The sequence below is a fragment of the Micromonospora sp. WMMA1923 genome, assembly GCF_049179195.1.
Taxonomy (GTDB): domain Bacteria; phylum Actinomycetota; class Actinomycetes; order Mycobacteriales; family Micromonosporaceae; genus Micromonospora; species Micromonospora yangpuensis.
On record NZ_JBMHLZ010000001.1, the window covers coordinates 3,602,069 to 3,717,411 of the forward strand.

Sequence of the window (115,343 nt, forward strand, 5' to 3'; positions counted from 1 at the left end):
GCCCGGAGGCGTACCGCTGACCGTGGAGCTGCTGCGCGCGGACCGTCCGGTGCTGCGGCCGGTGCCCGCCCTGGGCGGCCGGCCCGGACTGCCCCGGGCGCTCACCGAGGTCGAACGACGGCGGTTCACCCGGCTGGCGACCCGGCTGCGCGCCACCGGCGGCGCCCGGCTGACCCTGACCGCGCCGGTCACCGCGTCGACCAATCTGCGCGGCGCCGGCTGGGTGAGCTGGACCGAGCGGTCGGCGTACCTGTCGGTCGCCGACCTGGCCACACCGGGTCAGCGGACGCTGCTGCGACACGACCGGACCGGGGCGGCCAGGTTGGTGACCCGGGCCGCAGCCGCCGACGGCACCGCCGAGGCGCCGGGGCGGCCGCCGCTGCCGCCACCGACGACCGGCTGGCGGTCCATCCGCACCGACCGGACCGACCCCGACCGGCTGCTCGCGGCGGCGCTGCGGGCCGGCCGGACGGACGTGTCCGAGGCGTCGGCCGTGCGGCTGCGCGAGGACCGGCTCGCGGAACGGACCGTGGACGTCATCGAGGTGCCCGACGGTGCGGCCCCGCTGCGCTACTGGATCGACCGCGACGGCCTGCTCCGCCGGTTGGAGCTGCGCACCGCCGCCAGCACCTGGAGTCAGCTCGACCTGGTGCCCGGGCCGGTGCCACGCCTGTCGGCGCTCACGGCCGCCACCCCGTCCGCTCGGCCCACCGCTCGGCCCGTCGGTGCTCCTCCTCGCACCCCGGATCCCGCGCCGTCGGGCAGCCGCCGGTAGCCGGCGCGGCGGTCGGCTCCCGGCCCGGCGCCGGATACCCGACCCGCTGGTCGGGGGCGGCACGCAGGTGGTCGCGGAGCAGCAGAGCGCAACGCCAGGTCGGCGCGTCGACCTGGCGCAGGTGCAGGCGTACCGGACGACCCGGGTCGGCGCTGCCGTGCAGCCGCTTCGCCACCCGCTCGCCGCCGGCCGACCCGGCCCGGTCCCACCACTGTCCGGGCCGGCGGGGAAAACCGGCGTCGACGAGCCGGTCGGCGAGCGGCCCGTCCGCGTCGGCAAGGGTTTCCACGGTGAGCTGGATGTCGATGACGTCCGGGGCGGCCAGACCCGGCACGGCGGTCGGACCGATGTGGTCGACGCGGGGCTCGGCCGGGGCGAGCGCGTGCCGGATCCGGGCCGCCAGCCGCGCGTACTGCTGCGGCCAGGTCGGGTCCGGCCCGGTCAATCCGGTCCGCGGTGGGCTGACCGCCCGGCGGCGGCGCAGGTTCTCCGCGTAGGGCAGCAGCCGCTCCCGCCAGAGCGCGTCCACCTGTTCGTGCAGCTCGGCCAGGCTCCCGTCGTTGGTCACCAGGACGTCCGCGACCGCGCGGCGTCGCTCGTCGTCGGCCTGCGCGGCGATCCGCCGCTCGGCCTCCGCCCGGCTCATCCCCCGGTCACGGGCCAGCCGCGCCAACCGGACGGGCACGGCCGTCTGCACCACCACCACCAGGTGGTACGTCGGCGCGAGCCCCACCTCGACCAGCAGCGGTACGTCGTTGACCACGATCGCGTCCGGCGCTGCGGCAGCGACCAGTTCGGCGGTACGGACCCGGACCCGGGGATGGGTGATCGCCTCCAACCGCCGTCGGGCCGTCTCGTCGCCGAACACCACCGCGCCCAGGGCGGCCCGGTCCAGTGCCCCGTCGGGGCCGAGCACCCGTTCGGAGAAGGTGGCCACCACCTCGGCCAGGCCGTCGGTGCCGGGGGCCACCACCTCGCGGGCCACCCGGTCGGCGTCGACGAGCACCGCGCCCAGCTCCCGCAGGCGGCTCGCCACGGCACTCTTACCCGATCCGATCCCGCCGGTCAGTCCCACGCGCAGCATCAGCCCAGTCAACCCGATCGGCACCGGTGCGCCAACGCCTTCGCCCGGTTCACCCCGCGGCGACCACCGGGACGCGGAAACGGGCAGGGCCCCGCCCCGACGGTCCGGGGGTACCGGATCGTCGCGGCGGGGCCCGTTGTCCTCAGCGAGCGCCCTCAGCGGTCACTTGCCGCCGGCGAGCTTCTCCCGCAGGGCGGCGAGCGCCTCGTCGGTGGCCAGCGTGCCGGCCGGCTCCTCGTTCTGCCGGCTCGGCGCCGACGACGAGGTCGAGGTGGTGGTGCCGGCACCGGCCGACACGACCGGAGCCGGGTTCGCAGCGGCCTCGGCGTCGGCGGCCCGGGAGGTCTGCACCTGCTTGGTGTGTGCCTCCCAGCGCTGACGGGCCTCGGCGTACTGCGTCTCCCACTCCTCGCGCTGCTTGTCGTAGCCCTCGAGCCACTCCCCGGTCTCCGGGTCGAAGCCTTCGGGGTACTTGTAGTTGCCCTGGTCGTCGTACTCGGCGGCCATGCCGTAGAGGGTCGGGTCGAAGTGCTCCTCGCCCTCGACGAAGCCCTCGTTGGCCTGCTTGAGCGAGAGCGAGATCCGGCGACGCTCCAGGTCGATGTCGATGACCTTGACCATGACCTCGGAGCCGACCTGGACGACCTGCTCCGGGATCTCCACGTGGCGCTCGGCCAGCTCGGAGATGTGGACCAGGCCCTCGATGCCGTCGTCGACCCGGACGAAGGCACCGAACGGCACCAGCTTGGTGACCTTACCCGGCACGATCTGCTGGATCGCGTGGGTCCGGGCGAACTGCCGCCACGGGTCCTCCTGGGTCGCCTTCAGCGACAGCGAGACGCGCTCGCGGTCCAGGTCGACGTCGAGCACCTCGACCTCGACCTCCTGGCCGACCTCGACCACCTCGGACGGGTGGTCGATGTGCTTCCAGGACAGCTCGGAGACGTGCACCAGGCCGTCCACGCCGCCGAGGTCGACGAACGCGCCGAAGTTGACGATCGAGGAGACGACGCCCTTGCGGACCTGCCCCTTCTGGAGCTTGTTGAGGAACTCGGTGCGCACCTCGGACTGCGTCTGCTCCAGCCAGGCCCGGCGGGACAGGACCACGTTGTTGCGGTTCTTGTCCAGCTCGATGATCTTGGCTTCGAGCTCGCGGCCGACGTAGGGCTGCAGGTCACGCACGCGCCGCATCTCGACCAGAGAGGCGGGCAGGAAGCCGCGCAGCCCGATGTCGAGGATGAGGCCACCCTTGACCACCTCGATGACCGAACCGCGGACGACCCCGTCCTCGTCCTTGATCTTCTCGATCGTGCCCCACGCCCGCTCGTACTGCGCGCGCTTCTTCGAGAGGATCAGACGCCCCTCCTTGTCCTCCTTCTGGAGGACAAGGGCCTCGATGTGGTCGCCCACCGACACGACCTCGGCCGGGTCCACGTCGTGCTTGATCGACAACTCCCGAGAGGGGATGACACCCTCGGTCTTGTAGCCGATGTCGAGCAGGACCTCGTCCCGATCGACCTTGACGACGGTGCCTTCGACAATGTCGCCGTCGTTGAAGTACTTGATGGTCTCGTCGATCGCGGCGAGGAAAGCTTCCTCGGAACCGATGTCGTCGACGGTGACCTTGTTGGCGCTCGAGGGGGCCTCGATGCTGCTCGTCATGTGGGCGGTTGCTCCGGTCGGATGGTGTGTCACAGCAGGCTGGTGTGTTGCGGTGACCTGTTCGCGCCAACGGATCCGCCTGCCGGGGCACACCGAACGATCGCCGTCAGAAGATCATTAGTGGCTCCGGTGGCCGCGCACCTGCTCCCTGCCGAGGCACACGATCCGCGAGCGCATCCACCACCCTACCGTGTGCATTACCACAGCGTGCAAGCCCCGGGGTACGTGATCCGGCCCGCTTTGTGGCCCGAGCGGTCCGCTCTGCGCCGAAAAAGGGGCACACAGGCGAAAGGTCCCGCTGATCGCAGCCCGGGAATCCGGCCACCAGACCCGCGACACCCCCGGTCCACGCGTGCCGGGGACCGGCCCGGACGGCCCCTAGACTGCCGGGGTGACCGACGACCAGCCCGGCAACACCGGACCGGACGAGCCGGCCGGATCCGAGGATCCGGGTGTGCTGCGCCGCCCGGTGACCGACACGGATGCCCGCCGGGCCAGCCGGGTCTGGTGGGACGTCGACGCCGACAACTACCAGGCCGAGCACGGCGCCTTCCTCGGTGACCTGGACTTCGTGTGGTGTCCGGAGGGGGTACGCGAGGCCGATGCCCGGTTGCTCGGCAAACTGGCCGGCCGGCGGATCCTCGAGGTCGGCTGCGGTGCTGCCGCCGCCGCCCGCTGGCTGGCCACCCAGGGCGCCCAGGCGGTGGCCGTGGACCTCTCCGCCGGCATGTTGCGCCACGCCCGCCAGGCCGCCGACCGCACCGGGGTACGGGTGCCGCTGGTGCAGGCCGACGCCCTGGCGTTGCCCTTCGGCGACGCCGCCTTCGACACCGCCTGCACCGCGTTCGGGGCGATCCCCTTCGTGGCCGACTCGGCCGCGGTGATGCGCGAGGTGCACCGGGTGCTGCGCCCGGGCGGCCGGTGGGTCTTCTCGGTCACCCACCCGATGCGGTGGATCTTCCTCGACGACCCGGGCGAGGGCGGCCTGCGGGCCGTGCACTCGTACTTCGACCGCAGCCCGTACGTCGAACAGGACGCCACCGGCACGCCCACCTACGTCGAGCAGCACCGCACCCTCGGTGACCGGATCCGGGAGCTGGTCGACGCCGGGTTCCGCCTGACCGACCTGGTGGAGCCGGAGTGGCCGGCGGGTCACGAGGGCGTCTGGGGACAGTGGAGCCCGCTGCGCGGCCGGCTCTTCCCCGGTACCGCCATCTTCGTCGCCGAGAAGCCCGCGCCGTGACCCGGCCGGGTGCCGGTGCCGGTGCCGGTGCCGGTGCCGGTCCAACGGAACCGTCGCACCGGCGGTGCGACGTCGGCGGGCCGGAGCGGGGCTACGCTGAGCCGATGAGTGCCGAACCGATCCCGACATCACCTGGCCCCTGGTGTCCGGACCCGATCCGGCAGCAGCGTGCCGACTACACGCTTGCCGACCTGCGCAACCTGCCGGACGACGCCCCCCGCGTCGAACTCGTCGACGGAGTCATTCGGGTGACACCCTCCCCCACCCTGGGCCACCAGGACATCGCCAGTCTGCTGTGGCGCTGGCTGGCCGAACACGCGCCGCGCCACCTGCGCGCCTCGCAGGCGGTCGGCGTGGCCCTCTCGGCCAACACCAGCCGCCAACCCGACGTCCTGCTGCGCCACGCCGAGGTGGACCGGGACCGGTCCCTGCTGCATCCGGCGGACGTCGTGCTCGCCGTCGAGATCGTCTCCCCCGGCACCCGGTGGACCGACCGGTTCGCCAAACCCGGCGAGTACGCCGCCGTCGGGATCGCCCACTACTGGCGGATCGAGCAGAACCCGGTGCACGTCTACGCGTACCGGCTCGGCGAGCAGCCCGGTCCGGCCGGTGTGCCCCAGTACGAGCTGGTCACCGACAGCGCCGACGTGATCGAGCTGACCGAGCCGTTCGTCCTCAAGCTCCCGGTCGCCGACATCACCCCCTGACCCCGACCAGCACCTCCCCGGCCCGGCCACGCGTCGCCGGCAACGCCACGGCACCCTGGGGTGGCCGGGCCGAAGCGCGGTCGTTATTCCGCCGCCACGGCGGGTACCCGCCGGTCATGGCCGAGCAGAGGTTCCGCAAGGGTGACCACGTCTCCTGGGCCAGCCACAGCGGCCGGGGACGCGGGGTGGTCACCGAGGAGTTGACCGAACGGACCCGGGTGAGTGGACGCGCCGTCGACGCCAGTCCGCAGCAGCCCCAGTACCGCATTCGCAACGACCACTCGGGCCGGGACGTCGCACACCGACCGGAGGCGCTACGCCATGAGTCGTGACCAGGGACGCGACACCTACCGCGAGTTCGGCGAGGCGGTCAACATGACCCCCGGTGAACTGTCGGCGTGGTTGGCCAGCGACGAGTCCGCACACGTCGGCTGGCGGAAGAAGGGCACCAAGGGCGGCGAGTCGGTCGGACACGCCTCCGGCCGGCGGATCGTCGACCTGCTGCGGCGCAAACGCGCCGACCTGACCGCCCAGGACTACGCACACATGCGCAAGGTCATCGGGTACGTGCACCGGCACCTCGCCCAACGCCCGTCCGGCGACGTCCGGGACACCCGGTGGCGCTGGTCGCTGATGAACTGGGGCCACGATCCACTACGGTGACCCGGCTCAGTGGTCGGCGCTGTTCCAGTCGGTGCCCTCACCGACGGAGACCTCCAGCGGCACCGAGAGCGGGTACGCCGCGCCCATCTCCTTGCGGACCAACGCCTCCAGCGCCTCCCGCTCGCCCGGCGCGACCTCGAAGACCAACTCGTCGTGCACCTGCAGCAGCATCCGTGACCGCAGGCCGGCGGAGCGCAGCGCGGTGTCCACGTGCAGCATGGCCAGCTTGATGAGGTCGGCGGCCGAGCCCTGGATCGGGGCGTTGAGCGCCATCCGTTCGGCCATCTCCCGGCGCTGCCGGTTGTCGCTCACCAGATCGGGAAGGTACCGCCGGCGGCCGAGGACGGTGGAGGTGTAGCCGTCCTGTCGGGCCTTGGCGACCACCTCGTGCAGGTAGTCGCGGACCCCACCGAAGCCGGCGAAGTAGTTCTCCATCAGCGCCCGGGCCTCCTCGGCGGTGATGCCGAGCTGCTGGGAGAGACCGAACGCGCTCAGCCCGTACGCCAGGCCGTAGTTCATCGCCTTGATCTTGCGACGCTGGTCGGCGGTGACCGTCTCGACGGCGACCTCGAAGACCGAGGAGGCGGTGGCGGCGTGGAAGTCGTGGCCGGAGTTGAACGCCTCGATCAGCGCCTCGTCCGAGGACAGGTGCGCCATGATCCGCATCTCGATCTGGCTGTAGTCGGCGGTCAGCAGACAGTCGTAGCCCTGCCCCACCACGAAGGCCCGACGGATCCGCCGGCCCTCCTCGGTGCGGATCGGGATGTTCTGCAGGTTGGGTTCGGTGGAGGAGAGCCGACCGGTGGCCGCCACCGTCTGGTTGAAGGTGGTGTGGATCCGCCCGTCGTCGGAGATCGACTTGAGCAGACCGTCCACGGTGGACTTGAGCCTGGCCACGTCCCGGTGCCGCAGCAGGTGGTGCAACAACGGGTGCTCGGTCTGCGCGTAGAGCCAGCCCAGCGCGTCGGCGTCGGTGGTGTACCCGGTCTTGATCTTCTTGGTCTTGGGCAGGCCCAGCTCACCGAAGAGGATCTCCTGCAGCTGCTTCGGCGAGCCCAGGTTGAACTCCCGGTCCACCACCCGGTACGCGGCCTGCGCGGCGGCCTTCACCTCGGCGGCGAAGTGCGCCTCCAACTCCGTCAGGTAGTCGGTGTCGGCGGCGATGCCGATCCGTTCCATGTCGGCCAGGACCCGCATCAGCGGCAACTCCACCTCGGCCATCAACCGGGCCGACTGCTCGCCGTCGCGGGACAGCTCCGCGTCGATGGCGTCGGCCAGGTCGAGGGTGGCGCGGGCCTGGAGCATCAGGTTCTCCTCGGCCTGGCCGTCGTCGCCCAGCCCGTCCAGGGTCAGTTGCCCGGTCTCCGGCGCGTCCACCCGCAGCTCCCGGTGCAGGTAGCGCAGGGCCAGGTCGGTCAGGTCGTAGGACCGCTGGTCGGGGCGGGCCAGGTAGGCGGCGATCTGGGTGTCCCGGGCGATGCCGGCCAACGACCAGCCGGCGGCGGCGAACGCGAGCACCGCAGGCTTGCTGTCGTGCAGGACCTTCGGCCGGGCCGGGTCGGCCAGCCAGCCGGCCAGGGCGTTCTCGTCGGTCGCCTCGAGGGTGGCCGGGGCGACCCAGGCCGCGGCGGCGTCGGCGGTGGCCAGGGCCAGGCCGAGCACCCCGGCGGTGTGCCGCCGGTTGGGGCCGGTGTCCAGCTTGACCGCCACCCCGACCGGGGTGCCGGCGGGGGCGTGGGTCTCCAGCCAGCCGGCCAGGGCGCCCGGCGCGGTGAGCACCTGCCCGGTCAGGTCGAACCCGGACTCGGCCTCCGGCTCGACGGCGTCGAGGTACTGGTAGAGGCGGTCCCGCAGGATCCGGAACTCCAGGGTGTCGAAGACCTGGTGCACGGCCTCCCGGTCCCAGCCGGTCCAGCGGGCGTCCTCCGGGCGCAGCGGCAGCTCCAGGTCACTGACCAACCGGTTGAGCTCGTAGTTGCGGATCACGTCGGCGAGCCGCTCCCGCAGACTCTCGCCGGCCTTGCCCTTGATCTCGTCGGCGCGGGCGACGACCCCCTCCACCCCACCGTAGGTGTTGATCCACTTGGCGGCGGTCTTCGGCCCGACCCCGGGAATCCCGGGCAGGTTGTCGCTGGTCTCGCCGACCAGAGCGGCCAGGTCACGGTAACGCTGCGGGCCGACACCGTACTTCGCCTCGACCGCGGCGGCGTCCATCCGGGCCAGGTCGGAGACGCCCTTGCGCGGGTAGAGCACGGTGATCCGGTCGTCGACGAGCTGGAAGGCGTCCCGGTCGCCGCTGCTGACCAGCACCGACATGCCCTGGTCCCGGCCCTGGCAGGCGAGGGTGGCCAGCACGTCGTCGGCCTCGTAGCCCTCCTTCTCCACCACCGGGATGCGCAGCGCGGCCAGCACCTCCTTGACCAGACTGACCTGGCCCTTGAAGTCGTCCGGGGTCTCGCTGCGGCCGGCCTTGTACTCGGCGTACCGCTCGGTGCGGAAGGAGCGGCGGGAGACGTCGAAGGCGACCACGATGTGGGTGGGCCGTTCGTCGCGCAACACGTTGATCAACATCGAGGTGAAGCCGTACACCGCGTTGGTCGGCTGCCCGGTCGTGGTGGAGAAGTTCTCCACCGGCAGGGCGAAGAAGGCCCGGTATGCCAGGGAGTGTCCGTCGACGAGGAGCAGGCGCGGCGTAGTAGCTGTCACGCAGGCGACTCTAGTCCGCCGGTGTGACAACCCCCTCGGCCGCTCCGCCCGTGTCGGGACCGACCCGCCGACAGGCACACACGACGAAGCCGGTGGAGGCGCGAGCGCGCCCCCACCGGCTTGCCGGTGCCACGGGTCAGGCCACGCCGAGGTACGCCTCCTTGACCGCCGGGTCGTGCAGGAGCTCCTGACCGGTGCCCTCCTTGACGATCCGACCGGTCTCCAGCACGTAGCCCCGGTGCGCCCGGGACAGCGCCTGCTGGGCGTTCTGCTCGACCAGCAGGATCGTGGTCCCCTGCTGGTTGATCTGCGTGATGATCTCGAAGATCTGCTGGATCAGCATGGGGGCCAGCCCCATCGAGGGCTCGTCGAGCAGCAGCAGCTTGGGCCGGGCCATCAGCGCCCGCCCCACGGCCAGCATCTGCTGCTCACCACCGGAGAGGGTGCCACCGGCCTGCTTGCGCCGCTCCTTGAGCCGGGGGAAGAGACCCATGACCATGTCCAGGTCCTTGTGGATCTCCGCCCGGTCCTTGCGGGTGTAGGCACCCATCTCCAGGTTCTCCATCACCGTCATGCCGGGGAACACCCCCCGGCCCTCGGGTGCCTGCCCGATGCCCCGGATGACCCGCAGGTCGGCGCGCATCTTGGTGACGTCGGTGCCGTCGAAGACGATCGAGCCGGCCGCCACCGGGCGCAGCCCGGAGATGGCCCGCATGGTGGTGGTCTTACCGGCGCCGTTGGCGCCGATCAGTGCCACCACCTCGCCCTCGTTGACCGCCAGGCTGATCCCGTGCAGCGCCTGGATCCGCCCGTACAGCAGGGTCAGGTCCTTGATCTCAAGCAGCATCGGTCGGCACCCCCAGGTACGCGGCGATCACCTTCGGGTCGTCCCGCACGTCGGCGGGCAGACCATCGGCGATCTTCTTGCCGAACTCCAGCACGACGATCCGGTCGGTGACCCCCATGACCAGGCGCATGTCGTGCTCGATCAGCAGCACGGTGGTGCCACTGTCACGGATCTTGCGGATGAGGACGAGCAACTCCTCCTTCTCCGCCGGGGTGAAGCCGGCGGCCGGCTCGTCCAGGCAGAGCAGGGTCGGGTCGGTGGCCAACGCCCGGGCGATCTCCAACCGGCGCTGCTCGCCGTAGGAGAGGTTGCGGGCCAGGTCCCCGGCACGACGCGGGATCCCCACGAACTTCAGCAGGTCGTGGGCCTTGTCCCGGCCGTGCCGCTCCTCCTTCCAGTGCCGCGGCAGGCGCAGCATGGCGGAGATGACGCTGGTCTTGTGGTGGGCGTCCGCACCCACCATCACGTTCTCCAGCGCGGTCATCTCCGGGAAGAGCCGGATGTTCTGGAACGTCCGGGCGATGCCCGCCTTGGTGATCCACGACCGCTGCCGACCGCTCACCCGCTCCCCCTTGAACCGGATCTCACCCTCGGTCGGGCGGTAGACGCCGGTCATGGCGTTGAAGCAGGTCGTCTTGCCGGCGCCGTTCGGCCCGATCAGACCGAGGATCTCCCCCTTGTACAGGGTGAAGTTGACGTCGTTGAGGGCGACCACGCCGCCGAAACGGAGCGTGACGTGGTCGACCTCCAGCAGTGGCTCCCGCCCGGCCGCGCCCGGCGTCGCCGGAGCCGGCTCCGCCGCGGTGGCCGGGGTCGGCTCCGCCGGGGTGGCCGGCACAACCGGCTTGGCCTCGTCCGACGGTGGCTCCGGCGGTACCCCGACCGTGGCCCGCCCGTCGGCGGTGATGTCGCGGTCGCTGGACTCGTCCCGCTCGCTGTTCATCTTCGGCTCACTCACTGGGCACCGTCTCCTGGGGAACCGCTTCCTTACGCCGGTCGGCGAACTCCGCCGCCCGCCGCCGGTTCGGCACCAGACCCTGCGGCCGGAAGATCATCATCACGATGATGATCAGACCGAAGATCAGGATGCGGTACTCGGCGGTGTCGAACTCCAACCCGATGATCTCACCGAAGCCACGGAACCACTCCGGCAGATACCAGGTCAGCGCACCACCGATGATGGCTCCCTTGATACCACCGGCGCCACCGAGGATGACCGCGGCGAGCACCAGGATCGAGCTCTCCAGCAGGAAGCTGTCCGAGTTGATGAAGGTCTGCTTCCCGGCGAAGATCGCCCCGGTCAGACCACCCACCGCCGCGCCGATGGCGAACGCCCAGAGCTTGTACTTGAAGGTGGGCACGCCCATGATCTCGGCGGCGTCCTCGTCCTCCCGGATGGCCACCCAGGCCCGACCCACCCGGCTGCGCTCCAGGTTCCGCATCAGGAAGATGACCAGGATGATCACGGTGAGGATCAGCCAGTAGTACGGCTTGGAGTCGACCACCCCGAACAGCGGCTTGCCGTCCACCACCGGGCCCGGCGGGTGCTGCACCTCCGGAATGCCCCGCTGGCCCTGCAGCAGGCCGTCGGTGCGGGCGGCGTAGAGCCGGATCATCTCGGCGAAGCCGAGCGTCACGATCGCCAGGTAGTCACCGCGCAACCGCAGCGTCGGCGTACCGAGGATGACACCGGAGATCATCGTGACCACGATCGCCACCGGCACCGCCGCCAGCCACGGCCAGGTCAGGTCCAGCCGGCTCGCCGGCGAGGTCAACAACGCCACCGTGTACGCGCCGATGGCGTAGAAGCCGAAGTACCCCAGGTCGAGCAGACCGGTGAAGCCGACCACCACGTTCAGGCCGACCGCCAGCAGCACGAAGACCGAGGTGTCGAAGAGCACCGCGGCGAAGTCCGACCGGGTGGTGTAGAACGCGAAGTACTCGCTGCCGATCGGGAAGCCCAGGTACTCGTAGAACCACCGGTTCGGCAGGATGTAGAAGAAGGCGACCAGCGCCACCAGCCCTGCCCACCGCACCTGCTTGGGCATGTTCGACCAGCGCTGCCTCATCTGGGACAGCTTTCCCTTGTCCGCGGTCGCGGTCATGCGCGGGCCCTCCCCAGCGACTCGCCGAGCAGACCGGTCGGCCGGAACATCAGCAACACGACCAGCAGCACGAACCCGGTGAAGTCCTTCCACTCACCGCCGAACAGGCCGGCGGCGTAGTTCTCCGCGATCCCGAGCAGGAGGCCACCGAGCAGCGCCCCGCGCAGGTTTCCGATGCCGCCGAGGACAGCGGCGGAGAACGCCTTCAGCCCGATGAGGAAGCCGACGTTGAACTTGGTGTAGCCGTACCGCAGGCTCCACAGCAGCGCGGCCACGCCGGCCATCAGACCACCGAGGATGAACACCAGCATGATGACCCGGTTCTTGTTGACACCCATCAGGGCCGCCGTGTCGGCGTCCTGGGCCACCGCCCGGATACCACGGCCGAGCCGGCTGCGGTTCACGAACTGGTCGAGCGCCACCATCATCGCCAGGGTGACGCCGAGGACCAGCAACTGGATGTTGGTGACCGCGGCACCGAAGACGGTGAACAGGGTCTCCGAGGGGATCATCACCGGCATGCCGAACGGCGCCCGGTTGGTACCGACACCGAAGGCCTCGGCGATCACGAACGACGCGCCGATCGCGGTGATCAGGAAGGCCAGCGGCGGAGCGTTGCGCTTGCGCAGCGGGCGGTACGCCACCACCTCGACGGTCACCGCGGTGAGGGCGGAGGCCGCCGCCGCCGCGAGCAGACCGATGATCACCGCCACCAGCATGGCGCCGAACGCCGGAGCGGCGGAGTTCTGGCTGTAGCCAAGCGCCTGCCAGGTCCACAGGGCGGTGAAGGTACCGACCATGAAGACCTCGGAGTGGGCAAAGTTGATCAGGCGGAGAACGCCGTAGACCAGGGTGTAGCCGAGGGCCACGAGCGCATAGATCGCGCCCTGCTCCAACCCGGTTATGGTGAGTGCGGGAAAGTTCCCGAAGAACTCAGCGAAGTTCACGTGAGGGCTCCAACTGTGCGGCCACACGGCGCGGCCGGGAGCAGAACTCCCGGCCGCATCGTGATGGCGTCCCGGTGAGGCGGGACCGGATTACTCCGGTCAGGCCTTCGGGATCTCGATGTCCGGAACGACCTGGCCTGCGTTGACCTTGAACGCCCAGACCACGACCTGAGCCGGGTCCAGCTCGCCGTTGGACTCGAACTTGTAGGTCACCCCGGTGGCGGAGCCAGCCTTGTTGTAGGCCTTGATGAAGGCCAGGATGTCCTCGCGGCTCGACTTCCCGTCCTTGATGGCCTCAAGGAAGATCTTGGTGATGTCGTACGACACGTCGCCGTAGGTGCCCGGGTCGGCGTTGAACGCGGCCTTGTAGTCGGTCACGAACGAACCCTCGGCCGCGGTGGCCGGGGCGCACGGGCAGGTCAGGATGGTGCCCTCGGCGACCTGCTCACCGGCGACCTTGATGAAGTTGGCGTCGTTGACGCCGTCACCGGCGACCATCGTGCCCTTCCAACCGGCCTCCTTCAGCTGCTTGATCAGCAGGCCGGCCTCGGTGTAGTAGCCACCGAAGAAGAGAGCGGTCGCGCCACTGCCGACGATCTTGCTGACGACGGCGGAGAAGTTGGTCTGCTTGACCTGGATCTTGTCCTCACCGGCCACCGTGCCGAGGACCTTCTTGACCTCGTCCACCAGACCCGCGCCGTACGCCGACTGGTCGTCGACGACGTAGACCTTCTCGGCCTTCAGCACGTCCTTGATGTACCGGCCGGCCGCCGGGCCCTGCGAGGTGTCGTTACCGACGCCCCGGTGGAAGATCTTCCAGTTCTTCTCGCTCAGGCTCGGACGGGTCGCCGACGGGGTGATGATCGGCAGACCGGCCTGGTCGAAGATCGGGTCGGCCACCTCGGACTCACCCGAGAACGCCGGGCCGATGATGCCGACGACCTTGGTGTCGCCGACCGCCTGCTGGGCCAGCGCCGGGGCCTTGGCCGGGTCGCCCTGCGAGTCGTACTCGGTCAGGTTGACCTTGCAGTCCGCGTTCTCGGCGTTGTACTGGTCGATGGCCAGCTTGGTGCCGTTACGCATGTGAATACCGAGACCCGCGGCGTCGCCGGTCAGCGGCCCGAAGAAACCAAGCTTGAGGTCGCAGGCAGCGGAACTGCCGGTACCCTCGCTACCACTGTCGGCCTTACACGCGGCCGCGCCACTGATGACGAGCGCGCTGATGGCGACACCACCGAGCACCCGTGCGAGCTTCTGCCTCACGGCTCGTACCCTCCTTGTTCGATGGCCCGACCCGCCGCAGAAACAGAACCCTGCGAGGTGGACCAGGCCGACCGCGATCCCGGTCTGGGGGCGGACGTTATCCCACGGCCGAGTGATGGCGTAAGTCCCGACAGTGGGGATTGACCGAACCGTTACACGCGATGCCGAAACAGCGACCATCGCTGTAAGAAGGTTGCGCTCCGAGTATTTTTCGAGTTTGTTTCGGCGCCGGAAATCACGCCCCGAAAACCCCTCACCGGACAAGATCCGCCGTCCGAACGGACCAGACACCGGACGATCGGCCGTCATCGACGAAGACCACCAGCCGACCACCGCCAACGGTCACGGTCACCGGGTGGTCACCACCGCCGGGCACCTCCACCGGCAAGGCCACCTCGCCCCACGAGCCACCCCCGTCACCGGACCACCACAGCGACCGCTCGGCGCCCACCCCCACCGCCACGGCCAGCCCCGCGCCGTCGGCCGCCAGCCCGTCGACCGACCGCACCCCCGCGCCACCCGCCGCACCGGCGAACCCGCCGGCCACCCGCCACCGCCCGGCCACCCGCCGCCACAGCACGAACCCCTGCCCCACCGCGCCCACCACCACCGGCTCCCCCGCCACCGACACCACCCGCTCGGCCGACCCACCCGGGGTCGACCCGCCAGGAGCCGACCCGCCCGGGGTCGACCCGCCAGGAGCCGACCCGCCCGGGGTCGACCCGCCAGGAGCCGACCCGCCAGGAGCCGACCCGCCGGTCGACGCCGAGCCACCCCTGGTTGACCCGCCGGCCGACGCCGGGTCGCCCACCGCCGACGTCGACCCGTCCCGCTCGACGCCGGACAGCCGATCCGGCAACGTCGAACGTCGCCAGGACCGCCCGTCGGACGACGTCCAGACCTCCGGTACGAAAGCCGTACCGCCGGGCGGCAGCAACCAACCCACCACCACCCAGCCGTCCGACGCGGCCACCGCGTCCAGGCCGGCGGTCCGCCCCCGGGCGTCCCCGGCCAACTGCGCAACCCCCGAACGCAGCGTGAACTCCCCGGCGTCCGGCGACGTCCAGACCGCCGCCCCGGAGACCCGTCCACCGGCGATCAGCCACCCCCCGGGGCCGCCGGCGACCCGGGCCACCGCCACCGCCTCCGGGCCGCCGAAGGTCTCGAACTCCGCCGGCACCTCGACCAACGCGCCGTCGGCGGCCTGCCGCCAGGCACTCACCCGCGGATTGCCGTGCGCCCCACCGGACTTCGCCCCCAACGCCGCCACCCGGGGATCCCGGCAGCCCACCGCGTACAGCACGTTCCGCGCGCCGTAGAACGACTCCGCACGTACCGCCCGCGCCCGCCAGGACCTCCCGTCGTCGGAGGCCCAGAAGGCCGGCCTGGTCCCCCCGTCGGCCGCGGCCACCGCGCCCACCGCGTACCACCGCCCGCCGCAGGCCACCGCGTCGCGGACCAGCAACCGGCCGGGCGCACCACCGGGCGGCTCCACCACGCCCGCGGCCCAGTCCGGCCGCACCACCGGTGCGTCGGCGGCGGGACCGTCGGCGACCGGCTCGGCCCGACAACCGACAACCACCAGCAGCGGTACGACCAGGGACGCGAGAGCACGCCGCGCGAACATGGACCGGATGCTATCGATGCCCGGCCACACCCGACGCCCCGTCACACCGGGGCGACGACACTCAGGAGGCGGGCTCGGCCACCTCGCCGCCGGCGGTCTCGGCCAGGATCCGCTCGGCGACCTCCTTCATGGTCATCCGGTGGTCCATCGCGGTGCGCTGGATCCACTTGAACGCCTGCGGCTCGGTCATCCCGTACGTGGTCATCAGCGCGCCCTTGGCACGCTCCACGGTCTTGCGGATCTCCAGGCGGTCGGTCAGCCCGGCCACCTCCGCCTCCAGCGCCGAGACCTCCGCGTACCGGGAGAGGGCGATCTCCACCGCCGGCACCAGGTCGCTCTTCTGGAACGGCTTCACCAGGTACGCCATCGCCCCGGCGGCACGGGCCCGCTCGACCAGGTCCCGCTGGCTGAACGCGGTCAGGATGATCACCGGCGCGATCCGGCCCCCGGCGATCCGCTCGGCGGCGGCCAGACCATCCATGATCGGCATCTTGATGTCCAGGATGACCAGGTCGGGCTTGAGCTCCTCGGCCAACCGGACGGCGGTCTCACCGTCACCGGCCTCGCCGACCACCTCGTAGCCCTCCTCGACCAGCATCTCGGCCAGGTCCAGCCGGATGAGCGCCTCGTCCTCGGCGATCAGTACGCGCCTACGCTCGGCATCCGTCTGCGTCTCCGCCACGAGCCACTCCCACCAGTCTGTGCTCCGACACCCGCCGTGCCCGGGTGTCACCGTCTCCAGCCTAGTGGGTAGTCTGTCAGTGCCGAATCACGGAAGCCCCTGTACTCCAACCGGAAGAGAGACGGAGCTCAAACCTCCGACAGTGTGGGTTCGAGTCCCACCGGGGGCACCAAAGTGTCATACGCCTGTTCGAATATGACCGCGTGCATCCGCTTGAGATCCATACTCTGGCCCGCCGCATCTACTTCTCCGGATGCACGGTTGCCGAGACGGCGCGTCAGGTAGGACTCCCCTACCAGACCGTCTGGCACTGGTGCCGGGACCGCACAGAACGGAAGCAGCACGGCACAGCCCTGCGTTGCTTCCGCTGCAACCCGGCTCTGGCCGGCCCGGTGGACATTGTCAGCTACGCCTACCTGCTGGGCCTCTACCTGGGCGACGGCCACCTTGTCACGTCGACGAAGGCACCCGTGCTGCGGGTCAGTTGCACGGAGATCTACCCCGGCCTCATCGACGCTTGCGAGCAGGCGATGCTGGCCGTCCTCGCGGCCCGGGTGCAACGGACCCCGAAGCAGGGATGTGTCCTGGTGCAGAGCAGTGGCGCGCACTGGCCGTGTCTGTTGCCGCAGCACGGGCCGGGCAAGAAGCACGAGCGGCCGATCGTGCTCGCCGACTGGCAGCGCCGCATCGTCGCCGACCACCCCGGCGACTTCCTCCGCGGCCTGTTCCACTCCGACGGCTGCCGGGCCACCAACCGGGTGACCACCCGCGGGAAGGTCTACGTCTATCCGCGGTACATGTTCTCCAACCGGTCGACCGACATCATGGGCCTCTGCCAGTGGGCCCTCGACCTGCTCGGCGTCGAGTGGCGGATGAACATGCCGTACTCGTTGTCGGTGGCGCGGCGCTCGGCGGTGGCCGTACTCGATCGGCATGTCGGGCCGAAGCACTGAGCACCGCGCGCCCGACCGCCGGGCCGAGCGCGGCGGCCGCCGGGGCCGGCCGAAGGCGGCGCGGCCTGGGGTACCGGTCGCGCGCGGCGGCCGTCGGGGCCCTGGTGCGCCGACCGCCCGGGGCCGGTGGGGTCCGGGACACCGGCGCCGAGGAGTCGTTCCGGAAGAGGCCCGGGTGCGCCGACCGCCCGGGGCCGGTGGGGCCTGCGGGCGTCAGCCGAGGGTGGCCAGGGCGCGGGCCAGGTCGTCGCGGAGGTCCTCGGGGTCCTCCAGGCCTACCGAGAGGCGCAGGAGTCCGGCTGCGGGTCGCGCGTCGCCGGCGACCGGGCGGTGGGTGAGCGAGGCGGGATGTTGGATGAGGGTGTCCACGCCGCCGAGGGAGACGGCGTGGGTGATGAGCCGGCAGGCGTCAGCGACGGCGGTGGCGGCGGGCGCGCCGCCGGCTACCTCGAAGGCGAGCAGGCTGCCGCCGCCGGCGAGTTGGCGGCCGACCAGCCCGGCGGGGTCGTGCAGGCTGGGGTGGTGGACCCGGGTGACGGCCCGGTGACCGGCGAGCCAGCCGGCGAGTTTCTCGGCGCCGGCCTGCTGGGCGCGCACCCGTAGCGGCAGGGTCTGCAGGCCGCGGTGCAGGAGGTATCCGCCGAGGGGGTGCAGGATCGCGCCGGTGAGGGCGCGGACCTGGCGTAGTCGGGTGGCCCAGCCGGCGTCGCAGGCGACGACGCCGGCGAGGACGTCGCCGTGTCCGCCGATGCTCTTGGTGGCGCTGTGCAGGACCAGGGCCGCGCCGTGCCGGGCGGGTTGCTGGAGTACGCAGGTGGCGACGGTGTTGTCGACGAGCAGGGGTACGTCGCCGGCGGCGTCGGCCAGGGCGGCGATGTCGACGAGGTCGAGGGTGGGGTTGGCGGGGGTCTCGGCGATGACCAGTGCGGTGTCGGGGCGGATCGCGGTGGCGACCTGCTCGGGGTGGGCCCAGCTGACGGTGGTGCCGAGCAGCCCGGTGGCCAGGACGTGGTCGGTGCCGCCGTAGAGGGGGCGGACGGCGACGACGTGTCGTCGTCCGTCGGTGGCGGCGGCGAGCAGGGTGGCGGTGAGGGCGGCCATGCCGCTGGCGAAGGCGACGGCGTCGGTGGTGCCTTCGAGGTCGGCGAGGGCGGTTTCGAACCGGGCGACGGTGGGGTTCCAGAGGCGCTGGTAGACGGGGCTGTCGCCGGTGGGGAGGGTGCCGCCGGTGGCGAGGGTCTCGTAGGTGTGGCCGCCGGCGTCGACCGAGGGCAGCGGGTTGGTGGTGGACAGGTCGATGGGTGGGGCGTGGACGCCGAGGGCGGCCAGGTCGGCGCGGCCGGCGTGCACGGCTCGGGTGTCCACGGTCGTCATGGCGGGAAGCGTCGAACATCTGGCCGCATCGAGGCAAGTGATCTGTGGAAGATTCTTCACGGACCCCTTTCCGCGCGCTGATGTTCGAAGCAGGATGGGCGGATGCCTGCTGTACCGAATGATGTGCGGCCGTTCGCGGCCCTGGACGACGTCGACCGCGCGATCCTGACCGAGCTGGCCGCCGACGGCCGGTTGCCGAACAACGCCCTCGCCGAGCGGGTGGGCGTGGCGGCGTCGACGTGTCTGACCCGGACCCGGGCGCTGCGCGAGTGCGGGGCGATCCGGGGTTTCCACGCCGACGTCGATCCGGCGGCGGTCGGGTTGCCGTTGCAGGCGTTGGTGTCGGTCCGGTTGACGGCGCACGAGCGGGCGGCGGTGGACGCGTTCCGGGCCCGATCGGTGCGGTTGCCGGGGGTGGTGTCGGTGTTCCACGTGGCGGGTGCCGACGACTACGTGTTGCACGTGCGGGCGGCGTCGGGGGACGCGTTGCGGGACTTCGTGCTGGACCATCTGGCGGTGGATCCGGCGGTCGCGCACACCGAGACGTCGTTGATCTTCGAGCAGGTACGCGGAGCGGGCTGACCAGGCGGTCCCGGGGTGTTTGGAAGGGCCCCCTGTACATCAGAAAGCGTTAACAGGGGGCCCTTCCTTGCACGGGGGTGGGAACAGAACGGGCGGGGGGGCGGGTTGGGGCATGGTGTGATCGACGTACCGATGTCTGTTCTTGACCTTGCTCCGGTCGCGGCCGGGACCACCGCCGGCGCGGCCCTGCGGCACACCACCGAGCTGGCCCGACGTACCGAGGAGTTGGGCTACCGCCGGTTCTGGGTGGCCGAGCACCACAACATGCCGGCGATCGCGAGTTCCGCGCCGGCGGTGTTGCTGGCGCACCTGGCGGCGAACACCTCGTCCATCCGGTTGGGTTCGGGTGGGGTGATGTTGCCCAACCACGCGCCGTTGGTGGTGGCCGAACAGTTCGGCACCCTGGAGGCGTTGCATCCGGGGCGGATCGATCTGGGGATCGGGCGGGCGCCCGGCACCGACCAGGTGACCGCGTTGGCGTTGCGGCGGACGATGGAGGGGCTGTCGGCGGAGGGTTTCCCGCAGGAGTTGGCGGATCTGGTGAACTACTTCACCGGTGAGCGGCCGGGGCCGATCACGGCCACGCCGGGCCGGGGGGACATGCCGGCGGTGTGGCTGTTGGGTTCCAGTGGGTTCAGCGCGCAGTTGGCCGGGCTGCTGGGGTTGCCGTTCTCGTTCGCCCACCACTTCAGTGCGCAGCACACGTTGCCGGCGTTGGCGTTGTACCGCAAGCACTTCCGGCCGTCGCGGTGGCTGGCCGAGCCGTACGCGATGGTGGCGGTGAACGCGGTCTGTGCCGACACCGACGAGCGGGCGGAGTGGCTGGCCGCGCCGAGCGCGTTGTCGTTCCTGCGGTTGCGTTCGGGGCGGCCGGAGCCGTTGGCCACCCCGCAGGAGGCGGCGGAGTACCCGTACACCGAGGTGGAGCGGGAGTTCGTGCTGGCCCGGCGGGAGGGGCAGGCGTTGGGGTCGCCGGAGACGGTCCGGCGGCAGTTGACGGAGTTGTTGGCGCGTACCGGTGCGGACGAGTTGATGTTGACCACGCTGGTGTACGACCTGGCCGACCGGGTGCGGTCGTTCGAGTTGATCGCCGAGAAGGTGGCCGGTGGCCTGCGCCGGAGTGCCTGAAACACGCTCTTCATAGCCACGTCACCGGCCCGTCGCCGAGGCCGCCTAGTTTTGTCCTCGGTGGTGGTACGGCATTCCCGGTCGGGACGGGTCGGGGGTGCTGCGGTGTGGGGCACCGGGGCGGGTTGTGCGGGTTCACGCTTCCCCGGTGCCTGTCCCGGGTCCGCTGGTTGCGGCGGACCCGGGACTGCACCACCCTCTTTTCCAGGTCGGGTGCGCGGTGGGCTCAGCGTAGGTAGATCGCGGGGGTCGGCGGAGGCGCCATCCCGTCACCGATGAAGAAGCTCGGGTGCGGCGGCTGGTTGTAGGCGGTGTTCTGCCAGGCGATGGCGACCCGGTACTGCGGGTCGTGCATCAGGGTGTGGATCCGGGTGCTGGTCGGCGTCGGGGTGCTGTAGATGCGCAGCGCCCGGTTGTCGGTGGTGCGCCAGATCACCTCCTCCCGCCAGTCGCCGAGGAGGTCGGCGGAGAGCGCCGGGGTGGACTTGGTGCCGTTGTTGGCGGTGACCCCACTGCCGGTGAGCAGTCGGGTGTCGCCGCCGGTGCCGTACTTGTCGATGCGGGTGCCGTCGAGCAGTTCCCGGACCGGGTCGCCGTCCCACCAGGCGAGGAAGTTCGTCGAGGAGGGTTTGCGGCCGACGTTCTGTCCCCGGGTGTTGGCCAGGTAGCTCACCGCGGCGGACCAGGATTCGGCGCCGGGGCTGCCGGCCCAGATGTCGGCGGAGACGCCCCGGCCGTTGTCTCCCGAGGCGGGGGTGGACCAGAGGAGCTGGCCGGTACGGGCGTCGGCGAAGTAGGAGCTGGGTTTGCTGGCGTCCTCGTCGACCTTGAAGACCTCCAGGCCGGCGCGGGTGGGGTCGAGGTCGCCCACGTGCATGGCGTCGCCGTGGCCGTTGCCGGTGGAGTGCAGCAGTCGGCCGTTGTCGTCGATGGTGGCGGCGCCGTACACGATCTCCTGCCGGCCGTCGGCGTCGACGTCGGCGACGGAGAGCTGGTGGTTGCCCTGGCCGGCGGCGGCGGAGTTGCCGGCGGCGTTGGAGTCGAAGGTCCACCGCTTGGTCAGGGTGCCGTTGCGGAAGTCCCAGGCGGCGACGACCGCGCGGGTGTAGTAGCCCCGGGCCATGATCAGCGAGGGGCGTTGGCCGTCGAGGTAGGCGGTGCCGGCGAGGAACCGGTCGACCCGGTTGCCGTAGTTGTCGCCCCAGGAGGAGACGGTGCCGCGTGGCGGGTCGTAGGTGACGGTGGAGAGGACGGCGCCGGTACGGCCGTCGAACATGGTGAGGTACTCGGGGCCGGCGAGGACGTAGCCGCTGGAGTTGCGGTGGTCGGCGTTGGCGTTGCCGATGACCTGGCCGGTGCCGGAGCGGGTGCCGTCGGCGGTCTTCATGGCCACCTCGGCGCGCCCGTCGCCGTCGTAGTCGTACACCTGGAACTGGGTGTAGTGCGCCCCGGCGCGGATGTTGCGGCCGAGGTCGACCCGCCACAGCCGGGTGCCGGTGAGGGTGTACGCGTCGACGTGGACGTTGCCGGTGTAGCCGGACTGCGAGTTGTCCTTGGCGTTGCTCGGTTCCCACTTGAGCACGATCTCGTACCGGCCGTCGCCGTCGAGGTCGCCGACGCTGGCATCGTTGGCGGTGTACGTGTACGCCTCTCCGCTGCCGGTGGTGCCGCCGGGGGGAATCTGCAGCGGCACGTCGAGGTAGCCGGCGCCGAACTGCAGGGCGGGGGCGGAGGCGGCCTGTTCGACGCCGCCGACCACGGCCCGCACGGTGTACGTCGAGCCGGCGGCGGCCCCGGTGTCGAGGTGGTTGGTGGCCCCGGTGATCGGGGTGGCGTTGACCCGGGTGGCGCCGCGGTACAGGTTGAAGGACACCCCGGTGGTCTCGGTGCCGAGCAGCCGCCAGCTGACCAGGTTGCCGTTGCCGGAGCGGACGCTCACCAGTCCCCGGTCGAGGTTCTCCAGTTGCTTGGCCCCGGCCGGCGGGTTGGTCGGTGGCCCGGTGGTGGGCGGTGGCGTGGTGGGTGGCATGGTCGGTGGCCCGATGGTCGGCGTTGGTGGGCTGGTCGGTGGCGGGGTGGCGCCGGTGCAGGTGGTGCCGTTGAGCGCGAAACTCGTCGGCACCGGGTTGCTGGCGGTCCATGAGCCGTTGAAGCCGAAGCTGGCCGTGCCGCCGGTGCCGAGCACGGCGTTGTAGCCGGCGTCACGGGCGGTGACCTGCGCGCCGGTGGAGGTGACGGTGGCGTTCCAGGCCTGGACGACCTGCTGGCCGGCGGCGAACGACCAGGTGAGGGTCCAGCCGTCGATCGGGTCGCCGAGGTTGGTGACGGTGACGTCGGCGCCGAAGCCGCCGGTCCACTGGTTGGTGATCCGGTAGTCGACCCGACAGCCGGCGGCGTCGGCGGCGGCGACCGTCGGCAGGGTGCCGGCGGCGAGGGTGCCGACCGCCGCGACGGCGGCGAGAACCGCCCGGGTACGGGCCGGGGTACGGCGGCGTAGGTGTTTGGTTGGCACGGGGGCTGCCTCCACTGGAGGTAGGGCGCGCGGCGTCGGAGCCGCCACCGGCTGCCCGGGCCGGTGGTGGGTCGCCGCGCTGACGACGGTGGCGGACATCCATCGACATCCGTAGTTCTATCCCGCGCACCCGGATGCTAGGACACCGCTTTCCCGGAGCACAACCGGCTGACCGCTTGATCTTCGCCGGGGCAGCTGCTCGACTCGTCGGATGGCTGAGCACATGGACCCCGAGGAGTTCCGCCGGGCCGGGTACGCCGTCGTGGACTGGATCGCCGACTACTGGGCCACCCTCGGGCAACGCCCGGTGACCACCACGGACCCGCCGGGTACGGTGACGGCGTCCCTGCCGGCCGGGCCGCCGGAGCACGGTGAGCCGGTGGCCGCGGTCCTGGCCGACCTGGACGACCTGATCGCACCCCAACTCACCCACTGGCAGCATCCCGCCTTCTTCGGGTACTTCCCGGCCAACACCAGCGGGCCGAGCGTCCTCGGCGACCTGGTCAGCTCCGGTCTGGGAGTGCAGGGCATGCTCTGGGCGACCGGCCCGGCCGGCACCGAGTTGGAGACGGTGCTGCTGGACTGGCTGGCCGAGCTGATGGACCTGCCCGAACGGTTCCGGTCGACCTCGTCCGGCGGTGGGGTCATCCAGGACTCGGCCTCCTCGGCGACCCTGGTGGCCACCCTCGTCGCGCTGCACCGGGCGAGCGGGGGTCGCTGGCGGACCGCGGGCGTCGACCGCCGCTACCGGGTGTACGCCTCCACGCAGGGGCACTCCTCGATCGAGAAGGCCGCCCGGATCACCGGACTCGGCACCGACGGGCTCCGGCCGGTCGAGGTGGATCCGGACACCCAGGCGATGTGCCCGCGGGCGTTACGCGCGGCGATCGCCGACGACCTGGCCGACGGGATCGTGCCGGCGATCGTGGTGGCCACCGTCGGGACCACCTCCACCACCGCCGTCGACCCGCTGCCCGAGATCGGCGCGATCTGCGCGGAGTACGGCGTCTGGTTGCACGTCGACGCCGCGTACGCCGGTGCCGCCGCGGTCTGCCCGGAGCTGCGCTGGACCCACACCGGCCTGCGGTACGCCGACTCGTACTGTTTCGATCCGCACAAGTGGCTGCTGACCGGCTTCGACTGTGACGCGTTCTGGGTGGCCGACGCCGCCGAGTTGGTCGAGGCGCTCACGGTGCTGCCGGAGTACCTGCGCAACGCGGCCTCCGAGTCGGGTGCGGTGATCGACTACCGGGACTGGCAGGTGCCGCTGGGCCGCCGGTTGCGGGCGTTAAGCTCTGGTTCGTGCTGCGCTGGTACGGCGCGGCGGGCCTGCGGGCGCACGTCCGCTCCGGGGTGGCGCTGGCCGACCGGTTCGCCACCCGGGTACGCGCCGACGACCGCTTCGAGGTGGTCGCCCCGCACCCGTTCGCGCTTGTCTGTTTCCGGCTGGTCGCCGGGGACGGGGCGAGCGCCGAGCTGCTGGCCCGGGTCAACGCCACCGGCCGGACGTACCTGACCCACACCCGGGTCGCCGGCCGGTACGCCCTGCGGCTGGCGGTCGGCTCCCCGCAGACCACCTCGGCACACGTGGACCAGGTGTGGCAGCTGCTCGCGACGACCGCGACCGACCTGCTCGCCGACCGACCGGGGTGAGCCCGCCGGCCAGCCGGCGACGGACGCCGGCCCTGCCCGCGTGCTCCCGACGGGGACCGGTCAGTTGTCGACGGAGGCCAGGGGCCGCTCGGGGGTCGCGGTGGCCGCCGCGGCGGCCTCCTCCCGGCGGGTCCGGCGCAGGGCGCGGACCGCGAGCACCAGTGCGGTGACCCAGCCGGCCACCAGCAGCGCGTAGATCACCGGCTGCGCGCTGCTGCCGACCGGGCCTACCTGGATGAGGATCCGGGCGTTGGTAAGCACGATCACGCCACCGACCGCCGCGCCGAGCAGTTGCGCCGGGACGACGCGCACCAGCCAGGCGGCGATCGGCGCCGCGATCAGCCCGCCGATCAGCAGGGCCAGCACCATGGGCAGCACGAAGCCCGCCCCGCCGAGACCGATGAGGAACCCGAGGCTGGCCGCGACGGAGACCACGAACTCGGAGGTGTCCACCGAGCCGATCACCTTGCGCGGCTCCATCCGCCCGGAGACCAGCAGCGCCGGCGTGGCGACCGGTCCCCAGCCACCGCCGCCGGTGGCGTCGACGAAACCGGCGACCAGCCCGAGCGGGCCGAGGAACCGGCTGCGCAACCGCCCGACGGTACGGGTGGCGGGCAGCCGGCGGGCGAAGCGCACCAGCAGGTAGACGCCGAGGGTGAACAGGATGGCGGCCATCCAGGGTGCGGCGGTCTCGGTGGAGAGCCAGCTCAGCACGGTGGCGCCGGCGAACGCGCCGACCGCGCCGGGCACCGCGATCCGGCCGACCACCCGCCAGTCGACGTTGCCGAAGCGCCAGTGGGCCACCCCGGAGGCCAGCGTGGTGCCGATCTCGGCCAGGTGCACCGAGGCCGACGCGGCGGCGGGGGCCACCCCGGCGACCAGCAGCAGGGTGGTCGAGGTCAGGCCGTACCCCATGCCGAGGGCACCGTCGACCAGCTGCGCGGCGAGCCCGACCAGGGTGAGGACCAGCAGCTTACGCATGAACGCCCCCAGCTTTTCCGCATGTCCTACCGACTTGGTCGACAATGCGGCAGAGGAGCGCCCGGGTCAATCCCCCGACCGGTGGATGGGACACCCCGCCGCAGGCGGGTCGGACCCCGCCGCAGACGGGTCAGACCTCGCCCCAGGCGGGTCGGCTCGAGGCGGTCAGACCCAGGCGTCAGGGTCGGCGACCAGCTCGTTGATGCGTTCCGGGAGCTTGCCGGCGGCGACGTCGGCGATCGAGACCAGCTCCAGGATCTGCCGTTCGCTGGCCCGCAGGGCGATCCACACCTCCTGCAGAGCCCGCGCCGCCCCGAGGTAGCCCAGCTGCTCGGGCCGCTGGCCGCGCACGTGTGCCAGCGGGCCGTCGATCACCCGGATCACCTCGGCGAGGGAGATCTCGGCCGCCGGTCGGGCCAGCCAGTAGCCGCCCTCGGGGCCACGCTGGGCGTGCACGATCCCACCCCGGCGCAGCTGCAACAGGATGCTCTCCAGGAATTTCGGCGGAATCTCCTGGGCTCGGGCGATCTGCTCGGCGGTGACCGGCCGGGAGCGCCCACCCTCGGGGACCGCGGCCAGCTCGGCGGCGGCACGGAGGGCGTAGTCGACCCGGGCGGAGAGGCGCATGTCGGCAAGGTTAGCCGTCAGGCAGGCGCGGTCGCTGGCGGGGCCGTGGCACGATACCCCTTGTCGTCGGTTCGACGCCGCCCGGCGACGTGAAGCGCGTCCGCGCGCGGATATATAGGGCGCGCCTCCGCGCGCAGACATATAGGGCGCGCCTCCGCGCGCAGACATATAGGGCGCGCCTCCGCGCGCAGACATATAGGGCGCGCGTCCGCGCGCGGACATATAGGGCGCGCTTCCGCGCGCGGAGCCGGGGCGATAGGGGCAGCGACACCAATGCCGGATGTGATGCCGCTGAGTTCACGCGATCCGCAGCGGACCGGCCCCTACGAGCTGCTCGGTCGGCTCGGCGCGGGCGGTCAGGGGGTGGTCTACCTCGGCCGGGACCAGGACGGCCGGCTGGTCGCCGTCAAAATGATCAACGTGGACCTGCACCAGAACCCGCGGGCCAAGGCGCAGTTCGCCAAGGAGATCAACGCCGCCCGGCGGGTGGCGCCGTTCTGCACCGCGCAGATCCTCTTCGCCGACGTCGACGGCGAACTGCCGTACGTGGTGAGCGAGTTCATCGAGGGCCCCACCCTGCAACGGCACGTCCGGGAACACGGCCCGATCACCGGCAACGCGCTGCACCGGCTGGCCGTGGGTACCGCCACCGCGCTCACCGCGATCCATCGGTCCGACATCGTGCACTGTGACCTGAAGCCCGACAACGTGGTGCTCGGCGCGGACGGCCCGCGGGTGATCGACTTCGGCATCGCCCGGGCCCTGGACGTCACCGAGACGCTCACCAACCGGATCATGGGCACCACCCCGTACATGGCACCGGAACGGTTCCGCGACACCGAGGTCGGACCGGCCAGCGACGTCTTCGCCTGGGCGGCGACCATCGCCTTCGCGGCGGCGGGACGGCCGCCGTTCGGCACCGGCCCGCTGCCGGTGGTGATGCACCGGGTGTTGCACGATCCACCAGAGCTGGCCGGGCTCTCCGCCGCGTTGACCGAGCTGATCCAGGAGTGCCTGGACAAGGAGCACCAGCGCCGGCCGAGCGCCGACCAGGTCCTGCTGCGACTGCTGGGGCACGCCGCCCACCCCGGCGCGGCGCTGCCGATCCGGTCCGTGCTGCGCGCCGGCACCGACGCGGCGGCCACCCAGGCGGTCCCGCGCCAACAGGGTTCCACCCGCCCGTACGACATGCCGGCCACCCACCAGCAACCGGCACCGGACGAAGGACCACCGTCCACGACGGGCCAAGGGACGCAGCCCGCGACCGGCCAAGGGACGCAGCCCGCGACCGGCCAAGGATTTCCACCCGCACCGGGCCCACGAACGCAGCCCGCGACGGGCCACGGGTTACCACCCGCGGCGGGCGGAGGGCTGCGGCCCGCGCCGCCGTATCGGGGCGGGTCGGGGCCCGCGGTGGGCTGGCCGGGGCGGTTGCGTCGGGAGGTCGGCGACGCCTGGGGGATCTCGCTCGCGATCTTCTTCGGCTCGGTCGGGGTGGCCGTCGGCTACGTCGCGTCCACCATGGTGGGCGTCGCCGCCGCCGTCGGCGCGCTGACCTTCGTCGTGGTCTACGGTGTGCGTCTCCTGGTCGCCGCCGCCCCGAACGGAGCCGTCACCCCGAACGGAACCACCGCCCCGAACGGAACCACCGCCCCGAGTTCGGCCGTCCCGGGCGCGACCGGCACACCGGGCGCGACCGCCGGGACCGACGGAACCGACGGTGCTGCGACGCGGGCCGGCACCGGCCACAGTCAGCACGGTGGACCGGGCGCCCGCCCGGACGCCTGAGCCCCGACCACAGTGGAGGACGCGATGACCACCGGTCGACCCGCCCGGCAGTGGTTGCCGTACCTGGTGTCCGTCGTCGCCGGCCTCGCCGTGATCGTCGCCGCGTACCTGGTCGTCGGGCCGGCGACCGGCCCGGACCGGCGCGACTGCGTGGTCCTGCAGGTCAGCTCCTCGACGGAGAAGAGCGAGCTGCTCGGTCGGCTCGCCGCCCGGTACAACGACAGTGACCGTCGGTTCGACGGCCGGTGCGCCCAGGTGAGCGTGCACGGGCTGAACTCGGGCGCGGCGATGGAGGCGCTGGCCGGCGGCTGGGCCGCCCGGCAGCCGCAGCTGCCGGCACCGCAGGTGTGGCTGCCGACGTCGAGTCTCTGGACGGCCCGGTTGCGGGTCCTGGACACCACGGCCGGGCGGACCCCGCAGACCCCGGGCCGGTACCCGTCGATCGCCAACAGCCCGCTTGTCGTCGCCATGCCGCAGGACCGCGCCGAGCTGGTGCGGCAACGCGGCCAGCTGGGCTGGGCGGAGCTGCTCGGCCTCTCCGGCGACACCGGCTGGGCGGCGTACGGACGGCCCGAGTGGGGGCGCTTCACCTTCGGCAAGGACAACCCGAACCTCTCCACCTCCGGCCTGGCGGCCACCATCGCGACCTACTACGCGGCGGTGAACCGGGCCAGCGATCTGACGGTGGCCGACCTGGCCAAGCCGGCGGTCACCCAGTTCGTCCGCCGGATCGAGGCCAACGTCTCGCACTACAGCGACGACTCGGTGGACCTGCTGCGCGATCTCGCCGAGGCCGACCGGGCCGCCGCCGACCCGAGCCCGACCGCCGATGGTCCGACTGCCGATGGTCCGGCCGCCGGGGCGCCGGTGACCGACATGAGCGCGGTCGTGTTGCAGGAGGAGCTGGTCTACCTCTACAACGAGGGGCAGCTCGGCCCGACGCCCGGCCAGCGGCCCCGGATGCCGCTGGTGGCGATCCACCCGAAGGAGGGGACCTTCAACCTCGACCACCCGTACGTGGTGCTGCCCTCGGCCGAGGCGCCCCAGGCGGCGGCCGCCGCGGACTTCCTGGCGTACCTCCAGGATGCCCCGCAGCAGCGCAGCTTCGCCGAGCTGGGCTTCCGCGACCACGAACGGCGCCCCTCCGACGCGCTGGTCGCCGCGGTCTCGGCCGGCGACGCCGCCCCGCTCACCTACTTCGACCCACCGGAGCCGGAGGTGGTCGACGCGATCCTCGACGGCTGGGCCACCCTGCGCAAGAAGGCGAACATCCTGTTCGCGGTGGACACCTCCGGGTCGATGGAGGCCAAGGTCGGTTCCCGGACCCGCTTCCAGGTGGCGACCGGTGCCGCCGGCCGGGGCATCGGCCTGCTCAACTCCGCCGACCAGGTGGCGCTCTGGTCGTTCTCGTCGGAGACCCGGCCGCACCGGCCGACCCGGCCCTACAGCGAGGAACTCAAGCTGGCGCCGTTCGACCGGGACCGCTTCACCGACCGGCTCTCCGGGCTACGGGTCGAGGGCAACACCGCGCTGTACGCGACGGTCCGGGCGGCGCACCGCCACCTGACGCAACGCTACGACCCGAACCGGATCAACGCGGTGGTGATCCTCACCGACGGCAAGAACGAGTACCCGAAGGACCAGGATCTCGACCGGCTGCTCGCCGACATCGCGCTGGACCCGCAGCGCCCGGTCAAGGTCTTCTGCATCGCCTTCGACCAGCAGTCCGACTTCGCCAGTCTGGACCGGATCGCCAAGGCGTCAGCCGGCAAGGCCTTCGACGCCACCGACCCCACCACCATCGACGACGCCTTCGTCAAACTCGTCAGCAGCTTCTGACCGGGCCCGCTACCCCACCCCGCCCGCACTGTTTCGGGCGAACAGCGGCCTTCCTCCACCCGGACCGCACTGTTTCCCGGAAGCAGCGACCTTCTTCCACCCGGACCGCACTCGCCGACCGGCGGGTCACTCGCCGACGCGGCGCAGCAGTCCTTCCTGGACGGCGGTGGCGATGTGCCGGCCGGTGGCGGTGAACATCCGGCCGGTGGCCAGGCCCCGCGCCCCGGAGGCCGACGGGCTGGTGCTGTCGTAGAGGAACCAGTCGTCGGCCCGGAAGGACCGGTGGAACCAGAGCGCGTGGTCGAGGCTGGCGCCGACCACGCCACCGGGCCCCCACACCTCGCCGTGCACCGACAGCACCGAGTCCAGCAGGGTCAGGTCGGAGGCGTAGGTAAGCAGGCAGGCGTGCAGCAGCGGGTCGTCGGGCAGCTTGCCGTCGACGCGCATCCAGACCCGCTGGTGCGGCTCGGCGGGCCGGTCACCGGGGCGTACCCAGCCGGGCTCGCCGACGTAGCGCACGTCGATCGGGCGGGGGATCTGCCCCCAGATGCCGAGCCGCTCCGGGTAGCGGGAGAGCCGCTCGGCCATGGTCGGGACCTCGTCCGGCCCCGGCACGTCCGGCGGGGTGGGGGCTTGGTGGTCCAGACCCTCCTCGGCGCGTTGGAACGACGCCGACATGAAGAAGATCGGCTTGTCGTGTTGCAGCGCCACCGACCGGCGGACCGAGAACGACCTTCCGTCGCGGACGTTCTCGACCTGGTAGTCGATCGGCTCCGCCGGGTCGCCGGGGCGGACGAAGTAGCCGTGCAGCGAGTGCACGGACCGTTCCGCCTCGACCGTGCGGCCGGCCGCCACCAGGGCCTGGCCGGCCACCTGGCCGCCGTACACGCGTAGTGGGCCGACCGGCGGGCTGACGCCGCGGAAGGCCATCCTGCCGACGGCGGCGAGGTCGAGCAGCTCCAGGAGCTGGTCGACCGCGGCCTGACCGACCGCCACGCCGCCGCCGGTCACCGCAACGCCCGCGCCGAGTCCGCGTCGACCAACGAGCCGAGCTGGTGTACGCGCAGCGTGTTGGTGGAGCCCGGGCTGTCCGGCGGGCTGCCCGCGACGATCACCACGTAGTCACCGGGGTTGGCCCGGCCGAGGCCGAGCAGCAACTCGTCGACCTGGCGGAACATGTCGTCGGTGTGCTGGACGAACGGCATCAGGAAGGTCTCCACGCCCCAGGAGAGGGCGAGCTGGCTGCGCACCTCCGAGACCGGCGTGAAGGCCAGCAGCGGCAGGTCGCAGTGCAGCCGGCTGAGCCGCCGGACGGTGTCACCGGTCTGCGAGAAGGCGACCAGCGCCTTGGCGCCGATGGCCCGGGCGATCGAGGAGGCGGCGACGGTGAGCGCGCCACCGTGGGTACGCGGGTCGTGCTGCAGCCGGGGCACGCCGATCGAGCCGGCCTCGGTGGTGGTGATGATCTTGGCCATGGTGCTCACCGTGAGCACCGGGTACTTGCCGACGCTGGTCTCGCCGGAGAGCATCACCGCGTCCGCGCCGTCGAGCACGGCGTTGGCCACGTCGGAGGCCTCGGCCCGGGTGGGCCGCGAGTTCTCGATCATGGAGTCGAGCATCTGGGTGGCCACGATGACCGGCTTGGCGTTCTCCCGGCAGAGCTGCACGGCGCGCTTCTGCACCAGCGGGACCTCGTCCAGCGGCATCTCCACGCCCAGGTCGCCCCGGGCCACCATCACCCCGTCGAAGGCCAGCACGATGGCCTCCAGGTGGTCCACCGCCTCGGGCTTCTCGACCTTGGCCAGCACCGGCCGGTACACCCCGACCTCGGCCATGATGCTGTGCACCAGCTTGATGTCCTCGGCCGAGCGGACGAAGGACAGGGCGATCATGTCGGCGCCCAGGTTGAGGGCGAAGCGCAGGTCGTCGGCGTCCTTCTCCGACAGGGCCGGGACGCTGACCGCCACGTTGGGCAGCGAGACGCCCTTGTTGTTGGAGACCGGGCCACCCTCGGTGACCAGGACCCGGATGTCGTTGCCGGTGACCTCGGTGACCTCGACGGCCACCCGGCCGTCGTCGATCAGCAGCCGGTCACCGGCCCTGACCTCCTGCGGCAGCTTCCGGTAGGTGCAGGAGACCCGGTCCCGGCTGCCCACGACGTCGTCGCCGGTGATCACCACGGAGTCACCGGTGCGCCACTCGTGCGGGCCGTCGGCGAACCGGCCGAGCCGGATCTTGGGCCCCTGCAGGTCGGCCAGGACCGCCACCGGCACGCCGGCGGCCTCGGCCGCCTCGCGGACCAGTCGGTACACCGACTCGTGGTCGTCGTGGCTGCCGTGGCTGAAGTTCAGCCGGGCCACGTTCATCCCGGCCTCGACCAGTCCCCGGATCCGCTCCGGCGACGAGGTGGCGGGACCAAGAGTGCAGACAATCTTCGCGCGGCGTGTCACGCCCATCAGGCTAGTCTCTCCCCCGGGTCGACCCACCGGCCGGCCCCTTTCGGAAACGGAAACATCGGTCCAACCCCGGGGTACCAGGACCGGTCGACGGACTCGTGGTCGTCCGGTGTCACGCGGGGGGCCTCGGACGCGGGCATCGGCGACCGCGACGCAGAGCGTACTCGCCCGGCGGACGGCCGGTCGGCCGGGCACCGCGGCGACGGTGGATTCCGCCCGCCCGGTGGGTGTCGTCGGCCACGATCGGGTAGTGGGACGTTGACGAGGGCCCAGTCGGGGGAATCAAGACCCGTTGGTCACGTGACGTAGAGGAACGAGGTACCCCTGATGGCACAGCCCGCGAAGGCCGCCGGAAGCTACCGGATCGGCGGCGACCTGACCGTCGACCGGCTCGGCTACGGCGCCATGCAGCTCACCGGCCCAGGGGTCTGGGGCGACCCGCGCGACCCGGCGGAAGCGGTCCGGGTGCTGCGCCGGGCGTACGAACTGGGGGTGACGTTCATCGACACCGCCGACTCGTACGGGCCGTTCGTCTCCGAGATGTTGATCAAAGAGGCGCTGCACCCGTACGCCGACGACCTGGTGATCGCGACCAAGGCCGGGCTGACCCGCTCCGGCCCGGGTGACTGGCGCCCGGTGGGCCGCCCGGAGTACCTGCGCCAGCAGTGCGAGCTGAGCCTGCGCCACCTCGGCCTGGACAGCATCGGGCTGTACCAGCTGCACCGGGTCGACGCCAAGGTGCCGTTGGAGGACCAGCTCGGCGAGCTGGAGCTGCTGCGGCAGGAGGGCAAGATCCGGCACATCGGCCTCTCCGAGGTGACCGTGGAGCAGATCGTGGCGGCCCGGCGGATCGCCCCGATCGTGTCGGTACAGAACCTGTACAACCTGGCCGACCGCTCCGCCGAGGAGGTCCTGGAGCACTGCGAAGGCAACGACCTGGCGTTCATCCCGTGGTTCCCGATCGCCACCGGCAACCTGGCCAAGCCGGGCGGGCCGCTGGACGCCATCTCCACCGCCCACGGCGCGACGCCCGCCCAGCTCGCGCTGGCCTGGCTGCTGCGCCGCTCGCCGGTCATGCTCCCCATCCCGGGCACCTCCTCGGTGGCGCACCTGGAGGAGAACGTGGCCGCCGCCGAGGTGCAGCTCACCGACGACGAGTACGAAGCCCTGGCCAAAGCCACCTGACGGTAAGGAAGGGCCCCTTGTTAACGCATCCTGTCTAGCGGGGCACCCTTCTCACCACCGACCGGCTGGGCAGGGCGGATCGGCCGCCCCATCCGGCGGAGCGGGTCGGCCGGCTCGACTGGGGCCCGTCGACCCGGGTGGGCGGGTGGCGTCCTGTCCGGTGTGGAGCGCACGGGGCGTACCGACGAACTGCGGGTGATGCCGTGGTGGCTGGCGCTGGTCGGGTTGCTGGTGGCGCTCGGGGCCGGCTGGCTGGTGCTGGACCTGCTGCTGGCCGAGGCGGACCGGGCCGCCGCACCGGACACCCGGGCCGGGCTGCGCATCGACGCGATCCGTACCGGCCTGACCGTGGTCGTCGGCACCGGCGGCGGGATGGCGTTCCTGCTGGCCGCGCGCCGGCAGTGGCTCACCGAGGGCGCCCAGCGGCACCAGGAGACGGTGGCCGCGCACGACCGGGCCCACCGCGACCGGGTGCAGACGCACGCCGAGGCGGTCGCCGAGGCCACCGGACGCCAGCAGGAGTCCCAGGCCGACACCGCCGAGCACGACGCCACCGAACGCCCCCGCTTCGGCCGGGCGCTGGCCATGGACCACGTCGAGTTCTTCGGGTACGCCGGTTTCCGCCTGGTCGGCTTCGCCGACCTGGCCCTGTTCCGCTGGGCGGTGTTCGGCCGCGACGCCCACTTCGAGCGGGCCAGCTTCGACGGGCCGGCGAACTTCGAGCGGGCCAGCTTCGACGGGCCGGCGAACTTCGGCCGGGCCAGGTTCGGCCGGGCACCCCTGCGCCGACGCGGGTCCGCCCGACGTGTCACGCGGGTCGGCCCGGTCGGGCTGGTTAGGCTGGCGTGGTCCCCTTCCGGCCGACTCCCACGGACGCGCTGATGACTTCCCCCGACGTGTTGACCACCGACGACCTCGACGACATCGGCCACTACGGGCATCCCGGCCGGGCGGAACCGCAGGCGCTGCTCGACCGGCTGGTCCGGGCCGTCGACGAGGGCCGGATCGCCGACGAACGCGACCGTGGGTACGCCCTGTCGCTGGCCGCCGGGATCGCCGAGGAGGACCTGAAAGACCTGGACCGGGCCCTGGCGTTGATCGAGCGGGGCATCGTGGAGGACCGGGCGTCCGGCGAGTCGGAGCTGGACTCCCGCGCGGACCGGGCCCGGCTACTGCACCTGACCGGTCGCGAGGACGAGGCCCTGGCCGAGCTGACCGAGCTGCGCCCGCTGCTGGAGTCCGAGCCGGGCGCCACCCACGTCACCGAGGTCCTGGAGGAGATCGGGCGGGCCGACCTGGCCGAGCGGTGGCTCACCGAGGCGGTCCGGACGCTGCTCACGCGCACCCGGGAACCCGGCGGCGACACCCTGACCGGCGACGAGCAGGAGCAGGTGGCGGCGATGCTGTTCGGGCTGCTCCGGCAGCGGCACCGGCTCCGCCACGAGCTGGACCTCGGACACGACGACCTCGACGAGTTGGCCGACCGGCTGGACGTCGCCGCCGAGCAGGCCGCCGACCGGGCCGCCGCCGAGACCAGCGGGCTGCTGTACTGGCCCCGGAACGAGTTCAACGGCCTACTGCTGCGCTGGCCCCAGTTGGCCGACCAGCTCGGCGGGACCTGGGACGAGCACCGAACCGGGGTCGAACGGGAGCTGGTGGCGCTGGCCGGCGAGGGCGTACCCGGCCTCGCCCTGGTCCCCGGCTCGGCCGAGGCGTACGCCGGGTTCGTCACCGCCGGGGACCGGGACCCGGCCGACGAGGACACCCTGGACGACTACGCCGACGGGTTGGCCGACCAGGCCGACGCGGTGTCCTGGCCGCCCGGCCGCAACGAGCCCTGCTGGTGCGGCTCGGGCAGCAAGTACAAGAAGTGCTGCCTCCCCCGCTCCCGGTAAGGAAGGGCCCCTTGTTAACGCTTTCGGTATAGCGGGGCACCCCGCTCACCGGGCACCGGTGGGCGGGGCGGGTGTGCAGCCCCGCCCACCGGTGCGGGTCAGCCGGTGACGGTCTGCGCCTGGTCGGTGACGGTGGTACCGCCGTAGGCCCGGACGGCCGGGACGGAGTCGGTCCGCATGGCGACGGCCGGGACGGAGTCGTCCCGGCCGGCGCTCGTACCGATCAATTGTTTATCGAGTTCATCATCGTGAGGCGGGTGTGGGTGCTGATACCGCTCGCGGCTCGGTCGCCGGCGACGGCGGCCTCCTGCGGGGTGGCACCACTGGCCATCGCCCTGGCGACAGCCCTGTTGCGCTGCTCTTCGATCTTCCTCCTGCGCCGCTTCAGAAACCTGCTCAAGATAGACATACGCTGCATGTTCCCGACTGGCCGCCGCACTAAACCGCCCCATACCGCCCATCGAAACGGGTCGGGCTGTGGTGCTGAGGCGGACGGCCAGCGGGTCGGCACGCCCCCTCAGCCGGTGAGGCCGCCGGCGAACGGCATCGGCCGCCACTGCTCGGGGAGGGTCCGGGCGGCCTCGGCCAGCAGGGGCAGTTGTGGCGCGAGGGCGAGGGCGGCCACGAACCGCAGCATCCCGACGGCGTCGACGAAACGCAGGACGTCCCGGTCGAGCCGACGCATGCCCCGGCGTTGCGCCTCGCGGTCGTAGGCCGCCGCGCCGTCGGGGCCGACGCCGGCCAAGTCCCACTCGACCGGCCCGAGCGTGACCATCTCGAAGTCGGCGTACCGGTCGCCGTCGACGCCGGGGAAGATGTTCACCGCCGGACAGTCGCCGTGCACGGGCTGGAGTTCGATCCCCGGGAAGGTGCGCGCGAAGGTCGCGCGGTCACGAACCACCGGCCCGAGGATCTGCCACTCCCGCCGCGCCCGGTCCAGGTCGGCCGGGTCGATGAGGTCGGGGTGGTCCGCCAGCCGGACGAGGCCGTCGTCGATGAACCTCGGCTCGGCAGCGGACAGGTACGACAGTTCGCCCGGGTAGTCGCGCATCGCGGCGTGCAGTTCGGGGACGCGACCGGCGTTGGCCACGTAGTCGGGCTCCCGGTCGGCGTCCTCGGCGACGAACTGCCAGAACGTCATGGACAGGCCGTCGCACTGGACCGGCTCGGCGGGCACGAGCGGGCTGGGCGGGATGACCGGGGTGCCCCGGTCGGCGAGCCACCGGGCCAGGTCCAGCTCCGCGCGCTGCCGGCGGGCCTGGCCGGCCAGGTCCGCGTAGTGCGGCAGCACCGTGAGCACCCGGGCCACGACCGGCGCGGGAGCGAGGTGGACGACGACGGAGAACACGTCGTGCAGCACCCTCGGCTCGGTCACGGTGAGCCCGAGCGTACGCCCGGCGCGCACCGCCGCGTCGACCGCGCGGGCGGTACGGTCGGCCAGCTGTTCCGGCGTCATGATCACACTCATCGAGCGAGCGTCGCGGACCGCGACGTCCGACGCAACCGGGTTTCCCGACGGGACCGACCCGACCCGGCTCGCCCGGCCCGGTCCATCCGACGGGCCTACCCGGCGGGGCCCACGGCCGGGTGGCTGAGCGCCTAGGCTGCCGAGAATCGGGGAAGGAGCAGGCGCGTTGACCGAAGAAGTGATCGAGGAGAGTCCGACCGGGTGGGTCGCCGAGCACGTCCGGCGGTACCTGGCCACCGACGGCGCGGACGGCGCCACGTTCCACGGGTACGACTCGTTGCTGCTCACCACCCGGGGGCGTACCTCGGGCAAGCTGCGCCGCACGGCGCTGATCTACGGCCGCGACGGCGACCGGGTGCTGCTGGTGGCCTCCAACGGCGGCGCCGCCAGGCACCCGCACTGGTACCTGAACCTCGACGCGCATCCGGAGGTGGGTGTCCAGATCGGAGCGGAGCGGTTCACCGGGCGGGCCCGCACCGCCTCCGCCGCGGAGCGCCCGCGACTGTGGGAGCTGATGGTGGGGGTCTTTCCGCAGTACGCCACGTACCAGCGGGAGACCGACCGGGAGATCCCGGTCGTCGTCGTCGAACGCGGTTGACCGCCGGCCGGTGCGGCGCGGCCCGCAGATCCGGTGGTGCCGCGCCGCACGTACCCGAGGGGATGCGTGCGGCGCGGCACCGTCGGCTCACTTGACCGGCTCAGCCTCCGTCGACGCCTCGGTTGCCGGCCCGGTCGACGCCCCGGCCCCGGTCGACGCCCCGGCGCGCTGCTGACCGTCCTTGACGTAGGTGGGGTGCAGGTGCACCGGCGTCGCCTCCTGGCGCTTGCGCCGGGACTTGGCCCGCAGGTTGAGGAACTCGACGAAGATCGAGAACGCGATCGGGCCGTACACGTAGCCCTTGGGAATGTGCTGGTCGAGCCCTTCGGCGATCAGGCTGCCGCCGATGAGCAGCAGGAACGACAAGGCCAGCATCTTGACCGTGGGGTGCTTGTTGACGAAGTCGCTGATCACGCCGACCGAGACGAGCATGATGACCATCGCGATCACCACCGCCGCCACCATGATGAACAGTTCGTCGACCATGCCCACCGCGGTGATCACCGAGTCCAGGGAGAAGACCACGTCGAGGATGAGGATCTGCACGATCACCGACCCGAACGAGGCGGCCTTCTTGCCCGCGCCGCCGTGGTCGGAGCCCTCCAGGTGTTCGTGGATCTCGTAGGTCGCCTTGCCGAGCAGGAACGCCCCGCCCAGCAGCAGAATCAGGTCACGCCCGGAGATCTCCTGACCGAGGACCGTGAACAACGGCGCGGTCAGTCCGATCACCCAGGACAGTGAGGCCAACAGCAGCAGGCGGGTGATCAGGGCGAGCGACAGCCCGATCGTGCGCGCCCTGGCCTGCTGATGTTCGGGCAGCCGCCCGGCCAGGATCGAGATGAACACGACGTTGTCGATGCCCAGCACGATCTCCAGCAAGAGCAGGGTCGCGAACGCGATCCACAGCTCTGGACTGGCCAGAAACTCCATCTCAGCCTCGTCTTTCCAGGTCACCGCCGGTCGACCACCGACCGTCGGGCCGATCTTCGCACGCGGTGTCACGCACCCGGCGGATCGAGCGCCGCCGTTGGTACCCCGCCGACACCGCCCCCAACCGGGGATACGGACCCGAACCCGCACGGCACCCACCCGACACTCGCCCGGCAGCCGGCGGTCGCGGCAGATTATGAGCGGCCGTTCAGTTTTGCCGACCGGTGCGGTATCGGGTATCCGACAGATACTCGGATCGGCTAGCCTTCGACCGTGATCCATGGGGGGTGTGGATCAGCACTCGACAGCGGCGGTCCGGACAGACCCGAGGGAGCCCATGCCAGACAGCGACCCCAGCCCGACCGACGCCGCACTGGAACGGCTCGACGACGAGATCACCTTCCTCGTCGACAGCCTGCGTGATGTCTCCGACAGCCTCGCCGACCTGGCGTTCCGCCTCGACGCACAGCTCACCGAGTCCGACCACGAGCAGGTCCGGATCACCACCGACCGGCTGGCCGCCACCCTGAACAACCACCTCACCAACGACCTGACCGCCCTGGTCGGGCTGGGCGCGATCCGGCACGGCGCACCGGCCGAGGTCGGCACGGTCGACGACGAGATTCCCACCCTGACCGCCACGGACCTGCCCCCGCTGTCCGGGGCGGCCACCGGCGCGGCCACCGGTGGAACCGCCAACGGGACCACGGGTGGCAACGCCACCGGGGCCACCGGCGGATCCGCCAACGGCACCACGGGTGGGGCCACCGGCACGACCACGGAGGCGGAGACCGGTGCCCGGCTCGTCGCCGCCGAGCATCTCAGGCGGTTGGCGGCCTTCGTCGGCAGCCACTTCGACCTGGCCCGCCTCGCCGCCGAACACGGCAACGCCGAGCGGGCGATGAGCGAGTACCGGCTGGCCCGCCAGGCCGCCCACAGCGCGCCCGAGGCGTACCGGCTCTGGCTGGGTTGTCTGTCCGAGCCCGGCCAGGAGCACGACACCGGGCCCGACTGACCCGGAACGAGCTCGCTCCCCCTCCCATGTGGATCGTGGACACTTACCGTCCTGACCGGACCTCACGAGCGGAGAATGTCCAGGACTGCGGCGGACCACAGGGGAAGGCCGGGTGGATGGGACCGATCGATGTGGTGGTGGTCGGGGGCGGGATCATCGGGCTGACCGCCGCCGTACGGCTGCAGGAGCGGGGTGCCCGGGTGACCGTGCTGGCCGCCGACGACCCGGAGCGGACCGTCTCCACGGTCGCCGCGGCCGTCTGGTACCCGACCCACACCGACCCGGATCCCCGGGTGCTGGACTGGGCACGTCGGACCTACGCGACGTTGACCCGCCAGGCCGCCGAGGGCGTACCCGGGGTGGTGCTCCGGCCCACCCGGATGTTGCTGCGCCACGGGCCGGTCGAGCTGCCGTGGTGGTCCGAGGCGACCGGCGACCTGGTGGTGCGGCCGGCGGCACCGCCGTACCGGGCGCAGTTGCGGTTCACCGCGCCGACGGTGGAGATGTCGCCGTACCTCGGGTGGTTGCGGGAGCGGATCTCCGCCGCCGGCGGCCGGGTGTTGCGGCACCGGGTCGCCCGGCTGGCCGACGCCTTCGTGGACCCGGCCACCTCGGCCGGCGTGGCGACGGTGGTCAACGCGACCGGGCTGGCCGCCGGCCGGCTGGCGGCGGACCCGGCGGTGTACCCGGTGCGCGGGCACATCGTGCTGGTGGCCAACCCCGGCCTGACCACCTCGGTACGCGACGAGGACGACCCGCGCGGCATCACCTACGTGCATCCGCGCCGGCACGACGTGGTGCTCGGCGGCACCTACCAGCCCGGCCGCGCGGACCTGGACGCCGAGCCGGAGACCGCCGCCGCGATCCGTCGCCGCTGTGTGGAGCTGGTGCCGGAGCTGGCCTCGGCGCGGGTGCTCGGCGAGCGGATCGGGTTGCGGCCGGCCCGGCACGGTGGCCCCCGGGTGGAGTCGACCTCGACCGGGGTGCCCGGTCAGCGGCTGGTACACGCCTACGGCCACGGCGGCGCCGGAGTGACCCTGGCCTGGGGCGTCGCCGACGAGGTCGCCCGGCTGGCCGGCTGACCCGGCCCGCCGACCACCGCAGGGTGCGGACCCGGCACCACTCAGCGCAGGGTGCGGACCAGCACCAGGTAGGCGCAGTAGGCGACCGGCACCAGCACGAAGCAGATCAGGAAGCCGAAGTGGACGTACCGGCTGCCGGTACCGGCGTGCAGCGCCGGGCTCCCCCACTGGCCGAGGATCAGGTACCCGGCGAAGAACGACAACGCGGGCAGCCCCGCGCACATCCACGCGCCCAGGGTGAAGCCGTCGACCAGGCCGACGCCGGAGGCGACCACCAGCATCAGCATGACCAGCACCCCGACCGACGCGCAGGCGGTGTAGACGGCCAGCGCCCGCGCCAGTGGCGACCAGCCGGGCAGCAACGCCGGCTGGTGGGCCAGCGTCTCGGCCTGTTGGCCGTACCGGTCGGCGTCGTCGGCGAGCCGCCGCGCCAGCTCCAGCTCCGCGCCCGGCTCGGCCGCCGCCGCCCGCTGCGCCGGCACCGCCGGGTCCACCGTCGCCGGCAGCCCACCCGCCGTCGGCCCCGCCTGCCGATCCGGGTACGCCCCGACCCCCGACCGCCCTGGCAGGGCGGCTGCGCCGCCGCCAGCCACCGGCACCGGTCCGGCACCGGCGTACCCCGCGCTCCCGGCGGGTGCCGCTGCGCCGGCCTGGTCCGGCCAACCGCCCGCTGCCGGTCCACCCGCCGCCGTCGCGGTGCCGGCCGGTGCCGGTCCGGCAGCTGGTGGCACGGCGTCGGCCGGCGGGTACGGGGGTGGCGGGACGTCGATCGTGCGGCCGAGCTGCTCCAGGCGTTGCGCCTGGCCGGCGAGCCGGTGGTCGAGCTGGTCGGCGGCGGCGTGCAGGCCACGGCGGCGTTCGGTGTCGGCGGCGGCGTCCCGCTGCCCGGCCCGGCGGCGCTCGGACAGCTCCCGGGCCAGCGCCACGTAGTCGTCGAAGCTGCTCACGCCGCTACCTCACCACGCCCGTAGGACCCGTTCACTGCCCCTCCTCGTCCAGCTCGTGCCCGGGACGCAGGAACGGCACGATCAGCCGGATCCGCTGGTCGTGCCGGTCCACCAGCAACGCCCGACCCGGTCGGGGGGTGTAGCTCAGCTGGTGCATGCCGAGGTAGAGGCCGAGTTCGCCGCCCGGCACGTTCAGCGCGACCAGGCAGGCCACGTCGTCGCGGTTCTGCGTACCGCCGATGTCCTCGGAGAGCCGACGCAGGCCCCGCCACCAGCCCAGCAGATGCACCCCGTGGCCGGGGGCCTGGCGCAACAGGGTGCGCAGGTCGTCGTAGCCGCTGCGGAAGCTGCCCGGGTCGCTGCGGCCCAGCGCCCCGCCGGCAGCGTCCACCCCGAACACCACCAGGTACGTCCGCCCCACCGCGCTGGCGGCGACCTCCGCTGGTGGACCGGCGGACGCATCCGGCGGTGCGGACGGTCCGGCGGGCGGAGCGGACGCATCCGCGGGTGGCTCGGTGAGGCTGCTGATCCGCTCGCGCAGCCCGGCGGCGTCGAGCTGCTCGACGAGGTGTCCGGCGGCGGTCAGCTCCGCGATCGTCTCGTCGGCCGCCTCGTCGGCGGCGGCCACGAGCGGGACGACCAGGAACCGCGCGCTGCCGGGGGTGTGCTGCCGGGCCAGGCTCAGCGTCGCCGCGCGCAGCACGTCCGCGCCGGTCACCGCGGTACCCACCACGGCCAGGTGCCGGCCGGGGGTGGCGTCCATGGTGAACAGGGCGGTGGTCCCGTCGACGTCGACGGTCCGGCCGACCAGGGCCAGCGGCCGCCGGCCACCCGGGCGCAACCCGGCGAAGGTGGGATCGTCCTCGACGTGCGCCGCCTCGTACCCCCGGAAGACCGCGGGTGGTCGCGAGCCCGCCGGGCGGTCCTGCCACAGCTCGTGGCGCAGGGTGGCCAGCGCGGCGGCGTCGGCGTGCGCGTCGGGGAACCGGACCACGGTGTCCGCGCCGACCTCACCGGCGGCGGTGTTGAGCACCGCCGAGCCGATCGGCAACGCCCCGGCGGCGTCGTTCGTCGCCGCCAGCACCCCGGAACCGCCAGGCAGCGCCACCCGCAACGGGAACTGCCCGAAGATCGCCTCGGCCCGGCCGTAGAGGGCCTCGATGCCACCGGTGCTCTGGCTGGCCAACACCAGGTGTACGCCGTACGAGCGGCCCTTGCGGGCCAACTCCTCCAGCAGGTCCACCGACTCGCGGGCCACCGCGTCGTTGCCGGCCAGCAGCACGTGGAACTCGTCGATCACCGCCACGATCCGGGGTACCGGGTTGTCGCGGGGCAGGTCGGCGAGCTTGGTGACGCCGTGGCGTTTCAGCGCGGCGGCCCGCCGGTTCAACTCCCGGCGCAGCTCCCGGAGCACGGCCACGCCGTACTCCCGGTCGCTCTCGATGCCGACCGCGCGGGCGTGCGGCAGCCAGGACGGGTCCCGGCCGGTCGGCACGAAGTCGGTGAAGCTGACGCCCTCCTTGAAGTCGAGCAGGTAGAGCTGCAACTCGGCGGGCGGGTAGCGGGCGGCGAGACCGTAGAGGACGTCGATCAGGAAGACCGTCTTGCCCGCCCCGGTCCGCCCGCCGACCAGCCAGTGCGGGGTGGTGTCGTCGAAACCGACGGTGGCCTGCTCCCGGCCGGCCCGGCCGATGACGGTACGCAACCCGGGGCCGGCGGACTCGGCCCACCGGCGCGGCGGCAGCAGATCGGTGAAGGTCAGCGCGCCCTGCCGACGGGTGGCCGCCGCGAGGTGCTCGGCCAGGGCGTGCACCGAGGCGGCCGGCGGATCGCCGTCGAGGCGTACCGGGGCGGCCAACCCCGTACCGTCCACGCTGTACGGCCGGCCCGGCGGATCGCCCAGGTACGCCCAGCGTTCGTCGAGCCGCAGCCAGGTGGTGCTGCCCAGCGGCGGTGGCGGCTCACCGGGGGCCTGCCGGGGATGGCCGGCCACCAGGACGCAGACCGAGGCGGCCGGGCCGGCGTGGGTGAGCGCGGCCAGCCGGGCGAACTCCCGCGGCGGCAACGTCGACGCGGCGACCACCAGCAGCAGCTCCGCCCGGCCGGGCTCGGCGTGCCGGGCGTCGCGGGCGTGCCGTTCGGCCCCGTCCAGGCCGGCGGCCACCTCCGCCTCGGTGATCGCCGGTGCGGCCAGCACCCCGGCGTCGACCAGGGGACGCAGTGGGGCGAAGGTCGCGCCCAGGGCGGCGGTGTCGATGCCCCACACCCGCACCGAGCCGGGCGGGGCGGTGGCCAGCAGGCGCAGCACCACCGCCCGCAGCAGCGCGCCGACCCGGGCGTCGCGGGCGTCGACGTCCACCGTCAGGTGATGGCCACCGCCCAGCGGCGCCAGCGCCGGGAACTCGCCGTCGGGGGTCTGCGCGGCGCCGACGCGTACCGGGGCGAAGCTGGTGCCCAGCGGGGTCTGCCCGGGCGACGGGGTGCCCAGCGCGGCACCGAGCCGGGCCAGCCGGGCCACCAGGTCGGCGCTGCCGTCGCCGGCCACAGGTGGCTGGTCGGCGAGCATCCGGCGGGCGGCGGCCAACCGCTGCCGGGCCTGCCGGTGGGCCGTGATCGCCTGCCCGTACGCCGAAGCGAGCCTGCCCACCCACTGCTCCCCACGTCGCTTGTGGTCCGGTCCCCCGCGAACCCTAACGGACCGACGCGGACCCGCCCAGTCCGCAAGGGACCCCACCCCACGCCCAAGGTAAGGAAGGGCCCCTTGTTAACGACCCAGCGGTGAGAGGGGTGCCCTTCTCTACCAAAGGCGTTAACAAGGGGCCCTTCCTTACCCGTGCCTAGCCGGTGACGGTGGTGAGGGCGCGCAGGTAGCCGTCGCGGTAGCCGGCGGCGTTCGGGTGGTACGCCTCGATGACCCCGGTGACGTCCCGGATCCACGGGTCGGCCGCGCAGACGCCGTGCCCGGTGAACTGGGGACGGGTGTCGGCGAAGGTGGCTCCGGCGGCGGCGGCCCGCGCGGCGGTGACCGAGGCCAGGACGTCGGCGGCCTCGTTGAGGATGGTGCGCTTGTAGGTGCTCATCGCCAGCAGCCCGCAGGAGCCGGTCTCGAACAGTCGCGGGTAGCCGAGCACGATCAGCCGGGCGTTCGGGGACCGCTGTTTGATGGCGGCGTAGGTGCGGTCCAGTCGGGCGGGCAGCGTGCCGGTGATGAAGGCCTTCGCCCCGTCGACGGCGCTGGTGCAGGACGAGGTGCTGCCGAACCGGCAGCTGGTGATGACGTCGACGAATCCGGCGTCGTTGCCGCCGATGGTGATGGTCACCAGGGTGGTGCTGGTGCTCAGTGAGTTGACCTGCTTGCCGAGCACGTCGTCGGTGACCGCGCCGCCGCAGGCGGGGAACGTGAAGCTGTCCACCGAGTTGGCGGCGGCCCAGAGCGGGGCGTACGACTTCTGGCTGCGCAGACAGCCGGAGAGGTCGTACGGGCCGGCGCCCACCCCGGAGGAGTACGAGTCGCCGAGGGCTACGTAGTTGACGGCCGCGGCTGCCTGGGCGGTGCCGGGGACGAGGAACGCGCCGACGACGGCGGTGAGCAGGGCTACCAGCGCGGTGAGGGCGCGGGCCAGCGGGCGGTGGGGCATGGACGGACCTCCACGGACAGGGGGTGGTGGATCCTCGAAGCCGCGCGCGTGGCCGAAGGGGTCGGTGGTTACCGAGCGGTAATGCTATCGAAACATTTCCATCGAGGGAATAGCCGACCTGGGATGATGTCTGAGGTGGCGGGCCCACCGGTCCGCGTCCGGAGACCACGGGGAGTGTCATGGGCAAGACGTACGACAGCATCAGCGGGCGGCTGCGCGCCTTCGTCGAGGCGCAGCCGATCTTCTTCACCGCGACCGCGCCACTGGCCGCCGACGGCACGGTCAACCTGTCCCCCAAGGGGCTGGCCGGCTCGTTCGCCGTCCTCGACGAACACACCGTCGCCTACCTGGACTTCGCCGGCAGCAACGCCGAGACCGTCGCCCACCTGCGGGAGAACGGCCGGATCACGCTGATGTGGTGCGCCTTCGACGGCCCGCCGAACATCGTCCGGATCCACGGTCGGGGCGAGCCGGTGTTCCGCGACGATCCACGCTGGCCGGACCTGCTCGCCCACTTCCCGCACATCGACCCCGCCCGGCACGGGCACCGGGCGATCATCGTGGTGCACGCCGAGCTGATCCGCGACACCTGCGGGTACGCCGTACCGCTGATGACCTACCAGGCCGACCGCGACCTGCACGCACGGCGCTTCGGCCGGGAGGACGACGAGTCGCTGGACGCCTACTTCACCGCCAAGGAGCACGTCGGGACCAGCATCGACGGCCTGCCCGGCCTGCCCCTGCCGTTGCCACCCACCCCACCGGCCGGGCAGCCGTCCCCAGCCGCCGGGTAGCCCACCCCGCCCGCCGGACAACCGTCCCGACCCGCCGGACAACCGTCCCGACCGGCCGGCGAGCCGTCCCGGCCGGCCGGGTGAGGTGTGACGGGCGCGGACCCGCTCCGCCGGTGGTCACCGGCGGAGCGGGTCCGTAGGTCGCGGGTGGGTGCCGGTCAGCGGGCGGCCAGCGGCTGGGCGGCCGGGTCGACCGGAGCCGGCAGCCGACCGTGCCCGCCGAGGTGGGCGTGGATGGCGGCGGCTGCCGCCCGCCCCTCGGCGATGGCCCAGACGATCAGGGACGCGCCCCGGTGCATGTCACCGGCGACGAAGACCCCGTCGGCGGCGGTCTGCCAGTCCGGCCGGGCGTCGAGGGCGCCCCGGGCGTTGCGGGTCACCCCGAACTGTTGCAGCAGCGGCTGCCGTTCGGTGCCCTCGAAGCCGATCGCCAGCAGCACCAGGTCCGCCGGCAGCTCCCGCTCGGAGCCGGGTACCGGGGTGACGATGCGCTGGCCGGCGCGCTTCTCCACGGTCACCTCGGCGATCCGGACCGCCCGGACCTGGCCGGTGCCGTCGTCGACGAACTCCTGCACGGCCGCGGCGAAGACCCGCTCGCCGCCCTCCTCGTGCGCCGGGTAGCTGCGCAGCACCCACGGCCAGGTCGGCCAGGGGTCGCGGGCGGCGTCCCGGGCGCTCGGCGGCTCCGGGTAGAGGTCGAGCTGGTACACCCCGGCCGCGCCCTGCCGGTGGGCGACACCGAGGCAGTCGGCGGCGGTGTCACCACCGCCGATGATCACGACGTGCTTACCGGCGGCGTCGATCGGGGTGCCGTCGGGCAGCACCGCGGTGGCCGGTCTGCCGCCACCGGCGGCCGTCGCCGAACCGCCGCCGCCCGCGGCGGCGACCACCCGGTTGGCCGCGACCAGGTGCGACATCGCCTGGTGTACGCCCCGCAGCGCCCGTCCCGGCGTCGCCGGGGTGTCCCGGCCGGCGAGCGCGCCGCAGGCCAGCAGCACCGCGTCGTACTCGGCGCGCAGCTGCCGGGCGGTGACGTCCACGCCGACCTCGACCCCGGTGCGGAACTGCACACCCTCGGCGGCGAGCTGGGCCAGCCGCCGATCGATGTGCTCCTTCTCCAGCTTGAAGTCGGGGATGCCGTAGCGCAGCAGCCCACCGAGGGCGTCGTCACGCTCGAAGACGGTGACGGCGTGGCCGGCGCGGACCAGTTGCTGGGCGGCGGCCAGGCCGGCCGGTCCGGAGCCGACCACGGCGACCCGGCGGCCGGTCGGGGCCGGCACCGGCTGCGGGGCGAGCAGGCCCCGCTCGACCGCCGCGTTGGCGATCTCCACCTCGACCTGCTTGATGGTCACCGGCTCACCACCACCGATACCCAGCACGCAGGCGGCCTCGCAGGGCGCCGGGCAGAGTCGCCCGGTGAACTCCGGGAAGTTGTTGGTGGCGTGCAGCGAGTCCACCGCCGCGTCCCAGGCGTCGGTACGGACCAGGTCGTTCCAGTCCGGGATGCGGTTGCCCAGCGGGCACCCCTCGTGGCAGAACGGGATGCCGCAGTCCATGCACCGGGTGGCCTGCTCGCGGATCAGCTCCGCGCCGGCCGGCGGGTACACCTCACGCCAGTCACTGATCCGCACCGGCACCGGGCGGCGGGCCGGCAGCCGCCGGTCGTAGCGCAGGAAACCGTTCGGGTCAGGCACGAGCCACCTCCTGGGCCACCGCCGGCGACGCGGGCGGTACGGACGCGTCGGACGGCGCCGCCGGGGCAGCTGTCGCCGCCAGCGCGCTCATCACCGCGTCGTCGACGTTCTGGCCGGCGGCTTCGGCGGCCTGCATGATCTCCATCACCCGGCGGTAGTCCCGGGGTACCACGGCGGTGAACTCCTCCACCGCCTCCGGCCAGCGCTTGAGCAACTCCTCGGCGACCGCCGAGTCGGTCTCGGCGAAGTGCCGCTGGACCAGCTCGTGCAGCTCGGTGCGTTCGGCGTCGCGCAGCGGGGCCAGGTCGACCAGCTCGGCGTTGACCCGGCGACGATCCAACCGCCAGACGTACGCGGTGCCACCGGACATGCCGGCGGCGAAGTTGCGGCCGGTCGCGCCGAGCACCACCACGGTGCCGCCGGTCATGTACTCGCAGCCGTGGTCACCGACCCCCTCGACCACCGCCACGGCACCGGAGTTGCGCACCGCGAACCGCTCGCCCACCCGGCCACGCAGGAACAGCTCGCCGGCGGTGGCCCCGTACAGGATGGTGTTGCCGGCGATGATCTGGTCCTCGGCCCGCTCCCCCGGCCCGGCCGTGCCGGCGACGAACGGCGCGGCGGCGTCCGGGCGGACGACGAGCCGCCCGCCGCTGAGGCCCTTGCCGACGTAGTCGTTGGCGTCGCCGTGCAGCCGCAGGGTGACCCCGGCGGGCAGGAACGCGCCGAAGGACTGCCCGGCGGTGCCGCGCAGCACGAACTCGATGGTGTCGGTGGGCAGGCCGGCCCCGCCGAAGCGGCGGGTCACCTCGCCGCCGAGCATCGCGCCGACGCTGCGGTGCTCGTTGCGCACCGCCACCTCGACCCGGACCGGCTGCCGGTCGGTGAGCGCCGGCTGCGCCAGCGCGATCAGCTCGTTGTCCAGGGCCAGTGCCAGGCCGTGGTCCTGGGCGCGGATCCCCCGGCGGGAGGCCCCCTCGGGCAGCTCCGGCAGGTGCAGTACGCGGCCCAGGTCCAGGCCCTTGGCCTTCCAGTGGTCCACCGCCGGGGCGACGTCGAGCAGCTCGGTCCGGCCGATCGCCTCGTCGATGCTGCGCAGCCCCAGCTCCGCCAGGTAACCCCGGACCTCCTCGGCGAGGAAGAGGAAGAAGTTCTCCACGAACTCGGGCTTGCCGGTGAAGCGTTCCCGCAGCACCGGGTTCTGGGTGGCGATGCCGACCGGGCAGGTGTCCAGGTGGCAGACGCGCATCATCACGCAGCCGGCGACGATCAGCGGTGCGGTGGCGAAGCCGAACTCCTCGGCCCCGAGCAACGCCGCGACCAGCACGTCCCGGCCGGTCTTGAGCTGGCCGTCGACCTGCACGGTGACCCGGTCGCGCAGCTTGTTGAGCAGCAGCGTCTGCTGCGCCTCGGCCAGGCCCAGCTCCCACGGGGTGCCGGCGTGCTTGAGGGAGTTGAGTGGGGACGCGCCGGTGCCGCCGTCGTGCCCGGAGATCAGGATGACGTCGGCCTTGAGCTTGGCCACGCCCGCCGCGACGGTGCCGACGCCGACCTCGCTGACCAGCTTGACGTGCACCCGGGCGGCCGGGTTGACGCACTTGAGGTCGTGCACGAGCTGGGCGAGGTCCTCGATCGAGTAGATGTCGTGGTGCGGCGGCGGGGAGATCAGGCCGACGCCGGGGGTGGCGTGCCGGGTCCGGGCGATCCACGGCCACACCTTGTTGCCGGGCAGCTGCCCACCCTCGCCGGGCTTGGCACCCTGGGCCATCTTGATCTGCAGGTCGTCGGCGTTCACCAGGTACTCGCTGGTCACCCCGAACCGGCCGCTGGCGATCTGCTTGACCGCGCTGCGCCGGGCCGGGTCGTGCAGCCGGTCGACGTCCTCGCCGCCCTCGCCGGTGTTGGACTTGCCGCCGAGGCGGTTCATCGCCACGGCCAGGCTCTCGTGCGCCTCGGCCGAGATCGACCCGTACGACATGGCGCCGGTGGCGAACCGCTTGACGATCTCGCTGGCCGGCTCGACCTCCTCGATCGGCACCGCCGGGCGGACGCCGGTCCGGAGGCTGAACAGCCCACGCAGCGAGCCGGTGTGCGCGGCCAGCTCGTCGACCTTGGTGGTGTACTGGCGGAACACGTCGTACTGGCGGCTGCGGGTGGCGTGCTGGAGCAGGAAGACCGTCTCCGGGTTGAACAGGTGCAGCTCGCCCTCGCGGCGCCACTGGTACTCGCCGCCGACCTGGAGCCGGGTGGGCGCCTCGACGCCCGGCGCCGGCCAGGCGCGCGAGTGCCGGGCGGCGACCTCGGTGTGGATCTCGGCCAGCCCGATCCCGCCGATGGTGCTCGGGGTGCCCCGGAAGTAGCGGTCGACCAGCCGGCCGTCCAGGCCGACGGCCTCGAAGACCTGCGCCCCGCAGTACGAGGAGACGGTCGAGATGCCCATCTTCGACATGATCTTCAGGACACCCTTGCCGAGCGCCTTGACGTAGTTGCGGACCGCCGTGCGCGGCTCGACCCCCGGCAACGCGCCGGTGGAGATCATGTCCTCCACCGACTCGAAGGCCAGGTACGGGTTGACCGCCGCCGCGCCGTACCCGATCAGCACGGCGGCGTGGTGCACCTCGCGGCAGTCGCCGGACTCGACGATCAACGCGACCTGGGTCCGGGTCTGCTCCCGGACCAGGTGCTGGTGGACGGCGGCGGTGAGCAGCAGCGACGGGATCGGGGCCAACCGGGAGTTGGAGTCCCGGTCGCTGAGCACCAGGATGCGTACCCCGTCCTCGATGGCCTCGGAGACGTGCCGGCAGATCTCGGTGAGCCGGGCCCGGATCCCCGGACCGCCGTCGCGGACCCGGTACAGGCCGGAGACCCGGACGGCCTTGAAGCCGGGCAGGTCGCCGTCCTCGTCGATGGAGAGGATCTTGGCCAGCTCGTCGTTGTCGATCACCGGGTGCGGCAGCACGATCTGCCGGCAGCTCGCCGGGGAGGGGTCGAGCAGGTTGCCCTCCGGCCCGATGGTCGAGGCCAGACTGGTCACCAGCTCCTCCCGGATGGCGTCCAGCGGCGGGTTGGTGACCTGGGCGAAGAGCTGGTGGAAGTAGTCGTAGAGCAGCCGGGGCCGCTGCGACAGGGCGGCGATCGGGGTGTCGGTGCCCATCGAGCCGATCGGCTCGGCACCGGTACGCGCCATCGGCGCCAAGAGGATCTTGCGCTCCTCCTCGGTGTAGCCGAAGGTCTGCTGCCGACGCCGCACCGAGTCGTGGGTGAAGACGGTGTGCTCGCGGGCGGGCAGGTCGTCCAGCTCGATCAGGCCGGCGTGCAGCCAGTCGGCGTACGGCTCGGCGGCGGCCAGCTCGGCCTTGATCTCGGAGTCCTGGACGATCCGCCCGTTGACCGTGTCGACCAGGAACATCCGGCCGGGCTGCAGCCGCCCCTTGGCGACCACGGTGGCCGGGTCGAGGTCGAGCACGCCCGCCTCGCTGCCCAGCACCACCAGCCCGTCGCTGGTACGCCACCAGCGGCCCGGGCGCAGCCCGTTGCGGTCCAGCACCGCGCCGACGATCTCACCGTCGGTGAAGGCGACCGAGGCCGGCCCGTCCCACGGCTCCATCAGGCTGGCGTGGAAGCGGTAGAAGGCCCGCTTGTCCGGCCGCATGTCCGGATCGTTCTCCCAGGCCTCCGGGATCATCATCAGCACCGCGTGCGGCAGGCTCCGGCCGGCCAGGTGCAGCAGCTCCAGCACCTCGTCGAAGTTGGCCGAGTCGCTGGCGGCGGGGGTGCAGACCGGGAAGAGCCGGCGGATGTTGCCCGGAATGTTCGGGCTGCGCAGCAGCGCCTCGCGGGCCTGCATCCAGTTGCGGTTGCCCCGGATGGTGTTGATCTCGCCGTTGTGCGCGATCAGCCGGTACGGGTGCGCCAGCGGCCAGGACGGGAAGGTGTTGGTGGAGAACCGGGAGTGCACCAGGGCGATCGCGCTGGTGACCCGCTCGTCGGTCAGGTCGGGGAAGAACTCCGGCAGCTGGTCCGGGGTGAGCATGCCCTTGAAGACCATCGTCCGGCCGGACAGCGACGGGAAGTACGCCGGCACGCCCCGCTCGGCGGTCTCCCGCTCGACCTGCTTGCGCAGGCAGAACGCCACCCGGTCGAGGTCGATGCCGGACAACGGCGAACCCGCCGGGCCACCCGGGGAGCCGGTCAGCCGGTGCGCGGCGAGGAAGACCTGCCGGACCCGGGGCATCGCCGTCCGGGCGGTCTCACCCAACCCCTCGGGGTTGGTCGGGACGTCCCGCCAACCGAGCAGGTCGGCCCCCTCGACCAGGGCGTACTTGTCGACCACCCGGCGGGCCTGGGCCTCGGCCGCGTCGTCGTCGGGCAGGAAGACCAACCCGGTGACGTACTCGCCGGCGGGCGGCAGCGGGAAGTCGACCACCTCACGCAGGTAGGCGTCCGGCACCTGGATCATGATCCCGGCGCCGTCGCCGGTGTTCGGCTCCGCGCCCCGGGCACCCCGGTGGTCGAGCCGGCAGAGCGCACCGAGACCGCCGGCGACGACCTGGTGGGAGCGTCGGCCGTGCAGGTCCGCCACGAAGGCCACACCGCACGCGTCGTGCTCCTGGGCCGGGTCGTACAGCCCGGCCGAGGTGGCGGGGCGCGGCGGGTCGAGAGGGTACGGGAAAACCACCGGGTCTCCTGTCGTCACTCAGGTGCTGATCACGGTCGGGACGACGTCGGCCCTGCGGGGTCTATTGAGTCTACGTTAGGGGCTGCCGCGCAAGGCCAGTGCAGATTGATCACACTTCCAGTACGTGGGACAGGTAGTCTCGCGCGGTGGATTCCGTACCCGCCGCACTCTTCGACCGCCTTGAATCCTTCTACGACGCGGTGCCCCGGGATGCCGCCCGTGCCGAGGAGCATGGCGGCCTGGTGCTCTTTGTCCGGGAAGGCCCAGGGTGGCCGTTCTACGCGCGGCCCCGACCCGGTGCCACCGAGCCGGCGTCGCTGGCCGACATCACCAGCGTACGCCAGCGGCAGCGCGCCCTGGGGCTGCCCGAGGCCTTCGAGTGGGTGCACGAGCAGCATCCCGACCTGCTCGCGGTGGCCCGCTCGGCGGGGCTGGACGTGCTGGAGGCCCCGCTGATGGTGCTCGACCCGGCGGCACTGCCCGATCCGGGCACGCTCAGCGACGTACCGGTGCGGTTGTTGACGCCCACGGCACCGGACTTCGCCGCCGACGTGGCCACCCGCCGGGCGGTGGCCGCGGTGGGCTTCGCGGCCACCGGGACGGCCCCGGGCCCGGCCGGGCCGGCCGAGCGGGAGGCCGCGCGGATCGAGCTGGAGGTGGCCGCCCTGGACGAGGAGGCGGTCCGGGTCGCCGACGGACGGCGGTTGTCCGCGCTCGCGGAGGTCCCCGGCCAGGGGGCACTGGCCAGCGGGATCGCCATGCGGGTCGGGGACGTGGCCGAGATCGCCGGGGTGGCCACCCTGCCCTCGGCCCGCCGACGGGGCCTGGGGGCGGCGGTGACCGCGACCCTGGCCCACGCGCTGCGGGCCGCCGGCACCGAGCTGATCTTCCTCAGCGCCGGCGCTCCGGAGGTCGCCCGGATCTACCTACGGGTCGGGTTCCGCCGGATCGGCACCGCCTGCCTGGCCGAACCCGCCGCCCTGGTCGGCTGACCCCGAGCCCGCCGACGCCGCCGCACGCGGCACGGTTGCCGGCGCGACGCCGGACGGCTACCGCACCGTCCGGCAGGTCACGCCGGGAGGACCACCCGGGGGTCACTGTGGTGGACGCCACCGCTCCGCCACCGTGGCGGCCCGGCCCAGCAACCGGGGGGTGACCGCACCGAGGGCGGCGTCCCGGGCCCGCAACGCGAGCCGGCCCCGGGTCTGCAGCACCGCCGACATCCGGCGGGTCTGCCGCACCACCGTCGCCGCCCGGGACCGACGGGCCCGGTCGTACGCGGTGAGCGTGTCCGGGAGGCTGAGCTCCCGGGCCAGGCTCTGCAGGGTGGCCGCGTCCTCGAAGGCCAGACACGCCCCCTGACCCAGGTGCGGGGGCATGGCGTGCGCGGCGTCGCCGAGCAGGACCACCCCGCCCGGCCCGGCGGGGAAGGCGTACGTGCGTGGTAGCGGGCGCAGTTCACGGATCTCGCGCTGGACCAGGGCCGCCGGATCGGTGGCGGCGAGCAGCCCGGCGACCGGCTCGGGCCAGCCGGCGTACCAGCGCCGCAGCAGGGTGAGCTGGGTCTCCGGCGGCTCCGGCCGGGGTGCTCCGGCCGCCGTGGCGATCCAGTGGACGCCGCCCCGCCCGGTCGAGGAGTGCCGGCCCAGTGGCGCCGACACGAAACGGTAGCCGGCCCCGAGCACCTCGCCACCGGCCGGACGGTCCGCCACCGCCGGTGGCACCTGGTACCAGGGGACCACCGCCGCCCAGGTGACGCAGCCCGAGCTGACCACACCGGTGGCGGGTGCGAGCTGCCGACGGAGCACGCTGTCCGTGCCGTCCGCGGCGACCACCAGATCCGCGGTGAACGTCTGCCGCCCGTCGCCGACCACCGGCCGCTCGCCCGGCTCGGCCCGCACCGAGCGGATCGTCACCCCGGTCCGCAGGTCCACCCGGTCACCGAGGGCGGCGATCAACGCGTCGTACAGGTCCTCCCGGTGCGCGACCAGCGGCGTCCGCTCCGCCGACGCCGGACGGGGCTGCACCAGCCACTGCCCGTCCGGCCGACGGACCCCACCGTCGGGCAGCGGGGTCGAGATCGCCGCGAGGGCGGCGTCGAGACCGAGCGCCCGCAGCGCGCGTACCCCGTTCGGCCAGAGCACGACGGCCGTCGGCTCCGGGCGGACCCGGTCGGCCCGTTCCAGGAGGGTCACCTGCCAGCCGGAGCCGGACAACGCGCCGGCCACCGCGAGGCCGCCGAGTCCGGCCCCGACGACCACCGCGCTGCGCATCGCCGCCGCTCCCCCGCTCAGCTGTCGCGTTCGGTGCGCGGACCGGTGCCGCCCTTGGCGGGGGCCGTTCCGTCCGCCTCGGCACCGGTCACCTCGGTCCCGGCCACGCCGGACGCGTCACCGGGACCCGTCGGGTCGTCCGGGTCGTCCGGATCGGTCGGGGCCGCCTCGGCCGCCGGCTGCCCGGACTTCTCGTCGGGAACCGCACCGGTCTCCTGGTACGCGCGGAACTGTTGCTCGTCGACCACCCGGTAGCCCTGCGGGGCGGCGGCCGCGGCACCGGCTTCCCGCGCCGAGAGGTCCACCTGGGAGACGTCCCCACCGGCACCGACCGGGCCGGGCGCCGCGGCGACACCGATCGGGATCAGGAACTCCCGCGGGCCGCGTACCCGGACGAAGTAGATCAACGCGCCGAGGAAGACCAACGCGGAGGTCCAGACGTTGAGCCGCAGGCCGAGGATCGTGTTGGCGTCGTCGGTGCGCATCAGCTCGATCCAGAACCGGCCGACGGTGTAACCCATCACGTACACCGCGAAGGCCCGGCCCCGGCCCAGCCGCAGTCGCCGGTCGAGCAGCAGGACCAGCGCGACGACGCCGAGGTTCCAGAGCGCCTCGTAGGCGAAGGTCGGGTGGTAGAGGCCCGGTTCGAGGATCGGTTGACCGGCATCGTCGCGCAGCGCCCGACCCGGGTTCTGCGGATCCATCCGGTGGATCTCCAACCCCCACGGCAGGGTGGTCCGGCCGCCGTACAACTCGTTGTTGAACCAGTTGCCCAGCCGGCCGATGGCCTGCGCCAACGGCAGGCCCGGGGCGAGCGCGTCGGCCACCACGGTCAGCGGGATGCCGAGCTGCCGGGCGGCGAACCAGGCGCCGACCGCGCCGCCGGCCACCGCACCCCAGATGCCCAGGCCACCCTCCCAGACGAAGAACGCCTTGATCGGCTCACCCCCGGTGCCGAAGTACTTCTCCGGAGAGGTGATCACGTGGTAGATCCGGGCCCCGACGATGCCGGCCGGCACCGCGTACACCGCGATGTCCAGCACCGCGCCGGGAGCCACCCCACGCTGCCGCAACCGCCGCTCGGTGACCCAGCAGGCCACCACGATGCCCAGGATGATGAAGAGCGCGTACGCCCGCAGCGGCACCGGACCGAGCTGCCAGACCGCGGTGCTGGGGCTGGGCAGGGCCGCCTGGGGAGACAACGAGACGAGAGTCACGGGTGCACACGCTACCGCTGCCCTCCCTTCCCCCGGCACCCCGGTGTAAGGAAGGGCCCCCTCTTAACGCATCCGGTAGAGAAGGTCACCCCTCTCACCCACCACCCCCGGGCAGCCCCGGGCAGGATGAGGGCGGGGCAGGCAGGGCGGGGCAGGGAGGGTCAGGAGGGCGGGGCGGAGGGGGTCAGGCGGGTTGGCGGGTGGGGGCACGGGTGCCTTGGGCCAACTCTGTCGACAGGGTGCGTAGGGCGGCCAGGCCGCTGGCGGAATCCGGGGCGTCCAGCAGGCAGCGGATCAGGGCGCTGCCGACGATCACCCCGTCGGCGTACCCGGCGACCGTGCCGGCCTGCGCGCCGGTGCCCACGCCCAGGCCGACCCCGACCGGCAGGTCGGTGACCGCACGGACCCGGGAGACCAGCGTCGGCGCGGCGTCGGAGGTACGCGACCGGGCGCCGGTGACCCCCATGACCGCGGTGGCGTAGACGAAGCCCCGGCAGTGCTCGACGGTCATCGCCAGCCGGGCGTCGGTGGACGAGGGCGAGACCAGGAAGGTCCGGTCGAGCTGGTGGGCGTCCGAGGCGGCCAACCACTCGTCGGCCTCGTCGGGAATGAGGTCCGGGGTGATCAGGCCGGTGCCGCCGGCCGCGGCGAGGTCCCGGGCGAAGGCCTCCACGCCGTACTGCTCGATCGGGTTCCAGTAGGTCATCGTCACCACCGGCGCGCCGGTGGCCGCGACCGCCTCGATGATGCGCAGCGTGTCGGTGGTCCGGACGCCGCCGGCCAGGGCGATGTCGCTTGCCTTCTGGATCACCGGCCCGTCCATCACCGGATCGGAGTACGGGATCTCCACCTCGATGACGTCGACGCCGGCCTCCACCATCGCGGTCATCGCCGCGATGCTGCCCTCGACGGTCGGGAACCCGGCCGGCATGCAACCGACGAGCACCGCCCGCCCGTCGGCGCGGGCCTTGTCGAACGCAACCCCTATCCGGCTCACGCCACCGCCTCCTGATCGAGGATGCCGAAGTACTCGCCGGCGGTGTGCACGTCCTTGTCACCCCGGCCGGAGAGGTTGATCACGATGGTGGGCTCCCGGCCCAGCTCCGCCGCGAGCTTCGGAGCGATCCGCAGGGTGCCGGCGAGGGCATGCGCGCTCTCGATCGCCGGGATGATCCCCTCGGTACGGCAGAGCAGCTCGAACGCGGCCATCGCCTCGGCGTCGGTCACCGGCAGGTACGTCGCCCGCCCGGAGTCGTGCAGCCAGGCGTGCTCCGGCCCGATGCCCGGGTAGTCCAGCCCGGCGGAGATCGAGTGCGACTCGATGGTCTGCCCGTCGGCGTTCTGCAGCACGTAGGTGCGGGCACCGTGCAGCACGCCGGAGCTGCCGCCGGTGATGCTGGCCGCGTGCCGGCCGCTCTCCACCCCCTCGCCGCCGGCCTCGAAGCCGTACAACCGCACGGCGGAGTCACCGACGAAGGCGTGGAAGATGCCCAGGGCGTTGGAGCCGCCGCCGACACAGGCGGCGACCGCGTCCGGCAGCGCACCGGTCAGGTCGAGGCACTGCTGGCGGGCCTCGTCACCGATGCCCCGGACGAAGTCGCGCACCATGGCCGGGAACGGGTGTGGCCCGGCGGCGGTGCCGATCAGGTAGTGGGTGTCGTCGACGTTGGCGACCCAGTCCCGCATCGCCTCGTTCATCGCGTCCTTGAGGGTGCGCGAGCCGGTGGTGACCGGTACGACGGTGGCACCGAGCATCCGCATCCGCGCCACGTTCAACGCCTGCCGCTCGGTGTCGACCTCGCCCATGTAGACGACGCACTCCAGGTCGAACAGGGCAGCCGCGGTGGCCGTGGCGACACCGTGCTGACCGGCGCCGGTCTCGGCGATCACCCGCCGTTTGCCCATCCGCCTGGTCAGCAGCGCCTGGCCGAGCACGTTGCGCACCTTGTGCGCCCCGGTGTGGTTGAGGTCCTCCCGCTTGAGCAGCACCTTCGCGCCGACCTTCGCGGAGAAGCGCTCGGCGGGGTACAGCAGCGAGGGGGTGCCGGCGTAGTCGCGCAGCAGGGCGCCGAACTCCGCCCGGAAGCCCTCGTCGGCAACCGCCGTGCGCCACGCCTGGTCCAGCTCGTCCAGGGCCGCCACCAGGGCCTCGGGCACGAACCGCCCACCGAACCGGCCGAAGTGACCGGCGGTGTCGGGTTGCGCCCCCGGATCGGGGCTCGGGCCGGCCGCGGCGGCCAGCGCGTCGGCGCTCATCGCTGTGATCCTCTCGGTGGTGGCGGAACGACCGGTGGTGGCGAAACGACCGGTGAGAGCGGGACCGGTGCCGGTCAGCGCACCGGCCGGGGCGTGGCCGGATGGTTGCCGGCGTTGACCAGCTCGGCCACCGCCTCGCGGGGGCTCTTCTGGGTGACCAGGCCCTCGCCGACCAGGACCGCGTCGGCGCCCGCCGAGGCGTACCGGATGAGGTCGTGCGGGCCGCGGACCCCGGACTCGGCGATCTTGACCACGCTACTCGGCAGGCCGGGGGCGATCCGCTCGAACACCGACCGGTCCACCTGCAGGGTACGCAGGTCACGGGCGTTGACCCCGATCACCTGCGCGCCGGCCTCCAGGGCCCGGTCGGCCTCCTCCTCGTCGTGCACCTCGACCAGCGCGGTCATGCCCAACGACTCGATCCGCTCCAGCAGGCCGACCAGCGCGTTCTGCTCCAGCGCGGCCACGATCAGCAACACCAGGTCCGCGCCGTGGGCCCGGGCCTCGTGCACCTGGTAGCTGGAGACCACGAAGTCCTTGCGCAGCACCGGCACGCCGACGGAGGCCCGCACCGCGGCCAGGTCGTCGAGGGAACCACCGAACCAGCGGCCCTCGGTCAGCACACTGATCGCCCGCGCCCCACCCGCGGCGTACTCGCCGGCCAGCTCGGCCGGGTCGGCGATCTCGGCCAGTTGCCCCCGCGACGGCGAGGAACGCTTGACCTCGGCGATCACCGCGACCCCGGGCCGACGCAGGGCGGCGTACGCGTCCAACGGCGGCGGCGCGGCGGCGGCCAGCTCCCGGATCCGCTCCAGCGGAACCTGCTCCTGCCGGTGGGCGACGTCCTCGCGAACCCCGGCCAGAATCTCGTCGAGCACGTTTGCGGGCGCCGCCGGACCGGGCTGGTCACCCTCCGCGTGCGCATGCTCAGCAGTCACCAACGGACTCCCCTCTCCGGGCGTCATGGGCCGATGCTAGGCGGCGCCACCTGGCGACGGCTGGCGGGGGTATGGCGCTGCTCACGAGACGGGCTGGGGCATAATGGCCGACCTCCGGTGAACGCCGGGTCACCCTGCGCCACCGCGACCATCGACCACCGTCATCCACGCCGGACATCCGCGAGCGTTGCGTCATCGACCACCACCCATCGCGGTTCCATCATCGCCGGTCGACGACCAACCCGCAGCACAAGGATGCACATCGATGCTGTGACGAGGATCAAGGAAGTACGGCCCTGGCCGTGCCGTTGGTCCGGGCGGACAGTTGACCCGCCGGTCACCGTGGCGAAACCCGCGCCCGGCAGCATCGGTTCACGGCAGACTCGACCACGGGCCTGCCCACGTCGGAACGATCCTCGTGCGGAGTGTGGAGATGAGCGCGGAGAAGCCCCACCCGACCATCGGACTGACCACCGTCTCCCGGACCGTCGCGTCCCTGGCCGTCGGCATGGTGCACACCCTGGAGCGGGCCGTGGTCGGTGAGGCCCGGGTGCGGACCGCCCGGGGCAACGCCTGGGAGGCGGTCTGCGCCGATCGGGCCCGTGCCGACCAGCGCGCCGAACTCGACCGCCTGGTCGCCGAACTGGCCGTCGCCCACGCCCACGCCGCCGCCCGCGACCGGCAGCGGGTCGGCTGAGCGCCCCACCGGTCCCGACCGGCCCGCCGCCCAACCGGTCCGCCGGCCCCGGCCCCGGCCGCCCCTCCGCCCCACCGGAACCGGACGGCACACCGGTCCGACGGACCGACCGGGCCAGCCTCACCGTCAGTGCAGCGTCGGATCCTCGCCACGGTCGAGCGCGTCCCACGCCTCGACGGTGCGCCGACCGGTGACCGGGCTGCCCGCGTCGGTCACCGGGCCGGTCGGGACGCCCGGACCCGGGGCGTCCGGGCCGGTCGGGACACCTGGGCCGGTGGGCGTCGGGCGGACCGGGCGTTCGTAGCGGGCGCCCATCGCCGGCCAGCCGGCCCCCCGCAGCGCGGTCGAGACGCCACCCAGTGCGGTGAGCAACCCGCCGACCAGGCAGAGCACCGGCCACTGCCGGTTCGCCTCGCCGTCGAACCCGGCCACCAGTCCGTAGCCGCCCCCGGCGGCCAGCAGGCCGTAGCCGCCGCCGGCCGCCACCGCCAGCCCGAGACCGGTCAGCAGCACCCCCAGCCACCGCCGGAGGCGGCCCCGGGTGGCCAGCACCGCGCCGCCACCGGCCAACGCCACCAGGGCCAGCGCCGGCAACCACGGCAGCAGGCCCGCGCCGGCCCGGTCCTGGCGTACCGGCGGCAACGGCACCGGCCGGACGGTCAGCTCCACCGACCAGGTCCGGGTCGCCGCCCAGAGCGCCAGACCCGCCCCGGCCAGACAGAGCAGCACCGCGTACGTCAGCTCACGCCGTCCACGCCCCGCAGCCGGGTCGGGGGCGGTCACCGGGCCGGCCGGAGGGTCTCGGCGGCGGCGATGGCGGCCAGTACGGCGGCGGCCTTGTTCCGGGTCTCCTGGTCCTCGGCGGCCGGGTCGGAGTCGGCGACCACCCCGGCCCCGGCCTGGACGTAGGCCCGGCCGTCGCGGATCAGCGCGGTCCGGATGGCGATCGCCATGTCCAGGTCGCCGCCGAAGCCGAAGTAACCGACGGTACCGCCGTACAGGCCCCGCCGGACCGGTTCCAACGCCTCGATGATCTCCATCGCGCGGACCTTCGGCGCACCGGAGAGGGTGCCGGCGGGGAACGTCGCGGCCAGCGCGTCGAAGGCGGTGCGGTCCGGACGCAGGGTGCCGACCACGGTCGAGACGATGTGCATCACGTGGCTGTACCGCTCGATGGTGGCGAACTCGGGCACCTCGACGGTGCCCGGCAGGCAGACCCGACCCAGGTCGTTCCGGCCCAGGTCGACCAGCATGACGTGCTCGGCCCGTTCCTTCGGGTCCCCGAGCAGCTCCGCGGCCAGGCGGGCGTCGTCCGCCGGGGTCCCGCCCCGGGGGCGGGTGCCGGCGATCGGGTGCAGCAGCGCCCGCCGCTGCCCGTCGGCGCCGACGCTCACCTTGACGTGGGCCTCCGGCGAGGAGCCGACGACGTCGAACCCGTCGAAGCGCAGCAGGTACATGTACGGGCTGGGGTTGGTGGTGCGCAGTACCCGGTAGACGTCCAGCGGGTCGGCGTGGGTGGTCCGCTCGAAGCGCTGCGACAGCACGATCTGGAAGCACTCGCCGGCCCGGATCGCCTCCTTGGCCGTCTCCACCGCCTTCGGGTACCCACCGACCGGGGTACGGCCGACCACCTCACCGGCCGGCCGGCGCTCGACCGTGGAGATCATCGGCGGGATGGGGCGGGACAGCGCGGTGGTCATCGCGTCGAGCCGGCCCACCGCGTGGTGGTACGCCGCGTCCACCTCGGCCTCGCGGTCGGCGGCGCCCGGCGGTGGCAGGATCGCGTTGGCGACCAGGATCGCCGAGCCCTCGTAGTGGTCCAGCACCACCAGGTCGGTGGCGAGCAGCATGCCGAGCTCCGGCAGGCCCAGGTCGTCGCGGGTCAGCTCGGGGAGGCGCTCGAAGCGCCGGATCAGGTCGTACCCGAGGTAGCCGACCATGCCTCCGGTCAGCGGCGGCATGCCGCTGTCCGGGTCCCAGGCCGGCCCGGCGAGCGCCTCGACCGTGGCACGCAGCACCGCCACCGGGTCGCCCTCGGTGGGCAGTCCGGCCGGCGGTTGGCCGGTCCAGACCGCGACGCCGTCGCGTTCGACCAGGGTGGCGCTGCTGCGTACGCCGATGAAGGAGTACCGCGACCAGGCCGTGCCGGCGGTGCCGACGCCCTGTTCGGCCGACTCCAGCAGGAACGTGCCCGGTCCACCGGCGAGCTTGCGGTAGACCCCGACCGGGGTCTCGGCGTCGGCGAGCAGCCGCCGGGTGACCGGGACGACCCGCCAGCGCCGGGCCAGCCCGGTGAAGGTGGCCAGATCGGGACTGACCGCACCGTCGGTCACGAGCCACCCCCCTGCGGTACGGTGCCCGACGGCTGCCCGTCGACGGCGGAGCCCGATGGCCGCTGGTCAGCGGCGGAGCCCGATGGCCGCTGGTCGGCAGGGGTGGTGACCGGCAGCTCGGTGTGGAAGCAGGTCCGGTCGCCGGTGTGGCACGCCGCGCCTACCTGGTCCACGCTCACCAGCAGCGCGTCGCCGTCGCAGTCCAGCGCCACCGAGTGGACGTACTGGTGGTGCCCGGAGGTGTCGCCCTTGACCCAGTACTCCTGCCGGCTGCGCGACCAGTAGGTGGCCCGGCCGGTGGTCAGGGTCAGGTGCAGGGCCTCGTCGTCCATCCAGCCGACCATCAGCACCTCGCCGGAGTCGTACTGACGGACCACGGCGGCGACCAGGCCGTCGGCGTCGCGCTTGAGCCGGGCCGCGACGGCCGGGTCGAGGCGGGAACCACGGGCCGCGCCGGCGGGCGTCGGCCCCGGCGGGCTGGGGTGGGCGCCGGTCACCGGCGCGTCAGGTACGGGCACAGTGACCCATTGTCCGCACCCGCCCGGGTCCCCGGCCACCCGGCCCACCGGAAACGGGTCTTCCGGTGACCTCGGCACCGGACCGGCCGAACTGCCGCCGCGTGGCTCAGTCGGGGGTGTGGACGGGACGGGGTCGGCAGAGCACCGGGTGCAGGGCGCGGGCCAGTTCACCCGGGTGCCGCACGGGGTGCGGGAAGGCCAGCCGGAGCTGGTGGCGCTGCGGCGTCCGGCCGTACGTGACGACCAGGCCGTACCGGTCCACCCGGACCGGCCGGACCGGACCGGGCGGAGCCGCGGGGCCGAGGTGTCGCCGGACGTACCCGGTGACCTCCGCACCGTGGTGGTCGGCGAGGTCGGCGAGCACCTGTGCCTCGACCGGGTGCAACGGGTCCGGCTCGGCGGCGGCGTACTCCCCGGGGTCGACGCGCAGCACGGTGCCGGCGCGTTCCAGCCGGGCCTCGGCGACCTCGAAGCGGTACAGCCGGAATCGGGTGCCGACGTCGAGCAGGTCTCCGGTCGGGGCCACGTCGGCGAAGTCCAGGGTGGCCTGCCGCTGCGCGTCGTCGCGCAGCCGGCTGGCACGGCCGGAGACCCAGGCCCGGCCCAGCGACGGGGCACCGGCGCCCGGCGGCAGGTCGAGCACGTCGAGGACCACGGCGACGTCGCCCCCGGTCGCCGGCTCCAGCGCGACGGCGAGGTCGCTGACCACCGGCACCAGCATCAGCAGTTGCCCCTCCTGGTCGGTGACGTGCCGGACGTGGTGCGGGCCGGGACGGTGCGCGACGTGGACGAGTGCGGGCAACCGCCCGGCCGTCAGGGTACGGACGAGTTCGGCGGGACTGGGCCGCACGACGGCGGGGCTGGGGCGCACGGCGCACCTCCGGAAGTAGGTTAGGCTTACCTAACTCGCACCCTAGAGCACCGGCCCCGCCGCCGTCCACGTCCCATCCCGACAGCCACCCCGTCAGCTCACCGGGTCTGCTCCAGCCAGGAGGCGTAGAGCAGCGCGTAGACCGAGCCGGGCTCGCGCAGCAGCTCGTCGTGCGGGCCACGCTGCACGATCCGACCCTTGTCCACCACGATCACCTCGTCGGCGGCCTGGGCGGTGGAGAGCCGGTGCGCGATCGCCAGCGTGGTACGCCCCCGGGTCACCGCGTCCAGGGTCCGCTGCAGCCGTACCTCGGTGGCCGGGTCGACCGCACTGGTCGCCTCGTCCAGCACCAGCAGGTCCGGATCGGCGACGTAGGCCCGGGCCAGCGCGACGAGCTGCCGCTCCCCCACGCTGAGCGCCTCGCCGCGCTCACCGACCGGAGTGTCCAGCCCGGCCGGCAGCCCCTCCAGCCAGTCGGCCAACCCCAACTCGGTGAAGGCGGCGGTGAGCTGGTCGTCGCTGAGCTCCGGCCGGGCGAACCGGACGTTCTGCCCCACCGTGGCGTCGAAGAGGAACCCGTCCTGCGGGACCATCACCACCCGCGAGCGCAACGAGGCGAACCGGACCCGCCGCAGCGGCACCCCGGAGAGCAGCACCTCGCCGCTGCTCGGATCCATCAACCGGGTGAGCAGCTTGGCGAAGGTGGTCTTGCCGCTGCCGGTCTCACCCACCACCGCCACCCGGCTCTTCGCCGCGATCTCCAGGTCGACGTCGTGCAGCACCGGCGCGCCGCCCGGGTAGGCGAAGCCCACCCCGGCGAAGCGGATGTCCAACGGCCCCGCCGGCAGGTCCCGGCCCTGCTCGCCCGGGTCGGCCACGTCCGGGGCGACGTCGAGCACGTCCAGCACCCGCCGCCAGCCGGCGATCGCGTTCTGCGCCTCGTTGAGCACCTCGGTGGCGATCTGCACCGGCTGGATGAAGAGCGTCACCAGGAACAGGAACGCGGTGAGCTGACCGATGGACAGGGTGCCGTCCACCCCGAGGGTGACCCCCAGCACGACCACCCCGGCCAGCGCCAGACCGGCCGCCAGCTCCCCCACCGAACTACCCAGCACACTGATCCGGATGGCCCGCTGCTGGGCCCGGCGCTGGTTCTCGATCGCCTCGTCGAGCCGCCGGGAGGTCCGCCCGGAGATGCCGTACGCCCGGATCACCGGCGCGCCCACCACGCTCTCGCCGATCGTGCCGAGCAGCGTGCCCATCCGTTCCCGGACCACCCCGTACGCGGCGCCGAGGCGGCGCTGCAGCGACCGGATCACCAGCACCGCCGGCAGGAAGGCGGCGAACACCACCAGGGTCAACTGCCAGGAGTACGCCAGCATCACCGCCGTGGTGACCACCAGCTGCCCGAGGTTGACCAGCAGGATCACCCCGCCCCACTGGAGGAACTGGGTGATCTGGTCGACGTCGCTGGTCACCCGGGACACCAGCGAGCCCCGCCGCTCGGACTGCTGGTGCAGCATGGACAGGTCGTGCACGTGCCGGAAGGCCCGGGTCCGGACGTTTGCCAGCGCGGTCTCGCTGACCGTGAAGAGCCGCCGGGTCATCAGGTAGCCGCAGGCGGTGGTGACCACCAGGACGGCCGCGGTCAACGCCACGACGACGGCCACCACGTCGAGGTTCGGCCCGCCCGGGTCGGTCAGCCCCCGGTCAATGCCCTGCTGGACGGCGACCGGCACGGCCACCCGGCCGACCATGTAGACCAGGGCCAGGGCCAGGGTGCCGGCCAGCCCGGTCCGCAGCTCCGGGGAGAGTGCCAGCCCACGGCGGAACGTCCGCCAGGTGGAGTCGCCCACCGGCCGCCCTGCGGTCCTCGCCGTGGTGGTCACCGGTCCGCCTCCACTTCCAGGCCCGAATCGACCGGGATCACCGGGTCGTACCCGGTCGGTGGTGGGTCCACACCACCCGCCTGTTCGCCCTCGGCGTCGGCCTGCTCGTAGGCGGTGACCAGGTCGGCGTACCCACCGACGGTGGCCAGCAGCTCGGCGTGGGTGCCCCGGGCGACCACCCGGCCCTGCTCCAGGTAGATCACCTCGTCGGCGAGCGCGATGGTGGCCCGCCGGTAGGCCACCACCAGGATCGAGGTGGCCGGGCCGGCCGGCCCGGCGGAGCGCAGCCCGGCCAGGATGGCCGCCTCGACCCGGGGGTCCACCGCGCTGGTGGCGTCGTCGAGCACCAGCAGCCGGGGCCGGCCGGCCAGCGCCCGGGCCAGGGTCAGCCGCTGCCGCTGCCCGCCGGAGAGCGAGGTGCCCCGCTCACCGACCATGGTGTCCAGGCCGTCGGGCAGGGCGGCGACGAACCCGTCCGCCTCGGCCAGCCGCAGCGCCGCCCAGACCTGCTCGTCGTCGACGCCGGGCCGGTCCAGGCTGATGTTGGCCCGGACCGTGTCGTCGAAGACGAACGGCACCTGGGCCACCAGCGCGGCCGTCTGGGCCAGCGAGGCGGCGGTGAGGCTCCGCACGTCCACCCCGTCCAGGGTCACCGTGCCGCGCGGCGGGTCGACCAGCCGGACGGCCAGCGAGGCGATGGTGGACTTACCGGCCCCGGTCGGCCCGACCAGGGCCACGGTCCGGCCGGCCGGCACGGTGAAACCCACCTCGCCGAGCACCTGGGCACCGGGCCGGTGCGCCTCGACCGGCTCGTAGGAGAAGTGCACGTCGGCGAAGGTGAGACTGGCCGGGCGCGACTGCGCCGCGTCGAGCGTCACGTCGCCGTACGGCATCTCGCCGGAGGCGTCGAGCACCCGGCGGACCCGGTCCCAGCCGGCGACGCTGCGTGGCAGTTCGGCCAGGACCCACCCGATGGCCCGCACCGGAAAGGCCAGCACGGTGAAGAGGAAGGCCACGCTTACCAGCTCGGCGACGCTGATCGCCTCCTGCCGGAGCCGGATCGTGCCGACCACCAGCACGGCCAGGGTGCCGAGACTGGGCAGGGTCTCCAGCAGCGGGTCGAAGAGCCCGCGCAGCCGACCGACGGAGATCAGCGCGTTGCGCAGCTCACCGGCGCGTTCGGCGAACCGGGCGGTCTCCTGCGCCTCCCGGCCCATCGTCTTGACCACCAGGGCGCCGTCGAAACTCTCGTGGGCGATGCCGCTGACCTCGGCGCGCAGCCGTTGGGCGCGTTGCTGCCGGGGCGCCATCCGCCGGGAGTAGACCACGTTGAGCGCGAACAGGGCGGGAAACACGGCCAGGCCGACCAGGGCCAGCGCCCAGTCGGTGAGGAACAGCGACCCGATCGCACCGACCAGCATCACCAACGTGCCGACGGCGAACGGCAGCGGCGCGATCGGGTACCAGGCGGCCTCGACGTCGGAGTTGGCGTTGGACAGCAACGTGCCGGTGGCGTTGCGGTGGTGCCAGGCCAGTGGCAGGTCCAGGTAGCGGCGGGTCACCCGGCGGCGGTAGGCGGCCTGGAGCCGGAACTGCATGAACCCGGCACCGAGCCGCCGGCCGAAGATCCCCACCACCCGCAGCACACTGATGCCGAACAGGGCCGCCGCCGCGAGGGCCAACACGCCCAGCCCCACCGATCCGGCCGAGATCGCCGGCACCACCACGTCACCGACCACCGCGCCGACCACGAAGGCGCTGGCGATCACCATCACGCCGAACAGCACGCTACCGGCGACCGCCACCGCGAAGATCCGCGGTTGTTCCCGGATCGCCAGACCGAGGACGGAGAGTCCCCGCAAGAGCACGTCCCGACTCGTCCTGCTCGCCACGCTTCCCCCGCCGTAAGTTGCCCGTCTGCCTACTCATCCTTACCGTTCGCCGCCACCTCCGCCGACCCGCCAGGATATGTCCACCATCACGCCCGAACCGGTAGGCCGAGCGGCCCACTCGCCGCGCCGGGGGGCGCCGGCGGGCCTACGATCAGGCCATGCCTCGGTACGCCCGATCGGAGCGCTTGGCGCTCGCCGACCTCTTTCTCGCCGTGGGCCCGGACGCGCCCACCCTCAACGAGGGGTGGACGACCCGGGACCTGGCCGCCCACCTGATCGTGCGGGAGCGCCGCCCGGACGCCGGCGCCGGCATCGTGCTGCCGCCGTTGGCCGGGTACGCCGAGCGGGTCCGCCGCCGGATCGCCGCGCGGGACTGGGCCGCCCTGGTCGGGCAGGTCCGCCGGCCACCGCTGTGGAGCCCGCTGAGCAACCCACTGGTCGACGAGGCGGCCAACCTGATGGAGTTCTTCATCCACCACGAGGACGTCCGCCGGGCGGTGCCGGACTGGCAGCCGCGGGAGTTGCCGGCCGGGTTGACGGCGGGGCTGTGGCGGCGGGTCGGGCCGGTGGCCCGGTTGGCGCTGCGCCGGTTCCCGGCCCGGGTGCTCATCGAGGCACCGGGGCACGGTGAGGTCGGCAGCGGTCGCGGTGGCGAGCAGCTCCGGGTGGTGGGCGACCCGGGAGAGCTGCTGCTCTTCCTCTCCGGTCGGCAGCCGGCGGCCCGGGTCCACCTGGACGGCCCGCCGGCGGTCGCCGAACGGCTGCGCACCGCCGCGCTCGGCTTCTGAGCAGCCGGTCGGGCCCCGACGGGGGTGGTCGATGGCGGGTGCAGGCAATACGCTTCGGTAACCGCACCCCGACGTGACCTCGGTCACGCCTCCACCCCCAAAGGCGGCTACCACGATGGCTCTCGACGTACCGTACCGCTCCATCCCCGACATGTTCCTCAAGCGGGTCGCCGCCTCCGGCGACCGCCACGCCTTCGGCCACCCCTCCGCCGACGACTCGGGCCCGGTCTGGCTGACCTGGGAACAGGTCGGCCGGCGCGCCAAGGCGGTCGCCGCCGGCCTGCAGGGCCTCGGCCTCGGCCCGGAGGAGCCGGTGGCCATCCTGGCCAACACCCGGCTCGAATGGGTGCTCGCCGACCTCGGCATCATGTGCGCCGGCGGCGCGACCACCACCGTCTACCCGACCACCGAGCCGGACGACACGGTCTACATCCTCGCCGACTCCGCGTCCCGGGTGCTGTTCGCCGAGAACCCGGCCCAGGCCGCCAAGATCACCGGCGCGAGCCTGCCGGCGCTTACCCACGTGGTGCTCATCGACGGTGCCGCCGACCCCGCCGCGGCCGTCCCCCAGCTCACCCTCGCCGAACTGGAGGAGCAGGGCAGCCGGGCGCTGGCCGCCGATCCCGACCTGATCGAACGGACGGTGGCCGGCATCGGCCCGGACCACCTGGCCACCCTGATCTACACCTCGGGCACCACCGGCCGGCCCAAGGGCGTCGAGCTGCTGCACGGCGGCTGGTGCTGGGAGGGCGTGGTCCAGGGCGACACCGCCCTGATGCGTGGTGACGACCTGCACTACCTGTGGTTGCCGCTGTCGCACTCCTTCGGCAAGACGCTGCTCTGCGGTGGGATCCACGTCGGCATGCCCACCTACGTCGACGGAAGGGTGGACAAGCTGGTCGAGCTGCTGGGCGTGGTACGCCCGACGGTGATGTGCGGGGCTCCCCGGATCTTCGAGAAGGTCTACAACAAGGCGGTCACCACCGCCCAGGGCGCCGGCGGGGCGAAGGCCAAGATCTTCGCCTGGGGGGTCCGGGTCGGCCGGGAGAAGGTCGCGCTGGAGCAGGCCGGTCGGCCGGTGCCGGGTGGCCTGAAACTGAAGTACACGCTGGCCGAGAAGCTGGTCTTCAGCAAGCTCCAGGCCCGCCTCGGCGGGCGGATCCGGGTGCTGGTCTCCGGCTCGGCCCCGCTGAGCCAGGAGATCTCCAGCTTCTTCGCCGCCGCGAACCTGCCCGTCTCCGAGGGGTACGGGCTCACCGAGACCAGCGCCGGCAACTTCGTCAACCGGCCGGGCCAGCTGCGCATCGGCACCGTCGGACCGGTCCTGGGCGACCTGGAGTGCCGGATCGACCCCGACGGCGAGATCCTGCTGCGCGGCCGGCCGGTGATGCGCGGGTACCACAACCTCCCCGAGGAGACCGCCGCCGCGTTCACCGACGACGGTTTCTTCCGTACCGGCGACATCGGCAGCCTGGACGACGACGGCTACCTGCGGATCACCGACCGGAAGAAGGACCTGGTCAAGACCTCCGGCGGCAAGTACGTCGCGCCCTCGCACATCGAGGGGATGTTCAAGGCGGTCTGCCCGTACACCTCCCAGGCGATCGTCGTCGGTCAGGCCCGCAACTACTGCACCATGCTGGTCACCCTGGACCCGGACGCGATCGCCGGCTGGGCCGCCGGCGGCCCGCTGGAGGGCCGCCCGTACGCCGAGATCGTCACCTCGCCGCAGGCGCGGGCGATGGTCGAGGAACACGTCGCGCAGCTCAACACCAAGCTGAACCGGTGGGAGACGATCAAGAAGGTCACCATCCTCTCCCGCGACCTGACCATCGAGGACGGCGAGATGACCCCGTCCATGAAGATCAAGCGGCGCGGGGTGGAGACCAACTTCGCCGCCGAGATCGACAAGATGTACGAGGGCAGCCTCGCCGAGCTGTGAGCACCGCGTACCCGCGCCGGCCGGGTCCCGACCACGACGGGACCCGGCCGGCGGTGTGTCTCCCGGCGGCCGGTCACAGGTGTTCCCGGCGCCACCTGCTCGCCTCGTGCTCGGCCGCCACCTCCTGCGCCAGCGCCAACCGGCGGACCTCGCGCCGACGCCGCCCCTCGCCCCGGGTGCCCAGTACCACCAGCCCGACGCAGACCAGCGCCAACAGCACCAGCGCGGCCAGCGCCGGGATCCGGGCGGCCACCGGCGAGAGCAGGACCAGCACCACCACCGCGACCAGGGAACGCCAGCGCAGGATCCGCACCGCCCGCAGGCCACAGCCGACCAGGCCGAGCAGGTAGAGGCCGACCCCGCCGTAGAGGACCAGGATCCAGAACCCGCCCAACGGTTCGCCCCACGGCGGGCTGGTCGGGTCCGCCGTCTCGACGAGCAGGTCCTTGATGCCCAGGGCGAAGAGAATGATGCCGGTGACCAGCGGCAGGTGCCCGAAGGTGTACGCGTCGCGGGCCAGCCGCCCCCGCCGGGCCGGGTCGCGGGCGCGATGCAGGGCCTGCTCCATGGCGAAGGCCAGGGTGTCGAAGTACGCCCACCAGAGGGCGGCGGCCACCGCGATGCCGGTCACCGCGGCGATCACCACCGGCCAGGTCAACGGAAGCTGGTCGACGACGAACCGCTGGCCGAGCCCCAACGCGATGATCGACTCGCCGAGGGCGACCAACACGATCTGGGCGTGCCGCTCCGCCCAGTGCCCGGCCGACACCACCACCCAGTACGCCCGGCCGAGCGCCACGCCCGCCCCGTACTCCAGGGCGAGCGCGCCGGTCCAGAGGCCCAGTTGCAGCGCCGTGGCCGCCCCGCCGGAGTCGATCCTGGGCGGCAGCAGCGCGGCGGTGACCAGCAGCAGCGCCGCGACCACCGGCAGCACGGCCAACAGCGCCCAGCGGCGCAGCCGCTCCGGGTCACCGCGCGCCACCCAGCCGAAGATCGCCAACTGCGCGGCCCGGACCAGCAGGTAGCAGGTGGCGAAGACCAACGGACCGTTCAACCCGCCCGGTACGTCCTCGAACGCGCCGGGCATGCTCAGCGCGAGCAGGAAGGTGGCGGCGACGGTGACGAACCCGACCAGCGGCAGGATGCCCTGGTCGGCCCGGACGGCGTTGCCGAGCCCGGCGAACCCGGTCCAGCACCACCAGAGCAGCCCCACCACCAGCAGGCACCGGTACAGGTTCGCCGCGCCCGGGTGGTACCCGGTCAGTGTGGTGACATTGAGGAAGGCGAAGACGAAGACCAGGTCGTAGAAGAGTTCCAGCCGGGTCACCCGGGAACCCGGCGCACCCCAGCTGACCGGTGCAGATCGGGTGCCCTCGCCCACCCGGGCAGTCTCCCAGCCCACCGGTGCGCCCCGGAGGCGATCGGGGCGAAACGGCACCGGTCAGGCGATGACCACCGGTTCCCGCCAGCCGGGCCGGCCGACGCGGTCGAGGTCGTACCGGACCGTCGCGATCCGCCCGACGGCCTCGACCAGGTCGGCTGCGGGCAGCGTGAACGGCAGCCGCAGGAACCGCTCCAGGGTGCCGTCCAGCCCGAACCGGGGGCCAGGGGCCAGGCGTACCCCGACGTCCTCGGCGGCGCGGGCCAGCGCGCTGGAGATCGGCCCGTCCAGCTCCGCCCAGAGGGTCACCCCACCGCGCGGCACGGTAACCCGCCACTCCGGCAGCCGGGCCGCCACCGCGTCGAGCAGGACGTCGCGCTGGGCGGTGAGCTGACGCTGGCGGGCCGCCACGATGGTCGCGGCGTCGGCGAGCAGGTGGACCGCGACGAGCTGGTCCAGCACCGGACTGGCCATGTCCACCCCGACCCGGGCCGCCGCCAGCCGCTGCACCTGCGGGGCGGACGCCCGGACCCAGCCGATCCGCAGCCCTCCCCAGTACGGCTTGCTCATCCCGCCGATGGAGATCACCCTGGAGTGCCGGTCGAAGGCGGCGGTGGGCGGCGGCAGCCGGGTGCCGTCCAGCGGCAGATCCACGAAGGACTCGTCGACCACCAGGTCGGTGCCGATGGTGTGCGCCGTGGCGACCAGTCGTTCCCGCAGGTCGGCCGGCATCAGATGACCGGTCGGGTTGTGGAACTCGGGGATCAGGTAGGCAAGCTTGGGGCGGCTCTGCCGCAGGCTGCCCAGCAGCAGGTCGCCGTCCCAGCCGGCGTCGGTGGCCAGGCCGTGGGTGGTGATCCGGGCCCGCCGCGCCGCCAGCGCGGCCAACCCGTTGGGGTACGTCGGTGACTCGACTAGCACCGGCCCGCCGGGTGTCAACATCAGCCGCAACACCAGGTCCAGCGCGTGCTGGGTGCCGCTGGTGACCATGATCTGCTCGGCCCGGGTGGGCAGCCCGCGCGCGGTGTACCCCTGGGCGACCGCCTCCCGCAGCTCGATGATCCCGGTCGGGTGGTAGCCGGCGTCACCCAGGTAGCGGGGCAGGTCCTCGGCGGCGGCCCGGGCGGCCGGCACCAGCTGCGGCGGCGCGGCGAGCGCGGCGACCCCGAGGTCGATCATGTCCCGGTCGTCCAGCGGGGTCCAGAGTCCGGAGCTGGCCACCCGGTGGGTGCCGGGCAGCATGGTCCAGCTGCCGGCGCCCCGCCGGCTGGCCAGGTGGCCGGTCTCCCGCAGTTGCCGGTACGCCGCGCTGACCGTGGTACGGCTGATCCGCAGCGCCTCCGCGAGGTCCCGTTCGGCAGGCAGGCGTACCCCCAGGGGTAGCCGACCGTCGGCGAGCAGACCCCGGACGGCGGCGGCGAGCGCGGCGTAGTCCGGGCTGCGCCGACGGCCGGGCAGGGCGTGCCACTGCCCGAGCAGGCGGGCCAACTGGCCTCCCCTGACCTGGGTCGTCACCGGCCACCCCCCGGATATTGGCTCTTTCTCCCGCACAATTGGCTTCTAGAGTGGCACGCATGGCAGCAACTGGCAATTTCCGGTACCGGCCGGTCCGCCGACTCACCCAGCTCTATCTCGGCCTGGTGCTCTACGGCACCAGCATGGCCATGATGCTCCGCTCCGACCTCGGCCTGAACCCGTGGGACGTCTTCCACCAGGGGCTCAGCCGGGTCTCCGGAATGTCGATCGGCACCGCCACCATCGTGACCGGGGTGGCCGTGCTGCTGCTCTGGATCCCGTTGCGGCTACGCCCCGGGCTCGGCACGGTGAGCAACGTCCTGGTGATCGGCCTGGTGGTGGACGGCGCGCTGGCGCTGATCCCCACCGACCTGCCGCTGGCCGTCCGGATCGGGCTGCTGGTCACCGGCATCGTCGGCAACGGCCTGGCCACCGGTCTCTACCTGGGCGCCCGGTTCGGTCCGGGACCCCGCGACGGCCTGATGACCGGGTACGCCGCCCGCCGCCCGGGCCGCTCGGTCCGGCTGGTCCGTACTGTCATCGAGATCGCCGTGCTGGCCCTGGGTTGGCTGCTCGGCGGCACCGTCGGCCTCGGCACCGTCGCCTACGCGCTCGCCATCGGCCCGCTCGCCCAGTTCTTCATCCCGATCTGCACCGTCGCGCCCCCGCCCGAGCCCACCACCGGGCCGACCGCGCAGCCGGAGCGGGCCGTACCCGCGGGTTAGCGGAACCGGTCCGGACGGCGGTCCGGCAGGCACGGGCCGGACGGGCGGTCCGGCGGTCACCCACCGGTGCTCCGTCGGCCACGGCCGGGCACCGGTGGACGCAGAGTGAGTTACGCCGCACCGGAGGGACCGCGCTGACCTGCGTGGACGTACGGGCGGAAAAGACGGTGTTTCCACGACCGGAAACGCGAGGCATCATCTGGTGCATGGCCGAGAGCGGATGGCGGTGGACCGACGCCTGGATCTTCGTGTCGCTGGTGATCGCGAGCGGGGCCGGGCGGCATCGTCGGGCGGCGTACACCCGGCGCCCCGAAGGAGTCCGACTGGCCGACGTGCTGTCCACAGCGGACCATCTCAACCAGTCGATCCCGCAGCGGCACGAGGTGGAGGAGGCGGTCCGGCGGCTCGCCGGCGCCGGCCTGGTCAGCGTCACCGACGGTTGGTTCCGGATCACCGCCGACGGCGAGCAGCTCTGGCGTACCCGGCCGAGCGGTGGGCTGACCACGACGGTCGAGACCATGCAGGTGGTGCTCAGCCGGCGGCGTTCCCCCGGCACCGCCGAGTGGCGGCTCGACGAGGACGAGCACGCGGCGGCGGTGCAGGAGTACTACGTCCGGTCCATCCCGGCACCCCGCCGCTCGACAGAGGGACACCCGCGCCAGAGCTGAGGGTGCCGCCCCGGGCCGATGGGCCCGGTGAGCGATGGGCCTGGTGAGCGATAGGCCCGGTAAGCGATAGGCCCGGTGAGCGATGGGCCCGGTAAGCGATAGGCCCGGTGAGCGATGGGCCCGGTGAGCGATGGGCCCGGTGAGCGATGGGCCTCGGTGGGCCCCGGGACGGGTGGTCAGCGGACCGGGTGACCGGCCTCGCGCAGCGCGTCCTTGACCTCGGCGACGCTCAGCTCGCCGAAGTGGAAGACGCTGGCCGCCAGCACCGCGTCCGCGCCGGCACCGATCGCCGGCGGAAAGTGGGCCACCTCGCCCGCACCGCCGCTGGCCACCACCGGGACCTCCACCACGGCCCGGACCGCCCCGATCAGCGCCAGGTCGAAGCCGGCCTTGGTGCCGTCGGCGTCCATCGAGTTGAGCAGGATCTCCCCCGCGCCCAGCTCGGCCGAGCGCCGGGCCCACTCGACCGCGTCGATCCCGGTGCCCCGCCGGCCGCCGTGGGTGGTCACCTCGAAGCCGCTGGGCGTGGTGCCGGCCGGGGCCCGCCGCACGTCCAGGGAGAGCACCAGCACCTGCCGGCCGAACCGGTCGGCGATCTCGGCGATCAACTCGGGACGGGCGATCGCGGCGGTGTTCACCCCGACCTTGTCCGCCCCGGCCCGCAACAGGGTGTCGACGTCGGCGACCTGCCGGACGCCGCCGCCGACGGTCAACGGGATGAAGACCGACTCGGCGGTCCGGCGGACCACGTCGAGCATGGTGCCCCGGTCACTGGACGAGGCGGTGACGTCCAGGAAGGTCAACTCGTCGGCACCGGCCCGGTCGTACGCCGCGGCCAACTCCACCGGATCGCCGGCGTCACGCAGGTCGAGGAAGTTGACCCCCTTGACCACCCGCCCGGCGTCCACGTCCAGACACGGGATCACCCGTACCGCCACCGTCATGGGCAGAGCCTATCCTCCCGCCCGCCTACACCCGGACGAGCATCTTGCCGAGGTTCTCCCCGCGCAGCAGACCGAGGAAGGCCTCCGGGGCGTTGTCGAGGCCGTCGACGATCGTCTCGTCGTAGGAGAGGCTGCCGTCGCGCAGCCAGCCGGCCATCTCGCCGACGAACCGCTCCCGCAGGTGCCCGTGGTCGCCGACCAGGAAGCCACGCAGGGTGAGCCGCTTGCCGATGACCTGGGCCAGGTTACGCGGCGCGGCCGGCGGCTCGGTGTCGTTGTACTGGGCGATCATGCCGCAGATCGCGGCCCGGCCGTGCAGCCGCATCGAGGAGATGGCCGCCTCCAGGTGGTCCCCGCCGACGTTGTCGAAGTACACGTCGATGCCGTCCGGGGCGGCGGCCCGCAGCGAGTCGCCCACCGGGCCGTCGTGGTAGTCGAACGCGGCGTCGAAGCCGAGCGCCCGCAACCGGTCGACCTTGGCCGCCGAGCCGGCGCTGCCGACCACCCGGCCGGCGCCCTTGAGCTTGGCGATCTGGCCGACCAGGCTGCCGACCGAGCCGGCGGCGGCGGAGACGAAGACGGTCTCCCCCTCGGCCATCCCGGCCACCTCCAGCAGACCGGCGTACGCGGTCAGCCCGGTCATGCCCAGCACGCTCAGGTACGCGGTCAGCGGGGCGAGGTCCGGATCGACCGTCCGCGCGGCGGTGGCGTCGAGCAGGGCGTACTCCCGCCAGCCGAGGCCGTGCAGGACGACGTCGCCGGGCGTGAACCCGTCGGCCTCACTGGCCACCACCTCGCCGACCGCGCCGCCGTCCAGTGGCGCGTCGAGCTGGAACGGCGGGACGTAGGACCGGACGTCGTTCATCCGCCCCCGCATGTACGGGTCGACGGAGACGAACCGGTTACGGACCACGATCTGCCCCGGTCCCGGAGTGGGCACCGGAGTCTCGACCAGGCGGAAGTTCTCCGCCGTCGGCCAGCCGGTGGGCCGGGAGGCGAGGTGGATCTCGCGGTTGACGGTACTCATGGGTCTGCCTTTCCTAGTCTTTTCGGCTCCGGCACGCCCCGGCCCGGACGCGCTCAGGCGGCGCGCTCAGGCTCCGGCTTGCTCACGCTCCGGCTTGCTCAGGCGGCGGTGCGCTCAGGCGGCGGTGCGGACGGTCAGGGTGGTCGCCACGTTGCCCCGGGTGGCGTTGGAGTACGGGCAGACCTGCTCGGCCTGCTCGACCAGCTGCTCGGCGACGGAGCGCTCGACCGACGGCAGGTCGACCACGAGCGTGACGGTCAGCCCGAAACCACCACTGCCGTTCGGGCCGATGCCCACCTCGGCGTCGACCACCGAGCCGGTCACGTCGGCCTTGGCCCGGCGGGCGACCACCCGCAGCGCCGAGTGGAAACAGGCGGCGTACCCGGCGGCGAAGAGCTGCTCCGGGTTGGCGGCGTCGCCGGCGCCACCCATCTCCTTGGGGACCGCGAGGTCCAACTCGACGACACCGTCCGAGGTCCGGACGTGGCCGTCCCGGCCGTCGCCGGTGGCCTGGGCGGACGCGGTGTAGAGCACCTGCATGATCACTTCTCCTTGGCTCGGTGGATGGTGTCGGTGACCTGGGTCAGGGTGTCGCGCAGGGCCACCAGTTCGGCTTCGGTGAGCCCGGTGGCACCGGCCACCCGCAACGGCACCTGGTGCATCCGCTGCCGCAGCTCCCGACCGGTCCCGGTCAGCGCCACCCCCACCCGCCGCTCGTCCCGCGCGGACCGTCGGCGGACCACCAGGCCCGCCCCCTCCAGCCGCTTCAGCAGCGGGGAGAGGGTGCCGGAGTCCAACCGCAACCGGGTGCCCAGCTCGGAGACGGTGATGTCCCGATCGGGATCGACGGCGCCGCCGTCACCGCTGGCGTGCCCGCCGCCGCTGGCGTGCCCGGCGGCGTGCCCGGCGGCGCTGGCGTGCCCGGCGGCGTCAGCGCCCCCGGTCGCGACGGCGGCGGCGTGGTCGTACTCCTCGCCGCGCCCGGTGGTCTCGGCGTGCTCCCAGAGCACCAGCAGGACCAGGTACTGCGGGTAGGTGATCCCGAACTCGTCGAGGATCGGCCGGTAGACGTCGGTCAGCGCGCGGTGCGCCGCATAGAGCGCGAAGCACACCTGCCGGCGCAACACCAGATGATCGGTCACGCCCACGACCGTAGCGCGCAATTCAATTGCGCACAACTCAAATGCCGGAAACTCCGCCCGCAGCTCCCGGCTCCCCGGCCGCCCGCAGCTCCCGGCTCCCGGCTCCCGGCTCCCGGTGAGAAGGGTGACCTTCTCTACCGGAAGCGTTAACAAGGGGCCCTTCCTTACCGCTTAGCGGAGGGTGGCGAGGGCCTCGGCGACGGTGAAGGCTCCGGCGTAGAGGGCCTTGCCGGCGATCACGCCCTCCACCCCGATCGGCTCCAGGGTGGCCAGGGCCCGCAGGTCATCGAGGGTGGAGACACCACCGGAGGCGATCACCGGGGCGTCGGTGCGGGAACAGACCTCACGCAGCAGGTCCAGGTTCGGCCCGCGCATGGTGCCGTCCTTGGTGATGTCGGTCACCACGTAGCGCGAGGCGCCGGCCTTGTCCAGCCGCTCCAGCACCTCGAACAGGTCACCGCCGTCGCGGGTCCAGCCCCGGGCGGCCAGGGTACGACCGCGCACGTCCAGCCCGATGGCCACCCGGTCGCCGTACTCGCCGCAGATCCGGTCACACCACTGCGGGTCCTCCAGGGCGGCGGTGCCGATGTTGACCCGGGCCGCTCCGGTGGCCAACGCGGCCCGCAGCGAGGCGTCGTCCCGGATGCCACCGGAGAGTTCCACCTTGACGTCCAGCCGGCTCACCAGCTCGGCCAGCAGCGCCGCGTTGCTACCCCGGCCGAACGCCGCGTCCAGGTCCACCAGGTGGATCCACTCGGCCCCGTCCCGCTGCCAGGCCAGGGCGGCCTCCAACGGGTCGCCGTACGCGGTCTCGCTACCGGCGGCGCCCTGCACGAGGCGTACGGCCTGGCCGTCGGCGACGTCCACGGCGGGCAACAGGGTCAGGCTCACGGTCTTCTTCTCCTCGGATTCGGTACGACGGTCCAGGTGTCAGGTACGGCGGCCGGCTTCAGGCCCGGCACCCGACGGTCTCAGGTACGGCGGTCCAGGGCGATCACCACGATCGCCGGCAGGACGAGCAGCAGCAATGCGATCAACGCCAGCCGCAGCGCCAGGTTGTCGACAAGCGACCAGATTCCGATCAGCGCCGCCCCGGTCAACAGCACGATGGCGGTCCGCTCCCGCCGGGTGTGCCGGGGCAGCCGACCGGTACGCCGACGTCGCCAGCGTGGGGTGAGCCGCCGTACCAGTGCCCGCCGCCGCTGCCGACGGGCCACCCGGCGCTGGCGGACGGCCCGGTCCCGCTCCTGCTGCGCCTGCCGGACGGCGCGCAGCCGGGCCCGCTCCTTGCTCACCGGCCGCTCACCACGGCGCGCCCGCCGTCGGCACGGTCACGGCCCACCGTCGGGATCACAGCGTGGTGAGCCAGTTGCGCAGCAACCGGGAGCCGTTGTCCCCGGACTTCTCCGGGTGGAACTGGGCCGCCGACAGGGCGCCGCGTTCCACCGCGGCGACGAAGTCCGCACCGTGCCGGGCGGTGGTCACCACCGCGCCGGTCCCGGCCAGGGCAGCCTGGTCGAGCACGCCGTAGGAGTGGACGAAGTAGAAGCGGCCGGTGGCCGGCAGACCGGCGAAGAGCACCGAGGCCGGCGGCGGCTCGACGGTGTTCCAGCCCATGTGCGGCAGCCGGCGCGCCGGTAGCGCGGTGACCGACCCGGGCAGCAACCCGAGCCCCTTGGTGACCACCCCGTGCTCCTCGCCGTACTCGAAGAGCACCTGCATGCCGACGCAGATGCCGAGCACCGGTCGGCCGGCGGCCACCCGCTCGGCGATCACCGGCCCGGCGCCGAGCGCCTCGATCCCCGCCATGCAGGCGGCGAACGCACCGACCCCGGGCACCACCAACCCGTCGGCGTCGGCCGCCGCGGCCAGGTCGGCGGTCACGGTCACGTCCCCGCCGGCCCGCTGCAGCGCCCGCTCGGCGGACCGGAGATTGCCGGAGCCGTAGTCCAGCACCACCACCCGACTCATGCGTTCTCCCCCGGGAAGAGGTAGAGCACGCCACCGGCGGCGGCCAGCACGGCGAGCGCCCCGGCGATCACCAGGGTGCTGCGGGCCGCACCCTGCCGGTGCAGCGACCACACCCCACCGGCCAGCACCCCGGCCAGGGCCAGCAACAGAACAGGCAGCACGGCACTCATAAGGCGGTGCTGCCTTCATGCGCGACTGCGGGACTCCGCTGCGCTACGTTCCTCGCGCTCATCAGAGCCTGCCTTCATTCGCGACTGCGGGACTCCGCTGCGCTACGTTCCTCGCGCTCATCAGAGCGCCCCCTTGGTGCTGGGGATGGCGCCGGCCGAGCGGGGGTCCAGGGCGGTGGCCTCGCGCAGGGCCCGGGAGACCGCCTTGAACTGGGCCTCCACCACGTGGTGGGCGTCCGGGTGACCGCCGGGACGGGCCGCGCGCAGGACGTCCACGTGCAGGGTGATCCGGGCCGCCTGGCCGAAGGACTCCCAGATGTGCCGGGTCATGCTGGTCGGGTAGACCGGGCCGATGTACGGCGCGAGCACCGGCTCGTCGTGCAGCACGTACGGCCGTCCGGAGAGGTCGACCGCCGCCCGGACCAGCACCTCGTCCATCGGCACGGTGGCCGAGCCGTACCGGCGGATGCCGGCCTTGTCGCCGAGCGCCTGGTCGAAGGCGGCACCCAGGGCCAGCGCGGTGTCCTCCATCGTGTGGTGGGCGTCGATCTCCAGGTCACCCACGGTCCGTACGGTGAGGTCGAAGCCACCGTGCCGGGCGATCTGGTTGAGCATGTGGTCGTAGAAGCCGACCCCGGTGCCGATCTCGGCCTTGCCGGTGCCATCCAGGTCGATCTCGACGAGCACCTTGGTCTCGTTGGTGATCCGCTCCACCCGGGCGCTACGGCTCATGGTGATTCACCTTTCAGAGGGGCGAGTTCTGCCATCGCGGTGAGGAAGGCGTCGGTCTCGGCGGGGGTGCCGGCGGTGACCCGCAGCCAACCGGGCAGCCCGACGTCACGGACCAGCACCCCGGCGTCGAGCAGGGTCTGCCAGGCGGCCCGCTGGTCACCGTCGACGGAGAAGAGTACGAAGTTGGCGTCGCTGTCGGCCACCGTGCGCCCCTGGGCACGCAGCTCGGTGACGATCCGGTCGCGCTGTGCCTTGATCGCCTCGACCGTGCCGAGCAGGGCCTCACGGTGGGCCAGCACCGCCCGGGCGGCGGCCTGGGTCAGCGAGGAGAGGTGGTACGGCAGGCGGACCAGACCGATCGCCTGCACCACCGCCGGGTCGGCGACCAGGTATCCGAGCCGGCCACCGGCGAAGCCGAAGGCCTTGCTCATGGTCCGGGTGACCACCAGCCTGGGGTGGCCGGGCAGCAGGGCCAGGGCGCTGGCCGTGCCGGCGCGGGCGAACTCGCCGTACGCCTCGTCGACGATCACCATCCCCGGTGCCTCGGCCAACACCGCGGCGATCACCGCCGGGTCCAGCGCGGTGCCGGTGGGGTTGTTCGGCGAGCAGAGGAAGACGACGTCGGGGGCGTGCTCACGGACCCGGGCCACCGCCTCGTCGACGGTCAGCGAGAAGTCGGGCCCGCGCGTCACCGGCACCCACCGGGTGCCGGTGCCCAACGACAGCAGCGAGTGCATCGAGTACGTCGGGACGAAGCCGAGCGCCGTGCGACCCGGCCCGCCGAAGACCTGCAGCAGCTGCTGCTGGATCTCGTTGGAGCCGTTGGCCGCCCACACCTGTGCGCCGGTGAGCCCGTGGCCGAGATACCCGGCCAGGTCGGCGCGCAGCCCTTCGGCGTCCCGGTCCGGATACCGGTTGAGGTCCCGCAGCTCGGCGGCGAGGCCCTTGGCGATCGCCTCGGTGACCTGCTCGGGCACCGGGTACGAGTTCTCGTTGGTGTTCAGCCGCACCGGCACGTCCAGCTGCGGCGCCCCGTACGGGGACAGCCCGCGCAGGTCGGCGCGGATCGGCAGGTCGTCGAGGGTGGTCGGCCGCCTCACGCCGACACCTCCGGGAACCGTGCCTGGACCGCCTGGCCGTGGGCCGGCAGGTTCTCCACGTTGGCCAGGGTCACCACGTGCGGGGCCACCTCACGCAGCGCCTCCTCGGTGTACTCGACCAGGTGGATGCCGCGCAGGAACGACTGGACCGACAGGCCCGAGGAGTGTCGGGCGCAGCCGCCGGTGGGCAGCACGTGGTTGGAGCCGGCGCAGTAGTCACCGAGGGACACCGGCGACCAGGCGCCGACGAAGATCGCCCCGGCGTTTCGTACCCGCAGCGCCCACTGCCGGGCGTCGCGGGTCTGGATCTCCAGGTGCTCGGCGGCGTACGCGTCGACCACCCGCAGCCCGGCGTCGAGGTCGTCGACGAGCACCACGCCGCTCTGCTCGCCGCCGAGGGCGGTGCCGACCCGGTCGGCGTGCTTGGTGCCCGGCACCTGCCGGGCCAGCTCCCGGTCGACCGCGTCGGCCAGCTCGGTCGACGGGGTGACCAGCACGCTGGCCGCCAACGGGTCGTGCTCGGCCTGGCTGATCAGGTCGGCGGCGACGTGCGCCGGGTCGGCGGTCTCGTCGGCCAGGATGGCGATCTCGGTCGGGCCGGCCTCGGCGTCGATGCCGACCGTGCCGCGCAGCAGCCGCTTGGCGGCGGTGACCCAGATGTTGCCCGGCCCGGTGATCATGTCGACCGGCGCGCAGCGGCTGCGACCGTCGGCGTCGGTGTCCGACCCGTACGCCAGCATCGCCACCGCCTGGGCGCCACCTACCGCGTAGACCTCGTCGACGCCGAGCAGCGCGCAGGCCGCCAGGACCCGGGCGTCGGGCAGGCCGCCGTTCTCCTGCTGGGGCGGACTGGCCACGACCAGGCCCTCGACGCCGGCGGCCTGGGCCGGCACCACGTTCATCACCACGGTCGACGGGTACATCGCCAGCCCACCGGGGACGTACAGCCCGACCCGTCCGACCGGCACCCAGCGTTCGGTCACCGTGCCGCCCGGCACCACCTGGGTGGTGTGGTCGGTGCGCCGCTGGTCGGCGTGCACCGTACGGGCCCGCGCGATCGACTCCAGCAGCGCGGCGCGTACCTGGGGGTCGAGGGTGCCCTCGGCCTCGGCGATCGCCTCGGCGGGCACCCGCAGCTGGTCGGGGGCGACGCCGTCGAAGCGTTCGCTGGCCGCCCGGATCGCCGGGTACCCATGGTCGCGCACCGACTCGACGACGGGACGGATCCGCTCGACGGCCACCGAGACGTCGAGCTGGGCACGGGGCAGCAGGCGGCGGGGATCACGCACCGCGCCGCGCAGGTCGATCCGAGTCAGCACGCCTGCGAGTCTAGGCGGCCCGGCCGACGACCACCCGGACCGCCCGCACCGCGGGACGCGTGAGCCGGGCCACGTCGCTCTCGATCGCGCGGGCTAGGCTCGACAGCGTGACTGCTCGGCTGCCGGTGTTCCCGCTCGGGACGGTGCTCTTCCCCGGCCTGGTGCTGCCGCTGCACATCTTCGAGGAGCGCTACCGCGCCCTGGTCCGGCACCTGGTCGAGCTGCCCGAGGGGCAGCCCCGGGAGTTCGGCGTGGTGGCGATCCGGGCCGGCTGGGAGGTCGCCGCCAGCGGGCCGGGTGGTGCGGCGCTGGCCAACCCGGACGTGAGCCTGCACGAGGTGGGCTGCACCGCCGAGGTGCGCCAGGTCACCGAGCTGCCCGACGGCGGCTTCGACCTGGTCACCGTGGGGCGTCGCCGGTTCCGGCTGCGTGACGTGGACGGCCGGTCGGCGCCCTATCTGACCGCCGAGGTGGAGTGGCTGCCCGAGCCGACCGGCCCGGACGAGTCCACCGCCCTGCTCGCCGCCCGGGTGATCGCGGTCTTCCGGCAGTACCTCACCCTGGTCCGCGCCGAGGACGAGGAGCTCTCCGAGCAGCTGCCGGAGGATCCCACCGTGCTGTCACACCTGGTGGCGGCCACCGCGGCACTGACCGTGGGCGACCGGCAGGAGCTGCTCGCCATCGACGACACCGCCGCCCGGCTCCGGGCCGAGCTGCGGCTGCTCAACCGCGAGGCGGCTCTGCTGCGCCAGGTCCGGGCGGTTCCGGTGCCGTTGTCGGAGCTGGCGGCGCCACCGACCCCCAACTGACCTGGTCCACCCCACCCGGCCCACCCGACCAGAGCGGGGGCTCCGGCTCCGGGTGCAGGGACGGCCACCGCGACCAGCCGGCCAGCAGGGTGTACGTCACCGCCGCGCCGAACGCGACAAGCAGTACGTTGCCGTACGGCACGGGCAGCACCCCGAGCACCCGCTCCACCCCGCCGGCCCGCAGGTCGACCGGCCGTTCGAAGGCCTGCCCCGCCGGCGCCTCGGCCAGCAACCGCTGGTAGGTCGACCAGCCGATACGCCGCCCCACCTGCCACGCCACCAGGGCGGCACCGATGCCGCCCACGGTCAACGCGACCAGGCCCGCCGGGCCACGCAGGCGGCGCAGCAGGAACCACAGCCCGATCGCGGCGAGTATCCCGAGGCCGAGCGCGAGCAGGCTGAACCAGCCGTCGGCGGCGATCGGCTGCTCCGGCTGCGGTTCGGCGTAGATCGCACCCTGCGCTGTCTTGATCACCGGAGTGGCGGGGGCCAGCCGGGCCCAGAGCAGCCCGAGCGGTACGCCGAGCAGGGTCAGCCCGGCCACCACCGCCCCGACCAGCCCGACGACGCGCCGCAGCGGCAACCGTGGCTCGTCGAAGCGCAGCTCCAGCCAGCTCCGGTACGCCCCGGGCACGCCCGGCGGGTAACCACTCACACCCCCGCCCGGCACGGCGGCGGCCGACGGAGCGGCGGAGGGCGGTTCGGCAGAGGGCGGATCGGCGGAGGGCGGATCGGCGGCCGACGGCAGCGGGGCGCCGGCCGGGTCGACGGGCGGCACCCGACGATCGGGGTCGAAAGTAGCCGGACTCACCTCGTGATCCTCTCAGGCCACCGAGTTCCCCGGATCCCCGGTGACCGACACCGACGCCAGGTCCCTGCGGGTCAGTGCGCGAAGGGCTCCAGCATCACCGAGGCGGCCCGCAGCCAGGCCTGCCGGGTCTCCGGCTGGAGTTGGTGGTATTCGATCGACGAACCGGTCTCCAGGGCCGGGTCGTACGGCACCACGGCGACCGCCCTGGTCCGGGTGGCGAAGTGCCGCTCCAGGTCGGTCTGCAGGGTGGAGCGCCCCGGGGTCGGACACGAGATCAGGGTGACCGCGTTGTCGGCCAGCTCGCCCATGCCCACCTCGTGCAGCAGGTCCAGCATCCAGTCGGCGCTGAACGCGGCATCCTCCCGGGGCACCGTGGTGACCACCAACTGGTCGGCGGCCTGCATCACGGTGCGCCAGTTAGGGCTCTCCACGTTGTTTCCGGTGTCCACACAGACCACGTCGTGGGTACGCCGCAGCAGCTCCAGCACCCGCTTGACGGTGTACTTGTCGAGCCGCTGGGCGAACCGGGGACTCTCCTCCCCCGCCAGCACGTCGTACGAACCGTCGGAGGCGTGGCGGAGGTAGTCGTCCAGCTGCTCCAGCAGCGGAGCGCCGTCCAGGATCTCGATCTGGGCCAGGTCGGTGACCAGGTGCCGGATGGTCCGGGCGTGCCGGGCGCTGCCGGCGCGCAAGCCGAGGGTGCCCCGCAGCTCGTTGTCGTCCCAGGCGAGCACACCACGGCCCCGCACGCTGCCCACGGTCGCCGCGGCCAGCACGGTGGCGGTGGTCTTGTGCACCCCGCCCTTCGGGTTGGCGAAGGCCAGCACCCGTGGGGTGCCGAGGTCCCGGCGCAGCACACCGGCGGCCCGGTCCACCTCGCTCTCGGCACTCTGTGCACGCCACTCGATGCGGGGGGCCGGATAACCTCGCTCACCCACCACCGCCGCCCCCGCCGACTGGGGCGCGGACGGGGACGGTGGCGCAGCCGGGGGCGGTGCCACGGCCGGGGGCGGCGGTGCCGGTGCGGCCGGGGGCTGAGGTGTCGACAGCGGCTGAGGCGGAGTCGCCGAGGGCGGCGCCGGTGCGGGTGGCACCGGGGCCTGGTAGGCGCGCTGCCGGTACCCGTTGTCCAGCAGGGCGTACCGGGACTCCACCGGCGGTTCCGGGCGGTAGCCGTTGTCCAGCAGGGCGTAGCGGGACTCGGCCGCCCCGTCCCGGACCGGCGGATCGGCCGGCGACGGGTCGGGGCGGTACGACGGTCCGGCCCGGGACGCGTCGAGGCCCGACGTCCGCTCCCGCCGGGACAGCGCCTCGCCCCGGGACGCCTCCGAACGGTACGACGGCTCGCCCCGGTGGCCGGGCTCCGGCTGGTGCGGACGCTCCGGCCGGTACGACGGATCAAGCTGGTACGACGGATCCAACTGGTACGACGGGTCCGACCGGTAGGACGGGTCGGACGGGTAGGACCGGTCCGACCGGTACGACGGGTCCGGTCGGTAGCTGGGCTCGGCCCGCTGCGGCGGCTGCGCGCGGTAGGTCGGCTCCGCCGGGTGACCCCGCTCCGCGGGCGGGCCGGCATCGGACCGGCCACCGTAGCCGTTGCCGGAACCGCGTCGGGGCAACGGTTCCGGCGCGACGGCCGGCTCGTCGGCGCGGTGGTCGGTCTCCGGCTCGGCATGGCGACCACCGAGTCGGGCGCGGTCGAGCAGCGCCCGCCAACGCGGTGCTGGTTCGGCCGGCCGACCCCAGCCGGTCTCGCTGCCGTCCACGGCTCGCCCTCCCAGCACCATCGGATCCCGCCTGACAGGCTACGAACCAAACCCTATTCGGGCCACACCGGTCCGCGCACCTTCCCCCGTGGACGAGCTGTCCCCCCGACGTACGGCCGAACCGCCGCTCGGCCCATCAGCCGAGGTGGACAGGGCCGTTCAACCCCCTGGAACTGGTCCTTCAACCCGGCCGGCGGCACCACGCGGCGGGCACCGCCAGCCACGAACCGACCACGCTACGGGATGCCCCGTCCACCACGTGGCCGGCCACCTGGCTAGTCACGCAGGACGTCGAGGGCCTGGTCGAGGTCGGCGGGGTAGTCGCTGACGAAGGTCACCTGCTCGCCGGTACCCGGATGCACGAAGCTCAGGGCGCGCGCGTGCAGCCACTGCCGGCTGAGTCCCAGCCGGGCGGAGAGGGTGGGGTCGGCGCCGTAGGTGATGTCTCCCACACACGGGTGCCGCAGGGTGGAGAAGTGCACCCGGATCTGGTGGGTCCGACCGGTCTCCAGGCGTACCTGCAGCAGGCTCGCCGCCGGGAACGCCTCGATGGTGTCGTAGTGGGTGACGCTGGGCTTGCCGTCGGAGACCACCGCCCAGCGGTAGTCGTGGGTGGGGTGGCGGTCGATCGGGGCGTCGATGGTGCCGCGCAGCGGATCCAGGTGCCCCTGCACCACCGCGTGGTACTGCTTGTCCACCTCGCGGTACTTGAAGGCCCGTTTCAGCGCGCTGTACGCCGACTCGCTCTTGGCCACCACCATGATCCCGGTGGTGCCGACGTCGAGCCGGTGCACCACCCCCTGCCGCTCGGCGGCGCCGCTGGTCGCGATGGTGTGGCCGATCGCGGCGAGCCCGCCGATGACCGTCGGCCCGGTCCAGCCGGGGCTGGGGTGGGCGGCGACGCCGACCGGCTTGTCGACCACCACGATGTCGTCGTCGGCGTGGACCACGCGCAGGCCGGGCACCGCCTGCGGCACCACACTCGGCGCGGCGACCGGGGCGGGCAGGGTCACCTCCAGCCAGGAACCGGCCTTGACCTTGTGCGAGTTCGGCCGGGTGACCCCGTCGACCAGGGCGTCGCCCGCGTCGACCAGGGCCGCGGCGGCCGTCCGGGAGAACCCGAGCAGCCGGGACACCGCCTGGTCCAGGCGCATCCCGTCCAGGCCGTCCGGCACCGGCAGAGAACGCTGGTCACGATAGGTGCTCACGCGCGCCCCCGCTCCTGGGCCGGGCCCGCCGGGCTCCGGTCGTCATCGCTGTCGGTCTCGGTGTCGGTGGTCCGGCCGCCGCCGCTGATCCGGGTGCCGTCGCGCTGCCGGCCGGTCAACTCCAGCAGCACCGCCAGGATCACCCCGCAGACCAGGGCGCTGTCGGCCAGGTTGAACACCGGAAAGACCTGCCCGTACGGATGGAACGGGCTGATCATGTCGACCACGTGACCGAGGAAGTGCCCGGGCGCGCGGAAGATCCGGTCACCCAGGTTACCCAGGGCCCCGCCCAGCACCAGACCGAGCGAGACCGCCCAGGGCAGCGACCGCAGCCGCAGCGCCATCCACCCGATCCAGACCACCACCCCCATGGTGATCACCGGGAAGATCCAGGTGTAGTCGCCGCCCAGCCCCCAGGCCGCCCCGCTGTTGCGGACCAGGGTGAGGTAGATGGCGCCGCCGAGCAACCGTATCGGCTCCCGGTCCTGCAGGGCCGCCAACGCCCAGTGCTTGGTGAGCTGGTCGGCGACGAGCAGGAACAGGCCGAGGCCGAAGAGGGTCCCCACCGCTGCGCGACGGGCTCTGCCACCCGCCGGCTCAGCGTTGGATGACCCGGCGGGCGGTGCTGCGCTCATCTGCTCCCCATCGACACTCTCGGCGGTGACCGGTCACCGGTGGTACCGGCTGCCGGGGAGCGGTGTCAGCGCCGCTCCTCCAGCTGCTTGCAGCTCACGCAGAGGGTGGCCGACGGGAAGGCGGCAAGCCGCTCCACCGGGATCGGGTTGCCGCACCGCTCGCACCAGCCGTAGTGGCCCTCGTCGAGTCGCTCCAGGGCCCGTTCGACCTGCGTGATCCGCTCCTTGATGCTGTTGGCGAGAGAGATCTCCTGCTCCCGCTCGAACGTCTTCGTCCCGGTGTCGGCCTGGTCGTCGCCGGCCGAGTCGGTCAGCCGGTCGCGCTGCAGCTCGGTGATCTCGCTCAGCGTCTGATCGTACTCGGCGCGCAGCTCGTCGCGGCGTGCCGCCAGGGCCGCCCGGATCTTCTCGGTCTCCGCGGTGCTGCGGGTGGGCTTCGCCACCGGCTTGCGGCCGGCAGTCCGGGTGTCGGCTGGCTTCGCCATCGTCAGCTCCCTCGGCCGCGGAGTCCGCAGCGGTCGGCGGTGCCTGCGGGGCCACGCCGGTCAGGCATGTCCCCCGGGTACGAAAAGGGGCACGCGGCACGACGGCCGCGTACTCCGGAGGTTGGCAAGAATACGGAACGTAGGCCTGTTACGACAACGTGCCGAACCGGCTCACCGCGATCCCGCCGCGATTAACCCCTCATCGGGGCAAAAAGTACGCTAGCAGCTGTTTGTCCTGGTCGGCGGCGTACTCGCCGAACCAGCGGACCAACCGGTCGGGCGCCGGCCGACCACGGTCGACGTCCCCCGGCGGGACAGTCCGAGCCGGTGTCCGGCTTACGGCGGGGATCCGTCCCTGAGGCGGGACACCAGCTCGGGCAGTCCGGCCGGTGGACGGTCGACGCGGAAGAGCTTGTCCCGGCTGGCGGCGCCGGTGCGCAGGGACACCGCCGCCGGCCGTACGCCGCACGCGTCGGCCAGGGCCCGCCGGGCGGCCTCGGTGGCCCGGCCGTCCACCGCCCGGGCGTGCACCGCGACCACCAGGGCCGGTCCGTGGGGACCGTCGAACCGACCGCCGACCCGGGTCCGGGAGGCACCCGGTTTCACCCGTACGGCGATGGTGAACATGTCGTCGACGGGAGCCACCGGGTGCTGCGCTCAGTACGGCTCGGCGGCGGCGAGCAGGACGGTGTCCGGGCAGCAGAGACCGCACGGGGTGAAGCCCAGCTCGACGGCCTCGGAGACCGCCAACTCCTCGGACTCCCGATCGACCAGGTGCGGACAGTCGGCCAGATGGTAGCGGGGTCGGCCGTCGACCACCCGCACCTCGACGTGCAGCCGGGCCACCAGCGCGGAGTCGGCGAGGCTGACCGGTTGGGCGTCCGGCTCGTCCGCCAACGTGTCGAGGCCGGCCAACCCGGCGGCCTCGGCCAGCGCGGCGTCGTCGACCAGGGCGGCAGCGTCGGTAAGCGCGGTGCTGTCGCCGGCGGGACCGGCACCGCTGGCCGGGCCCGCACCACTGGTCGGGACGGCGTGGGCGGCCGACGGATCGGGGTACGCCGACAGATCGTCGTCACCCGACCTCGGTACGGGGGCGACCACACCCGCCGGTGCCGCCGGGCCGGCAGCCGGCCGGCCCGGCGTGACGTCGACGTCGTCCGGCCACGGTTGGTCGGACGCGGCACGGCTCGACCAGGCCTCGTCCCCGCCCGCCCACGGCTCGCGGTCGACGTCGGCCGACCAGGGGCTCGGGTCGGCCGGGACCGGACCGGGGTCGGCCATCGGGAGATCGGGTGGTTGCCGCCACCCGAGGTCATCGGTGTCGACCGGCTGCGGGCCCCGCCCGAACGGCCCAGGGCCGACCGGGTCGTGGTCGACCGCCCGTTCCGGTACGGCGTACTCCGGCGGTTCCGGCTCGACGGCGTCCTCGGCGGGCGGACCGCCGGGGGGCACCGGGGACGCCCGGTCCGTCGACGCGCGGGCAGCGACCGCCTGGCGGGCACCAGCCACCAACGCGACGGCGGCCAACAGGCTGGCCGCGATCGAGGTGACCAACAGCGCACTGGAACTGCCGGCCAGGCCGACCACCAGCAACGCCACCGCGAGCAGGATGAGCAGCAGACTGGCGACTAACAAAGCTCACCCCCGCCGCGTCGGGCCGGCTCGGTGGTCGACGGCCGCGCTCCGGCGGCCGTCGACCGGTGGATCAGCGACCGGATTCGAGTGCGCCGGCGCGACCGCCGTAGGAGCCGGCGAGACCGGCCGCGGCGAGACCGTTGCCACCGCCGACCGCCCGGCTGCCGTCGGCCCGGGTCAACTCGGCCTCGACGCTCTGCCCGCGACCGTCGAGGTCACGCAGCTGGCTCTCCAGGTAGGACTTGAGCCGGGTCCGGTACTCCCGCTCGAACTGCTTGAGCTCCTCGATGTGCTTGCTCAACGCGGTCCGCTTGGCGTCCAGGCCACCCATGGCCTCCTGGTGCCGCTGGCGGGCGTCCCGCTCCAGCGCGTCGGCCTTCGCCCGGGCCTCCCGGGTGACCTCCTCGGCCTTGGAACGGGCCTCGGAGAGCAGCGAGTCGGCCTCGCGACGGGCGTCGGAGACGTGGTCGTCGGCGGTGCGCTGGGCCATCATCAGCACCCGCAGCGCCTGCTGCTCACCGTCACCGGTGACGGCCGGCCCACCGGCGGAGCGGACCTGCTCCAGCTCGGCCTGCATCGCGCGGGCGGCCTGCTCGGCGGCGGCCTTGTCACGCTGCACCCGGTCGAGCTGGGCCTTGACGTCGTTCAGCTCGGCCGCGAGGCGCGCGTCACCGCCGGGACCGGCGGGCGCTCCACGGCCACCGCGCTCCACCTGGGCGCGCAGCTCGTTGTTCTCCTCTATCAGACGGGCGAGCTCGCGCTCGACCTCGTCCAGGAAGGCGTCGACCTCCTCCTCGTCGTACCCCCGCTTGCCAATCGGCGGCTTTTTGAAGGCGACGTTGTGCACGTCGGCCGGGGTCAGCGGCATCGAAACTCCTCGGGTCAGTTGCGGCCGCGTAGCGGGCTGGACCTGCGGGTCTGCTTCACCCGAGGATCAGCCGCTTCAACACGAACTCCATCAGCACGAACAGGATAACCAGGAGCACAAGGGAGGCCAGGTCGATGCTCACGGTACCAATTCGCAAGGGAGGGATCACACGCCTCAACGCCTTGAGGGGTGGATCAGTGACGCTCCACACGGATTCCAGTCCCGCCGAGGCACCCCGACCCGGCTGCCAGCGGCGCCCGTACTGGAGCACCGCGCTCAGGACAAACCGGGACAGAAGAAGGAGCAGGAAGACATAGAGGATCAGATAAAGGACTTGGAGCAGGATCGACAACACGGTAGGCGACGTCCCTCGGTCGGGTGATCTAACTGAGGCTGAAGAACCCGCCCTCGGCGATCTTGGCCTTGTCTTCTGCGGTGACCTGGACGTTGGCCGGTGAGAGCAGGAACACCCGATTGGTCACGCGCTCGATCGTACCGCGCAGCCCGAACGCCAGACCGGCGGCGAAGTCCACCAGACGGCGGGCGTCCGACTCATCCATCTCGGTGAGGTTGATGATCACCGGCACCCCGTCGCGAAAGTGCTCACCGATGGTGCGCGCCTCCCGGTACGTGGTGGGGTGCAGGGTGGTGATCTGGTACCGCTGTTCCTCCTCGACCACCGGCGCCCGCTCTCGGGCCTGGGCCTGCGGAGCCAGGGCGAGGTTGTCCCGGGTGTGGTAGCTCAGGCCGCCGGAGTTCTCGCCGCCACCCGGCCGGGTGATGGAACGCACGCTGGCCCGGTCGAGCCGCTCCGGGCGTTCGGGGCGCTCCGGCCGGTCGGTGTCGGCCCGTTCGCCGTCCAGGGCACGCGCGGTGGACCGCTCGGCGAGCCGGCCCCGCTCACCGGCGCGCGGTCGCGGCGCGGGCGGCTCGTCGGCCTCGTCGTCGTCCTCGTCGGCGAACTCCTCGGCATACCGGCTCTGCCGGTACCGCGAGTCACGGTAGCCGCCCTTCTCGTAGCCACCGTCGTCGTAGGGCCGCTCGTCGTCCTCTTCTACCAGACCGAGCCAGACCCCCGCCTTGCGCAGTGCACCCATCCCGCGCCCTTCCGTCCGCCGTGCGGCACGTGCCCCCATGCCGTGTCGCATGTCGCGAGTGGACAACGGGTGTCCACCAGAGCGGAACGACCGTCCCCGGCGTGCGGTTCGCGTCCCGCCCGCCGTGCCCCCGGACAATGGGAAGCCGTTCCGTAAACAACAGCGATGTAATTTATTCTCCCGCAGCCAGGCTACCGCAGCGTGGGACGCATTCCGAGCAACGCGCTACCGACGCGGACCTGTGTCGCGCCGTGGGCGATCGCGATCTCCAGGTCACCGCTCATCCCGGCGGAGAGCGCGGTGGCCTCCGGATGGTCCGCCCGGAACGCCGCGGCGACCTCGGCCAACCGGCTGAACGCCCGCTCCGGTGCCCAGCCCAGCGGGGCCACCGCCATCAACCCGGTCAGCCGCAGCGCCGGCGCCGCCGCCACCGCCTCGGCCACCGGCCCCAGCCCGGTGTCCGGATCGGCGGAGTCCGGCACGGCCCCGCCCCGGTCCGGGTCGGCGTCGATGCTCACCTGCAGCAGGACGTCCAGTGGCCGGTCCCGTGCCGCCGCCGAGGCGGTGGCGAGCGCACCCACCAACCGGACCCGGTCGACCGAGTGGACCACGTCGGCGTAGCGGACCACCGAGCGGCACTTGTTGCGCTGCAACTGACCGACGAAGTGCCAGCGGGGACGTACCCCGGCCGCCGCGACCTCGGCGGCCTTGCCGGCCGCCTCCTGGTCACGGTTCTCCCCCAGGTCGTGCACCCCGAGGCCGGCCAACGCCAGCACGTCGTCGACCGGGTACGTCTTGGTGACCGCGATCATGGTGACCGTGTCGCGGTCCCGGCCCGCGGCGGCGCAGGCGTCGGCGATCCGGGTCCTGACCCGGGCCAGCCCGGCGGCGAGTTCGGCCCGCCGGTCGGGCCGTACCGTGCTGTCCTTGTCGGTCATCGACGCCGCTCAGGATCCGTTCTTGAGGAAGTCCGGCACGTCGACGTCGTCGAAGAGCACCCGACGCGGCGACTGGGTGGGTGGCGACATGGTGGCCGGCGGCGGCGTGCTCGGCGGAGCCGGCTGGTTCTGGTTGGTCTTGCGGGGCGGCTCGGCGGTCTTGTACGCCGGCACCCCACCGTCGAAACCGGCGGCGATCACGGTGACCCGCACCTCGTCACCGAGCGCGTCGTCGATGACCGCCCCGAAGATGATGTTGGCGTCCGGGTGGGCCGCGTCGGTGACCAGCTGCGCCGCGTCGTTGATCTCGAACAGGCCCAGGTCGGAGCCGCCGGCGATGGAGAGCAGCACCCCGCGCGCCCCGTCCATGCTCTGCTCCAGCAGCGGGCTGGAGATGGCCGCCTCGGCCGCCTCGACGGCCCGGTTCTCGCCCCGGGCGCTGCCGATGCCCATCAGCGCGCTGCCGGCCCCGCTCATCACGCTCTTGACGTCGGCGAAGTCCAGGTTGATCAGGCCGGGCGTGGTGATCAGGTCGGTGATCCCCTGGACACCGGAGAGCAGCACCTGGTCGGCGGTGCGGAACGCGTCCATCATGCTGATGTTGCGGTCACCCAGGGCCAGCAGCCGGTCGTTGGGGATGACGATCAGCGTGTCGCACTGGTTGCGCAGCTCGTCTATCCCGGACTCGGCCTGCACCTGGCGGCGCTTGCCCTCGAACGAGAACGGCCGGGTCACCACGCCGATGGTCAGCGCGCCGAGCTTACGGGCGATGTTCGCCACCACCGGCGCGCCACCGGTGCCGGTGCCGCCACCCTCACCGCAGGTGACGAAGACCATGTCGGCGCCCTTGAGCACCTCCTCGATCTCGTCGCGGTGGTCCTCCGCGGCGTTCTTGCCCACGTCCGGGTTGGCGCCGGCGCCGAGCCCCCGGGTCAGTTCGCGGCCGACGTCCAGCTTGACGTCGGCGTCACTCATCAGCAGCGCCTGCGCATCGGTGTTGATCGCGATGAACTCGACGCCCTTGAGCCCAACCTCGATCATGCGGTTGACGGCGTTGACGCCGCCGCCACCGATGCCGACGACCTTGATGACCGCCAGATAGTTGTGCGGAGGTGTCATCTCCGGTCCTTTCCCTTCGAGATTGGCCTTCGCTCGACCGGGTACGGCGGAGCCGCACCCGTGGTCGACGACAGCTGCCCCACGTGGAGGATCAGGGTTAACCCTCACCCTCTACTAGAGGCTTAGAGTTATGTCAACCACTGATTCTCTTCGGGGCAACGTAAGCGCCGCCGCGCCAGGAGCCAAGGACCTGACCGGCGTGTCGCCCCGCGGAGCCGCGACTCGTCCCGGCGCGGGCCGAACGCCCAGCCGCGACCTGCCCCGGAGCGGCCCGAACGGGCAGCCCGGCTGACCGGTGACTCACTTGACCGTCACCACGTCCGGCGCGCTGACGTCGACCCGCTCGGCCGGCTGACCGAGCAGCGCGGTGGCCACCCGGGACTTCTCCGTGCCCCGGGTGGCGTCGCCCCAGAAGACGGTCCGCTCGTCGCGCAACCCCAGGCTGATCCGGGCCAGCCCCTCGACCCGCACGTCGAGCAGGCGCTCCCGCAGCTCCGGGGTGAGCACCGCGAGCACCGCCAGGGCGGCCCGGGTGCCCGGATCGGCCGGCCCCGGCCGCACCACCCGGACCACCGGCAGGCCGGCCGGAGGCTGGGCCACCGAGCGGAAGACCACCCCCGAACGGTCGATCACCACGAACCCGTCGCCCTGCGGCACCACGGCCACCCCGGTGCGCTCCACCACCCGCACGACCAGGGTGCCCGGCCAGTCCCGGGACACCGTGGCCCGCTCGACCGGCGCCAAGGCGCCGACCCGGGCCGCCGTGGCGGCCAGGTCCACCCGGGCCAACGGCGTGTCGTCCGGCACCGCCACCGCGTCGCGTACCTCGACCGGGGTCACCAGGTCGGCACCGACCACCCGGACCTCGCGTACCCCGAACAGGCCGGTGCCGAGCAGCGTCCAGGCCACCAGTGCGGCCAGGGTGAGCACCCCGGCCGCGACCGCCCAGGGCAACGCCGCCCGGACCCGACGCTGCCGGGCGCGGGCCATGAACCGCCGGGTGGACGCCGGCACCGCGTCGGAACCGGCGCGCACCAACTGCCAGCGGCGGTGCGGTCCGCGCCGGCCGCCACCGGCGTCCGGGGTGGGGCGGCCCCGGCGACCAGCGGCGTCCGGACCGCGCCGGCCACCACCGTCGGAGCCGCCCGCGCGGCCCCGGGCCGGCCCGGAACTCATCCGAGGGTGGACGCCGGCGGGTCGACGACCTCCCCGGCCCGGGCCTGCAGGGCCGCCAGCAACTCGTCGCCCATCAGCGAGATCGGTGGCGCGCCCATGGTCACCACCACGTCGCCGGGGCGGGCCCGCCGGGCCACCTCCACCGGGACGTCGTCCCAGGAGTCCACGAAGACCTTCCGCTCGGCCGGCAACGGCACCGCCTCGATCAGCGCCGCCGACCCCTGGCCCGGCTGCCGCAGCTCACCGGGGCCGAAGACCTCCAGCAGCACCAACTCGTCGGCGATGCCCAGCGCGGCGGCGATCTCCGCCTGCAGGTCCCGGGTGCGGTACAGCCGGTAGGGCTGGAAGACCACGATCAACCGACCGTCGGCGGCCACCTCCCGCAGCGTCTGCAGGGCCAGCGTCATCGAGGTCGGGTGGTAGGCGTACTCGTCGTAGACCAGCACACCGTCGGCCACGCCCTTGCGCTCGAAGCGCCGCCGCACCCCGGGGAACGCACCGAGCGCGGCCTCGGCCGCCTCGACCGGCAACCCCAGCAGGTACGCGGTGAGCACCGCAGCGGCGCTGTTGAGCGCCATGTGCCGGCCGGGCACCGGCATCCGCAGCTCGCCCAGCGACCGGCCGTCGATCTCGGCCAGGTACCGCACCCCCCGGGCGGACGAGGCCAGCTCGGTCAGGCGCAGGTCGGCGTCGGGCGCCTCGCCGTAGGTGTACACCCGCCGGCCCTCGGCCCGCAGGGTCGCCGCCAACCGCTGGGCGCCCGGGTCGTCGGCGCAGGTCACCACGTACCCGTCGGGGTCGGTGAGCCGGGCGAAGTCGGCGAACGCGGCCTCCAGGGTGGCCAGGTCGCCGTAGGTGTTGAGGTGGTCGGCCTCGACGTTGGTGATGACCGAGACGTACGGGCGGTAGATCAGGAAGGACCGGTCGCTCTCGTCGGCCTCCACCACGAAGTACTCGCCGGTGCCGTGGTGCGCCCCGGAGCCCACCTCGGAGATCTCCCCGCCGATGACGAAGGACGGGTCCTGGCCGGCCCGCTGCAGGACCATGGTCACCATCGAGGTGGTGCTGGTCTTGCCGTGGGTGCCGGCCACCGCCACCGCCCGCCGGCCGGTCATCGCCGCGGCCAGGGCCTCCGAGCGGTGCAGCACCCGCAGCCCTCTCCGACGGGCCTCGACCAGCTCCAGGTGGTCCTGCGGGATGGCGGTGGAGTAGATGACGGTGTCCACCCCGTCCAGGTTGGCCGCCTCGTGGCGCATGTGGATGGTGCCGCCCAGCGCCCGCATCCCGGCCAGCGAGGGCCACTCCCGCAGCTCGCTGCCGGAGACCGGCAGGCCCCGGGTGAGGAAGAGCCGGGCCAGGCCGGCCATGCCGACCCCGCCCACCCCGATCAGGTGGATCGCCCCGAGGTCCTCGGCGGTCAGCGTGCCGGCCGGAGTGAACTGCGCGGTGTTCATCAGAGGTACCTTCCCGTCGCGGCCGGCCCGGCGTTCACCGGTTCACCGCCTCGTAGACGAAGTTCAGCAGCGCCTCGTCGCCGTCGCGCCGCCCGTACGCCGCCGCCGCCGCGCCCATCGCGGCCAGTCGCTGCGGGTCCCGGACCAGGGGGACGACCGTACGCTCCACCCAGTCCGGGGTCAGCTCCGCGTCATCGACCAGCAGCCCACCACCGGCCTCCACCACGGGCAGCGCGTTGCGCTTCTGCTCCTGGTTGCTGTGCGGGTACGGCACGTAGATGGTGGGCAGCCCGATCGCGGCCACCTCGGCGCAGGTCATCGCGCCGCCCCGGCCCAGCATCAGGTCGGCCGCGGCGTAGCCGGCCTCCATCTCGGACAGGTACGGCAGGGTCACGTACGGCACCGGCAGGTCGGTGGGGACCGGCACCGGCTCGTTGCGGGCGCCGATCACGTGCAGCACCTGGATGCCGTTGCGGGCCAGCTCCTTGGCCGCCCCGGAGACCGCCAGGTTGATCGAGCGGGCGCCCTGCGAGCCACCGGCGACGAAGAGGGTCGGCAGGTCCGGGCGGAGTCCGAAGTGGGCCCGCGCGGCGGCGGCGTGCCGGGCCCGGTCCAGCCCGGCGATGCCCCGGCGCAGCGGCACCCCGACCACCCGGGCGTCACGCAGCGCCTCGGCCTGCTGCGGCTGGTGCGGGAAGCCCACCGCCACGTGGTTGGTGAACCGCATGCCGAGCCGGTTGGCCACCCCCGGTGGGACGTTCACCTCGTGGATCACGATCGGCAGCTCGCGCCGCCAGGCGGCCAGGTACGCCGGCACCGAGACGTACCCGCCGAAGCCGACCACGGCGTCGGCCTGGACCTCGTCGATCACCTTGCCCGCCGCGCGGGCCGCCGTCCACATCCGACCCGGGGTCTTGACCAGGTTCAGGTTGACCGACCGGGGCAGCTGGTAGGCCGGGATCTGGCGCAGGTCGTAGCCCTGCGGCGGGATCAGCTCGTTCTCCAGGCCCTTCGGTGTGCCCAGGCAGGTGATCCGGACGCCGGGGTCGTGCCGGCGCAGGCAGTCGGCGAAGGCGAGCAACGGGTAGATGTGCCCCCCCGTGCCACCTCCCGCGAGTACCACCGAACGCAGCGGACCCATCAACGTCTCCTCTCAGTCGCCGCCCCGGCGCCCGTCCGGGTCGGCCGGGCGGCGTGCGGCGCGGCCCGGTCTGTCCTCCCGCCGCGCTCGCGACCGGGGTACGGACCCACGGGCAGCCGGCGGCGTCGCCGGCCGGCGACGTCCACCGGGAAGCGGCGGCAACGGGGCCCAGAGTAGTCGGACCCATCTGGCCGTCGGACGGGCGTGCAGGGCTCGGGCGGCGTCGGGCTCGGCGCGGGCGAACGAGGCCAGCATCCCGATCGCGGCCAGCGTCACGACCAGGGCACTTCCCCCCTCGGAGATGAACGGCAGCGGCACCCCGGTGATCGGCAGCAGCCCGACCACCCCACCGATGTTGATCACCGCCTGACTGACCAGCCAGGTGGTCGCCGCCGCGGCGGCGAGCCGGCGGAACGGGTCGTCGACCCGCCGGGCGATCCGCAGTCCGGTGTAGGCCAGCACCGCGAACAGGCCGAGGATCACCGCACAGCCGACCACCCCCAGCTCCTCGGCGACGATGGCGAAGATGAAGTCGTTGCGGGCCTCGGGCAGCCAGTCCCACTTCAGGACGCTCTTGCCCAGCCCCACCCCGAACCAGCCGCCGTTGTCGATGGCGTTGCGCCCCTGGCCGATCTGGTAGCAGTAGCCCTCGAAACACTCGTCGGGCGGGCTGATGAAGTAGGTGAGCCGGGCCAGCCGGTAGTTCGTCTCTCCGCGTTCGCCGGAGCCGGCGCCGAGCGAGGCGGCGGCGATCAGCAGACCGATGCCGGCCAGCCCGACCACCGACAGCACGGCGAAGACCCGCGCCCGCACACCGGCCGCCCAGAGCAGCCCGACCACCACCGCGAGCAGGATCAGCATGGTGCCGACGTCGTTGTAGCCGACCAGGACAAAGAGCAGGGCGACCACCGGGAACAGCGGGGTGGCCAGCTCCCGCCACCAGCCCAGCGCCGCGCCCTTACGGGCGATCACGTGCGCCCCCCAGAGCACCAGGGCGAACTTGGCCAACTCACTGGGCTGCACCTGGAAGCCGCCGATGAACAGCCAGAGCAGCCGGGCCTCCAGCGGACCGAAGCTGGCCGACTCCTGGCCGGTGAGGCGGGCCACCACCAGCAGCAGGTTGAGCAGGACCAGCAGGCCGACCGCGACCGCCAGGGCCGGCCGGCCCAGCGCCCGGTAGGTGCGGGCGGGCAGCCGCTGGCAGGCCCAGAACGCGACGATCCCGATCACCGCGAAGAGGGCCTGCTTCGACAGCGCGGCGAAGGCGTTGCCGCCGGTGGCGTACTCGGTGACGCTGGTGGCGGAGAAGACCATGGTCAGACCGATCACCAGCAGCAGGCCGGCGCTGGAGATCAGCAGGTAGTAGGAGGCCAGCGGCCGGGACAGCAGCCCCCGCAGCGCCGCCAGCGGGCCCACGGCCAGCCCGCGCGGCGACGCCGGCGGATCAGCGCTCCGCCCCGTCCCCGCCCGCTGCTGTACCTCGGTCGCTCCGCCGGAGCCTCGGTCCTCCCCCACCTGCCCATCATCGCCGCTGGACCGACCCGCCACCCGCCCAACGCCCGACTCGGCGTGTCGAAGCCGTAAGGAAGGGCCCCCTGTTATCGCATTCTGTTGTGCAGGGGGCCCTTCCTAACAACCAGCGGACGCGGCGGGCCCGGCGCGGGGAGGGGGTGGTGCGGGGAGGGGGTGGTGCGGGTCAGCCCATGTTGGCGAGGAAGTCGCTGTAGAACAGGCCGAGCGCGATCGCCACGCCGATCCCGGCGATGATCCAGAACCGGACCACGATGTTGACCTCGCTCCACCCGGCCAGCTCGAAGTGGTGCTGTAGGGGCGACATCCGGAAGACCCGCTTGCCGGTGGTCTTGAAGGAGATGATCTGGATCACCACGGACATGGTGATGATCACGAAGAGGCCACCGATGATCGGCAGCAGCATGATCGTGCGGGTGGACATCGCCATCCCGGCGATCAGCCCGCCCAGACCGAGGGCACCGGTGTCACCCATGAAGATCCGGGCCGGGGAGGTGTTCCACCACAGGAAGCCCACACAGGCCCCGGCCGCCGCCCCGGCGATCAGGGCGATCTCCAGCGGATCCCGGACCGTGTAGCAGTAGTTGTTCGGGTTGGCGGTGTACGTCGGGTCGGCGCACCAGTGCCGGTACTGCCAGAACGCGATCAGGGCGTACGCGGCGAGCACCATCACCGAGGCGCCGGTGGCCAGGCCGTCCAGGCCGTCGGTGAGGTTCACCCCGTTGGTCGAGGCCATCACGACGAAGATGAAGATGATCACCGCGCCGATCTTGGTGACGTCCAGCACCGGGATGTCCCGGATGAAGCTCAGCGTGGTGCTGCCCACCGTCTCGGTGTTGGTGAGCGTGCCGCTGGCGTCGGTCATGGTGCTCGGGAAGTAGAGCGCGACGACACCGAAGACCGCACCGACCAGGATCTGCCCGAGCAGCTTGCCCCGGGCGCTCAGCCCGCCGCTGTGCCGCTTGCGGACCTTCAGGAAGTCGTCGATGAAGCCGACCGCGCCGCAGAAGACCATCAGCCCCAGCAGCACCAGCGCGGTGATGGTCGGCTCGACCTGGGCGATCTGCGCGTCCGGCAGGGTGGTCAGGGCCAGGTGACCGGCGACGTACGCGATGACCGTGGCGAGGATGAAGACCACCCCGCCCATGGTCGGGGTGCCCTTCTTGCCCTGGTGCATCTGCGGACCGTCGGTCCGGATCGGCTGCCCCGCCTTGAGCCGGGTGAACACCTTGATCGCGATGGGGGTGCAGAACAGGGAGACCAGGAAGGCCACCCCGATGGCGACGATGACCGCCCTCATGCGGTGCCACCCCCACGGGTGACCGCGGCGTCGGTGCCGCTCTCGGCACGCAAGGCGTCGGTGCCGCTCTCGGCACGCAAGGCGTCGGTGCCGCTCTCGGCACGCAGGGCGTCGGTGCCGTCGGCGCGCAGCGCGTCGACCACCTCCCAGGTGCGGTACCGGGAGCCCTTCACCAGGACCACGTCCCCGGCCCGTAGCTCGCTGCGCAGCACCTCGACGGCCGCCGCCTGATCGGTGAGCAACACCGACTCTCCTCCCCAGTCACTTACCGCTGTCGCCCCTTCGTGGATCGGCGCCGCCTGGTCACCCACCACGAGCAACCGGTCGACGCCCAGGTCGGCCGCGAGCCGGCCGACCTCCAGATGCCCGTCCCGCTCGAACGGACCCAGCTCGGCCATGTACCCGAGCACCGCGACCCCGCGCCGGCCACGGGCCAGGTCGGCCAACGCCCGCAGCGCCGCCGCCATCGAGGCCGGGTTGGCGTTGTAGGAGTCGTCGATCACGGTCACCCCGTCGGACCGTTCGAAGACGTCCATCCGGCGGGTGGAGACCAGCCGCAGCTCACCGAGGGCCTCGGCCACCTCGGTCACCGGCATCCCCAGCTCCCGGGCCACCGCCGCGGCGGCGAGGCTGTTGGAGACCTGGTGCCGACCGGTCAGCCCGAGCCGTACCGGCGCGTTGCCCTCCGGGGTCACCAGCGTGTACGCCGGCCGCCCCCGCTCGTCGAAGCTGACGTCCTCGGCCCGGACGTCGGCGTGCGCCGCCTCGCCGTAGCGGACCACCCGCGCCCCGGTCCGCGTCGCCATCGCGTCCACCAGCGGATCGTCGGCGTTGAGCACGGCCAGCCCGTCGGCGGGCAACGCCTCGACCAGCTCCCCCTTGGCCAGGGCGATGGTCTCCCGGGAACCGAACTCGCCGATGTGTGCCACCCCGACGTTGAGCACCACCGCGATCCGCGGCGGCACCACCTCGCACAGGTACCGCACGTGCCCCACCCCGCGGGCGCCCTTCTCCAGGACCAGGAAGCGGGTGGCCGGCCCGGCCTGCAGCGCGGTGTACGGGTGCCCCAGCTCGTTGTTGAACGATCCGGGCGGTGCCACGGTCTCCCCGAGGCGGGCCGTGAGCTGGGCGATCAGGTCCTTGGTGGAGGTCTTGCCGGAGGAGCCGGTCAGCCCCACCACGGTCAGGCCGGGCAGCCGGTCGACCACCGCGCGGGCCAGCCGGCCCAGCGCCGGCAGCGCGTCGTCGACAAGCACCATCGGCACGCCGGGCACCTCGCGGGTGCCGAGCACGGCCACCGCGCCGGCCGCGACCGCGACCCCGGCGTAGTCGTGCCCGTCGACCTGCTCGCCGGGGAAGGCGACGAAGAGCGCCCCCGGGGTGACCTTGCGGGAGTCGAACTCCACCGTCGCGGTGACCCGGGTCTGCGGGTCGGCGGCGACCAGCCGGCCACCGACGGCGGTGGCGATCTCGGTGAGGCTCAGCGGGATCATCGGCGACCCGCCAGGTCACCGAAGCGGGCCCGCAGCGCGTCGGCCAGCTCGGTCCGGTCGTCGAAGGGCTGGACCTCGCCGGCGATCTCCTGCCCCCGCTCGTGGCCCTTGCCGAGCAGCGCCACCACGTCCCCCGGCTCGGCCAGCCGGACCGCCTCGTCGATGGCCGCCCGGCGGCCCGGCACCTCGATGATCCGGGCCGGCGTGCCGGCCTGGTACGCCCCGGCGAGCACCTCGGCGCGGATCGCCGCCGGGTCCTCGGTACGCGGGTTGTCGTCGGTCACCAGGACCACGTCGGCTCCCTCCGCCGCGGCGGCGCCCATCACCGGGCGTTTGCCCCGGTCCCGGTCGCCGCCGGCACCGATGACACAGATCAGCCGGCCGGCGCTCAGCTCGCGCAGGGCCGCCAGCACCGCGACGATCGCGTCCGCCTTGTGCGCGTAGTCGACCACGCCCCGGACCGGGCCGGCCGTGGCGACCAGCTCCAACCGGCCTGGTACGCCACCACAGCCGGCCACTCCGGCCACCGCGGTGGCCGGGTCGATCCCGACGGCGGTGAGCATGGCCACGGCCAGCAACGCGTTGGCCACGTTGTGCCGCCCCGGCAGCGCCACCTGGGCCGGCAGGACCAGGCCGGCCGGGCCGTGCGCGGTGAACCGTTGGGCGTACCCCTCGCCGTCGACGTCCGCGGCCCACCAGGTGGCGGTGGGGTCGCCGGCGGCGGAGTAGCTGACCGTGGCCGGGGTGAACAGGACCCGCAAGGCCGGGTCGTCGTGGTTGAGCACCTCGACCGCGCAGCGCCCGTCGAAGAGCTGTGCCTTGGCCGCGAAGTAGTCCGCCGAGTCGGCGTGGAAGTCCAGGTGGTCCGAGCCGAAGTTGGTGTACCCGCCGACGGCGAAGCGGACCCCGCCGACCCGGCCCATCGCCAGCGCGTGGCTGGAGACCTCCATGACCACGGCGGTGACCCCGCGCTCCCGGGCCGCGGCGAGCATGGCGTGCAGGTCGGTGGCCTCCGGGGTGGTCCGCACGCTGGCCACGACCAGGTCGCCCAGCCGGGTCTCGACGGTGCCGATCAGGCCGGTGGTGTGGCCGGCCGCCCGCAGTCCCGCCTCGACCAGGTACGCGGTGGAGGTCTTGCCGGCGGTGCCGGTGATCCCGATGACGGTCAACGCCTCGGTGGGGTCGCCGTAGACGGCCGAGGCCAGCCCGCCGAGCACCGCGCGGGGGTCGGCGACCACCAGGGCCGGCAGGCCGGCCTCGGCGACCATGGCCGCGCCGGCCGGGTCGGTCAACGCGGCCACCGCGCCGGCCGCCGCCGCGGCGGCGGCGAACTCCGCGCCGTGCCGGCGGGCGCCGGGCAGGGCGGCGTACAGGTCGCCGGGGCGGACCTCCTGGCTGGCGTGGGTCACCCCGGTCACCGACCGGTCCGCGACCTGCGGGTCCAGGGCCGGCTGGGCACCCGGCGAGGCGTCCGCCGGGAGCCGGGCGGCGAGGTCGCCGAGTCGGACGGGAGGCACGCTACGGGGACGTGGATTGCCGGGCACGGCGTCAGACCCTACCCGGTCGTCCGGTTCCGACCGCACAGCCGCCCCGGTGGTTCGTCCGCACCAACCGATGATGTCGTGATCTGGCCGGTCAGCGGGGATAGACCACGAAGTTCGGGGTGTCATCGCTGCTGGACGGGGGCACCCGGTAGTGCTGCAGGGTGAAGCGCATCATGTCGGCGAAGGCCGGGGCGGTGATCTCGCCGCCGCCGCCGACGGGAGTGTGCGCGAAGACCGCGATGACGTACCGGGGCTTCTCGGCCGGGGCCATGCCGATGAACGAGGCCACCTCGCCGGGCTGCTTGCGCCCGTCGACCAGCCGCCAGCCGGTGCCGGTCTTGCCGGCGACCCGGTAACCGCTCACCGCCGCCGCGGTCCCGGTGGCGTCGGGCACCGTGGTGACCGCCTCCAGGATCGTGCGCAGCGCCGCCGCGTTCTGCGGGCTGAGCACCCGGTGGGTCTTCGGGGCCGCCGCCGGGGTGCGGTCGCCCTTGGCGTCGACGATCTCCTTGACCAGGTGCGGCTGGATCCAGGTGCCGTCGTTGGCGATCGCCGCGTAGGCGGCGGCCATCTGCAGCGGGGTGGCGTCCACGCTGTGCCCGATCGGCACCGACCCGTACGACGAACCGCTCCACTCCTGCGCGGGCAGGATCCGACCGGCGGCCTCACCCGGCATGCCCTCCCCGGTGGGCTGGCCGAGCCCGAACCGGCGTTGGTACTCGATCAGGTTGTCCCGGCCCAACAGTTCGGCGATCTTGATGGTGCCGACGTTGGAGGAGTGCGCCATCATCCCGGCCAGACTCATCTCGCGGCCCTGCGCGGGATGGGTGTCGGCGAACCAGGTGTCACCCATCTGGATGGCGTTCGGGATCGGCAGGGTGGTCTCCGGCGTGATCACGCCCTCCTCCAGCGCCGCGCCGAAGGTGATCGCCTTGTGCACCGAGCCCGGGTCGACCACGAAGCTGGTCGCCGCGTCCTCCCGGTCGACCGGCTCGCTCTGCGCCGGCTTGGCCGCGTCGTAGCCGGGGTAGCTGGCCTGGGCCAGCACCTCGCCGGTGGCGACGTCGAGGACCACGGCGGCACCGGTGCTGCCCCGGGTCTCGGCCATCCGCTCGCCGAGGATGCGCTGCACCCGGAACTGCAGGTCCCGGTCGATGGTCAGGCACACCGAGCTGCCCGGCTCGGCTCTGGTGGTCTGGCTGAAGCCGCCGGGGATGGGCGCGGCCAGCTTGTTGCGGCCGGACTCGTAGACCCGCCGGCCGTCCACCCCGCTGAGCACGTCGTCGTAGCGGGCCTCCAGCCCCTCCAGCCCGGTCATGTCGTCGCTGGTGAAGCCGAGCAGGTTGGCGGCGAGGTCGCCGTTGGGCACCTCGCGCCGCTCGTCGCGGTGGCTGCCGATGCCGTTCAACTCCAGCGCCATGATCTGCCGGGCCCGCTCGATCGGCACTCCGCGGGCCAGGTACTCGAACTCGGAGGGCTTGCCGTTCTCCCGGATCCTCGGGCGCATCCGCTCGGCCAGGTCGGAGGCGGCCACGCCGAGCAGTGGGGAGAGCGCCTGGGCGGTCGCCGCCCGGTCGTCGATCCGGGTCGGGTCGGCGAAGACGTACCGTGCCTCGATGCTGTGGGCCAGCGGCGCGCCGTCGCGGTCGTAGATGGCCCCGCGCGGTGCCGGCAGGTCGACGCTGATCAGCCGGTCGCTGAGTCCGGCCCCGGCCCAGGCGGGGGTCTCCACCGCCTGCAGTACGACCAGCCGGATGCCGATGGTGGCGAAGACGGCCAGGGTGAGCACGGTGGCCAGGCGGAGCCGGCGACGCGGATCGGCCAGCTTCGGGGCCCGCCGGGGCTTGCGCACCGGCCGCCGGGCCGCACCACGACGGTCCGGACCACGGGCCGGCCGCGGACCGGGTCGGCGGCGCGGTGGCGGGCCGGCCTCGTCGTCGGGGTCGTCGGCGACCGGACGCGCCTGCACCGTCCGGATGACCCCACCCCGGCCGGTCGCGGCCGCGTCCCGCCGACCGGTCCGGTTGGTACCGGCACGACCGCCGTCGAGCACCTGCAACGCCGGCCGGAACGGGTCACCGGCCCGACCCGCGCGGGGCGTGCGCCGCAGCGACCCGTCGGCGGCGCCCTCCCGGATGGTTCGGCCCCGGGGCGTGTACGCGCGGGCGTCGGAGATGCCGCCGCCCGCCTCGCCGCCGCGCGCGCCGCTGGCCCGCGACGAACCGCGCCGGGCGCCTGTGGCGTCCCGGCGCGGCTCCTCCGAGCGTGGTGGTGGCACGGGTCAGCCTCCCGCGCCCTGCTGGCTGGTGACCGACGGCGCGCCGTCGGCGGGCCGGGGCACGCCGATCATCTTGCCGTCCGGCAGCCGGATGTACGCCGGCTCGGCCGACTCGACCAGCCCCAGCTTCCGGGCGTTGGCCTCCAGGTTGCCCGGCGCCTCCTGCTTGGCGATCTCCTTGTGCAGCTGCTGCTCCTCCAGGTCGAGCTTGGCCTGCTGCTGCTGGAGCTCCTCCAACCGGAACGCGTTCTCGTTGATCTTCGTGTTGACCACCAGGATGCCCAGCACCCCACCGACGACGAGCACCAGGATCAGGGCCACGAAGGGCGCCCGCGGCACCGACACCGGCGGCGGCGGCGCGACCCGCAGCCGGGGCGCCCGTGCGGTGGCCGGCGCGGGCCGGGCCCGCTCGGCCGGTCGCAGCGCGGCGCTGCCCTGGGTCGGGAACTCGCGCGCCCCCCGGCTGCGAGTTGCCGACCGCTCGGCACGTGCCGTCCCGGACGTCGGTGCTCCGCCGCGCGTGACCCGCTCCGCCGCGGCTGCGCCGCGCGTGGCCCGCTCCGCCGCGGTCCGGCCCCCCGACCGCGGTTCGCGCTGCCCGACGCCGGATTCGTTCCGGCGGACGTGCCCCTTGACGCTCATGTTCCCTCCCCCTCTTCGTCCGTCCCGTCCCGCACCGACCGCTGCGGATCCCGCCCGGATCCACCAGCGGTCGTCCCCGGTTGGTGCATCCCCTTCACCCGTCGGCGGTACCGTTCGCGGTCGGTCCGCCCCTGCTGTGCCACGTTCGGGTCGAGGCGTTCCGCGGCCCGCAACCGCACCGAGGCGGCCCGCGGATTCGCGGCGACCTCCCCCTCCCCAGGCAGTTCCGCGCCCCGACTGAGCAGTCGGAACGTCGGCCCCGTACCGGGGAGTTCGACCGGGAGGTCGATCGGGCCCTTGCTGCGGACCCGGTCGGCGAGCGCCTGCTTGGTGAGCCGGTCCTCCAGCGAGTGGTAGGACAGGACCACCATGCGGCCGCCCACGTCGAGCTTGTCGAGCGCGGCTGGCAACGCTGTTTCCAGTGCCGCCAGTTCCCTATTTACCTCGATCCGTAAAGCCTGAAACGTTCTCTTTGCCGGATGACCGCCTGTTCGTCGGGCTGGTGCGGGAATGGCGTCCCGGACCAGCTCGGCCAACCGCGCCGACGAGGTGATCCGGACCCGTTCCCGCTCCCGGATGATCGCCGAGGCGATCCGCCCGGCGAACTTCTCCTCGCCGTAGACCCGCAACAGCCGGGTCAGCTCCGGGTGGCCGTAGGTGTTGACCACCTCCTCGGCGGTCGTCCCCCGGGTCTGGTCCATCCGCATGTCCAGCGGTGCGTCCTGGGCGTAGGCGAACCCGCGGTCGGGCGCGTCCAGCTGGAGCGAGGAGACCCCCAGATCGAACAGGATCCCGTCGATCGTGGGGTAGCCCAGCCGGTCGAGCACCTCGGGCAGCTCGTCGTAGACGGCGTGCTCCAGGTGGACCCGGTCGGCGAACCGGGCCAGCCGGACCCGCGCGTGGGCGAGGGCCTCGGTGTCCCGGTCCAGACCGATCAGGACCGTCTCCGGATGCGCCGCGAGCACCGCCTCGGCGTGACCGGCCAACCCCAGCGTCGCGTCGACGTGTACCGTCCGCCCGCCCCGACCCAGCGCGGGAGCGAGCAACTCGAGACACCTCTCGAGCAGCACCGGCACGTGCGTGCCGCGTAGCTCCCCCATCTGGACCCCCATTGGTTGCACCGGTTCAGTTGTGTACGCGTCCTGTCGTCGGACGACGCCTGCGTCGTACCGCCAGATCCCCATCCGCTCCCGGCCAGTTCGTGGGTCGCGCCCCACGGAGACTGGATCGTGCGCCTGGCACCGGGGAAGGGGTGCCAGGAACTCGAAGCGGCTGGAGATCTCGCAGTACGTCGGGGCGCCGTCACGCCCTACAGACCGCCGGGCAGCACCCCCTCCGAGATGTCGGCGAAGTCGTCCTCGCTGTCGGCGAGGTAGCTCTCCCACGCCGCCCGGTCCCAGATCTCCACCCGGGTGCTCGCGCCGATGACCACCAGATCGCGGTCGAGAGCGGCGTAGCCGCGCAGATGGGCCGGGATGGTGACGCGGCCCTGCTTGTCCGGGACCTCGTCGTGGGCACTGGCGAAGAAGACCCGGCTGTAGGCCCGAGCCGCCTTGTTGGTCATCGGTTGGGCGTGCAACTGCTGCGCGATCCGCTGGAACTCGGGCATCGGGAAGACGTAGAGACAGCGCTCCTGCCCTTTGGTGATCACGACACCCCCCGCCAGCTCGTCCCGGAACTTGGCCGGAAGGATCAACCGGCCCTTTTCGTCCAGGCGTGGAGTGTGGGTGCCGAGAAACACCGGCCCAACCCCCTCGCCCTGAGCGGCGTTCGCGGCGCCGCTGACCCCCCGGGCCGGTGGGGCCCTCCCGGCCTCACCATCGCGCCCCACTCTACTCCACTTCCCTCCACCTGCAACCAGATTCGCCCGCGTGGCGCGCCGGTTTCGACGACAAAAACGCACGTCAGAAAGGGTGGAGCCGAGTGGAGGGCCAGCGCGCCCCGGTGCGCCGCGTCCGCTTTCCGACATTGATCGACTCCGTCCGACCGCACCGTCGGAGGTGGACCGACGGCCGCCGGCGGGACGGAGGGAACGCCCTCGGTCTGAGATCGGGCGGGGGCGCCGGTCCGGTAACCTCGCTCGCGTGACGGACGCGAAGATGCCCATGCGGGCAAAGGTGGCCAGCTCCGTGTCGCGTACCGCTGCGGCGCTGTCGCGGGCTGCGGGCCGCGGCGACGGCTCGGTGATCGGTGGCTGGATCGGCCTGAAGATCGACCCGGACCTGCTCGCCCACCTCGCGGCCGGGCGGGCGATCGCCCTGGTCTCCGGGACCAACGGCAAGACCACCACCACCCGGTTGGCCGCCGCGGCAGTCGGCGTGCTCGGTCGGGTCGCCACCAACTCGTTCGGCGCCAACATGCCCACCGGGCACACCTCGGCGCTGGCCAAGGCGGGCAGCACGCCGTACGCGGTGCTGGAGGTGGACGAGCACTACCTGGCCCAGGTGCTGGAGGCGACCGACCCGCACGTGGTGGCGCTGCTCAACCTCTCCCGGGACCAGCTCGACCGGGCCAAGGAGGTCGCCATGATGGCGCAGCTCTGGCGGGCCGCGCTGGTGCGGCACCCGGAGGTACGGGTGGTGGCCAACGCCGACGACCCGATGGTGGTGTGGGCCACCACACCCCCGCCCGAACACGACAGGCGACTCGCCTCGCCGCACGTCACCTGGTTCAGTGCCGGCCAACGGTGGCACGACGACTCCTGGGTCTGCCCCGAGTGCGGCTCGACCATCCAGCGCTCCGGCGTGCAGTGGTGGTGCAGCGGTTGTCCGCTGCGTCGGCCCGAGCCGAACTGGGTGGTCGAGGACGAGGGGGTGACCGATCCCACCGGTGCCTGGCACAAGGTCAAGCTCCAACTCCCCGGCAAGGTCAACATCGGCAACGCGGCCACCGCGCTGGCCGTCGCCGCCGAGTTCGGGGTACGCCCGGTCGACGCGGTCCTGCAGCTGGGCAGCGTCACCTCGGTCGCCGGCCGGTACGCGCAGGTCGACCGGGACGGGCGCAACATCCGGCTGCTGCTGGCGAAGAACCCGGCCAGTTGGCTGGAGGCGTTCGACATGGCCGACCACGCCCCGACCCTGCTCTCCATCAACGCCCGGGACCCCGACGGGCTGGACACCTCCTGGCTGTTCGACGTGGACTTCGCCCCGCTGCGCGGCCGGCAGGTGCTGATCACCGGCGACCGGGCGTACGACCTGGCCGTCCGCCTCGACGTCAACGACGTGCCGTTCCAGCACGTACGGACCTTCTCCGAGGCGCTCCGGGCGGTCCCACCCGGCCGCCTGGAGGTCATCGCCAACTACACCGCCTTCCAGGACATCCGAGCGGAGCTGGACCGTGTCAACTGAGAGCCTGCGTATCGTCTGGATCTACCCCGACCTGCTCTCCACCTACGGTGACCGGGGCAACCTGCTGATCCTGGCCCGGCGGGCCCGGCAGCGCGGCATGCCGGTGGAGACCATGGAGGTCCGCTCCGACCAGCGGCTGCCGGCCACCGCCGACATCTACCTGATCGGCGGCGGGGAGGACGGTCCGCAGGCGCTCGGGGCGCAGCGGCTGCTCGCCGACGGTGGCCTGCACCGGGCGGTGGCCCAGGGCTCGGTGGTCTTCGGCGTCTGCGCCGGCTACCAACTGCTGGGCACCTCGTTCTTCGCCAAGGGCACCCAGTACGCCGGGCTGGAGCTGCTGGACATCGCCTCCGACCGGGGCCCCAGCCGGGCCGTCGGTGAGCTGGCCGGCGAGATCGACCCGCGGCTGGGTGTCCCGGCGCTCACCGGCTTCGAGAACCACGGCGGGCGTACCCGCCTCGGTCCCGGTGTCGCGCCGGTGGCCCGGGTGACCGCCGGGGTCGGCAACGACGGCCAGACCGAGGGGGCCTGGCGCGGCAAGCTGCTCGGCACGTACTCGCACGGGCCGGCCCTGGCCCGCAACCCGGCCCTGGCCGACCTGCTGCTGCGCTGGGCCACCGGCGTACACCAGTTGCCGCCGTTGGACGACACCTGGCACGAGCGGCTGCGCTCCGAGCGACGCCACGCGGTGGCAGCCGCCGCCCGACCGTGACCCCGCAGGGCCGGGAGCCGCACGGGCGGCTCCCGGCCGGCGGGGCCGACTCCGGGCCCCGGGAGAGCGCAACCCCCGCCGGAGCCGGCGCACCTCCCGACGGAGCAGGTGCCGGTCCGCCGCCCGGGGGGAACGCTGCGGGTCGGCGGCTGTGGCCCGGCCCCACGGCGGTGTTCGCCGCGCTCCGCCGGATGGCGGCGCAGCCCTCGGCCCGTCGCTTCCTCCTCCTGGTGGCGATGCTGGCCGGCTTCGGTCTGCTGGTGCTCCTGGTGCCGCTGCCCGCCCCGGGCGAGATTCCGCAGCTGGCCGACCGGCTGGGCCCGTTCGCGCCGTTCGCCGCGATCGTCGTCGGGACGCTGCTGCTGGTCGCCCTGGTCCCCCGGACCTTCGTGACGCTCGCCGCCGGCGCCGTCTTCGGTCCGTTCACCGGCGCGCTGTACGCCCTCGGCGCGGCGCTGCTCGCCGCCGCTCTGGGCTTCGCGGCCGGTCGCCTGCTCGGGCGGGAGTTCGTCGCCGAACGGGTCCGCGGCCGGCTGGCCCGGCTCGACCACTGGTTCGCCAGGCAGAGCGTGTTCGGCGTGATGACCGTACGGCTGCTGCCGATCTCCGGCTACGGCCTGGTCAGCTACGGCTACGGCACCACCGGCGCGCGGCTGCTGCCGTACCTGGTGGGTAGCGTCCTGGCCTCCGCGCCGACCGCCCTGGGCTACGCCGCGATGGGTGCCTCGGTGACCACCCCCGGCGGGATCAACTGGTACGCCGCCGCGCCGGCCACGCTGGGCCTGGTCGCCAGCGCGGTGCTGGTCGCCCGCTGGTGGCGGGCCGAACGCGGCCGGCGCACCGCCCGCTGACCCCACCGTCGGCCCGTGGCTGGACGGCACCCACCCCGCCACCGTCTCCGGGGCGTGGGCCACGTAAGCCGGCTGGGCGGCGGTGGCCGCCCTGGTCACCATGCTCGCGCTACACCGCCGCGACCCCTGACCGTTGCGCACGCACCACAGGCCAGCGGCGGTGGTGAGAAGGGCCCCCTGCTATACCGAAAGCGTTAACCGGGGGCCCTTCCTTTCACCTCACAGGACTACGGAGACCATGCGGCCCTTGACGACAATGACCTTGCGGGGGTCCTTGCCGGAGAGGATGCCGGCCACGGCTTCCAGGGCCGCGGCGCGCACGGTGTCCTCGGCGGCGTCGGCGGGGACCTCGACGCGGCCCCGGACCTTGCCGTTCACCTGCACCGGGTAGGTCACCGTCTCGGCCACCAGCAGGGCCGGGTCGGCGGTCGGGAAGTCGACGTAGGTGAGCGAGCCGGTGTGGCCCAGCCGCTGCCACAGCTCCTCGGCCACGTGCGGGGCGAACGGGGCCAGCATCAGCACCAGTGGCTCGGCCACCTCGCGGGGGGTGGCCGGCAGCCGGGTCAGCCCGTTGGTCAGCTCGATCAGCTTCGCGATCGCGGTGTTGAACCGGATCCCCGCCATGTCGGCCCGGACCCCGTCGATCACCTTGTGCAGCAGCCGGCGGGTCGCGGCGTCGGCCGGCTCATCGGTCACCCGTACCGCGCCGGTCTGCTCGTCGACGACCGCCCGCCAGACCCGCTGCAGGAACCGGTACGAGCCGACCACCGCCCGGGTCTCCCACGGGCGGGACACCTCCAGCGGCCCCATCGACATCTCGTACACCCGGAAGGTGTCCGCGCCGTAGACGGCGCACATGTCGTCGGGGGTGACCACGTTCCGCAGCGACTTGCCCATCTTGCCGTACTCGCGGCGGACCTCGTCGTCACCCAGGAACCAGCCGCCGTCGCGCTCGACGACCTCCTCGGCCGGCACGTACGAGCCGCGCGTGTCGGTGTACGCGTACGCCTGGATCATGCCCTGGTTGAACAGCCGGCGGTACGGCTCGAACGACGAGACGTGGCCCAGGTCGTACAGGACCTTGTGCCAGAAACGCGCGTACAGCAGGTGCAGCACCGCGTGCTCGGCGCCGCCGACGTACAGGTCGGTGCCCCCGCAGTCGCCCTCGCCCTGCGGGCCCATCCAGTACCGCTCGTTCTCGGCGTCGACGAACCGGCCGGAGTTGGTCGGGTCCAGGTAGCGCAGCTCGTACCAGCAGGAGCCGGCCCACTGCGGCATCACGTTGGTCTCGCGGGTGTAGCGCTTCGGCCCGTCGCCCAGGTCCAGCTCCACCTCGACCCAGTCCCGCCGACGCGACAGCGGGGTCTCCGGGGAGCTGTCGGCGTCGGTGGGGTCGAACGTCTTCGGCGAGAAGTCGGCCACCTCGGGCAGCTCGACCGGCAGCATCTCCTCGGGCAGCGCGACCGCGTTGCCGTCGGCGTCGTAGACGATCGGGAACGGCTCGCCCCAGTAGCGCTGCCGGGAGAAGAGCCAGTCACGCAGCCGGTAGGTGACCGCGCCGGTGCCGTGGCCGTTGGCCTCCAGCCACTCGATGATCCGGGCCTTGGCCTCGGTGACCCCCAGGCCGTCCAGGTCCAGGCCGCGTTCGGGCGCGGCGCTGTTGATCGCCGGGCCCTCCCCGGTGTACGCCTTGCCGTCGAAGCCCTCGCTCGGCTGCACGGTACGCACGATCGGCAGGTCGAAGACCTCGGCGAAGGCCCAGTCCCGCTCGTCCTGGCCGGGCACCGCCATGATCGCACCGGTGCCGTAGCCGGCCAGCACGTAGTCGGCGACGAAGATCGGGATCTGGCCGCCGGTGACCGGGTTGACGCCGTACGCGCCAACGAAGACGCCGGTCTTCTCCCTGGTGTCGGCCTGCCGCTCCAGGTCCGTCTTGGCCGCCGCCGCCTTCCGGTACGCCTCGACGGCCGCCCGGGGGTTGGCGTGCCCACCGGTCCAGGCGTCCCGGGTGCCGGCCGGCCAGGCCGCCGGCACCAGCGCGTCGACCAGCTCGTGCTCGGGCGCCAGCACCAGGTAGGTGGCCCCGAAGACGGTGTCCGGCCGGGTGGTGAAGACCCGGATCGGCTCCCGGTTTGTGCCGAAGTCGATGTGTGCGCCGGTGGAGCGGCCGATCCAGTTGCGCTGCATCAGCTTGATCGGCTCGGGCCAGTCCAGGGCGTCCAGGTCGTCCAGCAGCCGGTCGCCGTACGCGGTGATCCGCATCATCCACTGCTTCAGGTTGCGCTTGAAGACCGGGAAGTTGCCCCGGTCGGAGCGTCCGTCGGCGGTGACCTCCTCGTTGGCCAGCACGGTGCCCAGCCCCGGGCACCAGTTCACCGGCGCCTGCGAGACGTACGCCAGCCGGTGGTCGTCGACGATCGCGCGCTGCTCGGCGGCGCTCAGCTCGGCCCAGGGCCGACCGTCCGGGGTGGGTCGCTCACCGGCGGCGAACCCGGCGACCAGTTCGGCGATCGGGCGGGCCCGGCGCGCGTCGGTGTCGTACCAGGAGTTGAATACCTGCAGGAAGATCCACTGGGTCCAGCGGTAGAAGTCGGTGTCGATGGTCGCCACCGACCGCCGCTCGTCGTGGGCCAGCCCCAGCCGGCGCAGCTGCGTGCGGTACCGCTCGATGTTCTGCTCGGTGGTGGTGCGGGGGTGGGTGCCGGTCTGCACCGCGTACTGCTCGGCGGGCAGGCCGAACGCGTCGAAGCCCATCGCGTGCAGCACGTTGCGCCCGGCCATCCGCTGGAAGCGGGCGTAACAGTCGGTGCCGATGTAGCCCAGCGGGTGCCCGACGTGCAGGCCCGCCCCGGACGGGTAGGGGAACATGTCCAGCACGTACATCTTCTCGGCGCCGGCGCGCGGGTGGCTCGGGTCGGCCAGCGGACCGGTCGGGTTGGGCGCGTGGAAGGTGCCCTCCCGCGCCCAGGTGTCCTGCCACCGGCGCTCGATCTCGCCGGCCAGCTGCGCGGTGTACCGGTACGGGGGAACGTCGCCCGTCGGTGCGGCGGCCTCAGTCATGGCGTCTCCTCGGCGCGTTCTGCTCGAAACGGTGGTCGGTGTGGCGGGGTCGGGACTCTGCTGCGGGCACGAAAAAGCCCCTCACGCAAGAGGGGCCGCCGTGCTGCTCACGCGTCTGCGCGGATCAGCACGGCCCGGTAAGAAGCAGGAAGACTCCGGCCATGCCCGGCAGTGTACCCCGCCGCCGCGGCCCGGGTGCCCGCCGCCGCGGCCCGGGCCCTGCTGTCGGGGGTACGGGTCGCCTGCCGGCCGCGGATTAACCCAGCGCAGTCGTCCGGCGACGACCGGTCGCCTCTCCCGGTGGATATTCCCCGGGTAACCCGGCGTCGACCTGCGGGGGTCGGCGATAACCGTAAACATGGTTAGCCTGAGAGACCAGTGAGATTCCTGCGGCAGACGAGGCTGACCCGTCGCGTGCCCGTCGGCGGGGCCCGGTGCCCTGCGACGAAGCTGCCGTCGGAGGCGACGAGGAGGAGGCCCGTGACACAGCAGACCTGGGACGAGGTGGGCGGACTGCTGCCCGACGACGAGTTCCGCACCGCCAGCGAAGCCATCGTGGGCAACATCGAGCAGGTCATCGAAGGCAAGACCGCCACGGTGCGGCTCGCCCTGGCCGTCCTGCTCGCCGAGGGCCACCTGCTCATCGAGGACGTCCCGGGGGTGGGTAAGACCAAGCTGGCCAAGGCGCTGGCCCGCTCCATCGACTGCTCCGTACGCCGCATCCAGTTCACCCCCGACCTGCTGCCCAGCGACGTGACCGGGGTCAGCGTCTACAACCAGGAGACGCACGACTTCGAGTTCCGCCCGGGTGCGGTCTTCGCCAACCTGGTCGTCGGCGACGAGATCAACCGGGCCTCGCCGAAGACCCAGTCCGCGCTGCTGGAGTGCATGGAGGAGCGGCAGGTCACCGTCGACGGTGTCACCTACCAGCTGCAGACGCCGTTCATGGTGATCGCCACCCAGAACCCGATCGAGATGGAGGGCACGTACCCGCTGCCGGAGGCC

97 protein-coding genes, 1 tRNA gene and 6 pseudogenes (2 of these 104 running past the window's edge) are annotated in these 115,343 nt (G+C 73.0%); 31 read left to right on the top strand and 73 right to left on the bottom strand.

Features of this window, described 5'->3' with window-relative positions:
* Positions 1-775, top strand: the end of a protein-coding gene (locus ACN28G_RS16140; RefSeq protein WP_091440856.1) for a hypothetical protein. Its footprint begins 845 nt before the window's first position; only the last 775 of its 1,620 coding nucleotides appear in the window; its start codon lies beyond the left edge, outside the window; the stop codon is at positions 773-775.
* On the opposite strand, the gene coaE is transcribed toward ACN28G_RS16140, so the two are convergent.
* On the bottom strand, positions 681-1,859 hold the full coding sequence (coaE, locus tag ACN28G_RS16145; RefSeq protein ID WP_091440858.1) for a dephospho-CoA kinase: 1,179 nt from the start codon (positions 1,857-1,859) through the stop codon (positions 681-683). The two genes, ACN28G_RS16140 and coaE, sit on opposite strands and share 95 nt — an antisense overlap.
* A 162-nt stretch (positions 1,860-2,021) precedes the next feature.
* The gene (gene rpsA, locus ACN28G_RS16150; protein ID WP_091440861.1) at positions 2,022-3,521 is read right to left on the bottom strand and encodes a 30S ribosomal protein S1; all 1,500 of its coding nucleotides are present in this window, start codon (positions 3,519-3,521) and stop codon (positions 2,022-2,024) included.
* A 391-nt stretch (positions 3,522-3,912) separates the two neighbouring features.
* Between rpsA and ACN28G_RS16155 the strand changes: the two genes are divergently transcribed.
* The 4 genes and pseudogenes from ACN28G_RS16155 to ACN28G_RS16170 all read left to right on the top strand — a co-directional run.
* Entirely contained in the window at positions 3,913-4,764 is an 852-nt protein-coding gene (locus ACN28G_RS16155; RefSeq protein WP_091440865.1) for a class I SAM-dependent methyltransferase, read from the top strand.
* Positions 4,765-4,868: 104 nt separating this feature from the next.
* Positions 4,869-5,471, top strand: a complete 603-nt coding sequence (locus ACN28G_RS16160) for a Uma2 family endonuclease (RefSeq protein WP_229688203.1) — start codon at positions 4,869-4,871, stop codon at positions 5,469-5,471.
* Between the two features lie 116 nt (positions 5,472-5,587).
* Positions 5,588-5,803 (top strand): DUF2945 domain-containing protein, encoded by a 216-nt coding sequence (locus ACN28G_RS16165; RefSeq protein ID WP_091440868.1) that lies wholly within the window; start codon positions 5,588-5,590, stop codon positions 5,801-5,803.
* Positions 5,793-6,131, top strand: a pseudogene (locus ACN28G_RS16170) (DUF3140 domain-containing protein); the annotation flags it as partial. The gene ACN28G_RS16165 and the pseudogene ACN28G_RS16170, both read left to right, overlap by 11 nt.
* Before the next feature lie 9 nt (positions 6,132-6,140).
* On the opposite strand, the gene polA reads toward ACN28G_RS16170, so the two are convergent.
* The 8 genes from polA to ACN28G_RS16210 form a co-directional block, all read right to left on the bottom strand.
* A complete protein-coding gene (gene polA / locus ACN28G_RS16175; protein ID WP_421479546.1) occupies positions 6,141-8,840 on the bottom strand; it encodes a DNA polymerase I in 2,700 nt (899 codons plus the stop codon).
* Between the two features lie 136 nt (positions 8,841-8,976).
* Positions 8,977-9,687, bottom strand: a complete 711-nt coding sequence (locus tag ACN28G_RS16180; RefSeq protein WP_091440878.1) for an ABC transporter ATP-binding protein — start codon at positions 9,685-9,687, stop codon at positions 8,977-8,979.
* Positions 9,677-10,645: an ABC transporter ATP-binding protein gene (locus tag ACN28G_RS16185; RefSeq protein WP_229688204.1), complete on the bottom strand. Its 969-nt coding sequence runs from the start codon at positions 10,643-10,645 to the stop codon at positions 9,677-9,679. Before ACN28G_RS16185 ends, ACN28G_RS16180 begins: the two co-directional genes overlap by 11 nt.
* The gene (locus tag ACN28G_RS16190) at positions 10,638-11,792 is read right to left on the bottom strand and encodes a branched-chain amino acid ABC transporter permease (protein ID WP_091440885.1); all 1,155 of its coding nucleotides are present in this window, start codon (positions 11,790-11,792) and stop codon (positions 10,638-10,640) included. Before ACN28G_RS16190 ends, ACN28G_RS16185 begins: the two co-directional genes overlap by 8 nt.
* Positions 11,789-12,739, bottom strand: a complete 951-nt coding sequence (locus ACN28G_RS16195) for a branched-chain amino acid ABC transporter permease (protein ID WP_091440888.1) — start codon at positions 12,737-12,739, stop codon at positions 11,789-11,791. Before ACN28G_RS16195 ends, ACN28G_RS16190 begins: the two co-directional genes overlap by 4 nt.
* A gap of 99 nt (positions 12,740-12,838) precedes the next feature.
* Positions 12,839-14,002, bottom strand: coding sequence for a branched-chain amino acid ABC transporter substrate-binding protein (locus ACN28G_RS16200; RefSeq protein ID WP_091440891.1), 1,164 nt, complete (start codon positions 14,000-14,002; stop codon positions 12,839-12,841).
* A 253-nt stretch (positions 14,003-14,255) separates the two neighbouring features.
* On the bottom strand, positions 14,256-15,629 hold the full coding sequence (locus ACN28G_RS16205) for a hypothetical protein (RefSeq protein WP_421479547.1): 1,374 nt from the start codon (positions 15,627-15,629) through the stop codon (positions 14,256-14,258).
* Positions 15,630-15,690: 61 nt separating this feature from the next.
* Entirely contained in the window at positions 15,691-16,311 is a 621-nt protein-coding gene (locus ACN28G_RS16210; RefSeq protein ID WP_091440894.1) for an ANTAR domain-containing response regulator, read from the bottom strand.
* 95 nt (positions 16,312-16,406) lie between these two features.
* On the opposite strand from ACN28G_RS16210, the gene ACN28G_RS16215 reads away from it, so the two are divergent.
* Positions 16,407-16,483 (top strand) — tRNA-Leu (locus ACN28G_RS16215).
* A gap of 220 nt (positions 16,484-16,703) precedes the next feature.
* Positions 16,704-17,264, top strand: a complete 561-nt coding sequence (locus ACN28G_RS16220; RefSeq protein ID WP_244891690.1) for a hypothetical protein — start codon at positions 16,704-16,706, stop codon at positions 17,262-17,264.
* Between the two features lie 213 nt (positions 17,265-17,477).
* On the opposite strand, the gene ACN28G_RS16225 is transcribed toward ACN28G_RS16220, so the two are convergent.
* Positions 17,478-18,638, bottom strand: a complete 1,161-nt coding sequence (locus ACN28G_RS16225) for a trans-sulfuration enzyme family protein (protein ID WP_091440900.1) — start codon at positions 18,636-18,638, stop codon at positions 17,478-17,480.
* Between the two features lie 102 nt (positions 18,639-18,740).
* On the opposite strand from ACN28G_RS16225, the gene ACN28G_RS16230 reads away from it, so the two are divergent.
* Together ACN28G_RS16230 and ACN28G_RS16235 are read left to right on the top strand one after the other, a co-directional pair.
* Entirely contained in the window at positions 18,741-19,220 is a 480-nt protein-coding gene (locus ACN28G_RS16230; protein ID WP_091440905.1) for an Lrp/AsnC family transcriptional regulator, read from the top strand.
* Positions 19,221-19,352: 132 nt separating this feature from the next.
* Positions 19,353-20,348 (top strand): LLM class flavin-dependent oxidoreductase, encoded by a 996-nt coding sequence (locus ACN28G_RS16235; protein ID WP_421479548.1) that lies wholly within the window; start codon positions 19,353-19,355, stop codon positions 20,346-20,348.
* A gap of 226 nt (positions 20,349-20,574) precedes the next feature.
* Here ACN28G_RS16235 and ACN28G_RS16240 read toward each other — a convergent pair whose 3' ends face one another.
* A complete protein-coding gene (locus ACN28G_RS16240; protein WP_280519233.1) occupies positions 20,575-22,860 on the bottom strand; it encodes a cellulose binding domain-containing protein in 2,286 nt (761 codons plus the stop codon).
* A 223-nt stretch (positions 22,861-23,083) separates the two neighbouring features.
* On the opposite strand from ACN28G_RS16240, the pseudogene ACN28G_RS16245 reads away from it, so the two are divergent.
* Positions 23,084-24,249, top strand: a pseudogene (locus ACN28G_RS16245) (pyridoxal phosphate-dependent decarboxylase family protein); the annotation flags it as partial.
* Positions 24,250-24,267: 18 nt separating this feature from the next.
* Entirely contained in the window at positions 24,268-24,513 is a 246-nt protein-coding gene (locus ACN28G_RS16250) for a hypothetical protein (RefSeq protein WP_421481006.1), read from the top strand.
* A gap of 60 nt (positions 24,514-24,573) precedes the next feature.
* Here ACN28G_RS16250 and ACN28G_RS16255 read toward each other — a convergent pair whose 3' ends face one another.
* A complete protein-coding gene (locus ACN28G_RS16255) occupies positions 24,574-25,494 on the bottom strand; it encodes a sulfite exporter TauE/SafE family protein (RefSeq protein WP_091440917.1) in 921 nt (306 codons plus the stop codon).
* 165 nt (positions 25,495-25,659) lie between these two features.
* On the bottom strand, positions 25,660-26,121 hold the full coding sequence (locus ACN28G_RS16260; protein WP_091440920.1) for an RrF2 family transcriptional regulator: 462 nt from the start codon (positions 26,119-26,121) through the stop codon (positions 25,660-25,662).
* A gap of 285 nt (positions 26,122-26,406) precedes the next feature.
* Here ACN28G_RS16260 and ACN28G_RS16265 point away from each other — a divergent pair, with 285 nt between their 5' ends.
* Positions 26,407-27,909, top strand: a complete 1,503-nt coding sequence (locus ACN28G_RS16265) for a serine/threonine protein kinase (protein ID WP_421479549.1) — start codon at positions 26,407-26,409, stop codon at positions 27,907-27,909.
* Positions 27,910-27,933: 24 nt separating this feature from the next.
* Positions 27,934-29,748, top strand: coding sequence for an extracellular solute-binding protein (locus ACN28G_RS16270; protein WP_421479550.1), 1,815 nt, complete (start codon positions 27,934-27,936; stop codon positions 29,746-29,748).
* Positions 29,749-29,874: 126 nt separating this feature from the next.
* Here ACN28G_RS16270 and ACN28G_RS16275 read toward each other — a convergent pair whose 3' ends face one another.
* Both ACN28G_RS16275 and pyk read right to left on the bottom strand, forming a co-directional pair.
* Complete coding sequence (locus ACN28G_RS16275) at positions 29,875-30,759, bottom strand: acyl-CoA thioesterase (protein WP_421479551.1); 885 nt, start codon at positions 30,757-30,759, stop codon at positions 29,875-29,877.
* A complete protein-coding gene (pyk, locus tag ACN28G_RS16280; protein ID WP_091440928.1) occupies positions 30,756-32,204 on the bottom strand; it encodes a pyruvate kinase in 1,449 nt (482 codons plus the stop codon). The genes ACN28G_RS16275 and pyk overlap by 4 nt, the downstream gene beginning before the upstream one ends.
* A 327-nt stretch (positions 32,205-32,531) precedes the next feature.
* On the opposite strand from pyk, the gene ACN28G_RS16285 reads away from it, so the two are divergent.
* From ACN28G_RS16285 to ACN28G_RS16295, 3 genes are all read left to right on the top strand, one after another.
* Entirely contained in the window at positions 32,532-33,389 is an 858-nt protein-coding gene (locus ACN28G_RS16285; RefSeq protein WP_091440931.1) for an aldo/keto reductase, read from the top strand.
* 162 nt (positions 33,390-33,551) lie between these two features.
* Positions 33,552-34,271: a pentapeptide repeat-containing protein gene (locus ACN28G_RS16290; protein WP_091440934.1), complete on the top strand. Its 720-nt coding sequence runs from the start codon at positions 33,552-33,554 to the stop codon at positions 34,269-34,271.
* A complete protein-coding gene (locus tag ACN28G_RS16295) occupies positions 34,271-35,284 on the top strand; it encodes an SEC-C domain-containing protein (protein ID WP_139135722.1) in 1,014 nt (337 codons plus the stop codon). The genes ACN28G_RS16290 and ACN28G_RS16295 overlap by 1 nt, the downstream gene beginning before the upstream one ends.
* Positions 35,285-35,382: 98 nt before the next feature.
* Here the strand turns inward: ACN28G_RS16295 and ACN28G_RS16300 are convergent, their stop codons facing one another.
* From ACN28G_RS16300 to ACN28G_RS16310, 3 genes are all read right to left on the bottom strand, one after another.
* On the bottom strand, positions 35,383-35,511 hold the full coding sequence (locus ACN28G_RS16300) for a hypothetical protein (RefSeq protein ID WP_421479552.1): 129 nt from the start codon (positions 35,509-35,511) through the stop codon (positions 35,383-35,385).
* Entirely contained in the window at positions 35,508-35,693 is a 186-nt protein-coding gene (locus tag ACN28G_RS16305; protein ID WP_175440600.1) for a hypothetical protein, read from the bottom strand. The genes ACN28G_RS16300 and ACN28G_RS16305 overlap by 4 nt, the downstream gene beginning before the upstream one ends.
* Positions 35,694-35,801: 108 nt before the next feature.
* The gene (locus tag ACN28G_RS16310; RefSeq protein ID WP_091440946.1) at positions 35,802-36,752 is read right to left on the bottom strand and encodes an aminoglycoside phosphotransferase; all 951 of its coding nucleotides are present in this window, start codon (positions 36,750-36,752) and stop codon (positions 35,802-35,804) included.
* Positions 36,753-36,918: 166 nt separating this feature from the next.
* Between ACN28G_RS16310 and ACN28G_RS16315 the strand changes: the two genes are divergently transcribed.
* Positions 36,919-37,350 carry a nitroreductase family deazaflavin-dependent oxidoreductase gene (locus ACN28G_RS16315; protein ID WP_091440950.1) on the top strand — a complete coding sequence of 144 codons (432 nt, stop codon included), beginning with the start codon at positions 36,919-36,921 and terminating at the stop codon, positions 37,348-37,350.
* A gap of 87 nt (positions 37,351-37,437) precedes the next feature.
* On the opposite strand, the gene ACN28G_RS16320 is transcribed toward ACN28G_RS16315, so the two are convergent.
* Positions 37,438-38,280: a TerC family protein gene (locus ACN28G_RS16320; protein ID WP_091446783.1), complete on the bottom strand. Its 843-nt coding sequence runs from the start codon at positions 38,278-38,280 to the stop codon at positions 37,438-37,440.
* A gap of 337 nt (positions 38,281-38,617) precedes the next feature.
* On the opposite strand from ACN28G_RS16320, the gene ACN28G_RS16325 reads away from it, so the two are divergent.
* Together ACN28G_RS16325 and ACN28G_RS16330 are read left to right on the top strand one after the other, a co-directional pair.
* A complete protein-coding gene (locus ACN28G_RS16325; protein ID WP_091440953.1) occupies positions 38,618-39,295 on the top strand; it encodes a hypothetical protein in 678 nt (225 codons plus the stop codon).
* Positions 39,296-39,411: 116 nt separating this feature from the next.
* The gene (locus ACN28G_RS16330; protein WP_421479553.1) at positions 39,412-40,377 is read left to right on the top strand and encodes an FAD-dependent oxidoreductase; all 966 of its coding nucleotides are present in this window, start codon (positions 39,412-39,414) and stop codon (positions 40,375-40,377) included.
* 41 nt (positions 40,378-40,418) lie between these two features.
* On the opposite strand, the gene ACN28G_RS16335 is transcribed toward ACN28G_RS16330, so the two are convergent.
* From ACN28G_RS16335 to ACN28G_RS16345, 3 genes are all read right to left on the bottom strand, one after another.
* Positions 40,419-41,324 carry a hypothetical protein gene (locus ACN28G_RS16335; RefSeq protein WP_421479554.1) on the bottom strand — a complete coding sequence of 302 codons (906 nt, stop codon included), beginning with the start codon at positions 41,322-41,324 and terminating at the stop codon, positions 40,419-40,421.
* Positions 41,325-41,355: 31 nt separating this feature from the next.
* On the bottom strand, positions 41,356-43,971 hold the full coding sequence (locus ACN28G_RS16340) for an FtsK/SpoIIIE domain-containing protein (protein ID WP_421479555.1): 2,616 nt from the start codon (positions 43,969-43,971) through the stop codon (positions 41,356-41,358).
* A 190-nt stretch (positions 43,972-44,161) separates the two neighbouring features.
* Positions 44,162-44,962 carry an SGNH/GDSL hydrolase family protein gene (locus ACN28G_RS16345; RefSeq protein ID WP_421479556.1) on the bottom strand — a complete coding sequence of 267 codons (801 nt, stop codon included), beginning with the start codon at positions 44,960-44,962 and terminating at the stop codon, positions 44,162-44,164.
* A 179-nt stretch (positions 44,963-45,141) separates the two neighbouring features.
* Here ACN28G_RS16345 and ACN28G_RS16350 point away from each other — a divergent pair, with 179 nt between their 5' ends.
* Positions 45,142-45,756 (top strand): pyridoxamine 5'-phosphate oxidase family protein, encoded by a 615-nt coding sequence (locus ACN28G_RS16350; protein WP_091440969.1) that lies wholly within the window; start codon positions 45,142-45,144, stop codon positions 45,754-45,756.
* A 158-nt stretch (positions 45,757-45,914) separates the two neighbouring features.
* Here the strand turns inward: ACN28G_RS16350 and ACN28G_RS16355 are convergent, their stop codons facing one another.
* Both ACN28G_RS16355 and gltB read right to left on the bottom strand, forming a co-directional pair.
* Positions 45,915-47,450, bottom strand: coding sequence for a glutamate synthase subunit beta (locus tag ACN28G_RS16355; RefSeq protein ID WP_091440972.1), 1,536 nt, complete (start codon positions 47,448-47,450; stop codon positions 45,915-45,917).
* Positions 47,443-52,128, bottom strand: a complete 4,686-nt coding sequence (gene gltB / locus ACN28G_RS16360; RefSeq protein WP_421479557.1) for a glutamate synthase large subunit — start codon at positions 52,126-52,128, stop codon at positions 47,443-47,445. The genes ACN28G_RS16355 and gltB overlap by 8 nt, the downstream gene beginning before the upstream one ends.
* Positions 52,129-52,274: 146 nt before the next feature.
* Between gltB and ACN28G_RS16365 the strand changes: the two genes are divergently transcribed.
* Positions 52,275-53,120 (top strand): GNAT family N-acetyltransferase, encoded by an 846-nt coding sequence (locus ACN28G_RS16365; protein ID WP_421479558.1) that lies wholly within the window; start codon positions 52,275-52,277, stop codon positions 53,118-53,120.
* 102 nt (positions 53,121-53,222) lie between these two features.
* Here the strand turns inward: ACN28G_RS16365 and ACN28G_RS16370 are convergent, their stop codons facing one another.
* The 5 genes from ACN28G_RS16370 to trpC all read right to left on the bottom strand — a co-directional run bounded on the left by ACN28G_RS16370 (position 53,223) and on the right by trpC (position 58,752).
* On the bottom strand, positions 53,223-54,401 hold the full coding sequence (locus ACN28G_RS16370) for an FAD-dependent oxidoreductase (protein WP_091440979.1): 1,179 nt from the start codon (positions 54,399-54,401) through the stop codon (positions 53,223-53,225).
* Between the two features lie 17 nt (positions 54,402-54,418).
* Complete coding sequence (lgt, locus tag ACN28G_RS16375) at positions 54,419-55,618, bottom strand: prolipoprotein diacylglyceryl transferase (RefSeq protein ID WP_421479559.1); 1,200 nt, start codon at positions 55,616-55,618, stop codon at positions 54,419-54,421.
* A gap of 184 nt (positions 55,619-55,802) precedes the next feature.
* Positions 55,803-56,615, bottom strand: a complete 813-nt coding sequence (gene trpA, locus ACN28G_RS16380) for a tryptophan synthase subunit alpha (RefSeq protein WP_421479560.1) — start codon at positions 56,613-56,615, stop codon at positions 55,803-55,805.
* Positions 56,612-57,874, bottom strand: a complete 1,263-nt coding sequence (gene trpB / locus ACN28G_RS16385; RefSeq protein WP_091440989.1) for a tryptophan synthase subunit beta — start codon at positions 57,872-57,874, stop codon at positions 56,612-56,614. Before trpB ends, trpA begins: the two co-directional genes overlap by 4 nt.
* Positions 57,875-57,948: 74 nt before the next feature.
* Positions 57,949-58,752 (bottom strand): indole-3-glycerol phosphate synthase TrpC, encoded by an 804-nt coding sequence (gene trpC / locus ACN28G_RS16390; RefSeq protein WP_175440793.1) that lies wholly within the window; start codon positions 58,750-58,752, stop codon positions 57,949-57,951.
* Positions 58,753-59,245: 493 nt separating this feature from the next.
* On the opposite strand from trpC, the gene ACN28G_RS16395 reads away from it, so the two are divergent.
* Complete coding sequence (locus ACN28G_RS16395) at positions 59,246-59,509, top strand: hypothetical protein (protein ID WP_091440996.1); 264 nt, start codon at positions 59,246-59,248, stop codon at positions 59,507-59,509.
* 126 nt (positions 59,510-59,635) lie between these two features.
* On the opposite strand, the gene ACN28G_RS16400 is transcribed toward ACN28G_RS16395, so the two are convergent.
* The 6 genes and pseudogenes from ACN28G_RS16400 to ACN28G_RS16425 form a co-directional block, all read right to left on the bottom strand.
* Positions 59,636-60,292: a Trp biosynthesis-associated membrane protein gene (locus ACN28G_RS16400; protein WP_091440998.1), complete on the bottom strand. Its 657-nt coding sequence runs from the start codon at positions 60,290-60,292 to the stop codon at positions 59,636-59,638.
* Positions 60,289-61,842 (bottom strand): anthranilate synthase component I, encoded by a 1,554-nt coding sequence (locus ACN28G_RS16405; protein ID WP_091441001.1) that lies wholly within the window; start codon positions 61,840-61,842, stop codon positions 60,289-60,291. Before ACN28G_RS16405 ends, ACN28G_RS16400 begins: the two co-directional genes overlap by 4 nt.
* A 74-nt stretch (positions 61,843-61,916) precedes the next feature.
* Positions 61,917-62,360, bottom strand: a pseudogene (gene hisI / locus ACN28G_RS16410) (phosphoribosyl-AMP cyclohydrolase); the annotation flags it as partial.
* Positions 62,361-62,466: 106 nt separating this feature from the next.
* A complete protein-coding gene (locus ACN28G_RS16415) occupies positions 62,467-63,210 on the bottom strand; it encodes a DUF2470 domain-containing protein (protein ID WP_091441006.1) in 744 nt (247 codons plus the stop codon).
* A 119-nt stretch (positions 63,211-63,329) separates the two neighbouring features.
* The gene (locus tag ACN28G_RS16420; protein ID WP_091441009.1) at positions 63,330-65,120 is read right to left on the bottom strand and encodes an ABC transporter ATP-binding protein; all 1,791 of its coding nucleotides are present in this window, start codon (positions 65,118-65,120) and stop codon (positions 63,330-63,332) included.
* On the bottom strand, positions 65,117-67,012 hold the full coding sequence (locus ACN28G_RS16425) for an ABC transporter ATP-binding protein (RefSeq protein ID WP_421479562.1): 1,896 nt from the start codon (positions 67,010-67,012) through the stop codon (positions 65,117-65,119). Before ACN28G_RS16425 ends, ACN28G_RS16420 begins: the two co-directional genes overlap by 4 nt.
* Before the next feature lie 158 nt (positions 67,013-67,170).
* On the opposite strand from ACN28G_RS16425, the gene ACN28G_RS16430 reads away from it, so the two are divergent.
* On the top strand, positions 67,171-67,800 hold the full coding sequence (locus ACN28G_RS16430) for a TIGR03085 family metal-binding protein (RefSeq protein WP_091441014.1): 630 nt from the start codon (positions 67,171-67,173) through the stop codon (positions 67,798-67,800).
* A gap of 115 nt (positions 67,801-67,915) precedes the next feature.
* Complete coding sequence (locus ACN28G_RS16435) at positions 67,916-69,742, top strand: AMP-dependent synthetase/ligase (RefSeq protein ID WP_421479564.1); 1,827 nt, start codon at positions 67,916-67,918, stop codon at positions 69,740-69,742.
* Positions 69,743-69,815: 73 nt separating this feature from the next.
* On the opposite strand, the gene ACN28G_RS16440 is transcribed toward ACN28G_RS16435, so the two are convergent.
* Both ACN28G_RS16440 and ACN28G_RS16445 read right to left on the bottom strand, forming a co-directional pair.
* On the bottom strand, positions 69,816-71,123 hold the full coding sequence (locus ACN28G_RS16440) for a low temperature requirement protein A (protein ID WP_421479566.1): 1,308 nt from the start codon (positions 71,121-71,123) through the stop codon (positions 69,816-69,818).
* Positions 71,124-71,183: 60 nt separating this feature from the next.
* Positions 71,184-72,638 carry a PLP-dependent aminotransferase family protein gene (locus ACN28G_RS16445; RefSeq protein WP_421479567.1) on the bottom strand — a complete coding sequence of 485 codons (1,455 nt, stop codon included), beginning with the start codon at positions 72,636-72,638 and terminating at the stop codon, positions 71,184-71,186.
* A gap of 59 nt (positions 72,639-72,697) precedes the next feature.
* On the opposite strand from ACN28G_RS16445, the gene ACN28G_RS16450 reads away from it, so the two are divergent.
* Both ACN28G_RS16450 and ACN28G_RS16455 read left to right on the top strand, forming a co-directional pair.
* Positions 72,698-73,363 carry a YczE/YyaS/YitT family protein gene (locus tag ACN28G_RS16450; RefSeq protein ID WP_091441026.1) on the top strand — a complete coding sequence of 222 codons (666 nt, stop codon included), beginning with the start codon at positions 72,698-72,700 and terminating at the stop codon, positions 73,361-73,363.
* Between the two features lie 206 nt (positions 73,364-73,569).
* On the top strand, positions 73,570-74,031 hold the full coding sequence (locus ACN28G_RS16455) for a hypothetical protein (protein WP_091441029.1): 462 nt from the start codon (positions 73,570-73,572) through the stop codon (positions 74,029-74,031).
* 176 nt (positions 74,032-74,207) lie between these two features.
* Here ACN28G_RS16455 and hisF read toward each other — a convergent pair whose 3' ends face one another.
* The 11 genes and pseudogenes from hisF to hisD all read right to left on the bottom strand — a co-directional run bounded on the left by hisF (position 74,208) and on the right by hisD (position 82,436).
* On the bottom strand, positions 74,208-74,975 hold the full coding sequence (gene hisF / locus ACN28G_RS16460; RefSeq protein ID WP_091441033.1) for an imidazole glycerol phosphate synthase subunit HisF: 768 nt from the start codon (positions 74,973-74,975) through the stop codon (positions 74,208-74,210).
* A 25-nt stretch (positions 74,976-75,000) separates the two neighbouring features.
* Complete coding sequence (locus tag ACN28G_RS16465) at positions 75,001-76,002, bottom strand: NADP-dependent oxidoreductase (RefSeq protein ID WP_421479569.1); 1,002 nt, start codon at positions 76,000-76,002, stop codon at positions 75,001-75,003.
* Positions 76,003-76,116: 114 nt separating this feature from the next.
* Entirely contained in the window at positions 76,117-76,542 is a 426-nt protein-coding gene (locus tag ACN28G_RS16470; protein WP_091446787.1) for an organic hydroperoxide resistance protein, read from the bottom strand.
* A gap of 2 nt (positions 76,543-76,544) precedes the next feature.
* Positions 76,545-76,841, bottom strand: a pseudogene (locus ACN28G_RS16475) (MarR family winged helix-turn-helix transcriptional regulator); the annotation flags it as partial.
* A gap of 474 nt (positions 76,842-77,315) precedes the next feature.
* On the bottom strand, positions 77,316-78,035 hold the full coding sequence (gene priA, locus ACN28G_RS16480; RefSeq protein ID WP_091441039.1) for a bifunctional 1-(5-phosphoribosyl)-5-((5-phosphoribosylamino)methylideneamino)imidazole-4-carboxamide isomerase/phosphoribosylanthranilate isomerase PriA: 720 nt from the start codon (positions 78,033-78,035) through the stop codon (positions 77,316-77,318).
* A gap of 80 nt (positions 78,036-78,115) precedes the next feature.
* A complete protein-coding gene (locus ACN28G_RS16485; RefSeq protein WP_091441042.1) occupies positions 78,116-78,439 on the bottom strand; it encodes a hypothetical protein in 324 nt (107 codons plus the stop codon).
* 55 nt (positions 78,440-78,494) lie between these two features.
* Positions 78,495-79,115 carry an imidazole glycerol phosphate synthase subunit HisH gene (hisH, locus tag ACN28G_RS16490; protein ID WP_421479572.1) on the bottom strand — a complete coding sequence of 207 codons (621 nt, stop codon included), beginning with the start codon at positions 79,113-79,115 and terminating at the stop codon, positions 78,495-78,497.
* Entirely contained in the window at positions 79,112-79,285 is a 174-nt protein-coding gene (locus ACN28G_RS16495) for a hypothetical protein (RefSeq protein ID WP_175440601.1), read from the bottom strand. Before ACN28G_RS16495 ends, hisH begins: the two co-directional genes overlap by 4 nt.
* A 120-nt stretch (positions 79,286-79,405) precedes the next feature.
* A complete protein-coding gene (hisB, locus tag ACN28G_RS16500) occupies positions 79,406-80,017 on the bottom strand; it encodes an imidazoleglycerol-phosphate dehydratase HisB (RefSeq protein ID WP_091441049.1) in 612 nt (203 codons plus the stop codon).
* Positions 80,014-81,117 carry a histidinol-phosphate transaminase gene (locus tag ACN28G_RS16505; RefSeq protein ID WP_421479575.1) on the bottom strand — a complete coding sequence of 368 codons (1,104 nt, stop codon included), beginning with the start codon at positions 81,115-81,117 and terminating at the stop codon, positions 80,014-80,016. The genes hisB and ACN28G_RS16505 overlap by 4 nt, the downstream gene beginning before the upstream one ends.
* Positions 81,114-82,436 (bottom strand): histidinol dehydrogenase, encoded by a 1,323-nt coding sequence (gene hisD / locus ACN28G_RS16510; protein WP_421479577.1) that lies wholly within the window; start codon positions 82,434-82,436, stop codon positions 81,114-81,116. The genes ACN28G_RS16505 and hisD overlap by 4 nt, the downstream gene beginning before the upstream one ends.
* Positions 82,437-82,543: 107 nt before the next feature.
* Here hisD and ACN28G_RS16515 point away from each other — a divergent pair, with 107 nt between their 5' ends.
* On the top strand, positions 82,544-83,245 hold the full coding sequence (locus ACN28G_RS16515; RefSeq protein ID WP_091446792.1) for an LON peptidase substrate-binding domain-containing protein: 702 nt from the start codon (positions 82,544-82,546) through the stop codon (positions 83,243-83,245).
* On the opposite strand, the gene ACN28G_RS16520 is transcribed toward ACN28G_RS16515, so the two are convergent.
* The 23 genes and pseudogenes from ACN28G_RS16520 to mraZ all read right to left on the bottom strand — a co-directional run bounded on the left by ACN28G_RS16520 (position 83,160) and on the right by mraZ (position 108,109).
* A complete protein-coding gene (locus ACN28G_RS16520; protein WP_421479579.1) occupies positions 83,160-84,056 on the bottom strand; it encodes a DUF2567 domain-containing protein in 897 nt (298 codons plus the stop codon). The genes ACN28G_RS16515 and ACN28G_RS16520 overlap by 86 nt on opposite strands.
* A 71-nt stretch (positions 84,057-84,127) precedes the next feature.
* Positions 84,128-85,825, bottom strand: coding sequence for a MinD/ParA family ATP-binding protein (locus ACN28G_RS16525; RefSeq protein ID WP_373868314.1), 1,698 nt, complete (start codon positions 85,823-85,825; stop codon positions 84,128-84,130).
* A gap of 275 nt (positions 85,826-86,100) precedes the next feature.
* Complete coding sequence (locus ACN28G_RS16530) at positions 86,101-86,979, bottom strand: RluA family pseudouridine synthase (protein ID WP_091446794.1); 879 nt, start codon at positions 86,977-86,979, stop codon at positions 86,101-86,103.
* Positions 86,980-87,029: 50 nt separating this feature from the next.
* Positions 87,030-87,668 carry a signal peptidase II gene (gene lspA, locus ACN28G_RS16535; RefSeq protein ID WP_091441066.1) on the bottom strand — a complete coding sequence of 213 codons (639 nt, stop codon included), beginning with the start codon at positions 87,666-87,668 and terminating at the stop codon, positions 87,030-87,032.
* Positions 87,669-87,733: 65 nt separating this feature from the next.
* On the bottom strand, positions 87,734-88,153 hold the full coding sequence (locus ACN28G_RS16540) for a TraR/DksA family transcriptional regulator (RefSeq protein ID WP_091441069.1): 420 nt from the start codon (positions 88,151-88,153) through the stop codon (positions 87,734-87,736).
* 336 nt (positions 88,154-88,489) lie between these two features.
* Positions 88,490-88,780, bottom strand: coding sequence for a DUF167 domain-containing protein (locus tag ACN28G_RS16545; RefSeq protein ID WP_091441073.1), 291 nt, complete (start codon positions 88,778-88,780; stop codon positions 88,490-88,492).
* Positions 88,781-88,810: 30 nt separating this feature from the next.
* Positions 88,811-89,788, bottom strand: coding sequence for a hypothetical protein (locus tag ACN28G_RS16550; RefSeq protein WP_421481007.1), 978 nt, complete (start codon positions 89,786-89,788; stop codon positions 88,811-88,813).
* A 70-nt stretch (positions 89,789-89,858) separates the two neighbouring features.
* Positions 89,859-90,656, bottom strand: a complete 798-nt coding sequence (locus tag ACN28G_RS16555; protein WP_091441079.1) for a DivIVA domain-containing protein — start codon at positions 90,654-90,656, stop codon at positions 89,859-89,861.
* Between the two features lie 55 nt (positions 90,657-90,711).
* Positions 90,712-91,011, bottom strand: coding sequence for a YggT family protein (locus ACN28G_RS16560; RefSeq protein ID WP_091441083.1), 300 nt, complete (start codon positions 91,009-91,011; stop codon positions 90,712-90,714).
* Between the two features lie 28 nt (positions 91,012-91,039).
* Positions 91,040-91,753, bottom strand: a complete 714-nt coding sequence (locus tag ACN28G_RS16565; RefSeq protein ID WP_091441087.1) for a cell division protein SepF — start codon at positions 91,751-91,753, stop codon at positions 91,040-91,042.
* 191 nt (positions 91,754-91,944) lie between these two features.
* Entirely contained in the window at positions 91,945-92,691 is a 747-nt protein-coding gene (locus ACN28G_RS16570) for a YggS family pyridoxal phosphate-dependent enzyme (protein ID WP_091441091.1), read from the bottom strand.
* A 9-nt stretch (positions 92,692-92,700) separates the two neighbouring features.
* Positions 92,701-93,810 (bottom strand): cell division protein FtsZ, encoded by a 1,110-nt coding sequence (gene ftsZ / locus ACN28G_RS16575; protein ID WP_091441095.1) that lies wholly within the window; start codon positions 93,808-93,810, stop codon positions 92,701-92,703.
* A gap of 300 nt (positions 93,811-94,110) precedes the next feature.
* A complete protein-coding gene (locus ACN28G_RS16580; RefSeq protein ID WP_421479581.1) occupies positions 94,111-94,986 on the bottom strand; it encodes a cell division protein FtsQ/DivIB in 876 nt (291 codons plus the stop codon).
* A complete protein-coding gene (gene murC, locus ACN28G_RS16585; RefSeq protein WP_091441103.1) occupies positions 94,983-96,440 on the bottom strand; it encodes a UDP-N-acetylmuramate--L-alanine ligase in 1,458 nt (485 codons plus the stop codon). The genes ACN28G_RS16580 and murC overlap by 4 nt, the downstream gene beginning before the upstream one ends.
* 34 nt (positions 96,441-96,474) lie before the next feature.
* Positions 96,475-97,581: an undecaprenyldiphospho-muramoylpentapeptide beta-N-acetylglucosaminyltransferase gene (gene murG, locus ACN28G_RS16590; protein WP_091441106.1), complete on the bottom strand. Its 1,107-nt coding sequence runs from the start codon at positions 97,579-97,581 to the stop codon at positions 96,475-96,477.
* Positions 97,581-98,988, bottom strand: a pseudogene (locus tag ACN28G_RS16595) (FtsW/RodA/SpoVE family cell cycle protein). The gene murG and the pseudogene ACN28G_RS16595 overlap by 1 nt, the downstream one beginning before the upstream one ends.
* A gap of 289 nt (positions 98,989-99,277) precedes the next feature.
* Entirely contained in the window at positions 99,278-100,411 is a 1,134-nt protein-coding gene (gene mraY / locus ACN28G_RS16600; RefSeq protein WP_091441109.1) for a phospho-N-acetylmuramoyl-pentapeptide-transferase, read from the bottom strand.
* 119 nt (positions 100,412-100,530) lie between these two features.
* Positions 100,531-101,904 (bottom strand): annotated as a pseudogene (locus tag ACN28G_RS16605) (UDP-N-acetylmuramoyl-tripeptide--D-alanyl-D-alanine ligase); the annotation flags it as partial.
* Positions 101,901-103,487, bottom strand: a complete 1,587-nt coding sequence (locus tag ACN28G_RS16610) for a UDP-N-acetylmuramoyl-L-alanyl-D-glutamate--2,6-diaminopimelate ligase (protein WP_421479584.1) — start codon at positions 103,485-103,487, stop codon at positions 101,901-101,903. The gene ACN28G_RS16610 and the pseudogene ACN28G_RS16605, both read right to left, overlap by 4 nt.
* Before the next feature lie 52 nt (positions 103,488-103,539).
* Entirely contained in the window at positions 103,540-105,726 is a 2,187-nt protein-coding gene (locus tag ACN28G_RS16615) for a peptidoglycan D,D-transpeptidase FtsI family protein (protein WP_421479585.1), read from the bottom strand.
* Positions 105,727-105,729: 3 nt separating this feature from the next.
* Entirely contained in the window at positions 105,730-106,368 is a 639-nt protein-coding gene (locus ACN28G_RS16620; RefSeq protein ID WP_091441122.1) for a hypothetical protein, read from the bottom strand.
* A complete protein-coding gene (rsmH, locus tag ACN28G_RS16625) occupies positions 106,365-107,468 on the bottom strand; it encodes a 16S rRNA (cytosine(1402)-N(4))-methyltransferase RsmH (protein ID WP_091446799.1) in 1,104 nt (367 codons plus the stop codon). The genes ACN28G_RS16620 and rsmH overlap by 4 nt, the downstream gene beginning before the upstream one ends.
* A 209-nt stretch (positions 107,469-107,677) precedes the next feature.
* Complete coding sequence (gene mraZ / locus ACN28G_RS16630; protein WP_091441126.1) at positions 107,678-108,109, bottom strand: division/cell wall cluster transcriptional repressor MraZ; 432 nt, start codon at positions 108,107-108,109, stop codon at positions 107,678-107,680.
* A 358-nt stretch (positions 108,110-108,467) separates the two neighbouring features.
* Here mraZ and ACN28G_RS16635 point away from each other — a divergent pair, with 358 nt between their 5' ends.
* The 3 genes from ACN28G_RS16635 to ACN28G_RS16645 all read left to right on the top strand — a co-directional run bounded on the left by ACN28G_RS16635 (position 108,468) and on the right by ACN28G_RS16645 (position 111,278).
* The gene (locus ACN28G_RS16635) at positions 108,468-109,715 is read left to right on the top strand and encodes a MurT ligase domain-containing protein (RefSeq protein ID WP_091446808.1); all 1,248 of its coding nucleotides are present in this window, start codon (positions 108,468-108,470) and stop codon (positions 109,713-109,715) included.
* Positions 109,705-110,427 (top strand): type 1 glutamine amidotransferase, encoded by a 723-nt coding sequence (locus ACN28G_RS16640; protein WP_091441131.1) that lies wholly within the window; start codon positions 109,705-109,707, stop codon positions 110,425-110,427. Before ACN28G_RS16635 ends, ACN28G_RS16640 begins: the two co-directional genes overlap by 11 nt.
* Positions 110,428-110,618: 191 nt before the next feature.
* Positions 110,619-111,278, top strand: a complete 660-nt coding sequence (locus ACN28G_RS16645; protein WP_421479588.1) for a TVP38/TMEM64 family protein — start codon at positions 110,619-110,621, stop codon at positions 111,276-111,278.
* Between the two features lie 219 nt (positions 111,279-111,497).
* Here the strand turns inward: ACN28G_RS16645 and leuS are convergent, their stop codons facing one another.
* Positions 111,498-114,338, bottom strand: a complete 2,841-nt coding sequence (gene leuS, locus ACN28G_RS16650) for a leucine--tRNA ligase (protein ID WP_421479590.1) — start codon at positions 114,336-114,338, stop codon at positions 111,498-111,500.
* 480 nt (positions 114,339-114,818) lie between these two features.
* Between leuS and ACN28G_RS16655 the strand changes: the two genes are divergently transcribed.
* A protein-coding gene (locus tag ACN28G_RS16655; RefSeq protein WP_091441137.1) for an AAA family ATPase crosses the window boundary here: on the top strand, positions 114,819-115,343 show its 5' end (the start). The gene runs 528 nt beyond the window's last position; only the first 525 of its 1,053 coding nucleotides appear in the window; the start codon lies at positions 114,819-114,821; its stop codon lies off the right edge, out of view.

Excerpts from the sequence above, each read along its gene's own strand:
- coaE (WP_091440858.1), bottom strand. The coding sequence starts at position 1,859 with ATGCTGCGCGTGGGACTGACCGGCGGGATCGGATCGGGTAAGAGTGCC.
- rpsA (WP_091440861.1), bottom strand. The coding sequence starts at position 3,521 with ATGACGAGCAGCATCGAGGCCCCCTCGAGCGCCAACAAGGTCACCGTC.
- ACN28G_RS16160 (WP_229688203.1), top strand. The coding sequence starts at position 4,869 with ATGAGTGCCGAACCGATCCCGACATCACCTGGCCCCTGGTGTCCGGAC.
- ACN28G_RS16165 (WP_091440868.1), top strand. The coding sequence starts at position 5,588 with ATGGCCGAGCAGAGGTTCCGCAAGGGTGACCACGTCTCCTGGGCCAGC.
- ACN28G_RS16180 (WP_091440878.1), bottom strand. The coding sequence starts at position 9,687 with ATGCTGCTTGAGATCAAGGACCTGACCCTGCTGTACGGGCGGATCCAG.
- ACN28G_RS16190 (WP_091440885.1), bottom strand. The coding sequence starts at position 11,792 with ATGACCGCGACCGCGGACAAGGGAAAGCTGTCCCAGATGAGGCAGCGC.
- ACN28G_RS16205 (WP_421479547.1), bottom strand. The coding sequence starts at position 15,629 with ATGTTCGCGCGGCGTGCTCTCGCGTCCCTGGTCGTACCGCTGCTGGTG.
- ACN28G_RS16225 (WP_091440900.1), bottom strand. The coding sequence starts at position 18,638 with ATGACGACCGTGGACACCCGAGCCGTGCACGCCGGCCGCGCCGACCTG.
- ACN28G_RS16230 (WP_091440905.1), top strand. The coding sequence starts at position 18,741 with ATGCCTGCTGTACCGAATGATGTGCGGCCGTTCGCGGCCCTGGACGAC.
- ACN28G_RS16235 (WP_421479548.1), top strand. The coding sequence starts at position 19,353 with ATGTCTGTTCTTGACCTTGCTCCGGTCGCGGCCGGGACCACCGCCGGC.
- ACN28G_RS16255 (WP_091440917.1), bottom strand. The coding sequence starts at position 25,494 with ATGCGTAAGCTGCTGGTCCTCACCCTGGTCGGGCTCGCCGCGCAGCTG.
- ACN28G_RS16260 (WP_091440920.1), bottom strand. The coding sequence starts at position 26,121 with ATGCGCCTCTCCGCCCGGGTCGACTACGCCCTCCGTGCCGCCGCCGAG.
- ACN28G_RS16265 (WP_421479549.1), top strand. The coding sequence starts at position 26,407 with ATGCCGCTGAGTTCACGCGATCCGCAGCGGACCGGCCCCTACGAGCTG.
- ACN28G_RS16270 (WP_421479550.1), top strand. The coding sequence starts at position 27,934 with ATGACCACCGGTCGACCCGCCCGGCAGTGGTTGCCGTACCTGGTGTCC.
- pyk (WP_091440928.1), bottom strand. The coding sequence starts at position 32,204 with ATGGGCGTGACACGCCGCGCGAAGATTGTCTGCACTCTTGGTCCCGCC.
- ACN28G_RS16285 (WP_091440931.1), top strand. The coding sequence starts at position 32,532 with ATGGCACAGCCCGCGAAGGCCGCCGGAAGCTACCGGATCGGCGGCGAC.
- ACN28G_RS16295 (WP_139135722.1), top strand. The coding sequence starts at position 34,271 with ATGACTTCCCCCGACGTGTTGACCACCGACGACCTCGACGACATCGGC.
- ACN28G_RS16305 (WP_175440600.1), bottom strand. The coding sequence starts at position 35,693 with ATGTCTATCTTGAGCAGGTTTCTGAAGCGGCGCAGGAGGAAGATCGAA.
- ACN28G_RS16310 (WP_091440946.1), bottom strand. The coding sequence starts at position 36,752 with ATGAGTGTGATCATGACGCCGGAACAGCTGGCCGACCGTACCGCCCGC.
- ACN28G_RS16320 (WP_091446783.1), bottom strand. The coding sequence starts at position 38,280 with ATGGAGTTTCTGGCCAGTCCAGAGCTGTGGATCGCGTTCGCGACCCTG.
- ACN28G_RS16325 (WP_091440953.1), top strand. The coding sequence starts at position 38,618 with ATGCCAGACAGCGACCCCAGCCCGACCGACGCCGCACTGGAACGGCTC.
- ACN28G_RS16330 (WP_421479553.1), top strand. The coding sequence starts at position 39,412 with ATGGGACCGATCGATGTGGTGGTGGTCGGGGGCGGGATCATCGGGCTG.
- ACN28G_RS16345 (WP_421479556.1), bottom strand. The coding sequence starts at position 44,962 with ATGCCCCACCGCCCGCTGGCCCGCGCCCTCACCGCGCTGGTAGCCCTG.
- ACN28G_RS16350 (WP_091440969.1), top strand. The coding sequence starts at position 45,142 with ATGGGCAAGACGTACGACAGCATCAGCGGGCGGCTGCGCGCCTTCGTC.
- ACN28G_RS16370 (WP_091440979.1), bottom strand. The coding sequence starts at position 54,401 with ATGCGCAGCGCGGTGGTCGTCGGGGCCGGACTCGGCGGCCTCGCGGTG.
- trpB (WP_091440989.1), bottom strand. The coding sequence starts at position 57,874 with ATGAGCGCCGACGCGCTGGCCGCCGCGGCCGGCCCGAGCCCCGATCCG.
- ACN28G_RS16395 (WP_091440996.1), top strand. The coding sequence starts at position 59,246 with ATGAGCGCGGAGAAGCCCCACCCGACCATCGGACTGACCACCGTCTCC.
- ACN28G_RS16430 (WP_091441014.1), top strand. The coding sequence starts at position 67,171 with ATGCCTCGGTACGCCCGATCGGAGCGCTTGGCGCTCGCCGACCTCTTT.
- ACN28G_RS16435 (WP_421479564.1), top strand. The coding sequence starts at position 67,916 with ATGGCTCTCGACGTACCGTACCGCTCCATCCCCGACATGTTCCTCAAG.
- ACN28G_RS16450 (WP_091441026.1), top strand. The coding sequence starts at position 72,698 with ATGGCAGCAACTGGCAATTTCCGGTACCGGCCGGTCCGCCGACTCACC.
- ACN28G_RS16455 (WP_091441029.1), top strand. The coding sequence starts at position 73,570 with ATGGCCGAGAGCGGATGGCGGTGGACCGACGCCTGGATCTTCGTGTCG.
- hisF (WP_091441033.1), bottom strand. The coding sequence starts at position 74,975 with ATGACGGTGGCGGTACGGGTGATCCCGTGTCTGGACGTGGACGCCGGG.
- ACN28G_RS16465 (WP_421479569.1), bottom strand. The coding sequence starts at position 76,002 with ATGAGTACCGTCAACCGCGAGATCCACCTCGCCTCCCGGCCCACCGGC.
- ACN28G_RS16470 (WP_091446787.1), bottom strand. The coding sequence starts at position 76,542 with ATGCAGGTGCTCTACACCGCGTCCGCCCAGGCCACCGGCGACGGCCGG.
- hisH (WP_421479572.1), bottom strand. The coding sequence starts at position 79,115 with ATGAGTCGGGTGGTGGTGCTGGACTACGGCTCCGGCAATCTCCGGTCC.
- ACN28G_RS16495 (WP_175440601.1), bottom strand. The coding sequence starts at position 79,285 with ATGAGTGCCGTGCTGCCTGTTCTGTTGCTGGCCCTGGCCGGGGTGCTG.
- hisB (WP_091441049.1), bottom strand. The coding sequence starts at position 80,017 with ATGAGCCGTAGCGCCCGGGTGGAGCGGATCACCAACGAGACCAAGGTG.
- ACN28G_RS16530 (WP_091446794.1), bottom strand. The coding sequence starts at position 86,979 with ATGCGCCTGGACCAGGCGGTGTCCCGGCTGCTCGGGTTCTCCCGGACG.
- lspA (WP_091441066.1), bottom strand. The coding sequence starts at position 87,668 with ATGAGCGCAGCACCGCCCGCCGGGTCATCCAACGCTGAGCCGGCGGGT.
- ACN28G_RS16540 (WP_091441069.1), bottom strand. The coding sequence starts at position 88,153 with ATGGCGAAGCCAGCCGACACCCGGACTGCCGGCCGCAAGCCGGTGGCG.
- ACN28G_RS16545 (WP_091441073.1), bottom strand. The coding sequence starts at position 88,780 with ATGTTCACCATCGCCGTACGGGTGAAACCGGGTGCCTCCCGGACCCGG.
- ACN28G_RS16555 (WP_091441079.1), bottom strand. The coding sequence starts at position 90,656 with ATGCCGCTGACCCCGGCCGACGTGCACAACGTCGCCTTCAAAAAGCCG.
- ACN28G_RS16565 (WP_091441087.1), bottom strand. The coding sequence starts at position 91,753 with ATGGGTGCACTGCGCAAGGCGGGGGTCTGGCTCGGTCTGGTAGAAGAG.
- ACN28G_RS16570 (WP_091441091.1), bottom strand. The coding sequence starts at position 92,691 with ATGACCGACAAGGACAGCACGGTACGGCCCGACCGGCGGGCCGAACTC.
- ftsZ (WP_091441095.1), bottom strand. The coding sequence starts at position 93,810 with ATGACACCTCCGCACAACTATCTGGCGGTCATCAAGGTCGTCGGCATC.
- ACN28G_RS16580 (WP_421479581.1), bottom strand. The coding sequence starts at position 94,986 with ATGAGTTCCGGGCCGGCCCGGGGCCGCGCGGGCGGCTCCGACGGTGGT.
- murC (WP_091441103.1), bottom strand. The coding sequence starts at position 96,440 with ATGAACACCGCGCAGTTCACTCCGGCCGGCACGCTGACCGCCGAGGAC.
- murG (WP_091441106.1), bottom strand. The coding sequence starts at position 97,581 with ATGGGTCCGCTGCGTTCGGTGGTACTCGCGGGAGGTGGCACGGGGGGG.
- mraY (WP_091441109.1), bottom strand. The coding sequence starts at position 100,411 with ATGAGGGCGGTCATCGTCGCCATCGGGGTGGCCTTCCTGGTCTCCCTG.
- ACN28G_RS16620 (WP_091441122.1), bottom strand. The coding sequence starts at position 106,368 with ATGAGCGTCAAGGGGCACGTCCGCCGGAACGAATCCGGCGTCGGGCAG.
- rsmH (WP_091446799.1), bottom strand. The coding sequence starts at position 107,468 with ATGGGGGAGCTACGCGGCACGCACGTGCCGGTGCTGCTCGAGAGGTGT.
- ACN28G_RS16635 (WP_091446808.1), top strand. The coding sequence starts at position 108,468 with ATGCCCATGCGGGCAAAGGTGGCCAGCTCCGTGTCGCGTACCGCTGCG.
- ACN28G_RS16645 (WP_421479588.1), top strand. The coding sequence starts at position 110,619 with ATGGCGGCGCAGCCCTCGGCCCGTCGCTTCCTCCTCCTGGTGGCGATG.
- leuS (WP_421479590.1), bottom strand. The coding sequence starts at position 114,338 with ATGACTGAGGCCGCCGCACCGACGGGCGACGTTCCCCCGTACCGGTAC.